Here is a 115,343-nt window from a genome sequence, read left to right as displayed (position 1 = left end):
ATATTCACATACGGTTTCATGTTCATCGGCGTTCAGGCAAACAATGCAACCGCGGCATTCTCGACCGCGTTCGGCACCGATGTCATTGTCTTTGCCGTAATTCTTACAATAGTTGCGGCGGCAATCATCTTCGGAGGAATTACTCGTGTTGCAAAGGCATCCACCGTAATCGTTCCGATAATGGCGATGATATGGCTTCTTCTGGCACTGCTCATTACCCTTACGCACTTCACCCAGGTCTCGCTCGTAATCGAGACAATCTTTGCGTATGCCTTCGGCGTTCAGTCCTTCGTCGGCGGTACTCTCGGTGCGGCAGTGATGTGGGGTCTCAAGCGCGGCGTATTCTCCAACGAAGCCGGTATCGGTTCGATTCCGAACGTTGCCTCCTCGGCTGACGTAAAGCACCCCGTAAAGCAGGGACTTATCCAGTCCGTGGGTGTCTTAATCGATACACTTGTTGTCTGTTCGGCAACCGCGTTCGTTATCTTAATCTATCTCAACACAACGACAAACTACGTGGATTACGTAATTCCGACAACCATGGGCGGCGCACCGCTCGTTCAGGAAGCGGTAAGCTACACCTTCCTCGGATGGCTCGGACCTTATCTGATTGCGATATTCATGTTCGTCTTCGCTTTCTCGAGTCTGATCAGTTACTACTCGATGAGTGAGACAAACCTCAGATTCATCACCGACAAGAAGATGGCGTTCACGATTCTGCGTGGCGTAATCGTCCTTATGGTCTTCTTATCCTCGATCATACCGATGAGCCTCGCATGGGATCTTGCGGACACCTTCCAGGCGCTGATGGGTATCTTCAACATGGGAGTTCTGCTTCTGCTCAGCAAACACGCATTCCATGCCCTCAACGATTACTTCGATCAGAAGGACGAAGGTATCGAGGAACCGGTCTTCAATGCCGCAAGCATGTCGGACAAGACCGGCGTAACCTGCTGGAACAAGAGCGAATAAACAACGAATAAATATTGACTAATCGGTCGGAACGGCAAAGCCCGACCGTTTATTCTTTTTAATCGCGATTTTCCTGATTTTCTTTTTTGTTCGGTTTTTGTGAATCATATCGGCGTGAATAATTTTGGCGCGAATCTTATTTGCCGGATGATTTTGTCATGCCGTGTTTTTGCCGTGTGATATGTTTTATACTGTTCCCGCAGAATTAATATAGACAATCTGAAAATAGACAATCTGAAAAGTGAGATTCTCTTAAACGGGACATCTTAAAAGAGACAATAAAATGGCTGACGTTTACGACAAAGTTATGGAACTTGCAAAGAGGAGAGGCTTTGTATGGCCCTCTTCCGAGATCTACGGCTCGGTTGCGGGACTTATTGATTACGGTCCGCTCGGCGCGATGATGAAGAGAAAGATAGAGAACCTCTGGCGCGATTACTACGTCGCCCGCGAAGGATACTTCGAGATCGAGTGTCCTACCGTCGGAGAAGAGGCAATCTACATAGCATCCGGGCATGTAAAGGGTTTTGCCGACAAGATGGTGCAGTGCCCGCACTGTAAGGAATACCACCGTGCCGACCATGTCTGCGAGGCACACAATATCGAGCATGCCGAGACCAAAACGCTCGGCGAGCTTACCGAAATTTTAAGGAACCTTCCCTGCCCCGCCTGCGGCAAGACCTTCGACGGCGCCGAGGCGCACTACTTCAACCTCATGTTCCACACCACAATAGGTCCCGGAAGTCAGAGAACGGGTTACCTGCGCCCGGAGACCGCACAGGGTATCTTCACCGATTTCGGCAGACTTCTCAGATTCTACCGCGACAAGCTGCCGTTCGGCACCGTTCAGATAGGCAAGTCCTACAGAAACGAGATCTCGCCGAGACAGGGTATGATCCGTCTTCGCGAGTTTACGCAGGCGGAGGCGGAGATTTTTGTTCACCCGCAGCATAAGGAGCATCCGAACTTCGGGCGTTACGCCGACCGCGTAGTCCCTCTCCGCGGAATCAAGCAGCAGGAGAACGACGAAGAGCCGGTCGCGATTACGATTGGAGAGGCAGTCAAGAGCGGCATCGTCGCAAACGAATACGTTGGCTACTATATCGCGCTTACCCACGATTTCCTCATCGCCTGCGGCGCCGACCCCGCGAGAATCAGGTTCAGACAGCACCTTCCCGACGAGCGTGCGCACTATGCGACCGACTGCTGGGACGCGGAGGTCTTATCCGCGAGATTCGGCTGGGTCGAGGTCGTCGGCATCGCCGACAGAACGGATTACGACTTAAAGGCGCATGCGGCGCAGAGCGGCGATTCCTTCACGGCATTCATCCCGTATGACGAGGAGAAGAAAGTCCGCGAGATGAAGATTGTCGCTGACATGGGCGCTCTCGGACCGAAGTTCAAGGGCAAAGCCAAGGCGGTTGCCGAACTTCTTGCGGCATCGAAGCCGACCGAAAACGGCGCCGAGATCGTCCTCGACGGCGAAAAGATCCTCATCCCTCCGGAACTCTACAAGGTTCGCGAGCAGGAGACGGTCATCCGCGGCGAAGAGGTAAGGCCGCATGTCATCGAGCCTTCCTACGGTATCGACAGGATTCTCTATTCCGTCCTCGAGCACGCCTTCGACGAGGAGGACGTCGACGGCGAGACCAGAACCGTTCTGCGTATCTCAAAGAAGATTGCGCCGGTTCAGGTCGCCGTTCTGCCGCTCATGTCCCGTGACGGTCTCGACACCGTTGCACTCGAGCTTATGGCGGAGATTCAGGACGAAGGTCTCATTGCCCAGTATGACGATTCCGGCGCAATCGGACGCAGATACAGAAGGCAGGACGAGATCGGAACGCCGTTTGCGGTTACGGTCGATTACGACACGAAAGAGGACAATACCGTCACCCTCCGCGAACGCGATTCCATGAAACAGATTCGTATCCCCAAGGATCACCTTGCCGAGACCTTAAGGCAGCTCATCCGCGGCAAAGTCGCCTTCGAGAATCTGTAAAATCGTAAGAATCTCACAAAACACAATACTTTTTTTCATCGCATTCATCGCGGTTCCACTTTTTCCCCGCCCCGTTCTGCAAACAAACATATCAGAATAAGTTCAACTTTATGGTAACAATTCGGAGCCAGCAATGCAGTGCGGCAATGAGTGAGGCAATGCAGGACAGCAGGCATAACGGGGACGGCGGCAACATGGCGGAGAAGACGGCTGATAACACGGCTGAAAACAAGGCGGATAACAGGGACGACAACAGCGGCGTAAAATACGTAACTCATCCGCTCATCAGACCGGGGAGTCTTGAAGAGAGAAAGTATCAGATAGCCATTGCCGTGCACGCAACCGAAGACAATACTCTCGTCGTTCTGCCCACAGGACTCGGTAAGACCGCCGTTGCTCTCCTCGTCACCGCCATGCGCCTTCGTGCCTGCGGGGGCAAGATTCTGATGATGGCGCCGACAAAACCGCTCGTCGATCAGCATCTCAAGATGTTCTCGGATAAGCTCATCGAGCCAGACACCGACAGGGAAACCATGGGCAGCGGCTTTGCGCTCTTCACCGGCGAAACCCCCACGGACGAGAGAAAAGAGATGTGGAAGTCCTCAAGGGTGATCTTTGCGACGCCGCAGGTGATAAAGAACGACATCATCGCCGGCAGATACAGCCTCAAGGACGTATCCCTCCTCATAGTCGACGAATGCCACCGTGCCGTCGGAAACTACGCCTATGTCTTTATAGCCGAAGAATACATGAAGACCGGCAAAAACCCGCTCATTCTCGCCATGACGGCATCCCCGGGGAGCAAAGAAGAGAAACTCATGGATGTCTGTTATGCACTCTCTGTCAAAATCGTCGAGACAAGGACCGAGGAGAATGCCGACGTAAAGCCCTATATCCACGAACGCGAGATAAAATACGTCGATATCACTTTGCCCCCCGAACTCGAGCATGCCGTCATCGTCCTGAAGAAACTTCTGGAGATGCGCCTCAAGGGACTGGGAGAACTCGGATACATTGTCCCGAGCGCCGATAAACTTACGATGGCGGCGCTCAACAGCATAAACGTCCAGATTCAGCGAAAGATTGCCGAGCGGAACACGGATGCGTTTCTTGCGGCATCGGTCCATGCCGAGATCATGAAGATCCGCCATGCCGTGACTCTTGCGGAGTCGCAGGGCAGCGAGATCCTGAAAGCCTATCTCAATAAGCTCAGCGCCGAAGGCATGTCGCCGTCGGGCACAAAGGCAAGTCAGAGACTATGCCGCGACGAGCTCTTTGTTTCGCTGCTCAAAGATACCGATACGTGGGAATACGAACTGCTTCCCAAGTTCGAAAAGACCTTTGAGCTGGTAAGCACGCAGCTTGAGGAGTATCCGGAGAGCCGCATCATCATATTCGCAAACTTCAGGGATACCGTAACGGCTCTCTGCGATTATCTCGTGAAGAGAGGGGTAGACGCCCGCAAATTTATCGGTCAGGCATCTAAGGACAGCGTAAAGGGTCTTACGCAGAAGAAGCAGATTGAGACCCTCGGCGAGTTCAGGGACGGAGTTTTCAAGGTGCTTATCGCAACCTCGGTCGGCGAGGAGGGTCTGGACGTGCCCTCGACCGATATGGTCATATTCTATGAGTCCGTGCCGTCCGAGGTCAGGAGCATTCAGAGGAAGGGCAGGACGGGAAGGCACGGAAGCGGCACCATATACGTCCTCATCACAAAGGGGACGACGGACGAGACGTTCACGCACGTGAGCCGCGTCCGCGAAAAAGCCATGACGAAGGGCATCCGCAGTCTTTCGGCGACCGCGGCTTCGGGAGGGTTCATTGTGACAACCCCGATGTCCGGTCTCGGCACGGGCAACGGCACCGCGAATAGCGGTCAGCACGGCGGTCAGTCCTCGATAACGGCGTTTACCGGCGGAATTGCCGAAAACGGCACGGCAGTCGCGGGCGCGCATGCGGATAACCCCGTGCCGCTCGTAATCGCCGACGACAGGGAAGGCTCCTCAAAGGTTGTCGAGGCTCTTCACAGGTCGGGAATTTCGATGGGCTTTGAGCGGCTTGAGTTCGGCGATTACGCAATCGGCGACAGGATACTCGTAGAGAGGAAGACTGCCCGCGATTTCACGGATACGCTAGTCGAACGCGATTTAATCGGGCAGATAAAGCGCATGGCGGATGCGGCGATAAAGCCCGTCCTAATCATCGAGGGCGAAGACCTCTATACGCAGAGGAATCTCAACCCGAACGCCGTCAGGGGTGCGCTCTGCGCAATCTCAATCGGCATGGGCGTGAGCATTTTCCGTACGAAGACGCCGGAGGAGACCGCCGACCTTCTCTGTGTCATGGCAAAGCGCGAGGACAACACAACCGAAGGCGGGCTCAAGTCCCCGCATTTCCATAAGACATACCGCTCCAAGCGCGAGCAGCTTGAGTATATCGTCTCGGCATTCCCGGGAACGGGTCTTAAGAACGCAAGGATTCTTCTCGGGCATTTCGGAAGCATAGAGAATATCGTGAACGCTTCCGAGGAGGAACTGCGTGCCGTAAACGGCATAGGCGAGGTCTCGGCAAAAAAGATATACGAGACGGCAAGAGAGCGCTATACGGAGTTCTGAGCGCAGCTGCCGAAAAAAAGTATCTATTGTATTATTCTTGTATTATTCCAGTTTTTTGAGGATGTCGGCGCCGATGCTGACGGCCTGCATTAGCGCAACGCAGTCTTCGGGGCGTGTATCCGATTTTATGCGCCGGCAGAGGATTGTCATCGCCGCTTCAATCTCGCTGCGCAGTTCTTCGCATCCGCATTCGCATTCGCCGGACGAATCCGTGCATTCTTCGTCCGCGGCATCAGCCAGAAGTTTCGCTGCAGTCATATCCGATTCGGATTCAGTCGCGGCGTGTCCGTGTCTGCCTGCCTGTGCCGTTTTCTTCGTGTTCCTGCCGGCTTTTGAGCCTTTTGCGCTGTTTGTATTGTCAGAATTGTTTGCATTGTTTGCATTGTTTGCGGCTTTTCCGGTCTGCGCTTTATTTTCGCGGCAGACGACACAGTATGTCTCGCCGTTGACCGTGAACAACGGCGAACCGCATTCGGGGCAGGTCTTACCCAGCATCTTTGCGCCTTTAAGCAGGTACTCTGCCATTATCTCATCGGAACCTCTCATAAATTATCACTCTTTCTCGTTCATCTTATATATGGCGGTTGACTAAATTAATAATAGGATGTGATGTTTTATGGCTGACCCTCAAAAAACAATAAATTACTGCGTCCAGATGCTTTCCGCAATCATAGATGATTCCACAATACCCAGAAATATCAGGAAAGTAGCGGATGAGACGCGCAAGGTTTTATCCGACGATTCGCAGGCACTCGGAATGCGTGCCGCAACGGCGTTGTCGCTCGTCGATGAGGTCTCAAATGACCCGAATATGCCCGTTCATGCGAGAACACGCATCTGGGAACTTGTTTCCCAGCTTGAGACACTGCCGCTTGACTGAACGCGTCCGAATACAACAAATATAATCTTTTTTCAGAAACAATCCAAAAATACCGACAATCCGGCGTTTACTGATTCGGAATTAAGTAATTGACATCGGTATTTGACATCGGTATTTGACATTAATCAGAGTAAAAAAAAGAAGATAAGCAGTAAATCAATCAAAAAATAGAATTAATTAGATTGTGTTTCGTGCAAACTGCATTATTTCTTCGCCTATGACCGTACCGCCGGAAGGCATGGATGCGGTTACCTTGACAAGACCTATTCCCTTGTCGTACTGACCGAATTTCATGTCGCTGAACGGCACCCTGATTCCCGCAAGCGTACTTCCGTCACCCTGATCGGATGAGGTAACGGTCGCATAGCCCTTGTAGAGCACATTTCTGACACTCAGTTTGCGGTTCAGTGTGTCGTATTCGGGGCTGTAGATATCCACGTTCAACGATATCGTATATCCCGAGAATATAACTTTTCTGCCGTATGCGTCATAGAAGTTGAAATGAATCGTAATACCGTCGTTTCCGACGACACCGTCCCAGTCAACTGCTTCGACATCGAGGTCCATACTCCTTATCTCCGACGGCGTCGCATAGACCTCACCCGAGTGAATATATGTTGCGGGCACAGTCTCTCCGCCGTTGCCTGCCGGCGTCTCCGCTGCGGGCGCCTGCTGCTGTATAACGGTTGTCTGCTGCGGTATATACTGCACGTTTCCTCCCCCCGTCTTCATGAGATAATTATCCCAGATAATATATCCCATACAGGCGACGAGAGCGATTGCAATAAGCACAGTCAATATCTTTCCTGTTTCCATGCTCTTTCATTTGGAGAGTATAATTAATAATCTTGTTGGGACCGGCACAGTTGTCGAAAGAGAAACAAAAAAAAGTTGGGATTGTTGTTTCGGATTTTGTTTCGGATTTTGTTTGGGATATGTTTGGGTTGCTGTTTTAGGTTATTGTTTTGGGTTGTTGTTTCGGGTAATATTTTACTTAAGTATTCATTCTTCGTCTTCTTCGGCATCGATGTCATCGTAAGGCTCGCTTTCGTAGTTCGAATCCGAATCCGCCGCATCGTCGTCATAGTCCGCATTGTTGTCGTCCGTATCGGAATCGAGGAGGGACTTCTGGGCGGGATCGACCTTTGGAGACTTCGCGGATGAACCTGAGGATGAGGAAGAATCGTTCTCCGCCTCAAGTATCGTAAATCCGACAACGCTGTCGCCGCTGTCGAGTTTCATGATACGCACACCTCTGGTGCCGCGTTTCTGGATTGAGATCTCGGACACCTTGGTCCTCATGACAATACCCGACTTGCTCATCAGAATTACCTCATCGCTGTCGTTAACCGCCTTGGATGAGACGACGGCGCCGCTGACGTCGACCTGTATGTTCTTGACGCCCATGGTCGCACGGCCGTGACCGCGGAACTCGTCGAACTCCGTTCTCTTGCCGAAACCTTTCTCGGTAAGGGTGAAGAGGTGATCCTTCTCGACCACGGTCAGGTCCTGAAGGACATCCTCATAGCGAAGCTTGATACCCTTGACGCCGAGCGCATTCCTGTGCCTGAGCGGAACCGTCTTTAAGTCGAATCTCAGACTCTGTCCGAAACGTGTTGTGATGACAATCTCGCCGTTATCGTCTATCTCCTTGACGTCGACGAGCTTGTCGCCTTCGCGGAGGACAATTGCATTGAGACCCGTCTGGCGGACTCTCGAGAACTCTTCCTCGGGTATCTTCACAATCATACCCTGACGGGTTGCGAAGAGGAGGAACTTGCTGTGATCGAACTTGGATATCGGAATAACCGCGGTAATCTTCTCGTTATTGAGGTTGAGCAGGTTGACGATTGCCTTGCCCTTGCTCTGCCGCGTCGCCTCGGGTATGTCGTAGACCTTGAGCCAGTAGACCCTGCCTTCGCAGGTAAAGCAGAGCAGATAATCGTGCGTGGAGGCGACAAAGATATTCTTGACGAAATCCTCGTCCTTTGTCGTCATGCCGACAATGCCGCGTCCGCCGCGGTGCTGACCCTTGTATGTGTCCAGCGGCATCGACTTGATGTAGTTGTCGGAGGTCAGGGAGACTAGGACCTGCTTGTTCTCGATAAGGTCTTCCTTCTCGAAGTCGTCGACGTCGGCAACAATCTTTGTCCTTCTCTCGTTGCCGTATTTCTCGCCGATTTCTGCGGTCTCGCGCTTAATCTCCGCGAAAATGTGGGCGTCGTCCGAGATGATGAGCTTTAACCTCTCAATCTCCCTTGCAATCTCGTTCTTCTCGTCGACGATCTTCTGCGTCTCCAGAGCCGCGAGACGGCGCAGCTGCATCTTGAGGATCGCGTCCGCCTGCGCCTCGTCGAGGCTGAAGTTCGCGATGAGCTTCTGTGCGGCTTCCTCGGTGGTCTTTGAGGATTTGATTGTCGCAATGACCTCGTCGATGTTGTCCAGCGCAATCAGCAGACCGTTCAATATGTGAAGTCTTTCCTCGGCTTTCTTCAGGTCGAAGACCGTCCTTCTGTAGACGACATCCTTCCTGTGCTTGAGGAATTCGCCGATTATGTCCTTCAGATTCAGGTATCTTGGCTGGTTGTTGACGATTGCAAGGTTGATGACGCCGAAAGTGGTCTCAAGCGGCGTATGCTTATACAGCTGGTTTAAGACAACGAGGGGCACGGTGCCCTTCTTCAGCTCGACAACGACACGTATGCCGTCCTTATCGGACTCATCCCTGAGGTCGGATATGCCGTCTATCTTCTTGTCCTTGACAAGCTCGGCAATCTGCTCGATCATGCGTGCCTTGTTGACCTGATACGGAATCTCGGAGATGATGATGCGGGCTTTCTTGCCGTCATCCTCTATCTCGGCAACGCCTCTTACGCGGATTCTGCCGCGACCCTCGGTGAAGGCGTTGACGATACCGCCGCGTCCGAGGATATTGCCGCCGGTCGGGAAATCAGGTCCCGGGAGATGCTCCATGAGTTCGGCGACGGTGATGTCGGGATTGTCTATGGTCGCATTGATGGCATTGCAGACCTCGCGGAGGTTGTGCGGCGGCATCTTGGTCGCCATACCCACGGCAATACCTTCCGAGCCGTTTACGAGGATATTGGGTATCTTTGACGGCAGAACCAGAGGTTCTTTGAGGGATTCATCGAAGTTGGGTCCGAAATCGACTGTTTCCTTGTCGATATCGGCAAGCATCTCCTCGGCGACCGCATCGAGTCTTGCCTCGGTATAACGCATTGCCGCAGCGGAATCGCCGTCTATCGAACCGAAGTTACCCTGACCTTCGACGAGGGTGTGACGGTACGAGAAGGGCTGAGCCATCTTTACGAGCGCATCGTAGATGGACGAATCGCCGTGCGGGTGATACTTACCCATTACGTCACCGACGATACGGGCACACTTCTTGTACGGCTTGTCGTGGGTATTGCCCATCTCGCCCATTGCATAGAGAATGCGCCTGTGAACCGGCTTCAATCCGTCTCTCACATCGGGCAGCGCACGTCCGATGATGACCGACATGGCGTAGTTGATGTACGAGATCTTCATCTCGTCCTCGATATTTACGTTGATAATCCTCTTTTCACCGAATGTGAACTGCTCAGATGTCAAGGTTGGTCACCTCCTTTCCGTGACGGTAAATGAATTCACGGCGCGAATCGACGTCGTCGCCCATGAGTTTTGAGAATATCTCATCGGCATAACTTGCGTCGATGATGTTTACCTGCTTGAGTATTCTGGACTCGGGGTTCATTGTCGTGTGCCAGAGCTGGTCGGCGTTCATCTCACCCAGACCCTTGTATCTCTGGACGGCGACGCCTTTATCGCCGAACTCGTTCTGGAGTCTGCGCATCTCGTCTTCGTTGTATGCGTAGACCTCTTTGTTGCCCTTTGCGACACGGTATAGCGGCGGCTGTGCGATATAGACGAAACCGCTCTCAATGAGCTGGGGCATATAGCGGTAGAAGAATGTCAGAAGCAGAGTGCAGATGTGGGCACCGTCGACATCGGCATCCGCCATCATGATGATATGGTGGTAGCGTGCCTTCGAGATGTCGAAGTTCTCGCCGATTCCGCATCCGATTGCCGATATAAGCGTCTGAATCTCGGCATTCTTGAGTATCTTGTGCTGCGAGGCTTTCTCGACGTTGAGGACCTTGCCGCGCAGCGGCAGGATGGCCTGCGTGAGACGCGAACGTCCCTGTTTTGCGGAACCGCCTGCGGAATCTCCCTCCACGATGTATATTTCGCTCTTTGCGGGGTCGCGTTCCGAGCAGTCGGCAAGTTTTCCGGGCAGTCCGCTTCCTTCTAGGTTGCCCTTCCTTCTTGCAAGTTCCTTTGCCTTTCTTGCCGCTTCTCTGGCTCTCGCCGCCGTCAGTGCCTTCTCGACGATTGCGGCTATGACCTTCGGGTTCTCCTCGAAATACTCCGAGAGCGACTGGTAGACAAGGGAATCGACTATACCCTTGACATTGCTGTTTCCGAGGCGCATCTTGGTCTGACCCTCGAACTGCGGGTTGGCAATCTTGATGCTTATGACGGCATTCAAGCCTTCGCGGACATCCTCGCCTTTGAGCGTTACGTCCGAGTTGCCCTTGAAGAGGTTGTTCTCCTTTCCGAACTTGTTGATGGTTCGCGTGAGAGCGCTCCTGAAGCCTTCGAGATGCGTTCCGCCCTCGCGGGTATTGACGCTGTTGACGAAGGTCATGACGTTCTCGGAGTATGTGAGCGAATACTGGAGAGCGACCTCGGCTTCGACCTTGTTTGCCTCATCCTTGGTGTTGAGGTAAATGACGTCGGGGTGGACGGGTTCTTTGCCGCCCATCAGGTATTTTACGAACTCGCGAATGCCGCCTTCGTAGTGGAAGACGTCGTTGAAGTCGTTTCTCTCGTCGTGTATCTCAATCTTGATGCCTGTGTTGAGGAACGCAAGTTCGCGCATCCTGTAGCTTAAGATGTCGTAGTCGAAGGTGACGGTCTCGAAGATGGTCGCGTCGGGCTTGAAGGTGATGATTGTTCCGCGGTCGAAGCCGTCGCGGGATGCGTTCTTTCGTGCCGTAAGCGGCTTTGTGACGCCGCCTCTGGCAAAGGACATCTCGTAGATGTTGCCGTCGCGGTAGACCTCGGCGGTAAGAGTCTCGGAGAGTGCGTTTACAACGGAGACGCCTACTCCGTGGAGACCGCCCGAGACCTGATAGGTGTTCTTGTCGAACTTGCCGCCGGCGTGGAGCACGGTAAGAACGACTTCGAGAGCGCTCTTTCCGTCCTGGTCCGCCATGGCGTCGACAGGGATGCCTCGTCCGTTGTCCTGCACGCTGCATGAGCCGTCTTTTCTGATTGTGACCTTTATGTGGTTACAGTAACCCGCAAGGGCTTCATCGATTGCATTGTCGACTACCTCGTAGACCAGATGATGCAGTCCGCGTATGTCGGTGCTTCCGATATACATCGCGGGTCTTTCCCTTACGGGTTCGAGACCTTCGAGGATTGTGATGTGGGATGCGTCGTAGTTATTGTCTGCCAATTTCTGTCCCCCGGTTTAATAGTCCGCAGCCTGTCGAATCGTTACTCTCGGTTCGGCATGATGATTCAAAATGTTCAGAGAAAATATTCGAGAAATTTCTTCAGAAATTTTCGCTAAAATCGGCTGTGAGTGTCGGACTAAAATACACATATATTATATGGGATTTAAGCTATTTAATGTAACCGCAAATAATCCGCAAAGCTATATCTAAAATGGAAATTAACTTCAAAAATTCTTTATTCGCGCACATATTCCTGTCACGGTAATGACGGCGAAAAAATGCGCGGAATTATGCGGAAAATGTGCGGAATTGTGCGGAAAATGCGTGGAAAAATGTGCGTAATTATGAGGAAAGTGCCGCGGCACTTTCAGTCGAATCTGCCGACATCGGCATCGCCGATTCCGAGCTGTCCGTCGACGGCGATTACGAGCCGGTTGAGTGTCTTTTTGACGTCTTCGAGGTCTTCGGCATCCATCATGCCTGCCTGATGCCACATTATCTTCTGACGCAGAATGCCGAATATCTCCTCGACCTCGGTGCCCTTGAACGATTTGGGAAGCGTCATCGAGGTCATGTGGTCGGCAAGTCCGCTCCATGCACGGTCGGGGTTTAATCCGAGATGCTTTGATATGAGCATGATATTTGTAATGAATCCTTTTCCGAACTGGCTTGGCATAATAGAAGATGGTCGTCAAAGTTTTTAAAGTTTTAATTACCGGCGGCTGCGGGTGCGCACGGCGGTGTTATCACTTGAATTATACGTGGGTTATTTTTGATGAATTTGCATGATTTTTGTTCAGCTGCGCCTTGTGCCGGACCGCATAATATGCCACATTATCTCTGATCCGACTATTCCTGCGAGATCTTTAAAGACAGTCGGATTGAGCAAAAGTTTTCGGATTATCCTGTATGGCTTGTCCATGTCGCCGTATTCAACGATATCCCTGCGAATATCTTCGGAACCGAGGTACATACAGAGTCTGTCAATCTGCTCATTGCTTATTCTTTTACGCAGATTATACATTGTCATCCCGAATTTCAACACATTTCCGATGTCCTTATTCCAGAGTTTTTCGTATTGTTTCAGGTCGCTGTCCCGGAAAGTGTTCTTTTCGCAGCAGATTGCCGCCGTCTCCGCGGCATGAAACGCCGTTCTTATACCCGTGTATATGCCGCCGCCTGAGGTCGGTTTGGCAAACCCGCCCGCATCGCCGCAGAAGAGCACGCGATTTGCGCAGGTTTTCGGCATGATTCCGAGCGGAATCGTTCCCGTGACCAGATGTGTGCATGATACGGTGGTGCATGATACGGGTGTGCATGATGCGGAGGAGCATGTTGCGGAATTGCATGATTCGTGACCGGATTCCGCATCCGAATGTTTCGCATCGCAATCTTGGCAGACCTTCCACAGAAATGCTTTGAAACGTTCGGGGACGTCCTTTTCTCCGCAGAGTCCGACGCGGCAGAGGTTTTCGGATATCGGGATTACCCAGCCGAAGAAATCGGGTGAGGCATACGGGTGAAGTTCCACGAGACCGGTATCGCGTTTGAGCGCTATATCCGCCTGAATCCCCGAGAGGTAAACCGGCGGACGTTCGAGGTTTAAGAACCGCGAAAAAAGACTTCTGGGACCGTCGGCGGCGATGACAATCCGCGTTTCGAAACTCTCCTCTCCGTCGATTCCCGTCGTCGTTACCGTGCAGAAGTCGCCGGCATTCGACGATGCCGCGGGTCTGAATCCCGTGACCGAGGTCTTCATTTTGATCTCCGCACCGGCATTCGCGGCATTTCCGCCCATCTCGGCGTCGAGTAGGGAGCGGTCGACGATATACGCCTTTGTGACTCCGGCGTCGAACGAGAGCCCGTTTCCGAGACCCGATATGATGCGTGCGCCGGAGACTTTGTTAAGAACGCTCTTTTCGCCGACGCGGCACTGCGCAAACGCATTGTTGCTGAGGAGTCCGGCACACTGCACGGGTCGTCCGAATTCGGCATGCTCCTCGAGCAGGAGGGTTTTAAGACCGCGTTCCGCACAGAATTTCGCGGCGGAACTGCCGACGGGGCCGCCTCCGGCAACAATTACGTCATACATTACTGATAGATTGCATCTCGGAATTTAAATAATTGGCAGAATAACCGGCAGACTTCGGGAAGTAATAACTTGAATAAGAGCCTATGATACTGTAGTATGCCTGTTGAGACAAGAGATAATGAGTATTACAAGTACAAACAGTGCCTTATTATCCGAAACGACGTCAAGATGAGCTGCGGCAAGAAATGCGCACAGCTTGCCCATGCGGCTGTAGGCGCTTACGAACATGCCGATAAGACCGTGAAAAAGCTCTGGTATGCCGAGGGTATGAAGAAGGTCGTGCTTAAGGTGGATTCGCTTCAGGCGCTCTATCTTATAAAGACAAACGCGGATATGGCGGGTTTTTCCACATCACTGATATGCGATGCCGGACATACCGAGGTCGAACCCGGCACCGTGACGGCGCTGGGAATCGGTCCGGCGAAATCCGAGGACCTCGATAAGATAACCGGCAAGCTCCAGCTGCTTTAGACGCGGCATTATCGGATAAAAATACGCCGTGACATCATGGCACCGTGATACATGACACCGTGCATCACGATTGAGACAATGACACATCTTACACAATGAATCTATGACACCGATGAAAAGCCCTTACGGAACGGAACAGCTTCTGGGAATGGAGTATTATCTTACGAAGTCGGCGGGAACAGGCGGAATTCTTAGGAAGACGCCGGAGGATTTCGCGGTCGAAGAAGTCTATTCCGATATCAAGCTCACCGGCGGTCCGCACCTCATCTGCGAGCTCGAGAAGACCAACTGGGAGCTGATGCGTGCCTTAAAGGAGATATCGAAGACGCTCGGAGTGAGTTATCAGCGCATCTCCTTTGCCGGAACCAAGGACAAGCGTGCCGTGACAAAGCAGCTCATCTCAATCTACGGAATAAAAGAGGAAGACCTTGCCCGCGTCATGATAAAGGACATAAATCTGAGAGCGCTCGGCTACGCGAGAACCCAGCTCTCGCTCGGCGACCTCAAGGGAAACAGCTTCGGGATAAATGTGAGCGACTGCACCGGCGATGATCTCGAGGGTGCGCTCGAGGAGTGTATTGCGGCGGCGAAAACAGGTCTTCCGAACTACTACGGCATACAGCGTTTCGGCACCATACGTCCGATATCTCACATTGTCGGCATTGCTCTGCTCAAGGGCGACTTCAAAGATGCCTGCATGAAATACGCGGGCTATCCCTTCGATGACGAGGCTGAAGAGGTAAAGGCGGCAAGGGAGGTCTTTGAGAGAACCGGCGACGCCGCGGATGCACTGGAACTGATGCCGGTTCGGATGCACTACGAGCGTTCCATCCTTCATCATCTCGTGGAGAAGCCCGGCGACTACAAAGGCGCTATCGGGACGATTCCGCCGAAACTGCTCTCGATGTTCGTGAGCGCGGTTCAGTCCTATATCTTCAACAGGGTGCTCTCCATGAGGATAAGGGAGACGGACGGCGACCCTTTTTCGCCGCAGATAGGGGACAGACTCCTCTTTGCCGACGGGCGCGAGGATATCGTGACCGCCGCGAACATCAATGCCGCAAATATACACATAAAACGCGGCAGGTGCCGGACGGCAATCTACATGCCCGGCAGCGAGGACTTCGAGCCTAAGAGCGAAACCGAACGGTATACCGCCGATCTCATGGCGGAATGCGGCGTTACAAAAGAGGCTTATGCCGACGTCTCGAAACTCGTCGGCTCGCGATTTGCGGGGGCTTCCAGAGCAATGTGCCTTACCGCGGATATCGCGGGTGCCGTGAACCGCGACGGCGATGAGAGATCAATCCGGCTTGAGTTCTCGCTTCCGCCGGGGCACTACGCGACGACGGTATGCCGCGAACTCATGAAGACCGACCCGGGATACATGGCGTGAATATCCCGTGCCGGTTTGGTTTTATACTCAGTTTTCCGATGTTGCTTCGGCTGTCTTTGCGGCTTCTTTACCGAGAATATTTCTGCAGTTTTTCGCATACTCTATTGCCTGATAGAGATTGCCTATCTCGTCGACAAGACCCTTCTCAATGGCGTCTTCGCCGCGTATGATTCTTGCATCGTCGATATCTTCGCGTTTGACATTCGGTCTCTGCGCAAGGATGTCGTTTATGAAGTATTCGCCGCCCGCGTCAATATACGACTGAAGATACTTCTTCTCCGCCGCCGTCAGCGCACGGTAATCCGAGCCCGCATCCTTGGATTCCACGGACTTAATCGGTTCGGCGACTACACCTTCGCGTTCGTATGCCCTGCTCTTGTCATAGAACAGCATAATAGTCCCTATTCCCGCGGTAGTCGTATCCGGGTTGGCAAATATCCTGTCCGTATGTGCACTTATGTGGTATGCCGCGGATGTTGCCTGTGCACCCATGGAGGTTATGACCGGCTTTTTGGTCTTTGCGTATTCGACATCGGCGATGATCTCTTCGCCCGCCGCCGAGGTACCGCCCGGACTGTTTATTCTCAGGACAATGGCTTCGATGAGCGGGTCGTCCGCGGCACTTCTTATAAGGGAGCCGATATATTCGCTGTTGGCACCGTTAGGCGAACTGCCGACATTGATCTCGCCCTCGATTCTGATTACCTTGACGCCTCCGGTATTGCCAGGGGAGCAGAGCATTGAAAAGACAATGCACGCGACAAGGGCAATGACGATTCCCGCGGAAAAGTACATTGCCGCCGTTCTCTTTTTGTCCCTCTTCGTATTCTCTATTTTTTTGATCTCGGATTCAAGCCATGACATGATTGCTGCACTTCGGTTTTGTGGGTTATTGTCGTATGATTTATTGTCGATTCTGTTTATTGCCGTTGGGATTTACTGTCGCCGGGATTTACTGTTGTTTCAGTTTTATTGTCGTTTAGGGATTTATTTTGTTGTATTGTTCCATTCTTCCGTTCGGTATTTACGTTCAGTATAATACGTCGTATTCCGTGACCAGATTGGTGCCGCAGAGGTAGTGATTCTTCAGATTCAGCCTGAACATCTCGTCCTCGGAGTCGATGTGCATGCCGCCGACAAGGGACGGGGTATCCGAGCCGCCGACTATGAACGGCAGATGAATGAGCCTTATCTCGTCGACCAACTTCTCCTGAAGCATGTAGTAGTTCAGGGTGGGTCCGCCTTCGACTATGAGCGATTTTATGCCGTAATCGCGGACGAGCAGATCCATGAGTTTTACGATGTCTATTCTGCTCTCGCCGCAGACCACGACATCGGCACCTTTTGCGCGAATGGCATCAACCTTCTCCTTCGGCGCCGCTGCGCTGACCGCAATTATCGTCTTTGCGTCCTTTCCGAGCACATTGGATTCGAGAGGAATATCCGCGTTGCTGTTCGGGATAACTCTTATCGGGCTTTCGCCTTCGACTCCGCGCACGGTCAGGAACGAGTTGTCTATCTTTATGGTGTTGGAGCCGACCATGATGGCATCGTATTCCGCCCTTGTCTTATGGAGGAGTATCTCGGTCGCCTTATCCATGTATTTCATCAGGATCTTGCTGGACGCTCCTTTTTTCAGGGTCAGTTTGCCGTCGGCAGTTATCTCTGACATCATCAGGATATGCGGTTTAATATATTCCTGCGCCATGTCTGTATCTCAATATGAATTTATGATACCGTATTATTTAAGTAGTTGGTCATTCCTTTTGGCAGACGGTTTTCATTTCTTTTTAAACGGGCATCTGCAAAAACAACGATGGCAAAATGACACCGGCAAAACGGCACAGGCAAAATAAGATGGCAATAATGACAATGACAAAATGACAATGACAAAACGACACCGGCAAAATGCCAATGGGAAAATAACGATGAAAAATGACAATGAAGAAAATGACAATAAGTGAAAACTATATGTCTTCGCTTCCAATATTATAATCACATGAATATTACTGCGCTGAGACCAAAGTTCATCGGATGCCTCGAGCCTATAGCCGATATATTCATAAAACTCCGTTTTACGCCGAATATGGTCTCGTGTACGTCCCTCATATTCGGTCTTGCATGTGCGTATCTCTTCTTCTGCCGCGAGTTTGCACTTGGCGCAGTTCTGCTTCTGATATCGGCGATTCTCGATCTCGTGGACGGCACGGTTGCCAGAAAGACGGGGCGTGAGAGCAAGTTCGGAGCCGTCTTCGACTGGATCGTCGACAAATACGTCGACAGCCTTGTGCTTCTCGGCGTCGGCATGTCGGGGATTGCGATTATAAGCTCCTATCTGCCGCTGGCGCCCGGACAGGAGGTCTATGCGGATCTCTTCGTCGTCGCTCTCGCGATCATCGGCTCACTCATGAATACCTTCATCAAGCCCGTTACCTATGCGGAAGTGGGCTTTGAGAAGAGAGAGGACGGCAAGATAGACGATCCGCTGGAGCGTGTCGGCTTCTTCGGAAGACCGGAGACGATTCTCCTCCTCATCCTCGGCGGACTCAGCGGTTTTATCGCACCCGCGGTTATTATCATCGCCGTCTGCACGAATCTCTCGGCATTCCAGAGGATAATCTATCTCTATCTGCATCTGAAGTGACTGAAATAATTTGAAAATATATTTTTAAATTCTATTTTGAAATTAAATCCGAAATTAGAATCCGAAATTCTATTTTGAAATTAAATCCTAAATTATAATCCGAAATTCTATTTTGAAATCCGATATCCGTTTTGACCGAAAAAAGAGTGTATTATCGGGATTATCTGAGATTCTCCGATTCTAAGATTCTCCGATTCTGCGATTACTGATTCTGAGAGTATCTAATCGGTTACTGACTCGCCTTTTAATTTGAATCAGTCCGTTTTGGCGGATTTTTTGCCTGTCCACTCCCTTACTCTCGCGGCATAGAGATTTATGAGGTCTCTTGCAAAGTCGCCGAGGTCCGGGATTATCTTAAAGATTGCCAGCGCAAGCACTATGAGGAAGACAAGTGCGCCGAGCTCGGCAAGGACATTGTGCGCCCAGAAGAAGCTCTCATAGCCGTATTCGCCGTTTGACGCAATCTCGGGGAGGAAATTGAACCACTGCTGCGTGTATGCTTCGACAACGAAGACGTTCCTGAAGAGGTTGAGGATGTAGATTACCGGCACCACAACTAGGAATGAGTATATCTTCTGCTTCAGCGTCGTCGGCAGACAGAACGAGAGACCAAGCATTATCGCAATGCTCTGAATGCCTGTGCAGGCATGGATGATCTCGACGCGGAAGACGCTGTATTGGAGGAGATTCCAGTCAACCATGCTGTAGTGGCAGCCGATTGCCGCGCCAATCCAGGCGACCTGTCCCGCGACGGTTCCTATGAGCCAGTTGCCCAGTTCGGGGATGTATCCGAAGGGGAAGTAGATCAGAAAGGCGATTGCGGCGCCGCGGCTTAAGTATATCGTGAGGTTATTGTCCCTGAGCAGTTCGCTTACCGTGATTATGAGGAAGGGGATGCTCAGCACCGCCATCATCGGATAGAGGAAGTTGTTCTCCTCGTATATGTAGAACGGCAGATCGAGAATGAGCGATAAAACGATGAATATCCAGCCCGCGACGGCGCAGTATTTCTTTTTGTCCTGCGGGATTATCAAAAACGCAATGAAAGCTATTGCCGATAAGAATACTAAACTGTTCAGCATTTTACTTTATATCGTATCTGTTCAATCAGATATATATCATTAGATTCGTATTCATGAGATCCGTTTTCACCGATCCTTTTTCATCAGATCCGTTTTCATTTGATCCGTTTTCACGCGGATTAAATAGATAAGGATTAATCAGTAGGAAAACCAATATATATACCGATGATGTTCTGTCCAGAATGCAAGAGTATGCTTAAGTCTTATGACGGTAAGCTCCGCTGTCCGAAATGCGGTTATGAAAAGGAGTTGGATTCGACCGACAAGTCACACCTTCAGAAGGTCAATCATATTCAGGAGAAAGATATTATCATCGTTGACGGCGACAAAGAGAAAAATGTCACCCTTCCGACCATCGAGATCAAATGTCCTGAATGCGGTTACGAACTTGCGGAATGGTGGCTGCGTCAGCTTCGTTCTGCCGATGAAAGCGAAGTCAGATTTTTCCGCTGCGTAAAATGCGGCAAGACCTGGCGTGAATACGATTAATCCTTTTTGTTTCACTCAAAATCTATCATTTTTCCTTTCTTTTTATTGTGTTATCACTGTGTATTTATCGTGTATTTATCGTGTATTTGTCATGTTTTTGTCGTGTTTTTACGTTTTTGATCGTTTTGAGAGCGTTTTAGATTCTGCCGTTTTATGATATGCATCAACATAATCACGAGCATAAATCACGAACATAAATCACGAACATAAAGCAAGATCATAAAGCATAAACGGAATAGCACGAAAAAAAGCACGAAAAGCTATTGGAAATCCGAAAAAAAAGTTGCTGTTTTGTTATTTTGTGATTGTTTCAAGTCGTTCGGTTTTTTGGTTCGGGTTTTTAGGTTCAGAAGAGTCCCTGACCTTTTACGCGGAATTTGCTCTGGAGCGTTCTTCCGAGTATGCGGTAGGCGGTCTCGAGTTCGTCGAAGGGGTGGAGACCGTTTGCCCTGAGGATCTCTCTGCCGCCGTCCATCTCGTGACCGCCGATGAGAACGGCCATTATTCTCTTCTCGGTCGAGCGCGAGAGCGTCATTATCTGCTCGGCAAAGTGCTCGGAGGAGAGGACGAGGTTGGGGAATCCGATTACTATGCAGATATCCCAGAGATCGTCGTATTTCTCGAGAACGTTCATGGTCTTGGCGAATCTTTCGCCGTCGGCATCGCCTAAGAGATCTATCGGGTTTCCTTTGTTCCAGAACGGCGGCAGGAACTCATCCATCTCTTCCACGACGTTCTTGGGGAGATCTATCATCTCGACGCCGTAGCGTTCGGCGTAGTCGTTGGAAAGGACGGCGAATCCGCCGGCGTTAGTGACGACAACGGCACGCTTGCCCTTCGGATAGTGCTTGGGGTGGGAGAGGTATGCCGCGGCAAGGAAGGCATCGTTGAGGTTGGTGACGCTCAGGACGCCTGCCTCGCGGAATGCCTCCATGTAGACCTCGTAGCTTCCGGCAAGGGAACCCGTGTGCGATGCGGCGGCGGCTCGTCCGCGTGCGGATGAACCCGATTTGATGGCGACGACGGGTTTGACCTTGGCAACCCGCGATACATCCTCGAGGAATTCGACGCCGTGGTTGATCTCCTCGATATACATAATTATGGCTTCGGTGTGCGGGTCGGATTCCGCCCATCTGAGGTAGTCGAGGAAGGTGAGATCGGACTGGTTGCCGACCGAGACCACGGCGGAGAATCCGATATTGTTCGTAAGACTCCAGTCGACGACGGCGTTAACTATGGCGCCGCTCTGGGAGAGGAAGGCGATATTGCCCGGTTTGGGCGAGCGCTGGACATAGGTCGTGTCGTAACCCTTGTGCGGACTGATAAGACCCAGACAGTTCGGACCGACGATTCTGACGCCGTATTTCTTGGCAATCGCGACCGTCTCCTGCTCGAGTCTTCGTCCCGCCTCGTTCATCTCCTTGAATCCCGCGGTGATGATAACCGCGATTCTGACGCCTTTTTTGCCGCACTCTTCCACCATCGCCGGAACCGACTTCGAGGGCACGGTGATTACCGCCATGTCGACGGGTCCCGGGACATTGAGGACGCTCGGATATGCCTTGAATCCGAGAACGGAGTCGCGGTTGGGGTTAATCGGATATTTGTTTCCCGGGAATGTCGCGAGCTTGTGCATTACGGCATATCCCATCTTGCCGGGCGTCTCGGATGCGCCTATGACCGCGATTGCCTGCGGGTCGAATATGCTGATGTCGACCTGCGGAATCTCCGTGTCGTTCTTCTTTTCGTCGTCGCTGAAGATGAATACCGTATCGACGGCAACGCCGCCCTTCTCGTAGAGTCTGAGCGGGTTGATGTCGAACTCGATGAGATCCTCGTTCTCTTCGAAGGCGCGGCAGACGTTGAGGATGGACTTTACGAGAGTCTCTTCGTCCTTGGGTTTCTCCTCTCTGTATCCGGCGATGAGCTTGTAGGACTTTATCTCCCTTACCATGCTGCGGACGTCCTCCTCGTTTACGGGGAGCACTCTCATCGTCACGTCCTTGACAAGCTCGACCATGGTTCCGCCGATACCGAATGTCACAATCTTGCCGAAGGTGGGATCTATCTTGCCGCCGATGATGAGCTCGACGCCCGGTTTTGCCATGCTTTCGACAATTACGCCCTCTATCTCGGCTTGCGGCTTACATGCCTTTACGTTAGTGAGGATCTTTGTATATGCGCTTTTTGCATCTTCGGCTGTTTTGACATTGACTATAACGCCGCCGGCATCGCTTTTGTGGATGATCTGCGGAGATACAATCTTCATAACGACCGGAAAACCGATCTTTTCCGCGGCTTTTGCGGCATCTTCGGGACTGTTGATTATGAAGTATTCAGGTACCGGTACGTCGTATTTCTTCAGAAAGTCGTAACCCTCTGCTTCACTTAGCATCCATCTGACCATTTTTTTCCTCATCTTGTTGAGAAGATCTCCCGTATCCGTGATTTATCGAACGGAATATACGGGATTTCCGTAAGGTTGTGTTTGTCTGGTTTTTACGTTTTGGAGATTTGTGCCGAAGTTTCCTTTGTTTTTCCGCGGATAACCGCAGGTTTCGGTCGGTTATCGCGTATATCCCAAGACTTCGGGGGTATCTGTCTGTTTTCTTTGATATCCTCGTTTTTCTGCGGATTTCAACGGTTTATCTCCGCAATCATACCGTATGTTGCGGGATGAAACTTCAACAAATGACGAATTTTGATTCGTTCTTATTGATTATGAATTAATTGATTCAAATGCATATATAATTTTGTAATTGTTAATCATGATGAATAGGTTAAAGTCCATATTCTCGTGTATTTCATATGACCGCGTCATAATTTCGTTATGCTGCGCAATGCTTCCGAAATATTGTCGAAATATTGTCGAAATATTATCGGAATGTTGTCTGAATGCTTTCAAATATTCTCTGAATGCTGCCGAAATACTGTCGGAATGTTGTTTAAATGTCGGTTAAATGTTGTCCCGATATTTTCAAAATGTTGTCGGTATGCTGACCGCATGTGATTGGGGACGACCCAATCTATTATATATCTTATAAAGCACTTTATAAATATATGAAGGTCAAACCTGAAGAGTCCTTAAAGATAGAGAACATAGTTGCGTCCGCAAAGGTAGCGGATACCCTTGATCTCCAGATGATTAACGAGAAGATAAAGGATGCGGAATACAATAAGAAGCGTTTCCCAGGCGTGGTTCTGAGGATGCAGGACCCCAAGATCGCGGCACTGGTCTTCGGCTCGGGCAAGGTTGTGCTGACCGGCGCCAAGAGCATAGACAGCCTCTCGCAGGGTCTTGAGATTCTGGGCAACAAACTCCGCGAATTAAAGATTGCAATCCCCGACAAGCTCGAATACAAGGTTCAGAACATTGTTACGTCCGCGGATCTCGGTATCCCCATCAATCTCAACAAGATTGCGGTGGGCTTCAACCTCGACAAGATTGAATACGAACCCGAGCAGTTCCCGGGACTTGTATACCGCCTTGAAGACCCGCGTGTTGTCGTTCTCCTCTTCGGTTCCGGAAAGCTGATTATCACCGGCGGCAAAGTGGCACAGGATGCCGAGAAAGCGGTTGTCAAGATATTATCAGATCTATCCAACCTGGGCTTGATCCGTCAATAAATTTATAAAATATATTTTGCTTAATTATTTTTATGATTTGCCGTTAAATTGCGTATTTTTCAATTTTATTTTAGATTTGACAATATAAAACAATAAGTTTTTATATTGTAAATACATATTACCACTTAAATACTGGTGATATTATGAAACTGGAAACCGTGCTGACCTTTACCGATCGGGAGGAAGAACTGGCGTCACTTCTGACCGATGTGGGAATGAAACGAAATGTTGCAAAAGTTCTTGTTTATCTTGCCAATACGGACAAAGCAACGTCCCGCGAGATTGAAAGGGGTACGGATCTCCGCCAGCCCGAAGTAAGCATTGCCATGCGAACTCTGGGAGAGAAGGGCTGGATTGTCAATGTCGAGTCAAAAGCCGAATGCAAGGGAAGACCGGTAAAGATTTACAGCCTTTCGAAGTCAATCGGCGAGATCATAGATATCATCGAGTCCGACAAGAAGACCGAGATTCAGAGCCAGCTTGAACTTATCAAGAATGTCAGGAATATCGTAATTCCGTAATATCAATAAAATAGAAAAAATAGGTCGACCTTTTTTCATCGGCGCAAATTTCTTTTTAGGTTATTTTTAGGTTATTTATTTGGTTATTTATTAGGTTATTTTTTAGGTTATTTTTTAGGTTATTTATCAGGTTATTTTTTAGGTTATTTTTTTAGGTTATTTTTTTAGGTTATTCTTTTTCGGTCGGTCTTTTTGGGTATTTTTTATTTTTTCAGGTTATTTTCGGTTATAATATCTCAATGCCCGATTCGGTTCCGACGACGACGACGGTCTTCTCTTTGAACTCGGTAAAGATGCCGCAGGAGACAACGCCGGGGAGGTTGTTTATTGCCGTCTGAAGGGCTTTCGGGTCGTCGATATCCCCGAATTCGCAGTCTATCTCTATATTGCCGTTATCGGTGATAACGGGACCGTCTTTCTTTGCGCCTTCGCGGGGATTGGGGTTGCCGCCCAGCGCCTTCAGCCTTTCGCAGACAAGGGTCATCGCAAACGGAATTACCTCGACGGGGACGGTTCCGGAGAGTTTCTGTGTGATTTTACTGCCGTCGACGACGACAACGAAGCGTTTCGCACATTCCGCAAGGCATCTCTCGCGGGTCTGAGCCGCACCGCGTCCTTTTATGAGGTTAAAGGCGGGATCAACCTGATCGGCGCCGTCGATTGCGATATCGACATCGGGATATTCATCAAGCGTTGTAAGAGGTATGCCGAGTTTTCTCGCCCGCATTGCCGTCTGAATCGAGGTAGGGATTCCGAGAATGTTTATCTCGCCGCTCTTTATCCTTTCGGCAAGTTTCTCCATTGTGTAAAGAACGGTCGAGCCTGTTCCGAGACCGACTACCATATCGTCGGCAACGAGTCCCGCGGCGTAGTATCCGGCATTTTTCTTGGCATTGACTACTGTATCTGACATAAGATTCTTCTTTATTGATAATCCGTAAAAGCTAATAAATCTTGCAGGACGGCATTCAAAGAAGACACTTAAAAATAAAAAAATAAAAAGAGGATGGTGTTTTTGTGAGATTTTAGGGGTTTCTTTGGTGTTTGTTTTGCATTTGGTGTCTGTCTTATTTCATGTGTCAGTCTTGTTAACTGTGTCAGGTCTTTTTTCATGTGTAGTCTTTATTTGTCTTTTTTTCTTAATTTGTCGTTTTATATCTGGTGACTGTAAATTTCAGGTGATTGTCGTTTAATGCGATTGTCAATTTCAGGTGTCTGATTTGAGGTCTTTATCTGATAATGTATGCGACCGAAACGCTTGCGGTCACGTCGACGTCACTGGACTCGATGGGTGTTGCTCTCATAACAGCCTCGTCCATGCCGCTGCCCGCTACCATGGCTGCGTTCTTGTACATCGCTGTCTCGGCGTAGACCATCGGCGTGTAGCTCGAATCGACGTTGACGTAGTAGACACCGACAATCGAGATACCCATTGCCGAAGCGACCGCGTCGGCATCGGCACGTGCCTGTGCGACTGCCGCCTTAAGTGCCGAATCTCTCATTTCCTGACTCTTCTCGTCGGAGAGAGTGAATCTGACCGAATTGACGTTGTTCGCGCCGTTGCTCGTTGCCGTGTCGATAATCTTTCCCGCAAGCTCGATCTTCGAGGTCTTTATCTGAATCGTGTTTCTTACGTGATAAATTGTCTTATCGCCGCCGAAGATTGAATCCGAGCTTGATTTGTAGGAATACATGGTGTATCCCGTTGTCTTCATCTCACTCTCGGTGATGCCGATTGACTTCAGAGCATTTATGCACTGCGCCATCTTGTCGGCATTTTCTTTCTGGGCTTTCTGACTGTCCGTATTCTCGGTCTCGACCGCTACGGAGATGATTACCGTATCTGGGGATGTGGTGACTTTGCCCGTTCCCGATACCGTGATAACTTTCTCGTTTGGTTCAGCTGCGGAGGCAATACCTACGGTTAATGCCGCTGCGATAAGCATGACCAAAACAACCGGATAGATTCTGGAAATTTGTGCCATATTTTTTGTCACATACAGTAATTGACCTGTGACATATTAACTCTGTCTTTAACTGCGAAAAAAATTGAAGTCATAAAGCCCGAGATTTTCAAAAAAAAGGTTGTATGATTAAGATCGGATTTTGTGATCGGATTTAGGTATCCAGTTTGCGGTCCCGACCGCTCAGATGTTAAGCTCAAGAGTGCCTACGACTCTGAGTTTTCCGGCATCGAGGTGGAAGATTATTGCCCTGTCATTCGGCATGAATATGACTTCTTTATCGACCGAGATGACTATTTCGGGGTTTTTCGGATCGCCGGAGACCGACTCGATTTTGCCGGAGACATACTGCATCCAGTGACCCAGATGGATGACCATGTTCTCGGTTATCGGCGTCTGCCAGTATCTGACGATGTTCAGCTTCGCCGTGAACCTGTCGCTCTGCTTTATCGCGGTGTTGGCGGTGAGGACATAGCCGCGGTCGAGCTCCTCGAAGGTTATGTTTTTGAGTCCCAATCCGACTCTGTCGCCTTTTGCGGCGTCGTTGCAGTCGGTGTCGTGTCTCTGGATTGAGCGCACCTGGGTGGTTTTCGTTGTCGGCAGTGCCTTGAGGTTGTCATGCGTGCGTATTGTGCCGTTTATGACGCAGCCGAGGATTACGGTTCCGATACCGCGGACATTGAAGAAGTGATCGACCGCAACGATTCCGGGGACGTCGTTGACCTCCCGCGGTTTGTTTGCCGCCGCTTCCAGAAGTTTCTCGCGGAGCATGTTGGGGTCGTCTTCGATATACTCGTAGCCTTCAAGGACGGTTCCTTTTATCAGCGGAGCTATCTGGGACTTGTCCAGATAGTTTCTGAGGATGATGTATCCGCCGGTGACTTTTGCGCAGTCCAGCATGACGACGGTCTCGCCGAACTCGGGTGTCACGGCGTCGACGATGACGATTGCGACATCCGCCATCGAGACTGCGTAATAGAGCGGCTGGATACGCTCGGGGTATCTTGTCGGCTCTATGATTGTGACCGTATCCTCGCCTTTTTTCAGGTTATAGAATGTAATGTCCGAGGTTGTTCCCTTTTTTCCGATGTTCTTTGCATAGTCCAAAGAACCGGTAATTGCAACGTTAAGATTCGGCATGTTCCAAGATTATTTGGTGTGTAAATTAATGATAGTTGTCATTGTGTTTATCCGCGACGTGTTTTTCCGCGGCAATTCCCCGCCCGTCCTGCGATCTTCATCTTCGTCTTTATCATTCGTCTTTGCCTTACCCTATCTTCCACGCCGTATCCGTTCGGAGATATTGAGGAGCGATGAGGGGAAGATTATGCCGTAGATGTTGACGGAGGGTATATTTTCGGGATTGGAGAGTTCGGGGATATCGGACTGCAGGATGTTTCTGACGGTCGCGGGCGTCACTATGATGCCCATTTTGCCGAGTATCTTTGCTATGTGATTCGGCGGATGAAGGTCGCGGTTTACCATACAGAAATCCGCTATCGGCGCTCCCGTCCGAATTCCGTCGTAGAACGGCGATTTTGAATAGACGAGTTTTCCGCACGCCGTGCATCGCCAGCGCCTGACATTTACCGTTATGTTTCTCCCGTGTTCCGTGCCTTTGTCACCGTTGTCGTCTCCGCTGCCGTTTACGCTGTCACCGTTGTCGTCTCCGCTGCCGTTTACGCTGTCACCGTTGTCGTCTCCGTCTGAGGCTGCGGCTGCGTCTGCGATTGTGCCGCTTAAGGCGCCGCCGTTTATTATATCCGTGTCAATCCTTGCAAAGACTTTGTGCTTTATGTCATGACTCCTGAGTTCTCCGCCGCAGTAAGGACACCGGTCTGCGGCATCAAAGAGAAAACCGTCCAGATCCGTGATGCCGGATGCCACGATATCCGAGATCATCGGCGGAATTGCCACTTTTTTGGTCACGTCATACCATCTCCGTCAGTAAGTTGAACTTCAAACTATTTAACTTCCACCGATATTTACTATGTTTCGGTCAAACAAACATTGTATTTATTTAGTTGAACATTAAAACATCTTTGTGTTAGAGGCGTAATTATGGAATTTAAATATGTACCGACGGTATGTCCGTTCTGCGGAACGGGCTGTTCGTTCAATCTTGTCATAAAAGAGGGCAGGGTTGTCGGAACGGCACCTTTCCGGCGTTCACCCGTCAGTGAGGGCAAAACCTGTCAGAAAGGTCATTTTGCGTATGAACTTGTAAACAGCCCGGCAAGGCTTACGAAACCGATGATAAAGAAGGGCGACGGACTTGTCGAGGCATCATGGGACGAGGCAATTGCGGCTGTCGCAAAGCTCGGCTCATACAGCGGCGACGACGTATGCGTAGTTGCATCGGCAGGCGCAACGAACGAGGATCTCTTCACGGTCAAAAAGTTCGCGGATGAAGTTTTAAAGACCAAAAACTTCACCACGCCGGCATCGACAGGGATTGATGCATCCGCGGGAACAATCGCGGGACTTGCAAAGGCGGACTGCATTGTGGCAATCGGCAACATAGTCGAGTCACACCCGCTCGTCGCCAGACGCATCGCAAATGCGAAGGATAACGGCGCAAAGGTAATTGTCGTCGACACGTTCAGGAGCCCCACGGCAAAGATGGCGACCGAGTTCGTCAAGGCAGTTCCGGGTTCGGAAGCCGCGGCAATCGCCGAGGCGGGCGCTTTTGTCGAGGGTAAGGCAGTCGCGGTCGTATACGGCATCGGCGTCACCTTTGCCGAGTCGAAGATAGCCGCGGCGGCAAAGGCACTTGCGGAGTCGAAGAATGCGGCATTTTGCGCACTTCCGGCACAGGCAAACGGATGCGGTGCAATCCTCGCAGGCGCAGTAACACCGTTCTGCAATGCCTATTCCGGCAAAGCAAAGGCATTCTTCGTTCTCGGCGAAGACCTGGGACCTTTAAACGCGGAGTTTGCGGTCGTAATCGACTCGTTCCTGACGTCGACGGCGAAGACTGCCGACGTTGTCTTCCCCGCCGCGGTTTTCGCTGAGGTTGACGGAACGGTCATTAACGCGGAACGCAGAATCCAGCTTGTCAGAAAGGCACAGGAGGCTGCCGAAGGCGTAAAGCCCGGCTGGATGATTGTCGCGGAGATTGCCGCAAAACTCGGCGGAAACATTGCTTATGACTCCGCGGAAGCGGTATTTAAGGCGGCTTACCCCGAGCTTTCATACGATGCAATCGCAAAGGATGGTTTCCTTCTTCCCGAGAAGCCGGCATCGGTTGAGATCTGCGACTGTGACGGCTGTAAATGCGACGGAATCGCGACTGTCAGCGACGAGTATCCTTTCGCGCTTACGACCTCGGCTACAATCTGGCACGGATACGGCGGTATTGCCACGCTTTCGGCAAACTGCAGGTCGCTCATGCGCGAAGTTTCCGGCATGTTCGTAAAGATGAACGACGGGGACGCAAAAGAGCTGAATATTATGCCGACCGACTTCGTAAAGGTCTCGACGGCAAACGGCTCAATCGTCGCCTCGGTTCAGATTACCAAGGATATCGACAGAGGAGTTATCTTTGTCCCGACGACCGGCATCGGCGGAGGCTGTATCTTCATCCTTACGAGAGGCGCAAAGGCAATCGCGGCTAAGATAGAGAAGGCGGAGGCGTAAAAATGGCGGCAAAAGGAGATATGCTCTGGGCATGGGCAAAAGACGGGAACATGCTCGACAACGGAGAATGCGGAGGAGCCGTAACGGCGCTTCTGAAGTTTGCGCTTGAAAGCGGCGCCGTCGACGCCGTGCTTGCGGTTAAGAAAGGTGTCGACCTTTACGATGCGCAGCCCGTGCTGATTACGAAACCCGAGGATATTGCACAGTGTGCAGGTTCTCTCCACTGCGGTACTCTTCTGATACCCAAGATTATTAAGAAGTACTTCGACGGCGCCAACAGGATGAAGATTGCCGTCACCATGAAGGGCTGCGACGCAAAGGCACTCTACGAGCTTGCAAAGAGGAATCAGGTCAATCTCGACAATCTCATCACAATCGGTCTCAACTGCGGCGGTTCGGTAAGCCCGATTGAAGCCCGCATCATGATTCAGGAGAAGTTCGGACTCAACCCCGACGATATCGTGAAGGAAGAGATCGACAAGGGTCAGTTCATTGTCATTACAAAGAGCGGCGAACACAAAGGCATAAAGATCGATGAGCTCGAGGAGGAAGGTTACGGACGCAGACTGAACTGCCAGCGCTGCAAGACGAAGATTCCGCGCCAGTGCGACCTTGCCTGCGGTAACTGGGGCGTTATCGGAGATAAAGCCGGCAAAGCGACCTTTGTAGAGGTCTGCTCGGATAAGGGTGCCGACCTTGTGACGAAGGCGACCGGCAAGGCTATCGAGACCGAGGTGCCCTCACCCGCGGCTCTGAGTATTCGCGGAAAGGTCGAGGGCGCGATGCTGAAGCTCGGCGACAAATGCCGCAATGCACAGTTCGAGAAACTCGGCGACGGCAAAAAGCGCCTGGATTACATCATGGAGCAGACTTCGCGCTGCATCAAGTGTTACCAGTGCATAGAGAACTGCCCGATCTGCTACTGTGTCGAGTGTTCGACGAAGAAGCCGCATCTCGTGGATTCCGGCGCTGTCAACCCGCCGTTCATGTTCCATCTCATCAGATACTCGCATGTTGCGGATTCCTGCGTCAACTGCGGACAGTGTCAGGAGCTTTGTGCGATGGATATTCCGAATGCTCTCTTCATGCACGCTCTTCAGATGGAGATGCAGGAGATGTTCGGTCATGAGCCGGGTGTCAATATGGAGCTGCCGGTTCTCGCATATGTCGAAGAGTCTGCGGAGAGAAAGCGTCTTTCGGATACCGGAAGCGACCAGATCTTCAATATCTTCTCGGAGGGAGCATAAGGGAAATACGAAAAAGGCAAAAGGTAAGATTCACACCGCTATCGATCAAATACAATAATAAATGCAATAATAATATTTACAACATTTTTTACCGCACTTTTTGCAACAATTCTTTACAACACTTATTGCACACTTTTTGCGGCACTTATTACAACACTTTTCACTGCACTTATTGCAACAATTTTCACTTCACTTATTGCAACACTTTTTGTAGCATTTATTACAATACTTTTCACTGCACTTATTGCAGTCACTTTTAAGATCGGATTTTCGTTCTGCATTCGTGCGAATGCCGGAAAAAAGAATCTATTTGGAAAATTGAATTGTAAAAATAAGATATGAATCCGTATATCTTATGCCACGGAGTCGACGGTTATCTCGAAGTTGAGGTTTTGTCCCGCAAGTCTGTGGTTTAAGTCAAGAGTAATGGATTCGTTGCCGATGGCGTGGATCTTTGCGGGGAAGACGCCGTTGGGGGACGTCAGATAGACGGTGTCATTGACTTTCAGCGTGCTTGCGTCGGAGTCGCCGAATATGCTCTTGTCGAATTCCTGTATCAGTTGATCGTTGTATTCGCCGTATGCCATGTCGGGCGTCAGGTGAACCTTCGTGGTTTCGCCGGCTTTCATCCCGAGAACCGCGTTGTCGAAGCCTTTAATCACGCTGCCGCTGCCGACAACAAAGGTAAGCGGCTTGTCCGTTCCTTTGACTGCCTTGTCGAATACCGTGCCGTCGTCGAGAGTTCCGACATAGTATACGGAGACCGTGCTGCCTTCTTTGACGATGCCGTCGTTAACGGCGCCCGATGCGGGAGTGCCTGTCGGAGTCTGAGTTTGTGTCTGCGTCTGTGCCTGATTTCCGGATGTGCAACCCGCCGCCATTGCGGTCAAGACAATAAGGGCTGTCAGAAATACTGCGTATATTGATCTTTTCATGAATAATCCCAGTAATTTTGGCGCTCATTTAAAATTAATATGACGTGCGGAGTCGGAATCGGATGCAAAAAAGACGTAAAATAAAGGAATAATATGAATGAATTTAATCGGACTTTCCGGTCGCCGCCGAAGTCTCTTCTTTTGGTGTTTCGTCGTTTTTCTCATCGGACGGTTCATCGGAAGTTTCCGCAGCCGTGTCTTCCTTATTATCAGTGTTCTCAGTCTTCTCGGTGTTATCCGTGTTCTCAGTGTTCTCCGCCTTATCCGCATTGTCCGCCTTTCCGTCGCGGTTGCGGTTCTTTCCTCTGCGGCGTTTTTTGTCGGAATCCTCCGGGCTTTCAACCTTGTCTGTCTTTTTGATGCCGATGAGGTGAATCACCATCTTTCCGAAGAAGGTGAATCTCTTGACCACCATGCCGACGACCTCCACGTTATCGCCGACCTTTATGTCCAGATCTATCGGAGCGCCGTGCTGCGCGACAATCGAGCACGAGCCGTCATTTATTGTGAATGCCGGACGGCATATGAGTTTGCCTTTTACCTTCTCGACCTCTCCCCTTATTCTTACGGGTTTTCCGAGCATTGCATCGTGGATACCGGCAATCCTGTAATATTTGGACTCCCTCTCGTATTCGGGCAGAAGTTTCTCGTAGGATTTCGAGACGCTGTAACTGTTGTATGCGGGAATGACGAGGAGGACGATTGCGAACAGAACACCCCATCCGATGATAATGTAATCACCCATTCCCACGCCCGTTATTGTAAACATACTCAGACAAAAGAGTGAAACGATTACGTGAAGCGGCGATATGCCTATGAGAACACCTTTTATTTTCATATTATTCTCTATCCTTCGCGGCGCAGAAAACCGCTTTTTGATAATAGTAATTACTCAAATTCTGATATAAAATTACTTATTTCGGTTGAATAGCCTCGATGAGGGATTGGAGAAATGGAAAAACCGCGATGAATAAGAAATTGCGGGAGCGGAAAACTTCGGGAATGAATGCGAAATAATCAGAAAAAGAAAAAAGATTTTGGATTTTATATTCAGGCTGCTTTCTGAATATCCTGAATCTCTTTCTTGAAGCAGTAGTAGTAGATGCATGCCATGAAGAATGCGGCACCTACAATGTTACCGAGTGTAGACCAGATAAGGTTGCTTGTAATCATTGATGTCCAGCCAAGCAGGTTTATGTTGGCAATCGATGCCGCCTGTTCTGCCGAGAGATAAGGCATTGTCAGTATACCTGCGGGGATGAAATACATGTTCGCAACACAGTGTTCGTATCCTGCGGCAACGAAGCCCATGATCGGGAACCAGATTCCCATAATCTTCGAGATGATATCGTCGGCTGCAAGTGCAAGGAATATTGCAAGACAAACCAGCCAGTTACAAAGAATACCTTTGATGAATACGGATAAGATACCCATTACGCCGGCATACGAAACTTTACCGACCGCAATACCTACCGCACGTGCACCGAATGCCGTTGCGGCGATTGAACCCGATGCGGTTACAGTTGTCGTGAGCGGACCGTATGTCATACATACCGCCATGAAAAGCGATCCGATGAAGTTACCGATATAAACGATAATCCAGAGATATGCCAGACCTGCAAGTGTTGCCTGACCCTGAAGGATTGCCATCGGAGCAAACATTGCGTCGCCCGTGAAGAGCTCCGCACCTGTGAGAACTACGAACATTAAACCAATCGGGAACAGTGCACCCGTTACGAACTGAGCGATACCTGCACCCAGAACCGTTGCCACTCCGGTCGAACCTACGGTTGCAACCGATGCTCCCATTGCAATATAAACACCTGCGAGAAATGCTCTCACAAACATGTTGACAGGCGGAAGTGTACATTTACCCTTTCCGGCTGTTCCGATTTTTGCACATACCTGTGCTGGAGAAAATGCTACCATAATTAAAACCTACAAACCGGTATTTAGCCTTGTTTGTTAAACTTAATTAAGTTGTATTCGGTATTTATATTTTGTCAAATATTCCCTTCATATAAATGCATGTGTGTTAATCTTATTATCTTAACAATGTACCTGTTTTAATGGAATTACGTAGTGCATATTCAGACAATCAGAGTTAACTGAAAAAATTTTTCTGCGCTTTTTTGACGATAAAATGCGCATTGTCAAGAGGTAATCTGTTTAATGTCGTAAATGTAATGTGCTTACCTTTAGGTATAGGATCCGGTATATGTTTTACCTTTATGTCGGTTTTGTTTTACTGTGTTTTACTGTATGCAGGTTATGTTTTCGGCTATGTTTTCGGTCATGTCGGTTATGTTTTCGGCTATGTTTTCGGTTATGTTTTCGGTCATGTAGGTTATGTTTTCGGTTATGTCGGTTATGTCGGTTATGTTTTCGGTAATGTTTCACCTTTATGTTTTAAGGCAACAAACAGATATGCAGTTATTGATGAGTTATTTACGGCGGTATCGGTATATGTCGGATGCCGCCGGAAAAAAGGAAATTCGGCAATATTATGGCAGACGATTCAGCAGGGGCGAAACTCGGCGACAGGGTAAAGGTTCATTTTACTACCCGAACCCCCGAAGGGGAGATATTCGAATCCTCCAGAGAGGTCTCGGAGGAGCATGACGGCAGTCCGCAGGAGATTGTTTTGGGCGACGGCAGTATAAATCAGGTCTTTCTGGATACGCTTATCGGCATGAAGGCGGGCGAAATCCGTGAGGTAAAACTCGCACCCGAGGATGCCTACGGCAAATACAATCCGAAACTGGTATTCAGCATAAGGAAGTCGTTTCTGAGCTTCAAATACGATCCGCAGGTCGGGGAGATGATCTCGATAAAGCTGCCGAACGGAAATAAGGCTCTCGTAAAAGTCCTCGATATCGCGGGGAAGAAGATTAAGGTCGACGGCAATCACCCTATGGCGGGCAAGGAACTTACCTATGAGCTCGAGATGCTCGAGATAGAGCCGGCAGCGGAGTGATCGGGGGTGACTACGGAAGATCCGCGGAATTCGCAGACCGTTCATTCGAATGCCCGTCCCGAGCATTCCGTTCCGGAGCATACCGTTACCGAACGCGTCTTCGACAGAAAAGGGCGGGAGTACGAGATCTACGATCCGCCTTTCTACCGCTCCGAATTCGAGGAGGCATACCGCTATATCATCGACGAATACGAGATTGCACCCCGCGAGATAGGTATTTTCATCCCGTGTGCTCTCAGAAAACCCTACAGTTCGAGCCCGAGTCATAAGCTCTTTCACAAAATCATCGACAGTGTTCTGACTCCCGACCGCTATCATATCACCATCTTCGGGACCTGCGGGACGGTTCCCGCCGAACTCGAGCTGATGTATCCGTATGCCAATTATCATTACATGCTCGGCAAGAATCAGGATCCGCGGGTCAGAAAGGATTTTCACAGGATTGAGGTCTACCGTCTGTGCGGATATCTGGAGAAGACGCGGAATACGTATAAGAAAAGGATCGCCTACTGCATAGGTCCTTTCAGAAAAGCCCTTATCGAAGCCGCGGAGAAGACGGGGACGGAGTTCATGCTCCTTCCCTCCGATCCGATGATAGACAGGATGTATGATATCGACTGTCCGTTTCCCGAGGGCAGTCTCTCTATGGACGAATATATAGAGGAGTTCAGGCAGGGTCTTGTCCGCTGCGGCGAACTCTGAATACCTGCCCGAATCTCAAACTTTGAATCTCCGATTCGAATATCGGATCGGATTCGAATCTCGGATTTGAATCTCAGAGATCGTAATCTTTTTTGATCTTCTTGATCTGATCGCGGACTTTAATCGCACGCTCGAAGTCGAGCGAGTCCGCGGCTGCCTGCATCTCCTGCTCGAGTTCGATGAGGTAATTCGGGATGTCGACACGCGGAATATGTTTCGTGTCCGTGATATCGGCTTCCTTCTCTTTTATCGGTTTGACTATGGTCTGCGGGGTTATTCCGTGCTCGCGGTTGAACTCCATCTGCATGTCGCGGCGGCGTTTCGTCTCGGCAAGAGCGCCTTTTATCGAGTCCGTCATCTTATCGGCGTAGAGGACGACGTATGAATCGGCGTTTCTTGCCGCTCTTCCGATGGTCTGAATAAGGCTTCGCGTATCACGGAGGAATCCTTCCTTATCGGCGTCGAGGATGCCGATGAATCCTACCTCGGGGATGTCCAGACCTTCGCGGAGGAGGTTGATGCCGACGAGGACGTCGAATTTGCCCAGCCGCAGCTCGCGGATGATCTCGGTTCTCTCGATTGTGTCGATATCCGAGTGGAGATATCTCGTCTTTATGCCCTTTGCGGCGAGATACTCCGTGAGTTCCTCGGCAAGTTTCTTCGTAAGCGCGGTTATGAGGGCACGGTTTCCCCGTTTGATTGTCTTTTTAATCTCTTTCAGCAGGTCCTGCGTCTGACCGTTGACCGGTCTTACGAAGACCTCGGGGTCGACGAGTCCCGTAGGTCTTATAATCTGCTCGACTACCTGCTCCGAGTGTTTTGCCTCGTATTCGCCCGGGGTTGCGGATACAAAGATTACGTTTCTCATGTATTCCTCGAACTCGGTGAAGACGAGGGGACGGTTGTCGAGCGCCGACGGGAGCCTGAATCCGTAATCGACAAGGGTCTGTTTTCGCGATCTGTCGCCGTTGAACATCCCGCGAACCTGAGGGAGTGTCTGGTGGCTCTCGTCGATTACCATGAGGAAATCCTTCGGGAAGTAATCCAGAAGACAGAACGGTTTCTCGCCCTTTTTGCGGTGATCGAAGAATCTGGAGTAGTTCTCGATGCCTTTGCAGGAGCCGGTCTCCTCTATCATCTCGAGATCGTAGAGGGTCTTCTGCCGCAGGCGGTGAGCCTCAAGGACGCCGAGCTGCTTCACACGCTCCTCGAGTTCCGCCTTTATCTCCTCAATTGCCCCGGCTTTCTCGTCCTCGGGGACGATATACTGTTTTGCGGGGTAGATGAAGAAGTAGTTGAGCGACTGAATTTTTTTGCCGGTGATCTTGTCAATCTCGGTGATTCTCTCGATCTCGTCGCCGAAGAACTCTACCCTTATTATATTGTTCATGTAGCCCGGAATCAGGTCGACGGTGTCGCCTTTTGCGCGGAAACGTCCAGGGGCGAGTTCGAGATCGTTTCTCTCGAAGAGGACGTCGACGAGGCGGGAGAGGAGTTCTCTGCGCTTTATTCTGTCGCCGACATTGATCTCGAAGCCCATGAACTCGAAGTTTTCGGGGTTTCCTGCGCCGTATATCGCGGAGACGGAAGCGACGACAATGACGTCGCTCCTCGAGAGCAGGGATGCCGTCGCGGAGAGCCTCATCTGCTCGATTTTGGGGTTGATCTGGGCATCTTTCTCGATATAGATGTCCCTCTGCGGAATGTAGGATTCCGGCTGATAATAGTCGTAGTAGGATACGAAGTATTCCACGCGGTTCTTCGGGAAGAAGTCGCGGAATTCGTTCCAGAGCTGCGCCGCAAGTGTCTTGTTATGCGCCAGCACAAGGGTGGGTTTGTTGAACGCGGCGATGACGTTGGCTATGGTGAAGGTCTTTCCCGAGCCGGTTACGCCGAGAAGAGTCTGACATCTGAGGTTTTTCTTCCGGCCTTCCACAAGCTCCGCTATGGCTTTGGGCTGTGAACCTTTCGGTTTAAAATCGCTTGCCAGTTCAAAAGGGACGTTGACTCTTTCCATTTCGGATCCGCATTTATTATTACTGTTATATTCTCTTCAAGGCTCTTAGCGCTTTACCATTTTTCTCTTCGGCGGCAGGTTTCGGTGGTCTCAGTTGTCGTCCGAGATCTCTTTGCTTCTGAGCAGGCGGTTGTAGGTGATGGCAAATCTGTGTGCCTCGTCGCGTATCTCCTGTATGAAGAGCGAGGCTTTCTCGCTGCGCTTCATGGGCAGCGGATACGAAAATCCGGGGACGAATATCTCTTCCTCGCGCTTGGCAACCGAGATTATCGGAATCTTGACGCCGATCTCGTCGAGAGAAGCCTTGGCATAAGACAGCTGTCCCTTGCCGCCGTCGATGATAATCAGGTCGGGGAACTCTTCGCCCTCGTTTTTGAGCCGCAGGTAGCGCCGTTTCACGACCTCGGCTATGGATGCGAAGTCGTCTATCTTATCGACCGTCTTTATCCTGAACCTGCGGTAATTGCTCTTGTCGGGTTTTCCGTAGCGGAACTGCACCATGGATCCGACCATTGCCGTGCCGGAGAGATGCGAGATATCGAAGCACTCGATGACCTGCGGCTCTTCTGGCAGATGCAGGCGTTTTCCGAGCTCTTTCACCTTGGATTCGCCGCCGAAGAATATGGTCGCGACATTGTGCGCCACGAGATCGAGGAGTATCTTCTTGTCGCCCTTCTGCGGGACCGTGACCGTGACCTTCTTTTCCTTCCGGCGTGTGAGGAATTCGCCGACGGCGTCGCTTACGGCTTCGGGCAGGATAAGCTCGGACGGGGGTTCGTTCTCGGAATAATACTGGATTATGAACTCTTCAATCGATTCGGAGACGTCCTCGCCGGCATCGAATACAAACTCCTGTTTCTCGGCGAGGCAGCCCTTCCAGACCGAGAAGAGCATGAGGTATATCCTGCCGTCGCGCTCCGCGTAGTTGATTACGTCCTCGTCCGTGATTTTTTTCTGCTCGATATGCTGGCGGTCGGCAAGATGTTTCAGTGCCGCTATCTGATCGCGGCAGAGCATGGCCTTCTCGAACTCCAGATTCGCCGAGAATGTCTTCATCTCGTCCTCAAGGGCGCGGATAATCTCCTTCGCATTGCCCTTAAGGACCGCGGATGCCTTCTTTGCCTGCGCCAGATACTCCTCTTTCGTTATCCTGTTCGTGCACGGGGCGCTGCAGGTCTCGATATGGGCACGCAGGCAGGGGCGTTTGGGCAGTTTCCGGCAGGAACGCAGTTTGAAGGTCTTTTTTATGACCGAAAGGACATAGTCGCGTTCCTTTGCCGAGACGAACGGACCGAAATACTCTCCCGAATCTCCCTTTTTCCTCGCTATCGTGACGGTCGGGTATTCGTCGGCGGTCATCCGGATATAGGCATAGCTCTTGCTGTCCTTGAGATCTATGTTATATCGCGGCTGATATCGTTTTATGAGGTTATTCTCGAGGATTAACGCCTCGACCTCGCTGCCCGTGACTATGAAGTCTATCGAGGCTATGGATTTTACGAGCGCCTGCGTCTTTTTGTCGTGTAAGGTGCGGTTGAAGTAGCTGGAAACCCTTTTTTTGAGGTCTTTTGCCTTGCCGACATAGATGATGTTGCCGTCGCTGTCTTTATACTGGTAGCTACCGGGTTCGTTGGGTATCAGTGACAGGTCAGGCATAAGTCCTCATCCGTATTTCTCTTCTTATTTACTCTTCTTCTTCAGAAGCGGCACCAGAAACTGTCCCGTATAGCTCTTTTTGCACTTTGCGACCTCTTCGGGGGTGCCGGTCGTGACTATCTCCCCGCCTTTGTCGCCGCCCTCGGGTCCGAGGTCTATGATGTAATCGGCGCATTTGATGACGTCCAGATTGTGTTCTATGACGATTACGGTGTTTCCTTTGTCGACGAGCGCCTCGAGGATGCTTATCAGTTTTTTGACGTCGTGGAAGTGCAGACCCGTCGTCGGTTCGTCCAGTATGTAGACGGTCTTGCCCGTGGCACGCTTTGAAAGCTCTTTTGTGAGCTTAATCCTCTGCGCTTCGCCGCCGGAGAGCGTCGTCGAGCTCTGACCGAGTTTGAGGTATCCGAGACCTACCTTGCAGAGAGTGTCGAGCTTTGCCCTCGCATTCGCGTGATTCTCGAAGAGTTCGAGGGCTTCGGCGGCTGTCATGTCCAATACGTCGGCAATCGATTTACCCTTGAACTTTACCTCGAGGGTCTCGGCATTGTAGCGTTTTCCTTTGCATTCCTCGCACTCGACATAGACGTCGGGGAGAAAGTTCATCTCTATCTTGATGAGTCCGTCGCCGCTGCAGGCTTCGCAGCGTCCGCCTTTGACATTGAACGAGAACCTGCCGGCATTATACCCGCGGATCTTTGCCTCCTTTGTCTCGGCGAATATGGCTCTGATGTCGTCGAAGACCTTTGTGTAGGTCGCCGGGTTTGAGCGCGGCGTTCTGCCTATCGGGCTTTGGTCGATGACGATTACCTTGTCGGGTTTATCGTCGAAGGATATCGAATCGTAGTAGGTGTCGGTCTTGGAACGGTTGATCTCCTTCATGAGACCGTTGTAGAGGGTGTCGTAGACGAGCGTGGACTTGCCGCTTCCGGAAACGCCGGTGATTACGGTCAGAACGCCCATCGGGACGTCGACGTTTATCGATTTGAGGTTGTTCTTTCTGCACCCTTTCAGGTGAATGAAGGAGTCGCTCTTCCTGCGCACCGCCGGCAGTTCTATCTTTTCGGCGCCGCTGAGATACATTCCCGTGAGTGAATCCTTGAATCCTTCTATCTCCTTTGGCGTTCCGATTGCCGCGACACGACCGCCGTGGACGCCGGCGCCGGGACCTATGTCGACGACGAAGTCTGCCTCGCGGATGGTGTCTTCGTCGTGCTCGACGACGATGAGGGTGTTTCCGAGGTTTTTGAGCTTTTGCAGGGTCTCGATGAGTTTATGGTTGTCGCGCTGGTGAAGACCGATGGAGGGTTCGTCGAGGACATAGAGGACGCCCATGAGGTTGGAGCCGATCTGGGTTGCAAGCCTGATTCTCTGCGCTTCGCCGCCCGAGAGCGTTCCCGAACTCCTCGATAGCGTCAGATATCCGAGCCCCACCTCTTCGAGGAACCTGAGTCTCGAAGTTATCTCCCTCAGTATGAGCCTTGCGATCTCGGCGTCCTTCTCGCTCAGTTTAAGTCCGTTGAAGAACTTTATGCAGTCGGAGACGGACATCTCGGTTACGTCGATGATGGATTTGTCCGCGATTGTGACCGCGAGAGCTTTGGGGCTGAGGCGTTTTCCTTTGCAGGACTGGCATTCGGAGATTCGCATGAACTTTTCAAGTTCTTTCTTGCGGTATTCGGACTTCGTCTGGGAGTATAGGCGCATTGCCTGCGGGAGAAGTCCTTCCCATGTGCCGTTGTGCGACCATTCGACGTCGCCGCCCTTCATGCTCATGTTGAAGCGGATTACCTCGTTCGAGCCGTACATGAGGACATTGTACTGTTCTTCGGTGAGGTCTTTTATCGGCGTAAATATGCTGAAGTTGTGGTGTTTTGCCACGGTTGCGAGATACTGGACGCGGTAGCCGTCGAGGAAGTTGCGGTATGTGGCGACCGCGTTCTCGGAGAGGGAGAGGTTTTTGTCGGGGATGATGAGGTCGGGGTCAAAATCCATCCTGAATCCGAGACCGTTGCATTCGGGGCAGGCGCCGAACGGGCTGTTGAACGAGAACATTCTCGGCTGCAGTTCCTCGTAGGAGAAGCCGCAGATAGGACAGGACAGCTGCGATGAGAATATCTTCTCTGTGCTGACGCGGTTGCCGCCGGCGTCTTCGGAGTCGAAGATGACGGTTACGAGCCCGTTCGAGTTCTTGAGTGCGTTTTCGACGGCTTCAACGAGACGCGAGCGTTCGTCAAGCGGATCGAGCCTGTCTATGACTATCTCGATGTCGTGCTTTACGTAACGCTGCAAGGTGACCTCTTCGTCGGTTCTGACTATCTTTCCGTCGACACGCGCACGCGTATAGCCGCGGCTGTCGAGATCACGCAGAACCTGCTGGTAGGTTCCTTTTTTCTGACGGATTATGGGCGAAAGTATCGTTACCGTGACATCCGGCGTTACTGCCGTACCTGCCGAACCTGCCGATCCCGCAGAACCGGCAGATTCCGCCGATTCCGCATTGCCGCCGTTCTCCGCTATGGATATTATTGTGTCGGCTATGCGTTCGGGGGACTGCGCCTCAATCGGCGTGCCGTGCGTCGGGCAGTGCGGTTTTCCGATTCTTGCGTATAAAAGCCTCAGATAGTCGTAAATTTCGGTTACCGTGCCGACCGTACTCCTCGGATTTTTGGAGGTGGTCTTCTGTTCTATGGATATTGCCGGCGAGAGACCGTCTATGGAGTCGACGTCGGGCTTGTTCATCTGACCCAAAAATTGACGTGCGTATGCCGAAAGGGACTCGACATAACGCCTTTGTCCCTCGGCATATATTGTATCGAAAGCGAGTGTGGATTTACCCGAGCCCGAGACGCCCGTTATTACAATCAGCTTATCTCTGGGCAGATCAAGGGATATATTCCGTAAATTGTGCTCCCTTGCTCCGCGAATTTTTATTGTGTCCATATGTTTTTACAGAGATCGATTTGTAACTTAATATTAATGAGTATAGGGGCACGCGGTGTGAAAGTGATTTTTTACTCCGGTGACAATTATTAGATATGTCTCCCGAGCGCTCTTCACGCAGTTCCCGCAGTTCCCGTTCTGCACGCACTTCCGAGTCTCCCCGTCCGTCCAGCTCCTTTAGGACTTCCCGTTCTTCAGGTCGCGATGCGTCCGTTCGTGATTCTTCGGGTTGCGATTCTTCCGTTCGCGGTGTTTACCGCGGCGAAGGTCTGCCGGCGGTCTGCGGGGTATCCCCGAGAGTCCTGATTCTGGGCAGCTTTCCAAGCGTCATGTCCCTTGAGAGGCGGGAGTATTACGGCAATCCGCATAATCAGTTCTGGAGGATTATGGACGCGGTTCTGGGAATAGATGCCGCCCTGCCGTATTCGCGGAGGGTTGAGGAGATGAAGCGCAGGCATATTGCCCTCTGGGACGCCGCATCCGAATGCCTGCGGGAGGGGAGCAGCGATTCCACGATACGCGACGCGGTCGGAAACGACATTGCGGGATTCGTCAAGGAAAATCCGTCCGTGCGTGTGATCTTTCTCAACGGCAGAACGGGTGCGGGGAAGATATTCTCGCGGTTCTTTAAGGATTTTTCCGCAGAGTTTCCGGATATCGACGTTCTGGTCATGCCGTCGACGAGTCCCGCGAATGCCGCCGTGAGTCTTGCCGAAAAGATTGAGTGCTGGAGCGCCGTTAAGGGGTATCTTGACGGGTATACCGAGGGGTCTCACGACGGGTATTGACGGTTATCCGACCGGCATCCCGACGGGCATCAGGTCGTGTATCCTGACTGACGGCGAAAGGTATCCGCATACCCGTAATTTTGCGTATCCCGATACTTTTGCGTATATCGATACTTTATTAATGCCGTTGCACAGATTAATCATTAAGGTGATACCATGGACGGTAACTTGCTGTTCTGGATAGATATAATCAATTTCGTAATAGGGTGCATTTTATTCTGCTGTGTTCTCGGAGGTTTCTTCGGAATAACTGGTATTTTGGATCCCGATAACGAGAATATATCCGGCAAAAAGAGAACGGCGCTCGGTATACTTATCTTCGGCTCTCTCTCGGTCCTGGGTAATCTTATCGGTTTCTCAAACGACAATGTACTCATCAATTTTAGGGATGTCGGTCCGATTGCCGGCGGTCTCTGGTTCGGTCCCGCCGTTGCACTGGGCGCGGCGGTAATGGGCGCAACCAGCAGGCTGTTTTTCGGCGGCGCTACGATGTTCTCCTGTGCGATTGCCACGCTTGCCGCGGGTGTTGCGTCGGCACTGATGTACAGGATGTTCAAGGATAAGATGACGGTCCGCGTCTCCGTGATGATAGCCGCAATTCTGGGTGCCGTTCATCTCACTTTGGTATCGATTCTGACTCCGAACGGCGTTGCAATTATTCTCACTCCTTCGGCGATAGGTTCGATTGTGCTTGTTGTAGTCGGAGTTGCGACCTTCTCGGCGTCCTACAAGTATTTCGGCGCGAGATTCAGAGGGGAGCACTTGGGTAAGAAAGATCAGAAGCTTTCGCACCCGAAGGTCGGCAGGAACAAGCCGGTTTACAATTTCCAGCTCAGAGAGCTTGAGAAGAAGAATGCCGCAAAGAACAATAAGAACGTCGACAGCACCAGAAACGGATAATATCTTTAAAAATCCGCAAATCTTTTTTCTTTATATTTTGCTATTTTGATATCCTGATATTTTGATATCCTGAGAATTTGATATCCTGATAATTTGATATTTTGCCGCTCTGCGCATTTTAACAAAGTATTATTCCGTTGAATTACAACTATTCTGTAATGAGTCACGTTTTTCATGAAACGAATGAAAAAAGGTCGGATATGCCCGAGCTTCTTGCACCCGCGGGGGATCATGCCTCGCTTAAGACCGCGGCTATGTGCGGTGCGGATTCGGTCTATTTCGGGACGAAGGTCATGAATATGCGTGACAGCGCCGGCAACTTCGAGCTGAGCGAGCTTGGAAACGTCATGGATTTTCTTCATTCGCGGGGAATGAAGGGTTATCTTACGCTGAACACCATCGTTTACAACTCCGAACTGCCCAAGGTCCGTCGGGCTCTCGAAGCCGCGAAGTCGGCGGCGGTTGACGCGGTTATCTGCTGGGATGCGGCGGTAATCTCGATTGCAAAGGAGCTGGGGATTCCGATTCATCTCTCGACGCAGGCGAGCGTCTCGAATATCGCGGCGCTGAAGTTCTACGCGAATCTGGGTGTTTCGCGGGTTGTTCTCGCCCGCGAATGCTCTCTTAAGGATATCCGCGAGATTCACGATGCCGCTGTTGCGGAAGGGGTCAACTGCGAGCTCGAGGTCTTTGTCCACGGCGCCATGTGCGTGAGCGAGTCCGGGAGGTGTTTTATGTCGACGTCAGCGTTTGGAAAGTCTGCCAACCGCGGTCGGTGCATTCAGCCGTGCAGGCGGCTGTATCGGATAACCGACGTCGAGGATGCCGCCAATTCGTATGTTATCGGCGAGGACTATGTCTTAAGCCCGAAGGATCTCTGCATGATTGAGCACCTCGATAAGCTCCGCGATGCCGGCGTGAGCGCATTCAAGATTGAGGGGCGCAGCAGATCCGCGGATTACGTGAAAGCGACGGTCTCGTGTTACAGAACGGCGATGGACGCGTTCTCCGACGGCAGCGTCACTCCCGCGATGCTGGAGGGTCTCAAGGCGGAGCTTGCCGATGCCTACAACCGCGGATTTTCGGAAGGCTTCTATTTCGGACTCGACGACGACTGGATAAGCCCGGGTCCGCAGTCACGCGTGATGAAGGTCTTCTGCGGCGAGGTCGTGAATTTTTACAACCGTATCGGCGTTGCCGAGTTCCTCATCCGTGCGGGGACTCTTAAGGTCGGCGACAGAATCCTCGTCTACGGCAGGAATACGCCGGCGGAATACGCCGATGTCGGCGAGATTCAAGTGGAGCATGAATCCGTGGACTCTGTCTCACGCGGGGAGAGATGCGGCATTAAGCTTCCTTTCACGGTAAGACCGAAGGATAAGCTGTTTATCATCCGCGAAAAAGAGCAGTGACTGCGGTAACGTTAACGGAAACAGCAATACGAAAACGGAAACAAGCCTGAAATAGCCGCAATAACGACAATCGGCACTGTAATAACTGTATCGGTAAAATTGGTTTAAACGAAATTCGGTAATTATTGCAACTTATTTTCAGAAAAAAAAGAATTTAGGCTTTGACAACCATGTCAATGTCTTCTTTCTTTATTGTCTTTCTGCCTGCATGTGATGCAAGTTTGTTTGCTTCTGCGGAGATCTTTGCGACGTATGCCTCAGCTGCTGCAACGAGTGCTTCTGCTGCGTCGTTTCCGACTCTCTCTGCACCGCTCTTCTTTGCAATTCTTACGACTGCTGCGATAGGTAAATCACTTGACATTTTACTAAATACCTCATAGACAAGGTTGTTATTTACACATAAATAGTTATTGTCTGAAATACGCTTTCAGATTGAAAAATCGTCGAAAATTTATCGAATTGCGAGGACAAAGCCTTTAACGCACCCCGTGAATTGATACATTGAGCCAAACCAAAATGAAACAATTGGCGCTTTGTTGTTTTTGAATGGCGGAATATTCACGACTGAATCGACGTGCCGCACCTTGATGTTCATTAATTTTGAATATGAGCGCCGGTATGATGAGTATTTATAACGATTGATAATTACGGATATTTTGCGAAAACAATTCTCATAAAGGTACGGATGACGTATACGGGCGGTTAATGCCGGCGAATACCGCAAATAACCCGTAAGTTGTGCCGAAAAGTGCGGACTTAAAATTGCTTATAAAAGACGTGTGAAAGATATGTGAAAGATGTGTGAATGATGTGTGAATGATGTGTGAATGATGTGTGAATGATGTGTGAAAGACGTATGAAGTGCTTATGAAAACTCATCCAAAAAGTGCTGATATCGGGATTTGAACCCGAGTCGCAGGAGTGAGAGTCCTGCATGATTGGCCTCTACACTATATCAGCACAAATCAGTAAAATGTGCATTTATATTTTGCATCGGCAAGTACTTAAAACTTGATAAACGAACTTTGAAAAGACTCTGCCTGACACGGCAAAGGTAAGGCATCGGAGTTCGAAAAGCCGCCTTAAGAAATGCGGTATGCCGTTGCCGAAATATGAGATTATTGCACGGGATTATTGCACTATAAATAAGTAGAATCAAGCACCATTAATAACAGCACAATATGCCCACGTTTGAAGAAGAGATCAAAGCAATCGAGGACGAGATTCGAAATACCAAATACAATAAGGCGACAGCCCAGCATATCGGAAGGCTGAAAGCCAAGCTCGCCCGAATCAAGGATGAAGCCGTAGCGCGTGCCATGGCATCGTCGGGAACAGGCGAGGGTTATTCGGTCAAGAAGTCCGGCGACGGCACCGTCGTTCTGGTAGGTTTCCCTTCGGTCGGTAAATCGACGCTCTTAAACAAGGTCACGGGTGCGGAGAGCGAGACGGCAAATTATGCTTTCACGACGCTTACGGTGGTGCCGGGCGCAATGGAGCACAAGGGCGCCAATATCCAGATTCTCGATATTCCGGGTCTTATCGCCGGCGCCGCCATGGGCAAGGGCCGCGGCAAGGAGGTCATCGGCGTTGTCAGGAGCGCGGACCTCATTCTTCTTCTGGGCGATGTCTTCAACGAGAAGCATATCAATGTTCTTATCAAGGAGCTTTACGATGCCGGCATCAGAATCAACAAACAGAAGCCGGATATCACGATAAAGAAGACGGGATACGGCGGTATCAGGCTGAACACGGTCGGCAGCACGGATCTCGACCTCGACGAGGTCAGGGCGATTCTTGCCGAGAACAAGATTATGAACGCGAATGTGCTTACCCGCGGTCCCGTGACGCAGGATGATTTCGTGGACGCGATGATGGGCAGCCGCGTCTATATCCCCGCGTTCTTTGCGATTAACAAGATTGATCTTGTCGACGAGGAGCACAGGCAGGAGATTATCAGGGACGTTACCGCACGTTTCGGAAAGCCGCCGATAATGCTCTCGGCACACAGCGGTTACAACATAGAGAAGCTGAAGGACGAGATCTACGACCAGCTCGGTTTTATCAGGATTTATCTCAAGCCGGTCGGCGGCAAGGCGGATCTCGAGGTGCCTTTAATCGTCCGCGAGCCGGCGACGGTGGAGGCGGTCTGCAACAAGCTGCACCGCGATTTCGTGGAGAAGTTCAGATACGCCAAGGTCTGGGGCAAGTCGGTCAAGCACGATGCCCAGCGTGTGGGTCTCAATCACAGGCTTCACGACGGCGATATCCTCTCGATTGCGGTAAGGGCGTAATTTACGTTTTTACGCGTTTTTTGATATCTTTTATTCAATCCCGTTTTGCCTTATCCCGTATTCCACCCTTATCTTACCCCTTTTCCCCTATTCCGTCCAAATCTGACCCCTTTTTCCGTTTCACCCGCTTGCCCTGTTTCCCCCTCTTGCCCTTTTACCGTTTTCCCCTTTTACCCGATTTTACACTTAAGCAAAAGAAGATATATACATAGAGCCTACATCTTGACCATGAAACGATTGTTATTCATTGGAATGGTTCTTGTTATTGCTGCCGTCGTTTTGTCGGCAGGATGTACGGGTAGCGGAAATGCACCGACACAGACACCGGCGTCGGGAACGGCGGCACCTTCCCAGACCGCACCCGGATTTTCGCTTACGCCCACACCTGTGGACAGTGTCCCGAGTTATCTTAAGATGGTCTGCGATGCCGAGAAAGATCCGCTCAATGCCAAGATTACGGTTATCTCACGCGGCGGCGACGGACTTTACATGTGTAAGGGTCTTGATGTGACGGCTTATCTCTCGACCGGCGAAATACTGACGAATTCGATGCTGCCCGATGTCAACAGGGAGTTGAAGCTTGACGGCACACAGGGCACTGACAGAATTGTTGTCGTCGCACACTACGATAACGGCGATTCCTACAAGATCTATGATGATGTTCTCGAATACAGGAAGAGAACAACCAATCAATAATCTTTTTTTACGTATTTTACCCAAATACGCTTATTAAATCCGGTTTTTCATCCAGAATGATTATGGTATTTTACTGCCAAGATACTATTATGAGGACTTTAGAGGTCTCAGATGCTGTCTATAAGGAAATACTCTCACGCCGCATAGGTCGCGAGTCAATTTCAAAAACAATCATGAGGGAGCTCAGACCTGTTGAAAAATGCGTTATCCGCGAAGAGTTGGAGCAATTGCGAAGACAGCCGCGTTATGATCTTTCGGATCTTAAAAAGGAATACGGGCTTTAACAGGCTTTAATCCAATTGTGATGCTCTTTTTCGGTCTTTATATCTGTCTTTATTTTATCCCGTGCCTTCAATTGAAGGAGAGTTCCGTTCACGTTTATCGTTAAAAAAATGTGGGAATTTTCCGGCAGTGCCGCCTGTTCGGTTTTGCTCAGTTTTTGCCCGCGGAGTCGAGGTATCTGCCTATGAGGTTTTTCGCGGTCTGCGAGGCTTTCATGCAGATCTCTTCTTCGCTGGGGATAAAGCCGTCATACATGAGGACGCGGCCGTTGCAGAACACGGTGTCGACGGCATTGGAGTTTGCGGAGTAGACGATATTCGAGTTCGTGTTGTAGAGCGGCGTCATGCAGGATACGTTTGTCCTGAAGAGGACAATGTCTGCGGGGTTTCCGGCCTTGAGGCTGCCGCCGCCGAATCCGAGCGCTTTCATTCCGGCGGAGGTCGCCATCTTTACTGCTTCGTGAACGGGGAGGACGGTGTCGGAGTTCCAGTAGAATTTCTGCAAAAGTGTCGCGGTCTTCATCTCCTCGAGGATGTCGAGGTTGTTGTTCGAGGAGCAGCCGTCTGTGCCGAGGGTAACGTTAACGCCGCTGTCTATGAGTTTCTGATACGGCATTGCCCTGTTTACGGCAAGTTTCATGTTCGAGCAGGGGTTGTGCGATACGGAGACACCGCGTTTGCCGAGGAGCTCGCAGTCGGCATCGTCGAGCCAGCAGCAGTGTGCGGCGACCGTTCTTTCCGAGAGGCATCCGCAGTCGTCGAGGAGTTTTGCGGGACGAACGCCGTTTGCCTCAATGCAGTCCTTTACCTCTTTTTCGGTCTCGCAGAGGTGGGTGTGGAGCATTATGTTCTTTTCTTTCGAGAATTCGGCGCACCATTTGAGTCCTTCTTTCGAGACGGTGTAGGGTGCGTGGGGTCCGACCGCGGCTTTAATCCGCGGGTTTTTCATGCCGCTGATGTGTTTGCAGAGGGCTTCGGTAGCCTTAATCTCGGATTCGCGTTTTTCTTCGCTGCCGAAATCGATGAATCCGTGGGAGAGGACGCCTTTTATTCCCATCTCGTCTACGGCTTTTGCCGCCATGTCCATGAAGAAGTACATGTCGTTGAAGGCGACGGTTCCCGACTTTATCATCTCGATACAGGCGAGTTTTGTGCCCCAGTAGACGTCGTCGCCGGTGAGGTGCGCTTCCAGCGGCCATATCTTCTCGGAGAGCCATTCCTGCAGGTGCATGTCGTCGGCATATCCGCGGAGGAGGGCCATTGCCGCATGTCCGTGGGTGTTGGCGAATGCGGGCGATGCCGCCGTTGCCGTTGCGTCGATTATGAATTCGGGTTCGCCGCATTTTCCGGAGTATTTTTCAGATATCTCCTCTATGAGTCCTGTTTCGCCGATGTAGATGTCCTGTTTTCTGCCGTCGATCAGAGTTCCTTTTATGAGCGAGGGTTTCTGATCGCCAAATATATCGTATTCACGATAGTCCCCGTCTTCTGTCATGAATACTTCTTGGCGTTGTATTTATAAAAAGTTGGCAGGTATTGGCAATGTTTTCGGCAGAGTTTTCGGCAGAGTTTTCGAAAATGGTTTTGTATTTATTTTTGTATTTATTGTATTGTTTTTCATCCGAGGATGTCGATGACGGTTCTTATCATGCGGTTGGTCTTTTCCACATTGTCTTTTGAGGTTTTAAGGATGCTTTCGTATGAGATTTCATCCTTGCAGAGTCCGTTGCAGTAGTTGTCGACCATGCAGACGGCGGCGAAGGGAATGCCCAGTTCGTTTGCTATCGCGGCTTCGCCGGCGACGGTCATGCCGACGATGTCGCCCGCGTTTACGAGGTTCTTTATCTCCGCGACCGTCTCGAATCTTGGTCCGCGGGTCTGGACGTAGGTGCCGCCGACTATGGTTTCGGGGACGGCGTCATGTATCTTTGCGATGAGTTCGCGGTCGATTGCGGGTGCGACGTGCCCGATTGCGTTGTTGTGAACGGTCGGTATCTGCGAGGGGCTGTAGTAGTCGTCGGGAAGGACGATTGATCCGACGGGGTATTCTTTTTTGAGCGAGCCTACGGAGCCGAAGGCTATTATTCTGTCGACGCCGGCGATTGCCATTGCCGAGAGCAGTGCGGGGTGGTTGATTCTGTGCGGCGGCGTCGAGAACTGATGCCGCATTACTATCGCTATGTCGCCGAGCCAGACTTCCGCGGGTCCGTAAGGCGTTGCGATTGTTGTTTTGTCAAGCGGCGGTATCTCTGCGTGAAAAAGACCTGTTCCTCCTATTATTCCCAGCATATTCAAATCCCGTATTGTTTCCATTAGTTTTGTCGCTGATTCATTATTTATGATGCTGTTATGCCATGCCGGTTATGATGCTGTTATGCTATGCTGTTTATGCGGGTTATGCCGGTTATGCGGGTCGGCATTGCGGACTTCGTTTTGGACTGCATTGGACGGTCATTCCGCTGCATCACAGCCGCATTCCCACGGGCATTCCCTGCATCCCCGACGCATCCGCATTCCCGCCGCATCCCCGCAATCCTAACAAAACAGTTATGGTGATGATGAACTCATTTATCTTTAATGGGTATTTTTCAGATTGCAGGTGAAGAACTGATTAAAGCAGGCGAATGCAGCGATATCTGCCTGAAGAGATGTCTGGATATGCTGACCGTGGATAATGTCAATCCGCGGGTTACGGTTGAGATTACGGCATCGGTTCTGCCGAACGAATGGGGAATTTTCTGCGGGCTCGGCGATGCCCTGAATCTTCTGGAGGGTATCGATATCGATGTCTATGCAATGCCCGAAGGGAGCATGTTCTATTCGGGAGAGCCGGTTATGCGGATTACGGGCAATTATCTTGATTTCGCAAGGTTCGAGACGGCATTGCTCGGTTTTCTGAGTCAGGCTTCGGGAACGGCGACGGCGGCGGCGTTCATTAAGCTGTGTGCGGAGAAGGTTCCGGTCTATTCCCTGTGTGCGGGAAGGGTTCATCCGGCGATTGTCGCCGCTGTCGAGCGTGCGGCATGGATCGGTGGCTTTGACGGGGTTAACAGCGCAGTTGCGCCGGCGGGTATTCCGCATATCGATGTGATGCCGCATAACTTCGTGATGTGCCATTCCAACCTGAACAATGCCGGAAATGCGTTCGAGAGGTATATGCCGGCGGAGGTCTCGCGGGTGATGGTCTGCGGCACCGTCGGGGATGTGAAGCATGACGCGATTGCGGCGGCAAAGGCGGGTGCGGCTGCGGTGAGGCTGGAGATGCGGGAGAACAGCGGCAGTGTCCGCCGTCTTATCGAGGAACTCCGCTGGGAACTGGATATCAACGGCTTTACGGAGGTCGGCATCTTCCTTTCCGGCGATATGAGCCCCGAGGATGTCTCGAATCTGAATGACTGCGTGGATGCGTTCGGCATCGGCGGTGCTCTCGCGAATGCGCCTGCGATTGACTTTTCGTTCGATATCGTGGAGATCGACGGCATTCCGGTCTCGCGTTGCGGGAATAAGAGCGGGGCGAAGGAGGTCTATGAGTATGGGGACGGCAGCCATATTCTCCTGCCGCTTTCGTCGCAGCCGCCGGAGGAGGTGCGGTGCATGACCCGTATCTTCATCAAGAGCGGTCAGATTCTCAATGTTCCCGATATGCAGAAGTCACGCGCCAGAGTGCTCTCGACGCTGGGTAAATTCGTGTGAGTTTCCGCGTTTTCCGTCGTTTTAGGGCGCTTTCGCGAAGACGCCGAAATGATTGAAACTGAATGAAAAACAAAAAAAAAACAAAACGAACAAAAAAAACAAAAAAACAAACAAAAAAACAAAAAGAACAAAAAAACAAAAATAAAAAAAAAATAATTTTTCGCCGTTTATCTCTTGTATTCGCCGATTATGTAGTTCATGTCGGCACCTTCGAGGATTGCGTCCTTGAGGTTGGCGCCGGTGAGGTCTGCGCATTTGAGATCGGCGTAGCTTAAGTCCGCTCCCGTGAGGTCGGCGTTTCTGAGGATGGCGTAGTCCAGTTTGGCGCCGACGAGGTCGGCTCCCGAGAGGTCTGCGCCCGTGAGGTCGGCAAGGGTCATCTTTGCGCCGTGGAGGTCGGCTCTTCTGAGGTCTGCGCCGGCGAATTTCGTCTTGTATGCGTTTATCTTGGCGAGTTCGGCGCCTTCGAGCGATACGCCGGAGTAGTCAAGATATGACATGGACTGCGATGTGTAGCCCTGTACTGCCGCGGTGTCCGGGGACGGGCAGCTGACGGGCTGTATGCTTCCCATATAGAGCAGGACGTTTAAAATTATTGATATTACAAGGATTACGGAGACAATTATCAGCCGTTGCAGTATTTTTCTCGCTTCTTCTTCCATGTTTCTCCCCGATGTTTCTTCTATAATTCACTGATCTGAAAAGAGATATACATTTTCTCTTGTGTTTTGTCCCGCGAGTCCGCGGTAACGGGCTTTGTTGCCGTTTATCCGCCGGCAACGTGCGGTAACGGTGTCCGTATTTCCGCAGGCTGTGTATTATCGCTGTATTATCAGTAAGGTAAGTAACTCATATTATACAGTCATTTTGCCCGCGGGATTGGAGTCGGATTTTGGAGTCGGATGCGGAATCGCGGGGTCATGGGAGAAGGGTGAGGGCTATGCAGACGGCTATCGGTATGGTGAGGTTGTCGTCGACGGGAGAGATGAGCTCGGTTATGCCTGCGATTACGGCTGTGACGGCGGCTGTGACGGGCGGTATCGGAAGGAAGAGGTACAGTGCGAGGAATCCGCAGATTATGCCGCTGAGTGAGCCTTCCAGCGATTTGTGCTTGTAAATCCGCGTTTTTCCGAAGTTTATGCCGACTATGGTCGAGACGCCGTCGAGGAAGGAGAGCACGAGCACGGAGGCGACGACGTATTCCTTCTGGAAGAGGAGGAGACAGATGAAGGTGCCGATGAAGAAGAGTATGGTTCCTTTTCCGGGGAAGACGCCTTCACGTTCGAGTCCGGCGACTATGGGGGAGAAGAGGGGGATGTATTTTCCTTTGTATATTGCCGCGGATATGCAGAGCGAGAGTAGAATTACTGTTCCGAGAACCGCGGTTGCGGTGATGCGGTCGGCAAAGTATATGAAGAGGGCTATTATTATGCCGAAGAAGATGTGTGCGGATTTTCTGTATTCTTCTCTCATTTTGACTGTCCCGATTATGTTTGCCGTGTATTTACGCCGTGTATTTACGCCGTGTTTTTAATTATATGTTCTCTCATTATATGTTCTCTCGGGAGTTAACGGTTATCGGTTCGCGGATCGGTTTGCGGTATTCATCCGCCGCTATCATCCCCGACGCCATTCACCCGCCGTCAAAGCGGGTTTTCATCTCCGCGATTGGCAATACAAAAACAAATTCTTTTATCCTACAGCGTCAAATTATAATAGCACACTTTTACGGGCAAGTAGATCAGTGGGAGATCGCTACCTTGGCATGGTAGAGGCCGCGGGTTCAATTCCCGCTTTGTCCATCGTTTTTTCGGCGTTTTTCGGTTTTGTGATACTGTTGCGTGCTTTTATTCTCGGCGCTGTTGCGTATGGCAGGTGTCGATATGCGGCATGATACGGCGTTCGTATTATGATCATTCCTGTTCCCATTCCTGTCCCGACCTCTCCCAATCATCTTCCCCGTCCGTGAGGCACGGGCGCAAGCGATATCCGCGGACCCGATCGTACATGAATATTGTTTAACCGATTCATGATCTTTCGGTCTGATTCGGTCTGAATTCCGCCGGATTTTCGTCCGATTTTGACCCTTTGCTGTGGCACGTTAACTTTACCGGCTTTGTTAACCTTTTTTGATTGTCAATTGCCTGTCAAATGCCTGTCAAAATCAATCTGTTTTGCTCATTTTATCTAAAAGTACAATATATATAATTAATGTAATGATACCTCGTGTAAGATCATTGCAAGTTCAACAGATCTGTTAATAATATATGTTTTGTTGCATATGTTGTAAGGTATATTTTACGTCGTATCCGTAAAGAATTTCAGAGGCTGTATAAATAAAGGAAATATTTTATATTTGGAATTCTATAGATGTTCTTATTTTTTAATGACAATAAGTTAACAAATATATTTTGTAAAATACAGTTAGTGCGGGCTTGAATGAAGAATCGTTAAGAAAATACATTAAATAACAAATTTTATATTCAATCAAAATAACCCATTACTGAAACAGGTAAAAATTATGGATGTTAAGTTTGTTACTACTACCTGCCCGTACTGCGGTGGAGGTTGTTCGTTCAACCTGGTAGTGAAAGACGGCAAAATCATTGACACACAGCCGTCTCAGCGCTCACCGGTTAACCAGGGTAAGATGTGTCCGAAGGGAGTTTTCGGATTTGAGTTCATTACTTCCCCGGACCGTCTTACGACACCTCTTGTAAAGGACAAAGCAACAGGAAAACAGCGCCCTGCAACCTGGGACGAGGCTCTCACGGTTATTGCAGAGAACTTCAAGAAATACAAGCCTGATGAGATGGCGGTTATCTCATCGGCACGTTGCTGTAACGAAGACAACTACGCAATGCAGAAGTTTGCACGTGTAGTTCTCCACACTCCGAACATTGATCACTGTGCACGTCTTTGCCACGCCCCGACCGTAGCGGGACTTGCAGCCGTCTTCGGATCAGGTGCGTCAACGAACTCATTCAATGATCTTGCAATCGCGGACCTTGTCTTCATCATCGGTTCAAACAACTTTGAGGCACACCCGATTGTCGCACGCAGAATCATGGAGGGTAAGAGGAGAGGCGCAAAGATTATCGTCTGCGACCCGCGTAATACCCCGACGGCAAGACACGCCGACCTTCACATTCAGCACTTCCCCGGAACCGATATCCAGTTACTCAACTGTATGATGAAATACATCATCGAGCACGACTGGATCGACAAGGAATTCGTGGAGAACAGAACAAAGGGCTACGAAGACCTCAAGAAGTGCGTCACACAGGACAAGTACAGCGTCGAGAACACCGCAAAGGTCTGCGGCGTCCCGGCAGAGAGCATCATGCAGGCAATCAACTGGCTCCACGAGTGCCAGCACAAGACCGCATTCGTTCACTGTCTCGGTATCACCCAGCACACGGTCGGTGTCGACAACGTAAGATCAATCGCATTCATCCAGACTATTTTAGGAAACATCGGTAAGCCCGGTTGCGGAGTCAACGCACTTCGCGGTCAGAACAATGTTCAGGGTTCCTGCGACATGGGCGCACTTCCGAACGTTTACGCCGGTTACCTCAAGGTCACCGACCCCGCTGCGGCAAAGAAGGTTGCGGAGTACTGGGGCGTTGACGAGGTTCCGAACGGAAAGCTCGGACTTCACATCCCCGAGATGCTCGAGACTCTCGAAGAGCACCCCGACAAGTTAAAGTGTCTCTACCTACTCGGTGAGAACCCGGTCATCTCCGACCCGAACTCAAAGGCTGTCGAGAAGTCGATGGAGAACTGTGAGTTCTTAGTGGTTCAGGATATCTTCCAGACCGAGACCAGTAAATACGCAGATGTCGTATTACCCGGCTCCTGCTTCGCAGAGGAAGACGGAACACAGACTAACGCGGAACGCCGTGTTCAGAGATTCAGAAAGGCGGCAGACGCACCCGGAGAGTCCAAGCTTGACTGGGAGATCATCAAGATGATCGCCGAGAAGATGGGCTACGGCAAATACTTCACCTGGCAGACCAGCGAGGATGTATTCGACGAGATGCGTAAGATTACACCTCAGTATGCGGGTATCACCTATGCAAAACTCGAGGGTGACGGTATCCAGTGGCCGTGCCCGACCGAGGAGAGCAAGGGAACGGCAATCCTTCACGTCAAGGAGTTCGCCGGAATGCCCGAGGGCAAGGCACAGCTCGCTGCAATCGAGCACCGTGCTCCCGCGGAAGTTGTCGACAGCGAGTACCCGCTGTGGCTTACGACCGGTGCAACTATCTGGCACTGGCCGAGCGGCTCGATGACACGCAGATGCAAGCAGCTCGACAAGGACTGTCCGACGGCATGGCTTGAGATTTCACCGGCGGATGCCGCAAAATACGGCCTGGTCGATGAAGAGAAGGTTACGCTTTACAGCCGCCGCGGAGAGGTTAACGTTAACGTGCGCATTACTCCCAACATCAAGGAAGGAGTTCTGTTCATGCCGTTCCACTTCATTGAGGCACGTGCAAACTTAGTTACGAACACGGCATACGACCCCGTATCGAGGACCCCTGAGTTTAAGGTCTGCGCAGTCAACATTAAGAAAATGGAGGCCTGAGCATGTCGGCAAAAGGTGACACGTTTTATGCATGGACAAAGTCCAGCGATATAAAGGGAGAGTGCGGCGGTGCCGTAATCTCCATCCTCAAGTATGCTCTTGAGAACAAGATCGTCGATATGGTTCTTACGGTCCGCAAGGGTGTGGATATCTACGATCCCTTACCGGTGTTCATTACGGACCCTGCAGAGCTTGCATCCTGTGCGGGTTCACTGCACTGCGGTACCCTGCTTCTCCCGAAGCTTATCAAGAAGTACCTCGACGGCGCAAGAAACATGAAGATCGCGGTTACCGTAAAGGGCTGCGATGCAAAGGCAATGTATGAGCTCGGCAAGCGTAACCAGATCAACATGGACAACATCTTCATGATCGGTCTGAACTGCGGTGGAAGCGTTTCTCCGCAGGTTGCACGCAAGATGATTGCCGAGAAGTACGGCATCGACCCCGACGACGTTGTCAAGGAAGAGATTGACAAGGGTCAGTTCATTGTCATTACAAAGGACGGACAGCACAAGGGTATCTCAATCGACGAGCTTGAAGAGGCCGGTCTCGGACGCCGTCCGAACTGCCAGCGCTGCGAGACAAAGATCCCGCGTCAGGCGGATATCGTCTGCGGTAACTGGGGTGTTGTCGGCGATAAGGCAGGCAAGGCAACCTTTGTCGAGATCTGCTCGTCCAAGGGTGCAAAGCTCTTTGACGGCGCTGTAAGTGCAGGCGCAATCGATACCTGTGCTCCGGACGCGAAGGGTCTTGCAATCAGAAGCAAGATCGAGAACGTCATGATTAACCTCGGCAAGAAGCACCAGGAGAAGCAGTTTGCTTCACTCGGAAGCGGTGCAAAGCGCCTCGGTTTCATCAAGGGCGAAGCGTCAAGATGCATTAAGTGTTACAACTGTATCGAGCAGTGCCCGATCTGTTACTGTAACGAGTGTTCGACGAAGAAGCCTCACCTTGTCCGCCCGGGTCTTATTCCGCCGGACTTTATGTTCCACTTAATCCGTTTCGCACACGTTTCGGACTCCTGTGTCAACTGCGGTCAGTGTCAGGAGTTATGTCCGATGGATATCCCGAATGCACTGGTCATGCATTCGCTTCAGGTTGAGATGCAGAATCTCTTCGGATATGTCCCCGGATATGACATGCAGTTACCTGTCCTTGCGTTTGTCGAGGAAGCAGCCGAGAGGAAGCGCCTTGCTGATACCGGCAGCGACCAGATATTCAATATCTTCACTGACAACGAAGAATAAATACCCAAATTTTATTTTTATATCTGAAAATTACGCCCGAAACAATATCCCTCCCCCAATTTTCTTTTTTGGTTTCTCCGGTTTCCGTTATTCCGATGTAAGCGGGGGCGTTTTTGTAAAAGCGATTTGTAAGTTATTTTGAAGTGATGAATTGATTTTGTAAAAAAAAGTGTCAGTAGACGGCTTTTGTGCCGTAGACGCGTTTTATCTTTCTGGCGTAGGCTTTCCAGCCTTCTTTGCGCATCATGGCGCCGTTTCTGAGTTTGATGTGGGTGACTTTGTATCTGTACTGTCCGCTTTTGTAGGTTTCGCCGATTACGATGTCGTCTTCGCCGCCGTATTCGACGTAGAGGGGTATGGTTGCCCTGCCGTCGTGGTAGGAGACTTTGAGGATGACGCGGTCGACGACTCTTGCCCAGATTGTGCCGATGTCGGATGCCTGTGCGTTGCCGACTCTTTTGTCGTCGATTTCGATTGAGGAGACTTCGACGCCCAGGGACTCACCGTCTTCGGTCTCGGCGATGAGGAGGTCGCCTACGGAGATTCTTTCGTCTTCGGTGAGTTCTATTGTGCCTTTCATCGAGTCTCTTTCTATGCTGATGATTGCCTTTACGCGGATTTCTCTGGGTTCGGGTTCTCTGGTTATGTTGTGGATGCTGCCGCATTCAAGGCATTTTACGAGCAGTTTGCCCGGCGATTCTTTTAGTATTTCGTGTTCCGTGTCCTCGTTGCAGGTGGGACAGAAGAATTCGGTTTCTTCCATATTCATTCCTTAGTAATAAGTATACAATCAATTAATTTTAACTATATCGCACCGTTTGAAACTATAATACATAAGGACTGTCACCAAAAACTCCAGATATCACGTTTATGAGGCGTTAATACTTTCGCACCGCACACGGCAACCAGATATATACAAACCAGACTGAAATCATATAGGAGGTAGTGTATGACCTCTCGAAAACATCACCCTCGGAACGGAAGCATACACCATAGTATCGCCGACAAACATTGGCAAGGCGAGCGGTCCGAGATGAGCCATATGGCAGAATATCATTTCGACAAGAAAGCGATCAGGCTTATGCAGTATCTGGTATATTTCACTGGGGAACATGTTCTCGAGTTCATGACCGAATATTATAGCTAGCATGATGAAGTTAAGGAAGTTTATGTATATGTTGTACATATAAATATTACTCTGATCATATCCTATAGAAAGAAATAGTAGATTTACTATACATTTAGTAGTTGGGGGGGTGAAACACATGAGGATGAGTTCAATAACATTGAAATTAGTATTGGATTTATTAAAATGCAGTCCAAAGATTGATACACAATCTGACAGGATTAAATTGCAAAAGGAAATCTATTTGATACAGCGTTGTGGAATTGATCTGGGTTACCAATACCGGTGGCACATTTTTGGTCCCTATAGTAAAGAACTGACGAGTACATACTATGATCTTGACGCTTGCTTGAGAGCGGGAGAAATGGATTATACGTGGTATTCGTTGAAGCCCTCCAATGGTATGGATAACGCAATAAAAAGGTTCAATGAATTGAGTTCTGTGCCTGAAAAAATAAATTCGTGTATTGTGGATGCCCCATATAAAGACAAATCAATAGCATGGATTGAATTCTTATCCTCTGTTGATTATTTACTTCATAACAAGCCCAATAATACAAAAGAGGAAGACGTAAAAGAATATCTAAGAAATAAGAAGGGTAATTTAGTTATTAACTTTGATGAAGTTTACAAATTTACAGTAGATCTTTTGAAAAGCAAAAAATTACTGTTAAATTAAAAAATCCTTTATTTTTTGTTATCCGGCATGTCCACAGACGGATATATTTCAATCTTATCATCTGAGAAGTCTGGGTCTTGTTTTTCCGATTTCATAAGTTTTTCAATAACATATTCCCAGCGATCTAGTGATTTTTGATATGATGAATTACCCATAAGAATCGATGATACAGTCACTATTTTCCATATTATCGATAAGATAATAATTGATATCGAAATTATTGCAACTCCACATATATTGGGAACAAGTGATTCATTTATACAAGTATAAACTACGCCGAATCCGTATATGATAATCGTAGACACTATAAATGATACAAATGACATAACTTTCAATGAAAGTTTAGATGAAACAAACTTTACAAATGGAAAATGATTCGATACGAGTTCAGAAGACGTAAGTGTCCTAAAATAATTCATTGTCGCGACATTATAATGACACAAGCAGAATATTGCAAATGAGACTATGCTCACAGTGTAATTGACCAATCCAATGTGACCTAAAAGTAATATGTCCTGCAAACTCCAGAAGAATATTAAAATTACTTCTAGACTAATCAATCTCATGAAATATTGATCATTGTCAGAAAAAATATCTCCATATATTTTTAAGAAAATTATTAACAAAGTAAATATTATCGATAAAGCGACACTCAGATAAATACAACTATTCATATGAGTCATTTGAAAAATGATGCTCGGATTTTGTAAAACAAATACAACGAACACCAATACACAAATGGTTTCCAATCCGAGATATGCCCAAAACGAATTTGTCCAATATCGGAGATCATCTCTAAAGATCCAATGTGTAAGGGCTTTTTCCGCTTTTACGAATCTTTGATACTTATCAATGTAACTGGGAGCGTTCTTGATGTATATGCTCTCACGGGTAGCAAATGTCTTAAGGTATTCTTTTTTGTATTCGGAGTATCCCAAATAGTGATAATCTTTTAACGGGGTATATAATATATTTTTAGCATATGCTGTGCAATAAGCCTCTAGGCGGTTAATCTTGATTGCTTTCTCAAAATACATCCAAGATGATGGCAGTATTACCATCAGTGGTAAGAATATCAAAATGGCGCTGAAAAATAGATCTGATTTTTGATTTATCATGAGGTTTACAAACAAGCCAAGCATGATTCCGGTCGCTGATGCCGTTGCGGTAAATAGCGTTATCTGCCCAGATTTGTATTGATTAATTTCGCTTCTCAGAGAAGCATATTCTGTGTTCATGAACGCACGAACCGGGGAATTTTTATCAGAACATCTGGTGATATCCTCTTCTTTATAAGAGTGAGGCTCCCCAGTATTTGTACATCCTGAGTTAGTTTCGGCGACCATGAATTAGCATACATCATTTGTGATATATTGGTAAAAAATCTTTACACTTTGATTGTGGTGTATCAAGAGATAATTCCTCATATATAAAAAAACAAATCGCGTAAAAAAGAAATTAATCTTTAACAGCATAATTCTACGGAAAAACCTTCCAGACGTGATATATAATATCTGAGTGTCGTTTGATAGAGTTTGATTTTCTGAAATTTGTGATATTGTTTTGAAATTAATGGGAACATCCCATTCGGCGCGATGGTGATGATTGTTATAATTGACGGGGTACATATATGTAATATAAAGTGACATTATCTACCTATGTTTGCACTGCGGGTGCGGTGCTTCGGGTGTGTCTGAGCGTGTCCGGTGATTGTGTTTTGAGTGCCTGCGAGAGGCTTGTCTGCCGCGGGAATGAGAATGTGCTTTCGAGGCATAAGAGTACGTTTGAGGTTACGAAGGAGGAGCATCTTACGAAGGCGGGGGACTGTATTATTGCGGTCTGCAGCGATAAGGGTGCGGCGGATCTCTCGCCGGAGTTTAAGAGGGTGCTTGCGAACGACGGTGCGGAGCTGACGACGGTTTTGTCAATCGGCGGTCTTACGCATACGATTCATTCTTTCGGGTCGTCGGAGATGACGTTTACGAATGCGACGGATCTTGTCTGGCGCAGGAGCGGTTTTGTCTGCCCGAGGACGGTGGGTATTTTCTCGGATACGACGGCGTCGATGATTCCGCGCGGGATTGTGGAGTTGCTGCGCGAGGGGGGCGTTATGACGGTTACGATGACGGCGGTGTTTAATCCTGAAGTTCGGTCACTTTCAGTTCCGCCTCTTCGAGAATTTTTTCACAGTTCTTCATGATGGCGATGCCTTTTTCGTAGAGTGCCATGCTTTCTTCGAGGTCGGCGTCGCCGTTCTCGATTTTTTCGATGATCTCTTTCAGTTCGTTTATCAGGTCTTCGTATTTGCGTGTCATTTTTTCTCCGTGATTTTTGTTACTTTTGCGTCGGCGGTGCCGTCGGCGAGCTCGATGCTGATTTCCGTGTCGATTTTCAGGTCTTTGACGGTTCGGATTATGTGTCCGCCGGCGGTTACCATGCAGTATCCTTTTTTGATGGGGAGTTTGGGGTTGCCGAGTTCGAGTCCGGTTTTGAGGAGGTTGAGTTCGTTTCTTTCGTTTCTGAGTTTCTGTGTGATGGCGTTGCGGAGTCTCAGCGCGAGTTGTGCGGCGGTTTCCTGCCGCGTGTTGATTATTTTTGCGAGTCTGTTGGGGCGAAGGCGCAGTCTCAGGTTTTCAAGTTCGGCGTGTTCTCTTTCGAATCGGGTTTCGAGCGAGTTGACGAGGTTTTTCTTAAGGTATGCGAGTTCTTTGAGGAGTTCGGCGATGTCGGGGACGGCGAGTTCGGCGGCGGCGGAGGGTGTGGGTGCGCTGATGTCGGCGGCGAAGTCGCAGAGGGTGGTGTCTATCTGGTGTCCGACGGCGCTGATGATTGGGGTTTTGCAGTTGTAGACTGCCATGACGACTTCGGGGTGGTTGAATTCGAAGAGGTCTTCGAAGCTGCCGCCGCCGCGTCCGACTATGATGACGTCGACCATGCCGTCGATTCTGCGGATTGCTTGGGCTATTTCGGTGTGTGCGTTGTCGCCCTGTACGGCGGCGGGGGAGAGGATGATTTCGACGGGGAAGCGTCTTGAGATGATGTTTTCGATGTCGCGTCTTGCGGCGCCGCCTGCGGCTGTGACCACGCCTACTTTTTCGGGGAATTTGGGGATGGGTTTTTTATGGTCGTCGTCGAAGATGCCTTCTCTGTAGAGCTGTTCCTTCCATTTTGCGACGAGGAGGTGTTTGTCGCCCTGTCCGCAGGGGACGATCTCGCGGGCTGTGAACTGGTATTTGCCGTGCGGCTCGTAGACTTCGACGGAGCCGTAGAGTCTTACCCTGTCGCCGTTTTTCGGTTCGAAGCCGAGTTCGCGTGCGTAGGATTTCCACATTACGGCTTGTATGACGTAGGTTTCTCCTTTTTTGATCTCGGCGAGCGAGAAGTAGAGGTGTCCGGAGGGGTGTGGTCGGTGGTTGGTTATTTCGCCTTCGACCCAGAGGTCTTTGAGTTCGTCGATGTCGAGGAGCCGGCTGATTACCGAGGATATCTCGGATACGGTCTTTATCCTGTCGCGGTCGTCTGTGAGGTCGTATGCGGGTTCGTCTTTCGACTGCTCACCGTATTGCAGCGGGGTTTTCGTTTTTGCCGTCCGCGACGTTTTGGATCGTGCCTCTTTTTTTCCGTTTTCCACCGCGTCGCCGGTTCCGAACCAATCCATTACAGAGTATCTGTTCTCGGATAAAATTAAGGTTGGGGAATGGTTGAGGTGCCTGTTTGAGGTCACAATCCGTGACCTCAAAGTCCGGTCATGATGATGGCGGGCTGGCGGCGTAAGTTTCGGGATGCGGTGATTCATGGACTCACGATATGGGGATTTGAGTCGGTGACAATTTGTCACCAACTGAAAAAATCGTGATATTGTCGTCGGATTGGTAAAACCGTTTAGATTGTGTCGTATGTCCGTGTCTGATGAGCCGAATCATTTATATATGAGACATTGTGGTGACGCGTCCCCACAATGTCTGATATTTATATATTGTGTAAGTGCGGGGCAGTTGTTGCATTTTTTGCAACAACTGAAATGTCCTTTTGAGCACCTGAAAGTCTCCGAAAAAAAACTCGGAATTGCTTGTTATTTCTTAAAATAACCCTTTTGACCACCAATAATTTCGCAAAATAACCCTTATGACCACCTGTTTTTCCTTTTGACCACCCGCAATTTTATGAAAATAACCCTTTTGACCACCTGTAATTTCGTAAAATAACCCTTATGACCACCTGTTTTTTCTTTTGACCACCTGTAAAATTCTTTTGACCACCTTATTGACCACCTGTTCAGCCCGAAAACAGCCTGTATTGCCGTTTTTTTGTCTTTTGACCACCTGCATTTTTATGAAAATAACCCTTTTGACCACCTGTAATTTCGCAAAATAACCCTTATGACCACCTGTTTTTTCTTTTGACCACCTCATGAGTTCGTGAGGGTGCAGGCAGTTGTCCGGAAATTCCGGCAGGTTCAAAGGAGGTGAAGATCACCGGGTTCAACCGGTTACAACTTGTAACCGTTTGTTTGTGATCACAATTTGTGATCTCAAATGCCGGTTGGTTACAAACTGTAACCAACTTAAGATACTGAATCAGAGTCGGTCGGAGAGTGAGGAGATTATAGGATATTGCATCATCAATCTTTTATACAATGAATTGTGCCAACACTGTCGGCACAATTTGAATGTGGTCAAACCGGAGAGTAATTGCAATTATATGCGGGATATGCGGTATTTGGGCTGTGGGGCATTTTTCGCAATCATATATAATATTAATCGTGACCCGCCGGTAAACACTGCCGCGGGTGAACATCCTTCCCGCTTACACATTTTCCGGACACCGTCCGGAAAATCTCATGAGACACCGTCCGGAAAATCTTGGGATATCCATAATTCCCGCCTGCCCGATTTGAGAAGTTTTATTTTGGTCAGAATTAAGTATTATACGTATTGCCGATGCCGTCAAGCAGATCCTATCTCGATTTCGTTCTGGAACAGCTCTCCGATCTGTCGCCGGAGATCACATTCCGACCTATGATGGGGGAGTATATTCTCTATTATAAGGGTAAGATCTTCGGCGGTATCTACGACGACCGCCTTCTTGTCAAGCCTGTGAAGTCAGCCGCCGCCATGATGCCCCATGCCGTGAAGGAACTTCCCTACGAGGGAGCAAAGCCGATGCTTCTTGCGGACAACGTCGATGATGCCGACTTTCTGACGGCACTTGTCAGGGCAATGTATGAGGAACTTCCAGAACCGAAACCGAAGACGAAACGAGGGAAAGGGAAGAAGTAGGGGACGGGGGGAAAGGCACCATGCATCGGAACGCCGGAAAGGATAAACGCAACTGAAAGGAACTCAGTGGAACCCTACATGTTTCAACTACCGAGGAATCCTCGGCAGTTCAAAATTAAGTGACATCCGAGAACTCAGTGGAATCCCGACAGGTTTTACGACGACCGCCTTCCTGTCAAGCCCGTGAAGTCAGCCGCCGCCATGATGCCGGATGCCCCATACCCCATACCCCATGTCCCATGCCGGATGCCGTGAAGGAACTTCCTTACACCGGCGGAACCCCATCATTTCCAGTGGAAAATATCGACGACGCAACCTTCCTTTGCGAACTCGTAAAGGCGATGTACGAAGAGCTTCCGGCGCCGAAAGGGAAAAGAAGGAAGAAATGAGCGATCTTGGGGAAAAACGGTGTGCCGACATATGTATGACAATTGTCATCCCGATGATTGAAGTTCAAAGAAGTTCAATTCTGACTTTGTGGGGGGACAATAGGCATTATAATCCGCCCATATTTTTGTAATACTCTCTGAGAAAGTCCTGCTCTTTCTCAATTACCTGTTCTTTGAGTTCGTTGGTTAAATTTTGCCACAGTGCAGGATTAAATGAAAGTACATTCAGGTCTTTGCTGAAATAGACAAATCTTTTCCTTTCAAATTTCTCAAAAGGATTGTCAAGTATGCTCTTTTTGACCTTTGTTCTGTCTTTCAAATATTCTGAATCAAATACGCAACCTCTTCTGTCAACCTGCAAATTTCTGTCAATTCTGTCTTGATAGAAAGAGATGTAATTATCCATTAAATTGTCAATATTGACTTCGCCTTCGCTGTCTGCAAGCCTGAGCATGTTTATCATGAAAATAAGCTTGAAAGAGTAGGTCAAAGTGTTTTCATCAATAAAATCAATAAAGTCCTGTAATATCGTATTTTCGTTGTGTTCTTTCAAATCCTTTGCAACTCTTATTTTAACCAAATCATCTCTTGAAAAATACGGCATTATTTTGTTGCCGATAGGGAGTGCCAGACTTGAAAATTCGGGATTGGTTTTAGCCCATTTTGCAAGAGTATTTGTTCCGACAAACAATTCTCTTGCCGCCTGTTCTAAGGACAGATAATCTTTGTATTTTTCTTCAAATGTAAAGACATCAATTTCCTGCATTGAAATTTCCTGTTCGGACAATCCCAAAATATCCAAATATTCTGAATTATTGTTTATTACTCCCGCAAAATCGGAATATTTTGAAATCTTGAATAATGAATTGAAATTCCAGGGTGTAAGTTTGCCTTCATAATTATCAACGACATCAACAACGTAAAGACATTCTTTGCCGGGATAATTTCTGACACCGCGACCGATTTGTTGCAGATACAGCACTTTTGAAAGTGTAGGTCTTGCCATAACGACAATTTCTGTTTGCGGGCAATCCCAGCCTTCGCTTATTACCTGACAACTTAATATGAATTGGATTTCTTTATTCCTGTATTTCTCAACGATTTTCTCATTCTCTTTGTTGCCGCCATAAACAGTTCTTGCGGTTATTCCTGCTTGATTTAAGAGTTTTTCAAGTTTTTTGCAATGCTGAACATTTACACAAAAAACAATGCCTTGCTTATAGAAATTATCATGCGGCTCGAAATACTTGACAATCGTGTTTACTATGAGTTCATTTCTTGAATCGATGATAAGTGTTTTTTCAAGGTCAGCATAGTTGTAATCTTTTCCGTTGTATCTGACTTCACTTAAATCGATATTGCTGATTAAGCGATAACATCTGATATTTGAGATGACTTTTTTTTCAATGGCTTCTCTTAATGTCAGTTTAGTTTCATATTGACCAAAGATTTCATCGAGTTTCCTTCTATCCAATCTTTCGGGCGTTGCCGTAAGTCCTATCAGGAATTTTGGAGTGAAATACTGTAATGTCTTTTTACAATTTGCCGCCTGTGCATGATGAGCCTCATCAAACACAATGTAATCGTAATATTCTTTTTCAAGAGCATTCTTTTCAAGGAAAACCGTGTTATAAAATTTAACATCAATTTGAAGTCTGCCGTCAAAAATCTTTAATCGTTGCAGCCAATCTTCCCTGACCATTATTGACGGTACCATTATCAGAACATTATGTATCTGTCCGTTTTCGGCAAGATTTTTCAAATCTTCGATAACAATTTGAGATTTTCCCGTACCTGTCGGAATTACGACAAGTGCGGTATTTATTCCCTCTTTTCTGGATTGATTAATCTCGTTTAAAATTGCTTCCTGATGCTCGTAAAGTTTGAATTTTCTCTCTTCTTTGATTACAACGGAATTTATGAAATTATCTTTGTTTCCCAGATAAAGCCTGATATTGTCTATTGTTTGCTCTCTGAAAGACAGGTTTTGTGATGAAAAACGGAAAACTTTGAAATTATACAGGTTTAATGTATTTTGCTTTTCCAATTGTCTTGAATATGCTTTATTGCCGATAATACAGGGGTGATGATAGCGAACTCCGTTTTCTTCAATAGCGTAGTTTCCTGATTTGGTTTCTATAACATAATCTACAAAGGCATTTCTGCCATTGTTTAACGAAACAGCATACTCTTTCTTCAAATACTCTGTTGCATTATCTCCATAGGTTTCCACAAACAAATCTTCAAATGTTTTTTCAATCGGAGTGTTATCCGTATGAGTAACGTCAAATGACCCCCCATCATCATTTATCTCGATATCTTTTGGAGTTTTGCTTAACCATTCTTCAATATACCTGTAATCATCTCTGTTTGTTATGTTAACTCTGTAAAGTTTATCGAAAAGAGCCATGTATTTATTCTGCATTTCGCAATACTTTGAATAATCAAAAACGACTTTCCTGTCATTTGCGCAAATATTGTCATCAACGATGAAACAAGTAGCATCTTTCTTAAACACAAAAGAGCAATGAGCATCATCAAATGAGTACTCATCAATAAATTCCAGACCAAGTTTACAAATATATTCTTTATCGATCATCGGGTTCACTTACACTTTCAAGGAATATTTTTTCTTTAAATGCTCCCCGTTTTTCAACTTTTGCACATCTTATTCTTTCAAATTCGTCATAACTTACTTTTTTCGCATCCAGAATTGCTCTAACTACTTCTTCTAAATCCGCAAGTTCTTCGACATCCCCGCTTTCAAGATACTCTTTCAATTCTTCTTGCAGTTTTGTATTAAGACACTGCAAATATTCATCGTCGTCCAGAATTCTCGTTTTGCAAGTATTTCCGTCATCAGCAATAATAATTGCCGGAATTTTGTCCCTGACTAATTTGTTATATATTTTCATTATTTAAGCCTCCCTCCTAAATATCAAATCTGCATAATCATTTATTTTATTTTGGGTAGCATATTAAGTTCATTTTTTACACCTGTGATATTGCGGGGAAAATGGCGAAGCCGCCGAAAAGCCGCCAAAAAAAGTACGTACAGTGCCCCAACCTCACACCATAGGATTATAATCCCATGCTTTACCCCTTAACCATAGGAATATAACCTCATGCTTTACCCCTCAACCATCGTCTCACAATCACTTGCCCACTTGGCACCTCTCGCAGAAGCCTGCCGTTTCGTCTTTACCGTTCTCGGGGAAGATCCACCATGCGGAGACAACGGCAACAACGACGTATGCCGCCGGCGGATTAATGCCGCCGAGGAGCATGGCAAGGAAGTAGGTAAGAATACTGATGATACTGCGCGGAGTCAGGCGGAACCTGCCGTTATTGCAGTTCTCGCAGGCAATCAGATAATACATCAGATGGAAAGTAATGCAGGCAAGGAACATATCCGCAAAATAAAGCGTAACCGGCGTCCATGAATCGGGATACGAACCCACCCATGCGGTGCCGAACGGAATAAACGACATCACGAAGAGCCACCCGATATTGCACCACAGAATCTTCCTGTTGACATTCGTCACGTCATGCAGAATAAGATGATGATTCACCCAGTAAATCGCGATAAAGAAAAAACTCAGGACATAAGCAAGTATCGTCGGACCCAGCGCCAGCAGATCCTCAACGCCGCTGCCCCCCGGCATCTTCAGCTCCAGAATCATAATCGTAATTATAATCGCCAGAACGCCGTCGCTGAAAGCCTCCAATCGGTTCTTCTCCGTAACATCACCGCCGCCGCATCAACGGAGATAATATGTAATAAAAGATTTAATAACCGCGCTTCTGAACAACGTCACACAACCCTGTATTCTATAACATCCCTGTCGAGCGTCACTATGAGATCGTCGGGAATGTTCGCAACGGGAATGCGGTAAACCTCGTTGCGCCGGGGATTGAAGATGCCGATAAACCGAACCCTCTTCTTCTCGGACTCGGAACAGCTCGAATGCATAAAAAGACGCCAGTACATAAGCACACGCAGAGTATCCCTCTCATCCGGCATCGACCACGAAGTCCTGAAATTCCATATCGTATCCACCGTCATGAAATCACCCGACCCGTTCCTCACCGTAGCCGAATAACCCCCGTCGAACCCGACCGGACCTATCGAAGCCAGACCCTGCTCCTCCGAGAACGCAAGCGCACGCTTCACCATCACGATAATGTTGTCTATCGTCGCATCATCCGGCATCATCATGTCGACCTCGGTATAAGGAACATCCGCCTTGTAACAGACGTCAAACCCGCAGACATTCACCGCATTGACAACCGAATCCCTGTCAAGCTTCTTTATGCCCGAGATCATCTCCCGGGCAATATCATCCTGATCATCCATAATCGCCGCATACAGACAGGTACCGAAAGCCTTCTCCGCAGGTCTGCCCAGCATGAACATCCATAGGTAGTAGACCGCAGTCTCCGTAAGATCCGGATTTGTCGACTCATCGCGATTAAGAACCCAATCGCCCTCGCCCTGCACGGTAACGGTCATCAGCGCCGGATTCAGAAACCCGCCGTCAGGCTGCTCAACCGACTTCACCCTATCGGAAACGGTACCGTGGCGATTAAACATCTCGGTTAAAAGATCCATACACACTTCCCCGGGTCATCCCCGCCGCCTGCGGGACATGACCTGCATATACATTGGTCATCCGATTAAATAATACCGCCCCCGCCACCCCCGAAATCACGCCGTTATCCCCCCGAATCCGCGAATTGATACAACAATATGAACCCGCACAATCGCAAATGATATTAAAAGGTAAAACTAACCCTATCCACAAATGTCGGGCGTAAATATCCATCTCGAAGACTGCACATACGACGGCAACATCACCATGGAACTCGAAGGCTCGCCGGCATTCCGGGCACTCAGGGTAAAAAGAGAAGACCTCAAAAAATACGCCGACTTCCTCGACGGCAGAGGCATAATCATGCTCCTCATCGGCACCGACTCCCTCTACGTCGACCAGTCCGGTCACGAAACAATATACCGCCGCCTCGAAAACACCCACTCCGGCGAACTCGACTCAAAGTGGCACACCGCGGCGGCATTCAGGTGCAGCCGCGAGATCACCGCGGGCGAACTCGGATACCTTGAAAACGCCGTCTGCGAAGACATATACCTGAGGACAAACTTCGTCAACCTCTCCCCCGCACCCGCAGAATCCGACTGCAACGCACAATACCGCAGGAAGCACTACGAACTCGACGCCGAAATGCTGCGCAGATGCGAAGAATACGAAAGAGAAATAATCACCTACCTCCGCTGCTTCCCCTACATGATATTCCCGAGGACCAACCTCTCCGCACCCGCAAAGAACGACTGGATGTGGTCGGACAAACTGACCGACATCTTCTTCTACACCCGCAACGACAAAAGCTGCTACGGCTGGGCGGAGATACCCGTCCTCTGCGGCAAAACGACAAAGCGGCATGTAATCCTCAGAAAAGGCTCAAAACTCTCGGCAAACATATCCAGAAGCATAAACGACAAAATCGGCATCCAGCGCCGGACACTCGAACATCAGGGAAAGATCGTCGACGGCATACTCATGGAAGACCTCACCTTCGACTCCCCGAGCGCCGCCGGCATGTTCCTCACCGGCAGATCCTTCGACGGCAATGTCGAATGGAAAACGGACGAAAGAATACCCCTCAAAGACCTGCTCTGAAATTGCTCGAAACAAAGATATTATCCCATACCGCACCCTATTTTCAGAAGATACAAATGTCCGCCGCCGATTCGAAACCCCCCGCACCCGAACCGGAAAAGGCATCCCGAACCGGAAAACATCCCAAATACTCGGTTTCGACGATGTTCTTCCACGAATACACACTCGAAGACATCCTGCGCAGTGCCCTGAGTGCCGGATGCGACTCCGTCGAATTCTGGCTCGAAACCCCCGTATTCTGGGTCAACGAGATGCCCAAAGACTACATGTCAAACCCCGACACCGCCGCCGACCGATACCTCAAAGAGCTCTTCGGCAGATTCCCGCAGCTCTCCCCCATAACCGTCCACACCCCCGTTCTCGACCTCAACCCATGCTCGGTCAATCCCGACATCGCCCGCGTCTCCGCACTCTGGGCAAGGCGGGCACTGATAACGGCACACAACCTCGGCGCCGAAGTCCTGACCCTCCACCCCGGACGAAGGACAGCCAAACGGCAGCCCGGGGTCTACGACTACCTCAAACTCTGCCGCTTCCTCGACAGCATAGATGCCGCGAGAAAGGAACTCAAGGCGAAAGCGAAGACATCGCCGGAGCAGTCCGCGGGTGCGGATGCGGGTGCATGTGCGTATGATGGTGCGGGTGCGGGCGTGATGGTCGCAATCGAGAACATGCAGCCCGCAGTCAACGCCCTGCTCACAGACCCCGAACAGATGAAATACTTCCTCGACGGCGGCGTATGCGGCTACTACAACAACTACGAATGCGAAGAAAAACCCGACGACATCGCGTTCAGATACCTCAAAATGAATGACATGCTCCCCGTAAAAGGCGGCAACGGAAACGGCAACAACGGCAACAGCGACAGCGACAGCCGCGGCTGTGAAAACGAACCCCTCTGCTTCACCTTCGACATCTCCCATGCGCTGGCGGGTGCGGGCGAAAAAACAACGGAAGACGCAATCCGATACATAGACATGTACTTCGACAAAATCGTCAACGTCCACGCCGGCGGAACCCAATCAAACCGCGTCCATCTCCCCGTATCCCAAAGCCCCGCGGCACAGGAAGTCCTTAAATACCTCGCCGATTGCGGATACAGGCGGCACATAACCCTCGAAATCGACGACCTCAACCTCGGAAAGACCCTCACACTCAAAGAAAAGAAAGAGTTCATCGCCGGCGAAATCGGTCTGCTCAAGGCAATCTTTGAAGGGTAAGTCGGCGATTGACATGAAAAATCGGCGATTCACAGGCAGAATTTGTAAGATCGGACACAAACCCCGTAAAATGCCGCGTATAATTTATCAGCTATCCTTTACAAGATATATAGGACAGCAGAAAAACATCCCGACAATACAATAAAAAATGATTGACAACCTGAACATCGCTCTTTTTGTAATCTGCCTCGGACTCTCCGCATTCTTCTCCGGCTCGGAGATAGCGCTCGTCTCCATAAACCACGCCAAGACCAGAGCACTCCTCGAATCCAGAAAACGCGGCGCAAGAGCGATAGCCAAACTCAAACAGAACACCGACCACCTCCTCATCACCATCCTCGTCGGCAACAACATCGCGAACATAGGCGCCGCATCGATAGCCACCGCCGTTGCCCTAAACATCTACGGCGACATCGGAGTAGGCATAGCAACCGGAGTCGTAACCATACTCATGCTCATCTTCGGCGAGATAGGACCCAAGACCTACTCCGCCAAGAACCCCGAGAAAGTAGCCCTCTTCGCCGCAAAATTCATCCTAATCCTCTCATACATCCTCACCCCCGTCTTCCTGATCTATGACGGACTCAAAAAACTCTTCAAGATCGACGCCGAACTCGCCCCCACAGTCACCGAAGAAGAGATCAAGCAGTGGATCGACGTCGGCGAAGAAAGCGGCACAATCGAGGAGGAAGAACACGAGATGCTCTACCGCGTCTTCAGATTCTCCGACACCGTAGCCCGCGAAATCATGACCCCGCGCGGCGACGTCTGCATGATAGAACACACAAAGAACCTCGAAGACGCCGTCGCCATGTTCAACGAAACCGGTTTCACAAGACTCCCCGTCTACTCCGAAGAGACCGACAACATCACCGGCATCTTAAACGTAAAGGACATATTCTCGGCAATCTACGAGAAAAAAGCCGGCGCAACCATCGACGACCTCGTCTACGAACCCTATTTCGTCCCCGAAACCAAGAAGATCGACGACCTCTTAAACGAGCTTCAGAACCGCAAGATGCAGATCGCCCTCGTCGCCGACGAATACGGCTCGTTTGCGGGACTCATCACCATGGAAGACATCCTCGAGGAGCTTGTCGGCGAGATCATGGACGAATTCGACGAGGAAGAACCCGAAATCCGCGACATAAGCGAAGGCGTCTACATAATCAACGCAGTGGCGCCGATTGGCAAGATAAACGACGCACTCTCCCTCAACCTGCCCACCGAAGAATCCTACAAGACCATGGGCGGACTCATCACCAACAGACTCGGACACATACCGAAGAGCAACGAGGTAATAACGCTCGAAAACGGCATAACCATGCAGGTCCTCAGAATGCGCGGCAGAAAGATCGTCGAGATACAGGTAACCGTCCCGAAGGAATGCGACACTGACGCAGGCTGCGAAGAATACGACAACGAAGAAGGGGAATGAAGAACACACTTTTTTTCCGATAAAAACCAATAAGTATACATGAAACGCATCGCAGTGCTCGCCTCCGGCAGAGGATCAAACTTTCAGTCCGTAATCGAAAAGGTAAAAGACGGCAGTATCAACGGAAAAATCGTCTGCCTCATCACCGACAAGCCCGATGCATACGCCATAGAGCGTGCGGAAAAAGCGGGAATCCCCGTAAAAATCATCGACTTCAACAGCTTTAAGACCCGCGACGACTACAACACCGAGCTCCGCCGCACGATGGCGGAGGTAAACCCCGACGTCTTCGTCCTCGCAGGCTACATGCGCCTCTTGGACACCGAGACCGCAAGAGCCTTCAAAGGTCGGATGATAAACATCCACCCCGCACTCCTGCCGTCATTCACGGGACTGCACGCCCAGCGGCAGGCGGTCGAATACGGCGTAAAAGTCGCGGGCTGCACCGTCCATTTCGTCGACGAAGGCATGGACAGCGGCGCAATCATCCTCCAGCACGTCGTCCCCGTCCTCGACGACGATGACGAAGACACCCTTGCCGAGAGAATCCTCAAAGAAGAGCATATCGCGCTTCCCAAGGCACTCGCACTCTTCTGCGACGACAGACTCGTCCTCGAAGGCCGCAGGGTAAGAATCCTCGAATAACACTCAATAACAACATTCAATAACCGACCTTTTTCCGTGTGATTTTCCGCGTGTATTATACCTTTGCATGTGCAATATATAGAGACGCGTAACTGAAAACAATAGAGAAGCACACCGGCGGGAGATAACCGCTGCGCACAATCGGGAAGAAGCGACGCAAAAAAGCGCGTAAAAGGCGCATAAAAACGTAATAGACGTAAAAAGCGTAAAAAACGTATAAGACGCATAAGACGTATAAGACGTATAAAACGTAAACGACGCATAAAAAAGCGAATATGGCAAGACGTAACGACCGTGTAAAACAGCGTTCCCTGGCGGAAGAAAGAATAAACCGGCTCTTTGAGCTTGCAATAGAGCATGCCGGAAATGCCGGAGCCGAAGGGAACGGCGCAACGGGCACGGCGTACGGGACATTCTGCGCAACCTGCGTAAAACATGCGAGAACCCTCGCAATGAAGTACAGAATCCGCATTAAAAAACCGTATAACCGTTATTTCTGCCGCAAGTGCAACAGTTTTTTTATGCCCGGGCGCAATGTGAAGACAAGGATATACAGGAACAAAGTAATCGTGACATGCGAGAATTGCGGCGCAATCCGCCGTTATCCTCTGCCGGAGAGGAAAAATAATGAGTAACGACAAGGCTTACAATAAATATACCCCCAAAGACCTGCATGAGCTGAAAGCAACCCTGTGGATAGGAAAGATGGGCTGCACCGACAATATCATCGAAGAGATTCGCCGCCAGACAAAGACCGAGGACATAATCAAGGTCAAATGGCTCAGGAACACCGACATCGACCCGAAAGCCGTCGCCGAAGAAAGCGGCACAATCCTCCTTCAGGCACGCGGCAGGACCATGGTTCTGGCAAGGGGAAGGGATACGGCATCGCGCCATACGGACGCCGCGGCAGGACAAAACAGCAGCAGACCGGCGCACAAGCCCTCAAAGTCCGGCTCCTCAAAATCCCCGGGACCGAAGACAGCCGGCAAACCCTCATATTCCGCAGGCAAACCATCATCCTATGCCCGTCCCTCACGCGGATACGGCGATTACGACGACTATGGCGGTGAGGACTTCGGCGGCAGACGTTCGTCCGCGTCGGCAAGATCCTTTGCCCCTCACACGCCGCAGAGATACGGCGCCTCGGACTCAAGACTCGGCTACATGCCGAAGAACTCGATAAACAGCGAGAGAAGAAACCCCTACTCCGGACATACCGGAAGCAGATGCCGCGACTCACAGGGCGACCGCGGCGAAAACCGCCGCAACCCGGGTGCCGGCAGACCACGCACGCGCCCCGCGGGCAGACCCTCGAACTCCGGCGCACACCGCCCGCAGAGCGGCGCAAAAAGACCCTCCAAGATGCGGCCCACAAAGAGCAGACAGAAGATCTCGCCCGACAAACGCCGTCACTGACCGCAGTTGACCCGCCTTTGCCCCGTCACCGACCCGCATCGGCACCCTGCGGTCCCGTCGCCGCAGGTGAATATCATAAACTTTAATAAATTATCCGTCGTTTTAAATATGCACTTTGTGTGCACCAAACCAACGGCAAAAAACTGAAGTGCCGTCGTGGCCTAGTTGGTTAGGGCGCCAGACTCATAGGGTTTTTGAGCACATTTCGGGGCGCTTTGATATCTGAGATATCTGGAGGTCGCGGGTTCGGGTCCCGTCGACGGCATACGCGGGGTAAAACCCCAATTTTTTCTTTGAAATTTCATTTCGCATTTTGACAACTCTTATCCGCATACGCCTGCGTCCGCAAACCCGCAAAACGCCTGCGGGTGCAATAGGCGCGGATTTTCGGTCAGGATAAATTTTGGTCAACTTCGCCGCATTTATTTAGGGAAAAATACAAGAAAGTATCATGAACACCTGCACAGCGGCAAAAACGGAAATAACCGCCATACTCTTCGACATGGACAACACCCTCTTCGATTTCGCCGCCGCGAAAATTGCCTCGTGCGGAAAGATCTGCGAATTTCTGGGCAAAGGTACCGACTGGGACCTCATGCGCTACTTCTTAAACAGCGGTCTCGGCTACGAAAACCACGCCAACATCGAGAAATTCATGAAAGACAACGGCATCTATAACGAAGCCGACTACGAAACCGCCGTCTGCATCTACGAGAGCGTAAAACTCAACTCCCTCGTCCTCTACGACAACGTTGTCCCCACACTCGAAAAGATAAAAAGCGCGGGGATAAAGACCGCAATCATCACCGACGCCGAAAGCTCTCAGGCCAAAAAGCGGCTGACAAAGACCAACCTCGCGCAATACTTCGACTGCGCAGTCTCCCCCGACATATCCGGCGCGAGAAAACCCGAGCCTCCCACCTTCCTCTATGCCCTTGAAAAGCTCGGCGCAGCCGCGGGTGTTTCCATGGTCGTCGGCGACAGCCTCCGCCGCGAGGTCGAACCCGCCAACAGACTCGGCATGACAAGCGTCTACGCAAAATACGGCGACTGGATGAAAATACCCGCAAAAGACGTCATCCCCGACTACACCATAGAAAACTTCGGCGAACTCGCCGGCATTCTCAGCCTCAAATAAGAACGCGGCAACCCGACTCTCTGAAAAAGTCAAAAAAACTTAAACCAAAACTCTTCTCCGAACTCCGAAACTTAAAATCCGGCAGAAAGTGAAATAATATTGATATTGTATCCGAAACGCCTCAAAAGAAGCATTTCATCAACGCATCAACGCATAAAAGACTGCTGTCCTTTTAATCTGATATCTAATATAACGAAACCCGACCGATTACTCGTCGATATCAAGCTTCTTCTTGTTGAGCGACGCGATATACGGAACCTCGGTTCCCGCGACGAGCTTTGCCGCGACATCCTCGCTGACCTGAAGCTCGAACATATCGAATGTCTTGGCATCCATGAGCTGGACGCTTGTGCCCGCAATCGAGATAACCTGAGCGATACAGCGTTCAACGACGGGGATATAGGTCTTTGCCGTGACCGGCTGGACGATTGAGCGCTTAACGCCGTCAAAGATACCTACAACATCCATTCTTGACTTTGCCGCACCGTGCTTACCCGGTTTTGAGATAGCGATGCTCAAAATCTTACACGGCTCATCATCGACGACAACATATCGTCCTTCCTTTAGCTTACCAATTTCAGTCTGTTCTTTCATGATTGATCAAACTCTAATATTATATTACTGACAACTTAAATAAACTAAGCGAATAATGATTCATTAACCGGAGTACGAAATGGAATTTTTAGAGTGTTGTGAGACCGCGGCGGAAAAGGTAACTGCGGCGATATCGCCGCTAATAGGGACGGAAGAAGGCGGAAACGTCATCAAAATGGGCGCGGACGGTACCCCCACCGAAGCCATCGACGAAATCGCCGAGGAAATCGTCATAGAATGCTTCAGGCGCGACTGTCCGTGCAAAGATCTCATCAGCGAAGAGATAGGGCACATCGACATGGGCGGAAGCACCGGAACCATCTACCTCGACCCCGTCGACGGAACGCACAATGCCGTCACCGGCAACCCGTTCTACGCACTCTCGGTCGCATACGCCGAATCGGGAGTCACAAAAAAGGCATATGTCCGCGACCTCGCACACGGCGAAACCTTCTACGCCGAACTCGGAAAAGGCGCATACCGTGACGGAAAGCGGGTAAACGTCTCCGCGACAAACCTCCTCGAGAAGAGCACAATCAGCGTCTACTGCAAGAAGTTCGACCCCGAGACCATCCTTAAAATCGGCACGAAAATCCGCCGCTGGAGACTCTACGGCGCATCCGCACTCGAACTCTGCTATGTCGGCTGCGGCAGGCTCGACGGCTTCATAGACCTCAGAAACACCCTGCGCGTGACCGATGCCGCGGCAGGAATCCTCTTCTGCACGGAAGCGGGCGGCAGGGTAACCGACAAGAACGGGCAGCCCGTGCACTTCACCGACGACGTAAGCCGCGGTCAGTGCCTCATAGCCACCAACGGCAAAATTCACAACAAAGCCGTCGAATACCTGAGATAAAGAAAAAAGCGCCGGACAACACAAACACAAAAAAACAGACCCAAAACGAAAACGGGGTGATAAAGATGAAATTCGCAATCGTGGCACGACCCGACAACGCAGAAGCAATAACGCTTGCAAAGACCGTATCCGAATACTTAAGCGGGCGCGGGCATGAGACCGTCATGGAAAGGAACACCGCCAATGCCGCGGGGATAAGCGGAACGGCGATATCCGACATATCCGAACTCTCCGCCGACATCGCCGTGGTAATCGGCGGCGACGGCACCGTCCTTCATACCGTGAGACAGCTCAGGAAACAGATCCCCATAGTCGGCATAAATCGCGGGCATGTCGGATTTCTGACCGAACTCGACCCCGACGAGGCAACGGATTACATACGCAAAATCGAGGAGGGGAAATACTTCATAGAAGAGCGTATGCGCCTGCATGTCCTCGTGGACGGCGAATACGCCGGAGATGCCCTAAACGAGGCGGTTATTGCGACATCGCGCCCGGCAAAAATCCTCCACTTCATCATCAACATAGACGGCGTCCCCGCCGAAAGATTCCGTGCCGACGGAATAATAGTCAGCACGCCGACCGGCTCCACGGGCTATGCCATGAGCGCCGGCGGTCCCATAGTCGACCCGTGGACCGACAACTTCCTGATAATCCCGCTTGCGCCCTATTATCTCTCGTCGCGTCCGCACGTGGTCAGCAGCCGCAGACGCCTCGTTGTCGAATTCGACAGCCCCAACCCCGCCGACCTCGTCCTAGACGGTCAGCACATCACCGAACTCTCCAACGGCAGCGAGATATCCTTCGAAAAATCCTCGGAACCTGCGCTCTTCGTCAACCTCGGCAAGAACTTCTTCGCCAAAGTCGACAGCAAACTCAAAAATCTCTGAGACGATTCACAGCGTTAATCATGGATAATTCATAAACATAATAACAGTAAAGAAAGCAATATGGAAAACATATCAGCTTGGAAACAAACTCATAGAAAGGGAAACAAACTATAGAAAGGGAAACAACTCATATAAAGGTACTGATTGATAATGCAGATATCAATGAAACTTGAAGTAACGGACTCTCCCGGGCAGCTCGTCAAAGCGCTCAAACCGATCTCGGATCTCGGCGGAAACATCAGATCGGTCATCCACGAAAGAGATCCGCTCTCCACGTCGGGGACGCTCGACGTAGAGATTACTTTAGACATACAAAGACAAAAACTCGAACAGCTTAAGGAAGAACTCAAAAAAAGCGACGTATCCATAGTCAGAATCGACGAAGAGCGCTATCTGATACGAAAATCCGTAATCCTCATAGGACACCTCATCCACACCGACATGAGCGACACCGTCGAGCAGATAGACGCCACTGGATCGGCGGAAGTAGGCGAACTCTCCATGATAATGCCGGCAATTAACGAGCCGACATCGGCTAAGATGATCCTCAAATCCGACAGCATACAGGGAATCACCGAAGCCATGATAAAACTCCGCGAGATCGCCAAAGAAAAGAATCTGCTTATTGTCGAGCCTCTGGAGGGAGAAGGCTTCAATTTCGATTCGGGGGACAATATAACATGGACAGACTGAAGATAGCCATCCTCGGTTTCGGCTCGGTGGGCAAGGGACTCGCAAAGATAATTGCCGACAAAAACCTCGGCATCATCATAACCGCAATCGCCGACTCGAAAAGCGGAATCATCGACAACAAAGGACTCAACGTCGCCAAAGTCCTTCTGGCGAAGAAGAAGACCGGTCTTTGCGGCGACACCTCGATAACGCCGCAGAAGATAATCGAGACCGCCGAATACGACGTCCTCGTCGAGGTAACGCCGACAAACGCCGCGACCGGACAGCCGGCGCTCGACTACATAAAAGCGGCACTCTCGCGCGGAAAGAACGTCGTAACCTCGAACAAAGGTCCGATTGCCCTGGAATTCAAGTCCCTTCAGAAGATGGCGGACGAGAACAACTGCCTTCTGAAATACGAAGCTACGGTCTGCGGCGCAATCCCGATAATCCACGCCCTCCAGCACGGACTTGCCGGAAACAAAATAAAGAAGATCTACGGCGTATTCAACGGCACCTGCAACTATATCCTCACGAGGATGTCGGACGAGAAACTCACCTACAAGCAGGCGCTCCTCGAAGCCCGCGAACTCGGTTATGCCGAGAGCGACCCCACATACGACATAAAAGGCATAGATGCCGCGATAAAGCTCGTGATCCTCGCAAATACCGTCCTCGGCTTCGACAAGACCCTCGACGACGTGGAGATAACCGGAATCGACAACATGTCCTCGGATGCCATCGGACTTGCACTCGAGGACGGCAAGACAATCCGCCTCATAGGCGAGATCGATGCCGAGCGGGAAACCCTCAGCGTAGCGCCCAGAATCCTTCCGAAGAACCACATCCTCGTCGTCAAGGACACACTCAACGCCGTGACCGCAAGAACGGATCTGGCAGGGGACGTGACCCTAATCGGAAAGGGTGCGGGATCCTTTGAGACCGCGAGCGCAATCATCTCGGACCTGCTCTACATAAAGGAAAATCATGGCGGGCGTAATTGAGAAAAGGCGCGAACTTCTCGATTTAATGAGGGAATGCACCCTCAAAAACGGCTTTTTTACCGTTCACGACATAGAATGCGTGACGAAACTTCCGCGAAGCACGGTTCAGGACTGGGTAAACCGTCTCGCGGATGAGAAATGCGTCCTCGTAAAAGAGGAGAAACGCGGCAGAAATCCCGCGAAATACATGGCGCGGAGCGTGATGCTTCAAAGCTCATGCAAGAGAATCTTTACCACCGTCGACAAAGACCGCGTGGCAATCTACCACGAATGCCGCAGTGCCGGCTGTGCGGCTTTCTGCACCTACCACCATTCCCTGGCAAAAGGAGCGGTCTTCGGCGGACACCGCGAGGGCATGTTCCTTATTGAGTATGCGGCGCTGAAAGGCGGAATAAGCAGCGGCGGCAAAGGCGGTGACGACGCCAACGCCAACGAAAGCCCCGATGCCGTTAAGATAGGCTCGTTCCCGCTTTCCGCCGTCGGAATCTCCGATGTCAGGCGTGAAGGCGATATGATTGTGCAGCAGATACGCTGCTTCGGAGGACCCGCCTACTCCCTCACCGAGATGATGAAGACCGCCGAAGGTGTCTGCGACATAAGAATCCGCGGTGCAAAGTCCCGTGACGGCGCCGGCGTGACCGCGGACGGCAAAAAAGCGTCCGGCAGGGACATTATCACCGGCGAAATCCTGACGCGGGCAATGAAGCATCTCATCATCGGCATAGACGATACCGACTCCGAAGAAGGCGGCGCCACCTTCGCGCTCGCTCTCGGACTTCTCCAGTATCTCGGCAAGATGAACGGCGTCATACCCATATCGCACCGCGTCGTCATGCTCAACCCCGCGCTGGAATGCACGGCGGGAAATTCGTGCAGTTTCATAGAACTCGCCGTTCTGCCTGAAGTTGCGGACGAAGTAAAGGAGCTTGCCGCCAGATTCGTCGAGGACGAATCCCTCTCCGATAACTGGGGCATCGCCGTCAAGGAAGGCTTCGTAATCTCCGAGCCCCTGCGCGGATTCGGATTCTCCGTCCGCGAAAGAGTAATCGCGGAGAGCGAAATCCCGGATATCGCCGCAAAGGAGAACCTCTTCATCCGCGGCGGAAAAGGAGTCGTCGGCGCCGTTGCCGCCGTATCCTTCTGCGGACTTGCGACCCGCATCCTCCTCTGCCCCGCCGCAACCTCGCCATGAACCTCGCAGGACGGATCGAAACGGATCGTCTGCCGAAATGGGTCATCTATAATATCGCGGAACACAAAGATAGAAAACATGACGCCCGAAAATAATGAAAACACCCGAATAAACGCTCCGTTATTGGACAGCGTCAATGTCTGGTTCGAAAAACTCTACGAACCGACCATGTATTACATGCTGAAATACGGCGGCAGGCTCGACGAGAAACTCCTCGAAAAAGCCGTCCTTCTGACGATAGACGCCGACCCGCATCTCTCTTCCCGCTATCTCGAGACAGAAGACGAAGCCTTCTGGGAGAAGATGCCGAAGTCATCTTTCAAGCCGTATTTCACGATGCAGAAGTATCCGAAAGAGATCACGGAGATCTTTTCAAACCCTCCCAAGCCCCTTGACGTGAGGAGCGCTCCGCAGGTAAGGCTTGATCTTTATCGGGATGAGGGCCCCCGCGGCGATATACTGATATTTGTCGGGCATCACGGATTTGCGGACGCACACGGCAATATCTCGGTCACATCCGCCGTAATGGAGACCTATATCCGGCTGGCTGAAGACCCGACCTATCTTCCGAAATACCGCGGCTGGTATCCCCGCGACACAAAATCCATCCCCGACCGCTTTACGCGTGAACAACGCGAAGAAGCCGCGAAATTAACCGAAATATCCTTCGAGCCGAACTGGTCTTTTGTCTGCGGCGACGTAAGCCGCGGAAACACATTCGACTACACCGGAAAATATCCCCGCGGCGGACCGCGTTTTTCCGTGCGCACGATATCCCCCGAGAATTTCAGGAAGATAAAAGCATTCGGCAAAAGAAACGGCGCAACAATCAACGACCTCACGGTCGGCGCCTTCCTCATCTCCCTTCAGAAGTCCTGCGGCTGTGTCTCCGACGAAAAATCACCGAAATGCGTGCTTACCGCCGGCGATATCCGCCGATACTACGGCTTTGACGGAGACAACCCCATGAACATGTCGACAGCCTTCACGGTCACCGCCGTCTGCGACGAAAACACACCCGTAAAAGCGATAATCCCGAAGATTTCCGAGACCGTGCGCAGGCACAGGAACGGCATAATGGGTCTGGGATTCATCTGCGGCGTTGAAAAAATCCGCGAATCGGGACTGAAGGCACTCCGCGACTACTATAACTTCCACATGGACAAGGGGCTCTCGGAATGCACAAGCAACCCCGTATTCTCGAATATCGGCATCCTCGACACCCGCAGATACGACACCGTCCCGTCCTCCGCCTCCGACGGCACCCGCACTCCCATCCGACTCGAAAACGCCCTCTTCATGCCGGTAATCTCCCATGCCCCGGGATTCTCAGTAATCGTCTCGACATACGGCGAAAGCATGACACTTATCAGCGGATACGAAGAAGCCAACACCGACCGCGGACGCGTGGAAGCCCTCCTCGCGGACATGGAAGAAAGACTCGTCCGCGAATCCGAAAATCCGTAATTTGTCGGAAAACATACAACTATTAAGCAAAAAAGAAGAGAGTTATTCATGTGTACTGAGAGTCAAATCAATGAATATATCTCGCAATTGAGTAATCCCGAAAAATCCGTAAGAAACGATGCGGCGATTGCACTCTCAAAGTGCGGCAGAAAAGCGGTATTTCCGATGATAAACCTCCTCGACTCGAAAGAGTGGGTAATCCGATACCGTGCCGCCGAAGTCCTGGGTCTGATAGGCGACGAGACCGCAATCATCCACCTTACCAAACTCCTTACAGACGAAAAAGACCATGTGAGGTATATGGCGGCAAAAGGTCTGGGAAATTTTAAGAAGAAAGAGCTTGCATTATCGCTCATCCGCATGCTCTCCGACGAAAACGAGTATGTAAGACGCATCTCCGCGGTATCGCTCGGCAATATCGGCGGAAAAACCGCCTACATGTCGCTGAAGAAAGCCGCCGGAACCGAGACCGACGAAAGGGCAAAAGCCGCAATGATTGAGTCAATCGGCAGAATAGAACCCACACTCGAAGAAAACCAATAATCTTTTTTCCGCCGATTTTATTATATAATTATTTTATCAGTTCCTTCACGCCGTCCAGCGATTTGTAAGCCGTCGTATCCAGAGTAAGCGGCGTAACCGAGATATTGCCGTGATACAGCGCATAGGTATCCGTCCCTTCCGGAGCCTCGTCGATAAGCGGACCGTTAATCCAGTAATACGGTCTGCCGCGCGGGTCAAGCCTCTTCTCGACGCCGGTAACGAAGAGCTTCTCGCCGAGATGCGTGACCTCGTAGCCGCCGGTGATCTCAATCGGGATATTCACGTTAAGAACGTGGCAGCCCTCCGGAAAACCCTTATCGAAGACCGCCCTGCATATATGCGCAATCACCTTTACGGCGCCGTCGAAGTTCAGCCGCGACTGCCTCGGATCGTCGAACTTCTCGCTCTGATCGTCGACCTGCTGGGAGAACGCAATCGCATGAACCCCCTGATTTGCCGCCTCCATTGCGGCGCCCACGGTGCCGGAGGTCATAACCGACTCAAAAGAGAGATTCTCTCCGATGTTTACCCCCGAAACCACAAGATCGGGCTTCAGATCAAGCGCAAAAAGTCCGATAATGACGCAGTCCGTGGGCTTTCCGCTGACGGAATACGCATCATGCCCCTTAATCTGAACCTTTGTAACCCGAAGCGGCTCAAAAACGGAGGTCGAACGCCCGACGGCACTCTGCTGCGTCGACGGAGCAACGACGGTAACGTCGGCAAACTCAGAAAGAGCATTGTATGCCGCCCAGATACCTTCGGAGGTCACGCCGTCGTCATTGGTAAGAAGTATTCTCGGTCTCATATGTCTCCATGTCTTATATCATATTGCAAAATCATATCATATTGCAAAATGTCATATTGCAAAACCGACTCCGTCGGATGAATGATATTAGATATGAACCTTTTTGCATTTTAAGTGTTTGAAACGCGGATTCGAAGATTGCGGAATCGGGACCGCAAATATCGCGATGTTTAGACAAGTATAAGACCTTTTCTCTATATACATAATAGTGATTTGTGATTTCAATGGGAGCGAATATTTTCAGACAGTCCGTATTAATCCTGCTTATTCTGGCGTTTGTCGGAATCGCCGGAGTATCGGCGGCGACAGTCAACTATTATACTCTGAACGAACCCGTAACCACCCCGCAGGGACTCACTCTCGAGAGTTTCAGGGTCAGCGGCGAAAACCCGGAGGTCTCCGTCGGCGACACCGTAAATGTCATGCAGATGATGAGCTATCTCTCGGGACCCTACTACCAGTTGATCATCGATCAGCCCGGCGGACTCACTTTTGATATCGTCAACCCCGAAGGCAGGGCATACCGCCTCGGCTCGAACTACGTCGGAAAGACCATATCGCAGGGAGATTACGTCAGCGTAAAAGACTCCTTCGTCCCCGATATCGCGGGCGTCTGGAAGATAAAACCCTCGTTTACGGTCACAAGCGGAACCGCCAGAGGCAAGTTTTTCCCTCCCGAAACCTGGCCGGTTGCCGAGATAACGGTCGCGGCAGTTGAGGACCCCAAGCCCGATCTGGTCATCGAGGGCGTCACCGCCGATTTCGACTACAAAGACGGCATGATCACAAAGATCACCTATGTCGTTAAGAACGTCGGCGACGTCGACGCCGGAGAAAGCGTATCCAAGATAATGATCGACGGCGCCGAGGTTGCCGAAAACTCAGTCGGTTTCCTGCCGGCAGGCAAGAGCCTCACCGTATTCGTTCCCGTCAATGTAAAATACAACGGTCCCTCATCCCTCATTGAAGTCACTCCCAACGCAAACAAGGCCGTAGATGAGGCAAATCACGAGAACAACTACTTCGATGCCATCATCGACAACCCCGCCGACAGTTCGGTTACGACGATAACCGCGGGCCCCACATCCGAGAGCCTGTCGCAGAGCGCGACAACCGGCACCGGCGGTTCCAGGACCGATGTCGTATCCGCCGATACCTGTCTGGCATACACCCAGAACTGCAACTCAATCTTCACATGCTCGGTAATCGGACTTCTCGCCATTCTTCTCTCGGCAGTCACCTTTGCACTCGGCTACTTCTACGGCGTCAGCAAAAACTGTACGAAAGAGATGGCATGGATGCGTTCCAAGATATCTTACCTCAGATCGACCGATCCCAATGCGGCGGAGAAGGGCGAATCCGACAGCGGTAGCGGCAGCGGACCCAGCAGTGCCGCCGAGAAATTCATAGAGAAATACTACGGCGAATCCGCATCTGATAAGAAGGACGATGGAAAAGACGGTGAAAAAGACGGCGCTAAAGAGGATGACAAGAAATCCGATGATAAGAAAGCCGACGATGCCGATGCAAAGAAGTCCGAATCCAAGGATAAGAAAGACAAGGATTCCAAAGACAGGAAAGACGCGGATAAGGACAAGAGCAGAAACAAAGATAATTCCGCCGATATCGAATTCGAATACGCCGAAGAGAGCGACGAATCCGAGAGTGCAAAGAAATAAGCACCCGATATACGATAAAACATTTATTTTTTCTTTCCTTTCATTTCCTTTCCTTTTTTTCGGCGGACAATCCGCGATATGTTATTCCCCGATACCGTTGCCGTATGACAATGCCGAATGCCGATGCGAATACCGCGGAACAGGATCTCATCATTAAAGTAATTTTAAAGCAAATATATAGCGGATGAAAGCATTAATTGCCGAATATACCGTATCGAACGACCCATCCCTTGCGGGGGAGGGGCGGGCAATGCTTGAGACGCTGCGGGGCAGCTTCGAGAGGTGCGGTTATGAGGTGCTCTCTCCCGAAAAAGGGGATTTCGCGGAGGAACTTAAGCGACTGGCGCCGCTCTGCGACATAGGTCTTGTAATCGCCCCCGATAAGATACTGGGACGGTTTACAAAGATAATAGAGGACAATACGAGGAATATCGGCTGCGGCAGCCTCAACATAGCGCTCTGCGCAAACAAACGGCGGACGGGAGCCATCCTCGAGTCGCACGGCATCGCCGTTCCCAAAGAAGTATCCTCTGGAGTGCGGCTGATAAAGCAGATCAGCGGCGTCGACGGAGAGAACATGCGTCTTGCCGATGAGGAACCGCAGGAGGGCGAGTTCGGTCAGGAGTTCATCGTCGGCGAAAACTTAAGCGTAAGCCTTGTCGGAAGCCGCGTCACGGGCGAGGTCTGCGAGTCATATACCGGCAAAGAGCCGCTCGTTCTCTCGCTCAACCGGCAGTATATCGAGGAGAAGAACGGCAGGTTTGCGTATCGCGGCGGCGAAACCCCCGTCGATCATCCGAGAAAGGACGAGATAATATCGACGGCGGTAAAAGCCCTCAATGTCCTCGGATGTCAGGGATATACAGGTATCGACGTCGTCGTCGCCGATAAGGTCTACGTCGTCGATGTCAACCCGCGGCCCACAACAAGCCTTGTGGGCATATGCAGCGTCATGGAAGAGGAGATCGCCGATATCCTTGTCGAATGCTCCAGAGGCAGAGGTCCCGACAGCGTTCACTTAAGCGGCAGAGTCTCGTTTGACACAAACGGCAACGTAAAACGGCTCTGATTGAGAGGATAATGCAATCTGTCAATGCAATACACAATATGTATTACAAAATATTGATAGTATCATTGAATTTGGATATTATTCCTGAGAATACACTTGAGAATTGAGAATATACCGGAGAATACACCTGAGAAATCACCATAAATCAGACCTGAGGCAGAAAAAAATGGATAAAAACGATATAATCGGGATAGACGTCGGCGGCGCAAACCTGAAGATCTGCACGGGCAATGCGGTTGAGATACATTACTGCCCGATGTGGAAGGACTCGCCGCTGACCGAACTGTTAAAACCGTATGCCGGCAGAAAAGCCGCGGTCGTGATGAGCGGAGAGCTCGCCGACGGCTTTGCAAACAAGGACGAAGGCATAGCCTTCATAGTAAACGCCGTAAAGGAGGCAATCCCCGACTCGAAGTTCTACGGCATGGACGGCAGATTCTATGACAGCCCCACGCATCTTCTGGCGGCGGCAAACTGGCTTGCATCCGTCGATTTCCTCAAAGACCGGTATCCCAATGCCGTTCTCGTCGATTTCGGCACCACGACCTGCGACATAATCCCGCTGAACCGCTTTGAATCCTTAAAGGGCATGACCGATCTCGACCGGCTTCGAAATGGCTATCTGGTCTACACCGGCACTCTGCGGTCGACAATCCCATCTCTCCTGCGAAAGGTCCGCGTCAACGGCTTTGACACCTTTGTCAGCAGCGAATACTTCGCACAGAGCGCCGATGCCCACTTCGTCCTCGGCAACATAACCGCCGGCGACTACAGTGTGCCCACCGCCGACGGTGCCGAAAAGACATATGCGGCATCGCTCCAGCGGCTCTCCAGAGTCGTCTGCTCCGACCTCTCCGAGATAGGGGAGAGCGGTGCGAAGGAGATCGCAGCCGCGTTCGTAAAAGAACAGACCGACCTCATTCTCGGCGAAGTTCGCCGCATAATGAAAGATACGGACTCAAAGAGCATAATCGCCGCGGGAATAGGCTCGCATATCCTGACAAAACTCTTTGCGGGTGAGAACATCCCCTGCACCGACCTCAACGCCGATGCGGGAATCTTCGCCGACGCACTCCCAGCACATGCCGTCATGGAGGCAGCGAAACGAACCGGTATCTTCTGAGTCTGATACTGCTCATCGGCTCGCTCGGACTCAGCGCAATCCTCTTCCTCGCGGGACTGCCCTTCTTCTTCCTTTTCCTGTTCATACCGCTGATACCCTTCTTAAGCGGCAACGGGAGCAACGGAAACGGGGATACGACCGGCGGAGAGCAAATCCCCAAAATCAAAGAATGCCCCTCATGCGGCTGGCAGACCGCGGGTGACGAAAGATACTGCCCTTATTGTGCGGCAATACTCATTGAAAAAAGGAAATAATACACGGAATGGATACTTAAAATCTTAAAAAATCGGAAAAATAAAAAAAATTAAAAAAAATAAATAAAATATCAGCTGTTTATCAGTTGTTTTTCAGCTGTTTATCTACTCTTCGTTCTTTTCTTCGGGAACGGCTTCGGAGATCTCTGCAATATCGATCCCGTCATCCGTATCCGCAAGATCTGCCGCGATCTCCAGAATACCGTTTCTGGACATGTACTTCATGGTTTCTTTCTTAACCTTTGAAGTGTGCACAACCGCGGAATACCTGACATCGCCGGTAAACGCCGTGATGTTCAGGTAATTACCGTTCACATCGTCGGTCACGGAGATTGCCGTATTCGAAAGATCCGAACCCGGCATATCCGCCGAGACGTGAATTTTGCCGTCAGTCTCGTAATACTCGGTATACGGCTTCTTCTCGACAAAATCCGTGTTCATCCTTGATAAACCCTGATATGAACGGACCTTCTTACCGTGCGGATTCGTGACATAGCGTCCGCTGTTCCCTGCGTGCGGGCACCCGTCCTCGCAATCGTCGCAATCCTCCGGGCATTCTTTCTTGGGCTGATTTACATCAATAGGAATCCTGCCCCCGGAGATCATGACGGAAAATTTCCCCTGAAAGGGAAACCTGCCGTCCTTCATCATCTCTTTGAACAACTTCTTGATTGCGTCGTTTATCTCGTTATCGAGGTCATCATCCTGTGACATTTTATGATTATATTATTGTTCATCTTTGAGTATATACTCTGCCTTTCGGGTAAGGTCGGCGATCTTATCGAAGTCTTTCGTCACCGAATAAACCGCCTTTTCAAGTTCGTCCTTCACCTTGGTCTTCTCTTCGGTCTCGCCGCCGTATGAAAGCCTCATGACCGCGGATGCGCCCTTCTCGAGAACGCTGTTTTCTTCGGCGGAATAGAGCACTTTCCATGCCTTCTTATCGTATTCCAGTATTGCGTGCTTATCCAGTGAACTCTTAATCTTCTTCATCGCATCCTCGAAATGCTTTCTGGTCACTCTGACGTTGGAAAGCACCTCAAGACGCTGCTCCTCGGTCTTGTCCGCCATGGTCGCGATGAACTCGCGCATTGCCTGAAGCTTTGCCTCCCTAACCACAAGCTCGATATCGGCGCCGACATAGCCTTCGGTCTTCTCGACAAGCTCGTCGATACTGATATCCTTTGCGAGCAGATTGTCCGAATCCTTGAGATAAACCTCGAAGATCTTCTTTCTTCCCGCGGCATCCGGCGGCGGCACATAGATGATCCTGTCCAGCCTTCCGGGGCGCATAAGGGCGTCATCCAGCATATCGGGCCTGTTGGTTGCGCCGAGCACGGTCACGTTCGTCAGTTCCTCAAGTCCGTCAAGCTCGGTCAGAATCTGACTCACAACGCTCTCGGTCACATGCGAGGAATCGTTGTATGCGCCGCGTTTCGGAAGAAGCGCATCGATTTCGTCGAAGAAGATTATCGACGGCGACGCCTGACGGGCTTTCTTGAAGATGTCGCGGACACCCTTCTCGGACTCGCCGACCCACTTCGAGAGCAGTTCCGGACCCTTCACCGAGATGAAGTTGCACTCGCTCTTGTTTGCCACCGCCTTCGCAAGCAGGGTCTTACCCGTACCCGGCGGTCCGAAGAGCAGGATGCCTGACGGCGGTTTGGTGCCGAGCTTGTTGAATATCTCGGGGTATTTGAGAGGCCATTCCACAGCCTCGGTAAGCTCCTTCTTGACGTTCTCGAGACCGCCGATATCCTCCCACGAGACGTCCGGAATCTCGACAAGGACCTCACGCATTGCCGAAGGCTCCACGTGTTTCAGCGCATACTCGAAGTCGGCTTTCGTGACCTTAATCCTCTCGACGACCTCGCTGTTAATCTCGTCGATATTCTTCAGGGTCTTGATCTCCTTCCTTAAGGCATGCATCGCCGCCTCTTTGACGAGAAGTGCGATATCGGCACCGACGAATCCGTGAGTTACGGCGGCAAACGGCTCGAGGAACTTCTTCTTCTTGATGATCTCTTCCTGTTTTCTGCCCTCGATCTCGCCCATCTCGGCGAACTTGCGGCTGAGTTCCAGACCTTCTTCGCCGTTGACCTCAATGCCCGAGAGATCGATGGGGACGCCGCGGGTGTGCACGAGGAAGATCTCCTGCCTGCCTTTCTTGTCCGGTATACCGATCTCAATCTCACGGTCGAACCTTCCGCCGCGTCTGAGTGCGGGATCGATATTATCCGGCAGGTTGGTTGCGCCGATGACGATAACCTGACCGCGTCCCTTAAGTCCGTCCATAAGGGTCAGCAACTGAGCCACTACCCTTCTCTCGACCTCGCCCTTAGTCTCCTCGCGTTTCGGAGCAATCGAGTCTATCTCATCGATGAATATGATTGTCGGCGCATTCTCGGCTGCCTCGTCGAAGACCTCCCTCAGTTTGCCCTCACTTTCGCCGTAGAACTTGCTGATAATCTCGGGTCCCGAGAGTGTGATGAAGTGCGCATCGACCTCGTTTGCGACCGCCTTCGCGATAAGCGTCTTACCGGTACCCGGCGGACCGTAGAGAAGAACGCCCTTTGGCGGCTGAATTCCCAGTTTCTCGAATATCTCCGGGTGCCTCAGCGGCAGTTCAATCATCTCACGGACCTGATCGACCTCGCGACCCAGACCGCCGATATCCTCGTAGTGAACGTCGGGTATCTCTTTCTTGCCGGATCCTTTCTCCGCCGCCTTATCGCTTATCTCGACCTTGGTATTCGGACCTACGACAGCTATCTCCCCCGGCGATATCTTCGCGATTATGAAGGTCAGGACATTGCCCATCACGGTCGAGACACGGAACGTCTGCCCCTGCGTGAACGCTCTGCCGTTGAGTATCCTCGCTATATCCTGCTCCGTGCCCTGAAGATTGACGGCGACGGGCTGTGCGGAGCTGATTACGAGTTTCTCGGCATACGGCGCCTCGACCTTGCGGATTGTGACCTTCTCGTCGATACCGGTCTGGGCATCGCTTCGTATATTACCGTCGATACGGATGACCCTGCGATCAAAGCCTGCGGAGTAGTCACGCTGGACTATTGCCGCGGCTTTTTTGCCTCCGGCAATTTCTATCACGTCTCCGCTCGTAAGACCGAGATCCTGCATGACTTCGGGACTCAGACGTGCTATTCCCCTTCCCGCATCCTCATGCATTGCCTCTTTAACGGTAACTTCGTATGAATATTTGTCGTTCATATTATCGAACCTCTATCCAGTAGATTAACCTAAAGATAGTGTTTATAAAATATAAATGTTTTGATGACTCGGGTTAACTCCGCGAGGTTGGAAAAAAGGAAAGTGCGATTGGTTTATGATTATCGGGACTTTTTTTGCGGACGTTCACGACCGTGACCGTGCCCTCCCTAATCCCGACACGGTTGATTCTCGGTATTATAGTGTCGCGATTATTCAGAGTGTCGGGATTATCGTTTGAGTATTGCTTACCCTTTGAGTATCTCTATTATCTTTTGAACATCGGCGATGTGATACTGTCCCGCCGATGCCTTAACCCCCGAATGGCAGTAGATGAGCGCCGAGCCCGCAATCATGAGCGCTATTCTCACTTTCGCAAACTCGCTGCCCATAATGCTCGTGATAATCGGTTTTTTCGCTTCGGCGGTAAACTTCACGAAATCCGCGGCATCCGACATGGACTGCGGAGCGACGACAATCTTGACGATATCGCCGTAACTTCGCAGACGCTTCTCGATATCAAAGAGTTCGTCGCGGTCGGGCATACGGTTCATGTGAACCGAAGCTATGATCTTCTTGCCGTAGGAATGAATCTCGTCCGCAAGCGGCGAAAACTGTTCTTCGACGTCGATATAGTCGCAGGCGGAGTTGAGCCAGGGCTTTATAGCAAGGTGCCAGTCGCCGATATTGCCGTCGAACTCCCCGCCCTCCTTCCGGCTCCGAATCGTGGCTATTGTCGGAATCCTTTCGTTTTGTATCGTATCGTCAAAATCGGCACCGACACTGCGGTATGCAGGTGCGTGGGATGCCGGGTCGGCGGATGCGGGCTCGGATGCCGATGACGACACCGGCGATGCCGCTGCGGAAACGTGACCATCCGCTCCGCTGCAGAGCTTCAGAAGCTGCAATGCGGTCGCATCATCCTTAATCAGGTCAATCCTCACTTCCCTGAAATCGGCACGGAGTCTGCCGGCAGTCTCCCATTCTTCCGGCGTCGACAATGAAAGAGCGGTCTTCATGGCTGTATTCTATCCTCATATTTTGCGCTTCCTTCAAAAATATCTTATCGCATCCGCGGATGAGGATACACATCGGCGGTTCCGACCGACAGGTTGCGACTGACAACTTTGAAATTTCAGCGCGACAAATTACTAGTGTATCATGGAGGTCAATTTCGGGGGATTTGTGCCGCTGAGCACGGTGGATTGGCGCGGAAGAGCGGTCTGCACCGTTTTCCTCCGCGGCTGTCCCGTAAGATGCCATTACTGTCACAACAGGGCACTTCAGACGGGAAAGGACATGCGCGATACCGACGAGGTCGTAAGTCTCATCAAAGATTCGCGCATAGCCATCTCCGGCGTCGTCTTCTCGGGGGGAGAAGCAACGGCGCAGAAAGACGCCCTTCTCGACATGGCAAAGAAAGCAAAGAAGATGGGGCTTAAAGTCGGCGTCCAGACAAACGGCGTCTATCCCGAGACGATAAAGGCGCTGATAGACGAAAACGCCGTTGACCTCATCCATCTCGACATAAAGACACGCTGGGAGCACTATCAGAAACTTCTCAAGGTCGGTCCCGATATGGTCGGCGATATCAGGAAGAGCCTTGCCATATGCCGCGATGCGTATACGTCCGGCAGGCTCCCCGAACTTCAGATAGTCTGCACCATGTTTCGCGGCCGCGAAGACGATCTCGGCTACATAGCCAAAGAGGCGGAAGGACTCCCCCTCGTGCTCCAGCAGGGCGTCTTCGGAAAGATACAGCCGCTCTCCTTCGACGAACTCAAAGCCGCCGCCGACAGGATAAACCGCTCCGTCTTAATCCGCACCCGCGAAGACGGCGAGGTCGTCTACGACAGAAACCGCATAACCATAGCCGATACCATGGTCGTCAACGACATCTCGCAGGCAAGGCGCAACTATTGAGGTCCGGGATATACAGACAAAATCAAGAAGAATAAAGAGAACATATTAAAAAGAACATATTAAAGAGAACAAAGCGAGATTGGATTATATGCAGGTAATTGGTGTTGTAGGCTTTCCGGCAAGCGGAAAGGGTGAATTTTCGCGGATTGCAAAAGAGATGAAGATCCCCGTCGTCAACATGGGCGACGTCGTCAGAAAAGCCGTGACCGACGCGGGTCTCGCATTGAACGACAAAAACATGGGCGAGATGTCACGCTGTCTGCGTCAGGGAATGGGCATGGATGCGCTCGCAAAACTCTCGGTTCCGCTAATCGAGGACGAACTCGAAAACTCAAAGACCGTACTCGTCGACGGCATCCGCGGCGACTCCGAGGTCCTGACATTTCAGCAGAACTTCAAAAACTTTAACCTTGTCGCCGTTCACTGCTCCTTCGATACACGTCTCGAGCGCTTAAAGGCACGCGGCCGCAGCGACGACAGCGCAAACTCGACCGCCGAAGGTCTCAAAGCCCGCGACGACAGAGAACGCGGCTGGGGACTCGAAGCCGCAATCGGAATGGCGGAATACGTGCTCTCCAACGAAGGCACCATGGAGGAGTTCGAAACGGCGGTAAAGAAACTCCTCGACGAGATAAGAAGGAAACAGGACTGAAAAAACAGGACTGAATGAACGGAATACCGACAGTTGAACAGAATTCGGAGATAATTCCTAAACAGGCACAATACCGAAAATATGAGCGTTGAATTTTATTTTGCATCCTCGGCAAAGATCTGGTCCTCGATTGACTGGGTATACGGGATAAAAGATGCCGGATACGGCGGATGGGAGATATCCGCGGAAGGAAACTACCGTCTCGACAACCCGCGGAATTTTGCGGCAATAAAGGAGGTCCTTGAGACAACGGGGCTGAAAGCCAGCGTCCACGCACCTTTCGCCGACCTCAACCTCGCCTCCATGAACTACCCGATATACCGCGAATCCATAAAACAACTCACGGAATGCGTCCGCCTTGCCTCCGAGATCACCGACAGGGTAACAATTCACCCGGGCTATCTGTCGCCCGCGGCAAAACTCGTCCCCGACAAGATCTGGAAACTCCACAAGGACGCACTCATCGAGATAGGCAAAACCGCCCGCGAATACGGCGTTACCGCATGCCTCGAGAATATGCCCAACCTTCCCGATTTCCTCTGCATGGACCCCGACGAGATAAGCGGCATGGTCAGCGGCGTCGAAGGCTTCGGGCTTACAATCGATATCGGACATGCGAACACGGTCGGCAAACTCGACGGTTTCCTCAAGCTCATCGGCTGTGCAAAGCATATCCACATCCACGACAATGTAGGCAAAAAAGACGAGCATTTCCCGATAGGCGGCGGCAACATCGACTGGGAGAAGGTATTCGGCGTCATTAAAAAGAACTATTCGGGTATCTGCGTCGTCGAGGGCAGAAACCTCGAAGAGGCAAAGAAAAGCTCGGATACGATAAGGAGATACATCCAATGAGCGGCGAAACCCTTCAGGTCTACTTCCTGGGCACCGCCGCCGCACTGCCGACCCCGAACAGGAATCCGACCTGCATAATGATAAGACGCGGCTCGGATACCCTCCTCTTCGACTGCGGCGAAGGCGCACAGCAGCAGATGATGCGGGCGAGAACCGGCTTTACCGTCGATGCCGTCTTCATCACGCACTGGCATGCCGACCACTACCTCGGACTCTGCGGACTTGTCCAGACAATGGCGTTCAACGGCAGAAAAGAGCCGCTCACAATCTACGGACCGAAATGGGTTCACGAGTTCGCCGCCGCACTCGAGGACATCTCGCATACCAAGATAGGATTTCGAATCTACTCAAGCGAGGTCCGTGACGGCACCGTAATTCCCTTCGACGGATACACCGTCCGTGCCTTCTCGGTAAGACACGGCATGCCCGCGCTCGGATACATCCTCTGCGAGGACGAAAGACCCGGTCGGTTCAACCGGCAGCGTGCGATTGAACTGGGAATAAAGCCCGGACCGCTCTTCGGCAGACTCCAGCAGGGAAAGACCGTTACGATAGAGCGCGACGGCGAAACCGTCGAGATAAAACCCTCCGACGTCATGGGCGAGCCGCGACCCGGAAGGAAAATCGTCTATTCGGGAGATACGCGCCCGCATCCCGACGGCTGGGAAAAATGGGGCGCCGATGCCGACCTGCTCATCCACGACGCCACCTACGACGACTCGGAAAAAGCGAGAGCACAAGAGGTATTTCACTCAACCGCAGGCGAGGCGGGGGAGATAGCCGCAAAGATAAACGCCCGTAAGCTTGCCCTCGTCCATGCCAGTTCCCGCTACACAAATATGACAACCCATATACGGGATGCAGGGCAAAATTATAAGGGCGAAATCATAGCCCCAAACGATCTCGACATGATTGAGATTCCGTTCAGGGACTGAAAAAAAAAATTAAAAAAGACTAAAAAAGGCAACAGAAGAGGCAGGTTGATTCCGATGCAGGCAGGTGATGTTGATGAAATTTCCGGCAATAGACGTTTATCAGTGCCGCATCTTCTCAACGGGTCTTGTCGCTCTTCTGATAAGCAGCATTGCCGCAATTCTGGCGGGTATCTATCTCGGCAGCGCTTCTGACATAATCGCATACCTTCCCGCACTATTAATCCTCGTGCCGCCGTCAATCAACATGCGCGGCAGTATATCGGGCGTACTCGCATCGCGCCTCGCCTCCTCGATGCATCTCGGCGGTTTCGAGATCGCTTTTTCAAAGAAGAGCATAATGGGGATGAATATCTGTGCATCCCTTGCAATCTCGATAATCATTGCGTTTGCGCTCGGCATTATCGTCTCCGCAATCTCGGCGGCATTCGGATTTTACGGAATATCTCCCGTCGATCTCGTGGTCATCTCGATAATCTCCGGGCTTATCTCAAGCCTCGTCGTCATGGGCTTTACCATACTCGTCATACTGATAAGCTACAGATATGAGATAGATCTGGACATGATAGGCTCACCGGCGGTAACCACGATTGCCGACCTCGTCACAATTCCGATTCTCATAATAACGGCACTCTTCGTCCTCGGTATCGATGAGAGTCTGCGAATGCTCATGATAATCCCCGTCGCCGTTCTGCTCATCGCCTCCTTTTATACGGCGTTTCGCACGGACGAGGACATACACGAGATATGCCGCGAGATGATACTCCTCCTCATTCCGCTCGCCGTCATATGCACGTTTGCGGGAATAATCTATGCAGAAGATCTCGATATGCTCGTGACCTTTACGGTATTCCTCATAATCCTGACGCCGTTTACCGGCTGCTGCGGCTCAATCGGCGGCATACTCTGCTCGCGTCTTGCCACAGGAATGCATATGGGTGAGATAACCCCGCATCTCCTGCCGTCAAGGGAGATTTCCGGTCATTTCATACTGAGTTATCTCTATGTCCTCATTCTCATGCCTTTTCTGGCGCTGCTTGCGGATTACTGTGCGGGAATCCTCTGCATGAACTCCCCGGGACCCGCCGTAATGCTCATGATCTGCATAATCACGGGTCTGATTGTCATCACATTCGTAAACCTCGTCGCCTATACGACGGCAAGCATCTCTTTCAGGAAAGGATACGACCCCGACAACTTCGGCATACCCGTGATAACGAGCTTCATAGACCTCATCGGCGCAACCATGCTCGTCACCGTCATATATCTGATGATATGACACCCGTGTCAAAACTTACCCCGACGAAACTTACCCCCGACAAAACATACCCTGCCGAAACTTACCCTGCCAATACTTACAAATATCTATCTTGCCCGCAAACAATTTACTGAATATTAATAATGACGGAATTAGAATATCAGCCGATAAGTTTCAAAGATGTCCTCATCGAGATGAAGGATATCGCCGAACTCATGGTCGACTTATCATATTCTGCAATTCTTTTTGAGAATAAGGATATTGCGCATGAAGTTTTGAACCTCGAAGAAAGCATGAATCAGCTTGTATATCAGGCGAGAATTCAGAGTATCCTCGGCGCACGCCGCGTTGACGAAGCCGAATCCATGAGCGGAATGCTTCAGGTCGCCGAAGCCGCGGAGAGGATTTCAAATTCGGCATCCGAGATAGCCACCATTATTCTCAAAAACGTTAAATTCCCTGCCAAACTCCGTCAGGAACTCCCCGAAGCCGAGGAGGTCACGGTCAGAGTCAAGGTGCAGGAGAACAGCCGGATCGACGGCAAGACTCTGGGCGACCAGAAACTTCAGAGCACCACGGGTATGCGTGTCATTGCGATAAGGCGCGGCATCTCGTGGATCTACGATCCAGACAGGGACACGAGAATCCTTGACGGCGATATTCTCATCGCGAAAGGTCTCGACGGCGGCGTTATCCCGTTCTATCAGGTCGCGGGCATTGACGTAAGCGATGCCGATGACGAGCCCGAGGATGCCGTCGTCTCGGACCTTGACAGGGCGGTCGCCCTCATGATTGAGATGAAGAATCAGAGCGAGCTTGCCGTCGGTCTGGCTTATACGGCCCTTCTCTTCGACAACCGCGAGGTTGCCGACGAAGTCCTTGCCCTGGACTCCAGAATGGATGACATGAGGTATAAACTCGATCTCTGGATCCTCGAAGCCGCAAAGAGAATCTCGAATGTCGAGTATCTGAGAGGTCTTCTCTATCTCTCGTCCTTTGCCGAGAACATCAGCAATGCGGCATCCTCGATTGTCGACGTCATCATAAGGGATATCGAGATTCCGCCGGTATTCAAGAGAATCGTCCGCGAGTCCGACGAGATCATCACAAGGGTCACGGTCGGCGGCGATTCGGGGCTTATCGGCAAGACCCTTAAGGAAGCTTCGCTCGGCACGGTCACGGGAATGGTCGTCCTTGCCATAAACAGCAACGGACGCTGGAAATACCGCCCGGGCAAGAATGACGTTATCCGTCAGGGCGACATCATCATCGCCAAGGGACGCCGCGACGGCGAGTGCAGACTGCACAGGCTTTCCGGAAGAAAGCAAAGGGATGAAGATTCCGAGTGCGAAAGGACGAACTGAAAGACGAACTGATGAACTAACTGAATGACAAACCGAAAGAAAGGACTGACAGAAAGGACCGAAAGGGCATTCTTACAGTCCACGGAGTTGTCGCACAGCATAATCACAAAATCACACGGATTACACAAAACCAATTGAATAAAAATTTAAAGAAATACGAATTTAAATTAGCATAATTAAATCGAGCAACCATAACCCGAATCAAAACGGGCATGATGCAGGCCCGAATCGGGCATATCCGGCATAATCGCGTCGGGGAGTCGGATTCCGGACGGCATGCTCATGCCCTCAAATTCATTACGCTATTACGAACGACGTGTTACATGGAGTAGAAATGACAGAAAATTTGGTATACCGCCTTGGACAGAACTGCGAACTCGAGGATATTGAAGTAGGAAAAACATACGAGGTAAAAGTCCAGGGATTTGCAAAATTCGGAACTTTCGTTTATCTTAACAACCGCATTAAAGGTCTTATTCACATAAGCAACGTAAAAACCGATCACAAAGAGGGAGACACACTCTACGTATATGTGAAAAATATCAGAGATAACGGCAACATCGACCTGGAAGAGGTCAGAGCGCCCTCCGATTTCGAAATCAAAACGGTCTCCCGCAAAGCAGTGCCCCTGCGCCTCTGCGACCTCAAGAACAAGGTCGGCAGAAACGTGATGCTCGATGTCGAGGTTGCCCAGATAAAGCAGACATCGGGTCCGACAATATTCACCCTCGTCGACGAGACGGGCTCGGAGAATGCCGCGGCATTCACGGAAGCCGGCAAACGCTCGTATCCCGAGGTTGAGCTCGGCGACATGGTCTCGGTCTCCGGCGAGGTCATGATGAGGAACGGACAGCTCCAGATTGAGGTCAGCCACATGGAGGTCCTGACCGAAGAAGAGAAGGAGATTGTCAGAAAGCGCATTGCGGAGGCTACCGAAGAGAGAGCAAAGCCCAAGGACATGCCCTTCCTCATCGAAAGCGAGGTCCTCGACAGGTTAAAGCCCGAGATGCAGAAGGTTGCCCAGATTATAAGAAAAGCAATCTTTACCAATCAGCCCATTGTCCTTCGTCACCATGCCGATGCTGACGGAATCGTGGCGGCAGTCTCAGTCGAAAAGGCAATTCTGGCACTCATCCGCGACGAAGGCGGGGACATGGATACCGAGAGTCACCTCTTCAAACGCGCTCCCTCAAAGGCGCCGTTCTACGAGATTGAGGACGTAACCCGCGATCTGGACTTCGCACTCCGCGACAACGTCAGATTCGGTCAGAAACTTCCGCTCATCCTGATGATGGATAACGGCTCTACCGAGGAGGACGAACCCTCCTATAAGGTCGCAAAGATCTACGACCTCCCGATTGTCGTCGTCGATCACCACCACCCCGACGAGTCGACCGACCAGTATCTTGTTGCGCACGTAAACCCGTATCACGTCGGCGGCGACTTCGGAGTTACCGCCGGAATGCTCGGAGCCGAGCTTGCCCGCATGATACACCCGGGAATCGAGAAGGAGATTATGCACTTCCCCGCCGTTGCCGCCGTGGGCGACCGCAGCGAAGCCCCCGAACGTGCAAAATACCTTGAACTCGTTGCCGACAAATACACCGAGGACGAATGCAAGGATATCGCTCTTGCACTCGATTACGAGCAGTTCTGGCTCAGGTTCAACGACGGCAAAGAGATTATCAAGGACATCTTAAACATCAACGGCAACGAGGACAGGCACAGAAGGCTCGTGAAACTCCTTGTCTCCGAAGCCAACGCCGCAATCGAGGACCAGCTCAAAGCCTCGATGCCGCATGTAAAGGACACCAAACTTCAGAACGGCGCTCATCTCTTCACAATCGATGTCGAGATATTTGCGCACCGCTTCACCTTCCCGCCGCCGGGCAAGACCTCGGGCGAGATACACGATATCCTCTGTAAGAGAAACGAAGGAAAGCCGGTCGTCACACTCGGTCTGGGTCCCGACTTTGCGGTCATCAGGTCCAGAGGCGTTCTCATGAACATCCCCAAGATGGTGCGTGAGATGCGTGACGATATCGAGGGCGGCGGTGTCAGCGGCGGCGGTCACCTCGTCGTAGGTTCCATAAAGTTCGTCGAAGGCATGAAAGACGTCGTTGTCGATGAACTCGTCAGAAAGATAGGCGAATTTCCGGTTGAATAAACCCGAAGTATCAGCTAGATATATATAGTAGTAAATCGTAAAAAGAGAGCAGGCATGGCGTGGTATGCGTCAAACCTGCTCGTATATCTGCAAGATTGGGAAAATCGGTCTGCAAATCCCTTACTTCTTTGGGAAATGAAGTCTAGGGGTCGGATCGGAACGGTTTTTCATCTGTTTTACAGGTTTTGCGACGGGTGCATACATGTCATCGTATGTCGCAAAACCGCCGTGAATCGTTTTCACGCCGCTTTTGTGTGAACATCGGATACGAATAAATCATAAGCATAAAAGAGGGATCATATGAGCTTAAATGGTTCAACGGAAACAGGAAGCGCTTCAACACAGGTCAAAATTCTTCACTACCTCAAGTCGGGTCTTGAAGCCGGAAAGCGCTACTTCAAGTCAAAGTATATAGCAAAGGATCTTGGTCTGTCTCCGAAGGAAGTAGGAACAAACCTTGCAATACTCGCAGATACCTGTTCGGAACTGGAGATTCTGCGCTGGAGCTACTCAAACAGCACCACATGGAAGGTCACACCCCGCGCCGCATAAGCCGGCAGCAGGCATTACACGCGTGATGCGACTTTTCAATAATCAATAATTTATCATTTAAACCATTCCAAATTACAATATTTCTCATTTTGAAATTCTTCTTTAGGATTCTTCTTTAGGATTCTTCTTTTGAAATTCAAAATTCAACTTTGAAAATACATATTTTTATCAGTTCAATGCCCGATATCCGATCTGCTTTGCGGACGTTTTCGTAAGTTAAATATAACAATCTGACCGATTTTACTGTATGTCTGTAAAGAAGATCGAATTTATATCCGATATTGAGTTCATTGCCAATGTCGACGAGGAAAAGGACTGCATCATGAATCAGAGCACGCATCAGGATTCGCCGTCGCAGACAAAAGAAAATCCGCACGCTCTGTGGTTCAATATCGATGTCCCCAAGGGTCATCAGTTCAGACAGGGCGAGAAGATAAAGATAACAATCGAGACCGTCGAATGACGCGGTTGATGTCAGAATATGCAAAATTAATATATTGACAGATTCATAAGATAACGTAAGTAATATACGGGCTGTTATTCAGACCGCGGTTTTATACGGAGTTTTAATGATAGATAACCAGAGAAATGTTCTGACGGCTCTGTTATGTCTCTGCGTGTTGTCGGCGGCGCTGTTCTCGGCGGGCTGCACGCAGTCTGGGACACAGAAAAAAGATGCGACGATTCCGGAGCTTAAGGCACTCAATGCTCTTGCGGAGGACAGACTGTTCTCCATCAACTGGAATGCGGAGCATCCGGGCAATATCCGCTCCCAGCTTATGGCGTCCGAGACCGATTTCAAGAATATCTTCGATATACTCTCGGCGAAATCCCCTGGATCGGAATACGAGAGTTATACAATCTATACAATGCGTACCATCGACTGCACCTATATCGATATGATAGCGGCGATGATGGATCTCACAAATGTCCTCGAACAGAACAATAACGCAGAGTATTACGCGGCGATGTACGATTCGACGAACTGGGAGATCTCGGTGAGAAATGCCGACGATGCGCTGGTCTCGGCAAGGAACAACCTTTATTCCGCGGAATACAGGCTTTCGGGAATAAACACGAACATGGTCCCTCTGGACATGCAGGGCGAGGTTACCGGGCTTAAGGTCAGAATCGATCAGATGAAGATTGTCATGAACAACCTTGCCGAAGAGTTCGCAACCGCACTCAAGTAAATATGCAAATATATTGAGTGTATATTAAGTGTATATTAAGTGTATATTGAGTGATGAACAAAATTGACTGATTGAACTGTCGGATATTTGAATTGAACAAATAATTGAAAACATCCTTTTTTCGGCATTTGAAAGCCTTCCCAAGTTCGGTTTGGTTCAGCCGGTTAAACTCGGATCAGCGTATTTCGGCTTATATCAGCATATATCGGCATATATCGGCAGATATCTGCTTATTTTCAGATTACCGCAGTGCGTAAGTGCGGCGATGCGTAATTGTGCAATGTGCTATGTGCTATGTGAAATGTGCAATGCGGATTGTGACAGTGCGGGTTGCCGTGCTTTGAGATTGCCGCAAACATGACATTAATATGCCATCAAAGATTGCCGGTGAATAATTCCGTGAAAATTGCTGAAAAATTTTAATATAAGATATTGAATATTTCTGAAAAAGTGTGGTTTTTGAAATATTATGCAATCGACCGGTTACTGGACAATGAGATCGTCAATCGGCTTTCCGTCCTCGGTCGTGCCGTCCTGACGCTTCGAGAGGCGCCTCATCAGTTCTTTCCTCTCGCCGGTCTTCTTAAGCTCGTTCCAGATGAGATAGAAATTGACGCCGATGACGAGGATTATCAGAATCAGCCCTATTCCGAGGAGAATTCCCTGTGTCGTAAAAAACAGGGTGAGGAGCAGCACTACAAACGAGAGCAGATAGAAGATAATCCATGTCTGTATTTCATCGGCGTTCATACTAACACTATTCTAATCTTTTGATTGGAACTATATCAAATTTATTCAACAGACAACAATATCGTGTTCAAAAAATTTCAGTGAAACGTACCAAAGGAAAGAATATTTCCAAAATTATTGATTTGTAACTTTGAACGCATAACGCCGTGAATCGACACGCCGTGCCGAAACAGGGGATAAACGACAATCGCGTTCAGCCAAAAAAAAGAATCTTTATTTGTAAGCATAACAGATAAATTCATGTGAAAAGAGCCGACTGGTTAACTTTTATTGCCGCAATCATAATCGTCATGGGCATAGCTTTAGTCGTGAATCTGCCGAAGATAACGGCACCCGGACCCGCCTCGAATACGTCGGGGAACGCCACGGCGTATGTCTACGACACGTGCACGGACGGCAGCTGCTGCCAGCCCAAACCGCATTACATATATGATTTCCAGCCGGTTACGGGCGTCAAGACGATTCGGCTCAACAACGATCTCAACACGATATACGCTCTCGGCGCCAAAGGATATCCGCGAATAAGTTTCCCGACGGGAATGAAGACATCAACGGGTGATGTGGAGCCGGTCGACGACAATACATACTATATACGAAGCACGGGATATGCCTCGTCCGATCTTTTCCAGGACACCATCTGGGGCAAGAACCTGACGACGCAGTTTGCGGTTCTGAAAGACTCCAAATCGGGATTCTCGGAGATCTTCGGCGTTCCCTACGATCTCTGGAGAATCAAGGCAACGATTGTCCCCAAGGGCAACCTCGCTTATGTCCGCATGAACTGGGTTCTTGTCGACTCGTCAACCGGCGACGTTATCACCGGCGGCGAAGTCCTGCCGGACAATCCGATGCTCAAGAAGGTCGAGCTTGCGAATCACAAGTACTATCTCATGATTGAGGCATCGAACGTCGAGTCCTACGAGTTCTCGCTCGAGACGCCGCATGTGATGTACGATCAGGTAAATATCCGCCCCGAGATTGCCGATCTGCTCACTTTCCTCAATACAATGAAGGATTGATCTGTAAGCAGGCAAAATATTATTCTGCCGCAGATCATACTGATAATTTGGGTCGCTATAATGTCAAAACTGGAAGATTTTTTGGGTCCGCTGAGTAAAGGAGTCTGGGAAGTTTCCGTGGACAAAACCGAGGTCACCGAGCCGCTCGGCGCCGATTGGGAGATGTCCGCGCTTAATGTGCCCACACCCGGGACGATATGCAGTTACAGGAAGGGGCAGTATCATGTCCACGAGACCAGGGATCAGTGGAAGGTGCATCTGGACAGATACGACCCGAAAAAACACCCGATTTTGCATCTGGTAGATGATGCTCCGCTGCTCCTCATGATCGGCGATACCTTTGTGACACTCTTCTCGACTCTGAATCCGAAGGACAATAAGGATATAGAGGAGAACCTGAAAGATCAGAAGCAGTCCTGGCATTTTCAGGTGATTGCCGGCATATTCATGATTCTGCTCGGCATTTTTATCTTCGACGACCCGATTGCGGCTTTCTCGGGGGCATTTAATATAGGACTTCCGTGGATTATGGTCGGTTTCGGTATTCTGGTAATCGCGGACGGCATCTGGAATCTCCTTAAGAGAAAACCCGAAAATGTGGAAACCGGCATTAATCAGGTGAAAAGGGGCGAGATTCCGTGGGGCATCGTTATCGTGGCAGTCGGTATCTTTGTCATGGATATCGATCTTATGACATGGGTGAGAATACTTACGATTATTCTGATGATCTGGATGTTTGCAAGCGCGATTTTCCTTCTGATTCGCGTCGGAAGAGGGCGCAAAGCCGTTCCGGAAGGATTCGTCAGCCGCCTTGTCATAGGCGTTATTTCGCTTGCGTTTGTGATATGCACGATTTATATCCCGTATTCGCTGGTCTATTTCATGATGCTGACAGTCTCGGCGATTGTCTTTGTTCTGGGGCTTGTCCTTCTTGTAAACGGTCTGAGACTCCGTCATTTCATGAAAGTGATTAAGTTAAAGGCGACCGAGTAAAAGGCAGACCGGGTTAAAGACCGACCGAGTTAAAGATTAAATACCTGCTGAGGTAAAGATCGACCCGTAATAAATACTTTTTTTCAGATCCGTCGATGCGGAATATACTGTAGACGACGCATTCTGCGGATACCGCTTTCAAACTTTTCTCAAAGCCGCATAATTTGATCTCTGTCACTTAGCCTGTCATGTGGCGGGTCCGGGGATATGTCATGAGATACATTTATCAGATCCGCGATCATAATATATCCACGCAAATTGCTTAAAATTTAAATTAGAGGTCAATTTTAGGTTTTTTTCATAATTCCTAAACAATTGCGTTTTGATGAGAAATACGAATAAACGATAGGGCACGCTGTGACCCTGATCCGAGAAATACGGATAAATACACATGATACAATCTGAAATCAAAAATTCGGGAGATGATTGAATGGAACTTCAATTAGGCGATGTACAGACAACGGCGCTGATTCCGCTTGCAATTAAGGCAAGCGAGACAAAGCGCAGCAATCCGAGAGTAAGGGACAACAAAGCCGTGGATATCATCAATGCAATCGGCATCGATACATCGCGGTATGACAAATTCCTCTCGCACGAGGGCGTAGTGGCACGCACCATAATGCTTGACAGGCAGTTGAAGGAGATAATTAAGAACGCTCCCGATACCGTTGTGGTGAATGTCGGCGCCGGCTTCGACGACAGATTCTCGCGTGTCGACAACGGCAGTATACTCTGGTTCGATCTTGACCTTCCCGACGCAATCACGGCAAGAAGAAAAGCGTTTGCCGAGAGGGAACGGGTGACCATGATAGCCGGCAACGCACTGGATGCACAATGGTGTCAGCCCGTAAAGGATGCGGTCTCGCAGAAACGGACGCGTCCGGTTTTCATTGCCGAAGGTCTCTTCATGTATCTGACCATGGAACAGATACGGACTTTTCTGACCGTTTTAAAGGATAATTTCCCCTACGGCGGTCTGCTGATTGCCGAGCAGAACAGCAAACTCATGGCAAAGAACGAGAAATACCACGATACCGTGAAGAACACGAAGGCACATTTCATGTCCGGCACCGACTCTGGGCAGGAGATAGCCGATCTTGTCCCGGGACTGCGTCTCATTGAAGAGCACAGCTTTAACGAAGAGATGCGGAAATACAGCATCCGCGGCAAGCTCTTCGCTCTTCTTCTACCGAATATGAACGATCGCTGGGCGACGTTTGAGTGGTAGCGGCAAGATTTATTATTTTACAGAGAATAGATTTACTTTAATCGCGTTTGAATGGGAATATTGAGGGGGTCGGCGCAAATCCCGCAGGGGACGGGAAAAATAGGGATATGCGCCTTGCATTGCGAAAGGGATTACAAAACCCCTACTGTTTTGAGTGCGGGATAATTTAACGAAGTTTCGAATTTTCGAAGTTTCAAATTTTCAAATTGACGAAATAATGAAATAACGAAGCGAAATCAGAGATCGAAGCGAAGCAAAGGTTTTGACAGTTTGGGACTTAAAGGAGGGAAACAGCATGATGATGGCACCGTATTCTTATGTTGCGGGTTTAAAGGGAAAGACAAAGGAAGAAGCACTGAATGAGATAAAAGAACTCCGAAAGGAGATTAAACGGTTGAGAGCGGCAATTGAGGAAGAAGTGCACTCCGCGGAGTGGAGACATTCCCCTTCACCGGATGTCAGAATAAGCGTTTATTATGATTACATCGATGCCGCCAAAGAATATTTCAAAGAGCAGGGATGGGAGTACGAGCCGTCGCGGGAAGAGATAAGGGATACGGAGTTCAATGAGAGGCTGGAACTTATCAAAAGTATTGATATCGCGATTAGCGCACCGACATCCCTGCGGGGAAGTGTTGCCCGCAGATTCATGTTTAACGGTGAAGAAGTGGAGGTCAGACCTTTCTTTAGTCTGAAGCCGCCCGTCATCGAGGATGTCAGTCTTAAGATCATCGAAGAAAGGACTAAATCGGAGATTATTGATGAATTGCGTGAGATTCATATGGGGAGATGGAAGCACAAAAACAGGATCATTCATGGCTTTGTTCTTGACGGGACTGAGTGGTCTGTCAAAATCAGATATTCCGACGGTAAAACAACGATGTTTAGCGGAATAAACAGTTATCCGTTTAACTTTGCCGGTTTCCTCGAATTGATGAAGATAGATTGGTAAGAGGTGTTTGACGAGGCAGAGTGAGTGCCGGCTAAATCATAACATATAATCATCCGATGCCGCCGCCGTTGCCGCGTCAGAAACAATCTTTTTTTAGTCGGTCCTCATATTGATATGAAGAGGGGAGAATTCATTATGAAGATACGGGAAGGCATGCTGATAACGCCCGCGGGTTACATCGCCGAGAACATTCGGGGAAAGACAAGGGAAGCGGCTCTGAAAAAGATAGAAGAGCTTAGGGGAAGGATCAAACAGCTAAGAGATGCGGTCGAGGGAGAAGAACGCTCCGATGAATGGAAATGGCGTCCGCACGCCTCCGTCAGGATAAGTGCATACTATGACTTTATCGAAGCCGCAAAAGAATATTTTAAGACGCAGGGATGGGAGTATGAGGATACCGAGGAAGATATACGGGAGAAAGAGTTCAACGACATGGTTGAACGGATAAGATATATTGATTTTGACCTTTTAAACCCCGGCATCCTGCTTGATGATGTGAGGCGGAGAATCGATTTCGGCGGCGAATACGTTGTGGTCGTGATTTATTATCCGTACTATCCCTCAGGCGGTATAGAATACGGTCGTGATACCCTCAAAAATATGACAAAATCCGAAATTTTGGAGGAGCTGCGCGATATCCGCATAGGCAGGTGGAAACCCGAATACTTTTGTTTCGACGAGTCTGAACGACTTACCGATTGGGCTCTCACAATCACGTTCACGGACGGCACCGAAAAGAAGATTATAGGGGATTCCTGTTTTCCGTATAACTTCCGCATTTTCACGGATCTGCTGGATATAACGCTTTTTGAATATTAGAGAATACCTTATAGAATACCCGCTGCCGCAAAAAGCAATCTTCTTTTTTTACGCCGCCAAATTATTATCGTGCAGAATACAGAGCAGAATACAGTGCAGGGTAATGTAGAGGATAATGTGCAGGATACCGTACAGGGGAATGTGCGGAAAAACAAGTGTCCCGTGGTTCTTGTGCACGGCTGGAAGAGCAGTCCGCATATCTGGAGCAGGCTGATTCCGCGGCTTGAGGAGTCGGGTATCGAATATTATCTCTTCGATTACTCGAAGAAGAACTACTCCGATTCTTTGCTCATCGCCGATGAACTGGGCGAATTTATCGCGGAGATACAATCGCGGGCGGGCTGTCCGGGTGCGGTCGACATAGTATCGCATTCTCTGGGTACTACGATTACAAGATATCTGCTTGAGGTCGAGGATAAAAAGCGGCGGTTTAAAGTCCGCAGATTTATCGGAATCGGACCCGTGAACCGTGCGAGCACGCTGGCTGAGCTGTTCAACGACGGCAGATACGCCCCCGAAATATTAAAGACGCTTGTCGGCGTTTTCGTGCCGAAGGAGTTCTCGGCGGCGGAGGATGTGCTGGTTCAGGGTGTCAGATTCGGCGGGAAGCTCGTCGCAGATCTGAGCGATGCGACAAAACGTGACGATATCGATTACCGGTTCATAGTCGCGGTCAACAGGACACGCAACCCCGATTTCTTCAGACTTTTCGAGGGCAAAACATGGGTTTTCCCCGACGGCAATCCAGCGAATGCGCCGGTTCTCACATACGACGGCGACGGCATCGTGGCCCTTTGCGAATCGGCATTGAAAGGTGCGGGTTATTCGCTTCTTCCGAAAGACGCGGATTATTTCAGTGAGAAGCCGGGGAGTTACTGCCATATCCTGCTTCCGACGAACCGAGAGGCGATTGACTGCGTTGTCGGGTATCTTACGGCGGACAATGCGGTCTCTGACAATTATTTCGAGTAAGGAAATATTGAGTGAGAAAATATTGAGTAAAAAAAGGGTTATTCTTTGAATGACCGCTCAACTTTTTTATGTTTGTTCTGCATATTCGTGAGAACTTTTTCGTAGAGTTCGGGAGCCGTTTCCCTTACGGCAATGACACCTTCGGCGGTAATGCCGCCCTTTGTGGCTACGCTCCCGATGAGGACGTCAAAGGGTGATCTTGCATCCGCAGTATTGCCGGATTGCAAGGTACTGCGCTGAGAGAGTTTATCGAGAAGAACGGCGGTGCCGAAGAGGGTCTCGCGGATGAGTTCTTCGGCATCGGAGAGCGGTATTCTGCCGTTGCTCTTCTCCGCGGCGGCTTTTGCGAACTCCTGAATAACCGCGGCGATTATCGCCGGCGAACTGCTCGTAAGGTCGGATAATGCGGAGATGTTCTCTTCCGCGGCCACATACGGCGTGCTGAATCCCTCAAAGAGCCGCATTACTGATTCTTTCACAGCATCGCCGATGCCGTCGGGAAATGAGATTACCATGACGCCGCGGTCGTATTCCGAGGTCACGGAGGGGATTATGCGGACGCAGTCGATTCCCGACCACGCTTTAAGGTCGGCAAGCTTTACATCCGAAACTGTCGAGATTATCAGCTTTTGCGGAGTCAGTGCAGGTTTTATCTCCGCAATCACGGCTTTTGCTTCCGCGGGTCTGACACAGACAAAGATTATGTCGGAGGCTTCAGCAACGCCGATATTGTCTTTGCACGGCGTTATTCCAAGCTCTCCGGCAAGTTTATTCAGCTTTTCCGGACTTCGGTTTGCGGCGCAGAGTTCCCGCGGTCCGACAACCGCAGTCTCAATCAACTTCTTTGCCAGCAGACTTCCGATATGCCCCGTTCCGATTATTCCGACAGTTTTCATGTTTGATCAGTTTTGTTGGGTGGAGATATAGAAATTACCTGTCATAATAGATCCTATACTTGAAGGGGATACTCAAAGGGTTCGATTCCGTCTTATAATCCGGTTTTAAGAGAGACAATATTTTGGCGAAATTTATTACGAAATTTATTACGACATTTATTACGACATTTATTACGACATTTATTGCGGACGCTTTATATGTATCTGATTTATATTTGTCTGATTTCCGCAGCAGCCGTCCCCACGGATTTGTGAGGAATCATTTTGCCGTTTTCAAACTTTAGCGTTGACATCGACCCTTCGGACACCTCAAAGAACATCAATAAATATCATTATACATATCAAGGAAAAATAATCACATATGAAACGCGAGACCCTGCGCAGAATAATTCTTACAATATCGGCGATCATTGTGCCGCTTCTCATAATATTCAGCGCTCCGGTTCTTGTTCGGACACCGGCGGCGGACGCGATAGCGGTCTGCACAATCTTTTTTGCGGTTCTATTCATATCATCAGTCTTCATAGGCAGACTCTGGTGCGGCTGGATCTGCCCCTGCGGCGGCATGCAGGACATAATCGGCATCGGTTTTAAGAAAAAACCGAAAAAGAGCCGTTTGGATGCCGCAAAATTCATAATCTTATTTTTATGGCTGGGGGCAATCGTGTATCTGTCCGTAAACGCTGGCGCAATCGCGGGCATAAATCCGTATTACAGTCCGGATTACGGCATCGGCGGACTCATCTCCGTGATGATTTATCCCGCGCTGATTGTGCTGATTGTAATTGCCGGACTCTCGGTCATTACCGCAATCTTCGGTTCACGCTCGTTCTGCCGGTATTTCTGCCCGATTGGTGCCTTATTGATACTCGGCAGAAATTTCGGCAGGATGAATGCTTTGACGCAGATTGATCTGATATATGATTCAAAGAAATGCAACGATTGCGGCGGATGTACGCAATCATGCCCCATGGGAATAAATGTCTCGAAGACGGCAAAGTCAAACGGCACATATTATGAAAACTGCATAATCTGCGGTGCCTGCTGCGATAAATGTGAATTTGGGGCGTTAAAACTCGGATTTCGGAAAGGCGGATAATCTCGGAATTAAAAATAAACAATAATACACATAATATTATACTGCCCGAATACAAATACCCCAATATGAAACGCGAAAACCTGCGGAGAATAATTCTTTCAACAACGGCAATCTTTATGCCGATTCTGATGTTTTTCATGTCGCCGATAATCATCGTTATGGCGGCAGGTGAAGGCACGATTGCGGCTTGCACACTCACATTCCTGATTCTTTTCATCCTCTCCCTCGTTATCGGCAGATTCTGGTGCGGCTGGATCTGTCCCTGCGGCGGTATGCAGGATATAATCGGCATGGGCTTTGAGAAGAAGACAAAGAAGAGTCCTCTAGATTACCTGAAATATATCTTCTTTATATTCTGGTTCGGAGCAATTGTGCTCTTTTTTGCAACCGCCGGCGGAATACACAGTATTAATGTCCTTTACAATCTTGATAACGGCATCGGCGGACTCTATCCTGCCATGCTTTATCTGTCGTGGGCTATGTTTGCGGCATTGTTCGTCCTTACCGCCATCTTAGGTTCACGAACGTTCTGCCGCTATCTCTGCCCGATGTGTGTATTCTTTATAATCGGCAGAAAGATAGGTAAAGTCTGCAAGATACCGCAACTTGGCCTTATCCCGAATGCGGGGAACTGTATCGGATGCAACAGATGCACACGCTCATGTCCCATGGGAATTGAGGTCTCTAAGATGGTCCGATCGGGAGACACCTATGACTCAAACTGCATAAACTGCGGCGCATGCAGTTATAACTGCAAGAAGGGTGCTCTGCGATACGGGTTCAAGGGTAAAATTTAAGCGATAAATAAGTGAAAATCTAAGCAGATATTTTCAGGAACGAAGATAATATGCACCCGGGCGCCTGCGACCTCCGAAAAACAGCGGAAGACTTCCTCTTTAAGGGAGAGCGTAACACAATTGCCGAATCCGAGGCAATGTCGAAGGAATACGCAGGTATGCCCATCTTCAGAACGCCGGTGCTCGTCGGCATCTCCGCGGCATCCGACCCGTTATACCCCCGACTTAGGGATAAAAGCGTCATCGGAAACTTTCACTGCCTGCCGTCCGACTGGGTCAGCGGAGCGGAGAGCGTAATCAGCATTTTTCTGCCGTTTTCAAACGAAGTCTGCACGGACAACTCAAAGGATATCTCAACCTTCTCTTACGGCTGGATGCATGCAAGAAACGAGGGACAGACGCTCTTAAACGCCGTCGGCGTCCGTGTAAAAGAGAGAATCGAGGCGCTTGGCGGCGTTGCCGTCATACCTTCGCTTGACAGCCGCTTCAGATACACGATGCCGGATACCCGACTCGGCGAGACCCATGTGAACTCGGTATGGTCCGAACGTCATATCGCATTCATAAGCGGGCTCGGGACATTCGGGCTTTCCACGTGCCTTATCACAAAGGAGGGGACCGCGGGTAGATTCATAAGCATAGTCACGGACTTAAAGCTCGAACCGACACCGCGGGAATACACGGATATCTACGAATACTGCATAAGGTGCGGACTCTGCCTGAAGAACTGCCCGGTAAATGCGATTTACGGCACGAAATCAGATACGGAGATGACGGGAATAAAGCCCTGCACGGGCAGTGCGGGTAATGCGGGTAATACGGCTGAAGTTGAATACGGCGTCAGCCTCAAAGATATTCAAAAATGCTCGGATTACGTGGATCTCTCCGAAGAGATGTATTACCCGCGATACGGCTGCGGAAAATGTCAGGTCAAAGTTCCCTGCATGAACAAGCGACCGCAACGCCGTTCGTAAAACCCGCTTCACGCGTCAATACGCATGATCCGTCCGAACCCGTCAATCCCTGCTCACGAAAAACGGGCAACGGCATCCTATGCACTGATTATTCATCGCCGAATGGGTGCAGACCGGCATTTTCTTCTTCATAGAAATGCCGAAGTACTCCCTTACGAGATCGATTGCCGCTAAAATCGAGAGATATGAATCCCTTTTGCAGCATCTCGGACCGCCTGTTTTTCCGATGTCGCCGAGTGCCTTTGCGGTCATAAGATTGGACAGTCCCCACGACTCTCCGGTAAGCGGGCTTGCCTTTGAGATTATCGAGATGAACATTCCGGCACTTATCGCGGCTCCGCAGGCACCCCAGAATCCGCAGACACCGCCCGGGACACCTCTGCCGCGGCTCTGCATCTCGGTCAACGCCTCTTTCAGGTCGATATCGCCGCCGGCGTTCTTATATGCGGTCAGAAGTGCGGATCCTACCATTATATGATGCTCGGGTCCGTGCATGTGACAAAACGGCTGTGCCATCAAGATGCGGATTATCTCTATCGGATCCGCGGAATCCGTGCTCATGCATATGCCGATTATCCGGTCAATACCCTTTGTATGACAGTCATTGCAGACGTAGTGACCGTTTATGCACCGCGTTTTGCCTAATTCCTTCTTATGGCAGAGTGCACACTCCATCTCTTCGTCTTTCTCGAAATATTCCAGAGGTGCTTTGCAGATGAGACACTCGCCGTTTGTGCATTCTTTATTCATGGATTCTTCACGGACTCTTCACGTATTCTTTACGGATTTTTCACGGATTATTCAAGGATTATTATAGGATTATTCAAACGTAATTTATTCGGATTCATTTACCGGATAATACTCCCAGACATTGCCGTTTTTGACGGCCTTTACGACACCGGCTTTTGCAAGCTTATCGAGAACGCCTTTTATCGCCGATCGCGACGGATTGAGCCTGTGTTTATTGAGCTCGACAAGCGAACTAGTTACCGTGACGGGTGCTCCGAATGTCCTTATATGACGGAGGATTACATCCTGTACCTCGGGAGGAAACTCGGGATGCCGATCTGCGGGGATATCGGAGGCTTTCTTGAAGGCGTTCATTGTAATTAGTTTAAGGTTGCGGGATGATATTGGTTTTGTCGGGGTATTTTGAGATTATCGATTTACGTTATCTGTTAATCGGCATGTCATCATATTACGACAAAAAATCATATAATTAAATGAGGAACAATCTTTTTTTCA

General features: G+C 50.1%; 108 protein-coding genes and 3 tRNA genes (1 of these 111 running past the window's edge). 65 read left to right on the top strand and 46 right to left on the bottom strand.

Translation table 11 applies throughout. The features are described from left to right. The 3 genes from T502_RS07895 to T502_RS07885 form a co-directional block, all read left to right on the top strand. A protein-coding gene (locus T502_RS07895) for an alanine/glycine:cation symporter family protein (RefSeq protein ID WP_042706650.1) crosses the window boundary here: on the top strand, positions 1-972 show its 3' portion. The gene continues 471 nt to the left of window position 1, outside the view; 972 of the gene's 1,443 nt are visible here — the last part of the coding sequence; the start codon falls outside the window, past its left edge; it ends in the stop codon at positions 970-972. Positions 973-1,255: 283 nt separating this feature from the next. Further along, positions 1,256-2,971 (top strand): glycine--tRNA ligase, encoded by a 1,716-nt coding sequence (gene glyS / locus T502_RS07890; protein WP_042706649.1) that lies wholly within the window; start codon positions 1,256-1,258, stop codon positions 2,969-2,971. Positions 2,972-3,117: 146 nt separating this feature from the next. Then, positions 3,118-5,586: a DEAD/DEAH box helicase gene (locus T502_RS07885; RefSeq protein WP_245597788.1), complete on the top strand. Its 2,469-nt coding sequence runs from the start codon at positions 3,118-3,120 to the stop codon at positions 5,584-5,586. Positions 5,587-5,628: 42 nt separating this feature from the next. On the opposite strand, the gene T502_RS07880 is transcribed toward T502_RS07885, so the two are convergent. After that, positions 5,629-6,111, bottom strand: a complete 483-nt coding sequence (locus T502_RS07880) for an Sjogren's syndrome/scleroderma autoantigen 1 family protein (protein ID WP_245597787.1) — start codon at positions 6,109-6,111, stop codon at positions 5,629-5,631. 91 nt (positions 6,112-6,202) lie between these two features. Here T502_RS07880 and T502_RS07875 point away from each other — a divergent pair, with 91 nt between their 5' ends. Next, positions 6,203-6,466 (top strand): UPF0147 family protein, encoded by a 264-nt coding sequence (locus tag T502_RS07875; protein WP_042706647.1) that lies wholly within the window; start codon positions 6,203-6,205, stop codon positions 6,464-6,466. A 177-nt stretch (positions 6,467-6,643) separates the two neighbouring features. On the opposite strand, the gene T502_RS07870 is transcribed toward T502_RS07875, so the two are convergent. From T502_RS07870 to T502_RS07850, 5 genes are all read right to left on the bottom strand, one after another. Further along, on the bottom strand, positions 6,644-7,282 hold the full coding sequence (locus T502_RS07870) for a hypothetical protein (protein WP_157197504.1): 639 nt from the start codon (positions 7,280-7,282) through the stop codon (positions 6,644-6,646). Between the two features lie 186 nt (positions 7,283-7,468). Then, on the bottom strand, positions 7,469-10,078 hold the full coding sequence (gene gyrA, locus T502_RS07865; RefSeq protein WP_052359259.1) for a DNA gyrase subunit A: 2,610 nt from the start codon (positions 10,076-10,078) through the stop codon (positions 7,469-7,471). After that, positions 10,068-11,990, bottom strand: coding sequence for a DNA topoisomerase (ATP-hydrolyzing) subunit B (gene gyrB / locus T502_RS07860; protein ID WP_042706645.1), 1,923 nt, complete (start codon positions 11,988-11,990; stop codon positions 10,068-10,070). The genes gyrA and gyrB overlap by 11 nt, the downstream gene beginning before the upstream one ends. Positions 11,991-12,358: 368 nt before the next feature. Continuing rightward, complete coding sequence (locus T502_RS07855; RefSeq protein WP_245597786.1) at positions 12,359-12,628, bottom strand: hypothetical protein; 270 nt, start codon at positions 12,626-12,628, stop codon at positions 12,359-12,361. A gap of 159 nt (positions 12,629-12,787) precedes the next feature. Further along, complete coding sequence (locus T502_RS07850) at positions 12,788-14,083, bottom strand: NAD(P)/FAD-dependent oxidoreductase (protein ID WP_052359258.1); 1,296 nt, start codon at positions 14,081-14,083, stop codon at positions 12,788-12,790. Positions 14,084-14,179: 96 nt separating this feature from the next. Here T502_RS07850 and pth2 point away from each other — a divergent pair, with 96 nt between their 5' ends. Beyond that, the gene (pth2, locus tag T502_RS07845; RefSeq protein ID WP_042706643.1) at positions 14,180-14,554 is read left to right on the top strand and encodes a peptidyl-tRNA hydrolase Pth2; all 375 of its coding nucleotides are present in this window, start codon (positions 14,180-14,182) and stop codon (positions 14,552-14,554) included. A gap of 103 nt (positions 14,555-14,657) precedes the next feature. Next, entirely contained in the window at positions 14,658-15,950 is a 1,293-nt protein-coding gene (gene truD, locus T502_RS07840; RefSeq protein WP_042706642.1) for a tRNA pseudouridine(13) synthase TruD, read from the top strand. 27 nt (positions 15,951-15,977) lie between these two features. Here the strand turns inward: truD and T502_RS07835 are convergent, their stop codons facing one another. Beyond that, on the bottom strand, positions 15,978-16,814 hold the full coding sequence (locus tag T502_RS07835; RefSeq protein WP_084173160.1) for a S49 family peptidase: 837 nt from the start codon (positions 16,812-16,814) through the stop codon (positions 15,978-15,980). Positions 16,815-16,980: 166 nt separating this feature from the next. After that, positions 16,981-17,658, bottom strand: coding sequence for a RibD family protein (locus tag T502_RS07830; RefSeq protein WP_042706641.1), 678 nt, complete (start codon positions 17,656-17,658; stop codon positions 16,981-16,983). Positions 17,659-17,949: 291 nt separating this feature from the next. Between T502_RS07830 and T502_RS07825 the strand changes: the two genes are divergently transcribed. Further along, positions 17,950-18,594: a CDP-alcohol phosphatidyltransferase family protein gene (locus T502_RS07825; RefSeq protein ID WP_042706640.1), complete on the top strand. Its 645-nt coding sequence runs from the start codon at positions 17,950-17,952 to the stop codon at positions 18,592-18,594. Positions 18,595-18,848: 254 nt separating this feature from the next. Here the strand turns inward: T502_RS07825 and artA are convergent, their stop codons facing one another. Further along, positions 18,849-19,676, bottom strand: a complete 828-nt coding sequence (gene artA, locus T502_RS07820) for an archaeosortase A (protein WP_042706639.1) — start codon at positions 19,674-19,676, stop codon at positions 18,849-18,851. 165 nt (positions 19,677-19,841) lie between these two features. Here artA and T502_RS07815 point away from each other — a divergent pair, with 165 nt between their 5' ends. Further along, a complete protein-coding gene (locus T502_RS07815) occupies positions 19,842-20,165 on the top strand; it encodes a transcription factor S (protein ID WP_042706638.1) in 324 nt (107 codons plus the stop codon). A 346-nt stretch (positions 20,166-20,511) separates the two neighbouring features. On the opposite strand, the gene T502_RS07810 is transcribed toward T502_RS07815, so the two are convergent. Further along, the gene (locus T502_RS07810) at positions 20,512-22,572 is read right to left on the bottom strand and encodes an acetate--CoA ligase family protein (protein ID WP_042706703.1); all 2,061 of its coding nucleotides are present in this window, start codon (positions 22,570-22,572) and stop codon (positions 20,512-20,514) included. 653 nt (positions 22,573-23,225) lie between these two features. Between T502_RS07810 and T502_RS07805 the strand changes: the two genes are divergently transcribed. Beyond that, on the top strand, positions 23,226-23,792 hold the full coding sequence (locus T502_RS07805; RefSeq protein ID WP_042706637.1) for a TATA-box-binding protein: 567 nt from the start codon (positions 23,226-23,228) through the stop codon (positions 23,790-23,792). A gap of 143 nt (positions 23,793-23,935) precedes the next feature. Next, positions 23,936-24,313, top strand: coding sequence for a helix-turn-helix domain-containing protein (locus T502_RS07800; RefSeq protein ID WP_042706636.1), 378 nt, complete (start codon positions 23,936-23,938; stop codon positions 24,311-24,313). A gap of 226 nt (positions 24,314-24,539) precedes the next feature. Here T502_RS07800 and rpiA read toward each other — a convergent pair whose 3' ends face one another. The 4 genes from rpiA to T502_RS07780 all read right to left on the bottom strand — a co-directional run bounded on the left by rpiA (position 24,540) and on the right by T502_RS07780 (position 28,206). Next, on the bottom strand, positions 24,540-25,226 hold the full coding sequence (gene rpiA, locus T502_RS07795) for a ribose-5-phosphate isomerase RpiA (protein ID WP_042706635.1): 687 nt from the start codon (positions 25,224-25,226) through the stop codon (positions 24,540-24,542). A 316-nt stretch (positions 25,227-25,542) separates the two neighbouring features. Then, positions 25,543-26,298, bottom strand: a complete 756-nt coding sequence (locus T502_RS07790; protein ID WP_042706634.1) for an SIMPL domain-containing protein — start codon at positions 26,296-26,298, stop codon at positions 25,543-25,545. Between the two features lie 162 nt (positions 26,299-26,460). After that, a complete protein-coding gene (locus tag T502_RS07785) occupies positions 26,461-27,417 on the bottom strand; it encodes an EF-Tu/IF-2/RF-3 family GTPase (protein WP_042706633.1) in 957 nt (318 codons plus the stop codon). A gap of 132 nt (positions 27,418-27,549) precedes the next feature. Further along, positions 27,550-28,206 carry a hypothetical protein gene (locus T502_RS07780; RefSeq protein ID WP_157197503.1) on the bottom strand — a complete coding sequence of 219 codons (657 nt, stop codon included), beginning with the start codon at positions 28,204-28,206 and terminating at the stop codon, positions 27,550-27,552. Positions 28,207-28,338: 132 nt separating this feature from the next. Here T502_RS07780 and T502_RS07775 point away from each other — a divergent pair, with 132 nt between their 5' ends. Further along, positions 28,339-29,916, top strand: a complete 1,578-nt coding sequence (locus T502_RS07775; RefSeq protein ID WP_042706631.1) for a molybdopterin oxidoreductase family protein — start codon at positions 28,339-28,341, stop codon at positions 29,914-29,916. 2 nt (positions 29,917-29,918) lie between these two features. Further along, positions 29,919-31,163 carry a Coenzyme F420 hydrogenase/dehydrogenase, beta subunit C-terminal domain gene (locus T502_RS07770; protein ID WP_042706630.1) on the top strand — a complete coding sequence of 415 codons (1,245 nt, stop codon included), beginning with the start codon at positions 29,919-29,921 and terminating at the stop codon, positions 31,161-31,163. Between the two features lie 122 nt (positions 31,164-31,285). Here the strand turns inward: T502_RS07770 and T502_RS08970 are convergent, their stop codons facing one another. The 4 genes from T502_RS08970 to T502_RS07755 all read right to left on the bottom strand — a co-directional run bounded on the left by T502_RS08970 (position 31,286) and on the right by T502_RS07755 (position 34,027). Beyond that, complete coding sequence (locus T502_RS08970) at positions 31,286-31,444, bottom strand: hypothetical protein (protein ID WP_157197502.1); 159 nt, start codon at positions 31,442-31,444, stop codon at positions 31,286-31,288. 72 nt (positions 31,445-31,516) lie between these two features. Beyond that, entirely contained in the window at positions 31,517-32,098 is a 582-nt protein-coding gene (locus tag T502_RS07765; RefSeq protein ID WP_052359256.1) for an FKBP-type peptidyl-prolyl cis-trans isomerase, read from the bottom strand. Between the two features lie 103 nt (positions 32,099-32,201). Then, positions 32,202-32,936, bottom strand: coding sequence for a hypothetical protein (locus T502_RS07760; protein ID WP_042706629.1), 735 nt, complete (start codon positions 32,934-32,936; stop codon positions 32,202-32,204). Between the two features lie 212 nt (positions 32,937-33,148). Further along, positions 33,149-34,027, bottom strand: a complete 879-nt coding sequence (locus tag T502_RS07755) for a formate/nitrite transporter family protein (RefSeq protein ID WP_042706628.1) — start codon at positions 34,025-34,027, stop codon at positions 33,149-33,151. A gap of 577 nt (positions 34,028-34,604) precedes the next feature. Here T502_RS07755 and T502_RS07750 point away from each other — a divergent pair. Then, on the top strand, positions 34,605-35,075 hold the full coding sequence (locus tag T502_RS07750) for an FKBP-type peptidyl-prolyl cis-trans isomerase (protein WP_042706701.1): 471 nt from the start codon (positions 34,605-34,607) through the stop codon (positions 35,073-35,075). A gap of 126 nt (positions 35,076-35,201) precedes the next feature. Then, positions 35,202-35,777 (top strand): DUF5591 domain-containing protein, encoded by a 576-nt coding sequence (locus tag T502_RS07745; protein WP_042706700.1) that lies wholly within the window; start codon positions 35,202-35,204, stop codon positions 35,775-35,777. 73 nt (positions 35,778-35,850) lie between these two features. Here T502_RS07745 and uvrB read toward each other — a convergent pair whose 3' ends face one another. From uvrB to uvrA, 3 genes are all read right to left on the bottom strand, one after another. Beyond that, positions 35,851-37,794, bottom strand: a complete 1,944-nt coding sequence (gene uvrB / locus T502_RS07740; protein WP_042706626.1) for an excinuclease ABC subunit UvrB — start codon at positions 37,792-37,794, stop codon at positions 35,851-35,853. A 90-nt stretch (positions 37,795-37,884) separates the two neighbouring features. After that, complete coding sequence (gene uvrC, locus T502_RS07735) at positions 37,885-39,450, bottom strand: excinuclease ABC subunit UvrC (protein WP_042706625.1); 1,566 nt, start codon at positions 39,448-39,450, stop codon at positions 37,885-37,887. A gap of 24 nt (positions 39,451-39,474) precedes the next feature. Continuing rightward, positions 39,475-42,393, bottom strand: a complete 2,919-nt coding sequence (gene uvrA, locus T502_RS07730; protein WP_042706624.1) for an excinuclease ABC subunit UvrA — start codon at positions 42,391-42,393, stop codon at positions 39,475-39,477. Positions 42,394-42,488: 95 nt separating this feature from the next. Here uvrA and T502_RS07725 point away from each other — a divergent pair, with 95 nt between their 5' ends. The 3 genes from T502_RS07725 (at position 42,489) to T502_RS07715 (ending at position 45,493) form a co-directional block, all read left to right on the top strand. After that, the gene (locus tag T502_RS07725; protein ID WP_084173158.1) at positions 42,489-43,181 is read left to right on the top strand and encodes a DNA-deoxyinosine glycosylase; all 693 of its coding nucleotides are present in this window, start codon (positions 42,489-42,491) and stop codon (positions 43,179-43,181) included. Between the two features lie 156 nt (positions 43,182-43,337). Next, on the top strand, positions 43,338-44,081 hold the full coding sequence (locus tag T502_RS07720) for a LytS/YhcK type 5TM receptor domain-containing protein (protein WP_042706623.1): 744 nt from the start codon (positions 43,338-43,340) through the stop codon (positions 44,079-44,081). Between the two features lie 200 nt (positions 44,082-44,281). Beyond that, on the top strand, positions 44,282-45,493 hold the full coding sequence (locus tag T502_RS07715; protein WP_042706698.1) for a peptidase U32 family protein: 1,212 nt from the start codon (positions 44,282-44,284) through the stop codon (positions 45,491-45,493). Positions 45,494-45,647: 154 nt separating this feature from the next. On the opposite strand, the gene T502_RS07710 is transcribed toward T502_RS07715, so the two are convergent. Together T502_RS07710 and T502_RS07705 are read right to left on the bottom strand one after the other, a co-directional pair. Next, complete coding sequence (locus T502_RS07710) at positions 45,648-45,854, bottom strand: histone family protein (RefSeq protein WP_042706622.1); 207 nt, start codon at positions 45,852-45,854, stop codon at positions 45,648-45,650. Between the two features lie 526 nt (positions 45,855-46,380). Continuing rightward, positions 46,381-46,453, bottom strand: a tRNA-Glu gene (locus T502_RS07705). A 221-nt stretch (positions 46,454-46,674) separates the two neighbouring features. On the opposite strand from T502_RS07705, the gene T502_RS07700 reads away from it, so the two are divergent. The 3 genes from T502_RS07700 (at position 46,675) to T502_RS07690 (ending at position 48,767) form a co-directional block, all read left to right on the top strand. Then, complete coding sequence (locus T502_RS07700) at positions 46,675-47,787, top strand: OBG GTPase family GTP-binding protein (RefSeq protein WP_042706621.1); 1,113 nt, start codon at positions 46,675-46,677, stop codon at positions 47,785-47,787. 252 nt (positions 47,788-48,039) lie between these two features. Then, positions 48,040-48,483 carry a hypothetical protein gene (locus T502_RS07695; RefSeq protein ID WP_042706620.1) on the top strand — a complete coding sequence of 148 codons (444 nt, stop codon included), beginning with the start codon at positions 48,040-48,042 and terminating at the stop codon, positions 48,481-48,483. Between the two features lie 89 nt (positions 48,484-48,572). Further along, positions 48,573-48,767 carry a hypothetical protein gene (locus tag T502_RS07690; protein WP_084173164.1) on the top strand — a complete coding sequence of 65 codons (195 nt, stop codon included), beginning with the start codon at positions 48,573-48,575 and terminating at the stop codon, positions 48,765-48,767. 148 nt (positions 48,768-48,915) lie between these two features. On the opposite strand, the gene T502_RS07685 is transcribed toward T502_RS07690, so the two are convergent. Together T502_RS07685 and T502_RS07680 are read right to left on the bottom strand one after the other, a co-directional pair. Continuing rightward, positions 48,916-50,259 carry an amidohydrolase family protein gene (locus T502_RS07685; RefSeq protein WP_042706618.1) on the bottom strand — a complete coding sequence of 448 codons (1,344 nt, stop codon included), beginning with the start codon at positions 50,257-50,259 and terminating at the stop codon, positions 48,916-48,918. Positions 50,260-50,381: 122 nt separating this feature from the next. Continuing rightward, positions 50,382-51,053, bottom strand: a complete 672-nt coding sequence (locus T502_RS07680) for an MTAP family purine nucleoside phosphorylase (protein ID WP_042706617.1) — start codon at positions 51,051-51,053, stop codon at positions 50,382-50,384. A gap of 288 nt (positions 51,054-51,341) precedes the next feature. On the opposite strand from T502_RS07680, the gene T502_RS07675 reads away from it, so the two are divergent. Further along, positions 51,342-52,457, top strand: coding sequence for a nicotinate phosphoribosyltransferase (locus tag T502_RS07675; protein WP_042706616.1), 1,116 nt, complete (start codon positions 51,342-51,344; stop codon positions 52,455-52,457). Positions 52,458-52,624: 167 nt separating this feature from the next. Here the strand turns inward: T502_RS07675 and T502_RS07670 are convergent, their stop codons facing one another. Next, on the bottom strand, positions 52,625-53,119 hold the full coding sequence (locus tag T502_RS07670) for a pentapeptide repeat-containing protein (protein WP_042706615.1): 495 nt from the start codon (positions 53,117-53,119) through the stop codon (positions 52,625-52,627). A 256-nt stretch (positions 53,120-53,375) separates the two neighbouring features. Further along, entirely contained in the window at positions 53,376-53,930 is a 555-nt protein-coding gene (locus tag T502_RS08675; RefSeq protein ID WP_052359254.1) for a diacylglycerol/polyprenol kinase family protein, read from the bottom strand. Positions 53,931-54,187: 257 nt separating this feature from the next. Between T502_RS08675 and T502_RS07660 the strand changes: the two genes are divergently transcribed. The 3 genes from T502_RS07660 (at position 54,188) to T502_RS07650 (ending at position 58,295) form a co-directional block, all read left to right on the top strand. After that, positions 54,188-54,259: transfer RNA gene (locus T502_RS07660), tRNA-Ala, on the top strand. A 719-nt stretch (positions 54,260-54,978) separates the two neighbouring features. After that, positions 54,979-57,048, top strand: coding sequence for a formate dehydrogenase subunit alpha (gene fdhF, locus T502_RS07655; RefSeq protein WP_042706614.1), 2,070 nt, complete (start codon positions 54,979-54,981; stop codon positions 57,046-57,048). Between the two features lie 2 nt (positions 57,049-57,050). Further along, entirely contained in the window at positions 57,051-58,295 is a 1,245-nt protein-coding gene (locus tag T502_RS07650) for a Coenzyme F420 hydrogenase/dehydrogenase, beta subunit C-terminal domain (protein ID WP_042706613.1), read from the top strand. Between the two features lie 172 nt (positions 58,296-58,467). On the opposite strand, the gene T502_RS07645 is transcribed toward T502_RS07650, so the two are convergent. Then, positions 58,468-59,058, bottom strand: a complete 591-nt coding sequence (locus T502_RS07645; protein ID WP_042706612.1) for an HVO_0476 family zinc finger protein — start codon at positions 59,056-59,058, stop codon at positions 58,468-58,470. Between the two features lie 508 nt (positions 59,059-59,566). Here T502_RS07645 and T502_RS07635 point away from each other — a divergent pair. Continuing rightward, positions 59,567-60,100 carry a hypothetical protein gene (locus T502_RS07635; RefSeq protein ID WP_169736991.1) on the top strand — a complete coding sequence of 178 codons (534 nt, stop codon included), beginning with the start codon at positions 59,567-59,569 and terminating at the stop codon, positions 60,098-60,100. 8 nt (positions 60,101-60,108) lie between these two features. Here the strand turns inward: T502_RS07635 and T502_RS07630 are convergent, their stop codons facing one another. Next, positions 60,109-61,338 (bottom strand): hypothetical protein, encoded by a 1,230-nt coding sequence (locus T502_RS07630; RefSeq protein WP_042706609.1) that lies wholly within the window; start codon positions 61,336-61,338, stop codon positions 60,109-60,111. A 479-nt stretch (positions 61,339-61,817) separates the two neighbouring features. Here T502_RS07630 and T502_RS08825 point away from each other — a divergent pair, with 479 nt between their 5' ends. Next, positions 61,818-62,300 (top strand): DUF371 domain-containing protein, encoded by a 483-nt coding sequence (locus T502_RS08825; RefSeq protein ID WP_084173156.1) that lies wholly within the window; start codon positions 61,818-61,820, stop codon positions 62,298-62,300. Here the strand turns inward: T502_RS08825 and xseB are convergent. The 3 genes from xseB to T502_RS07615 form a co-directional block, all read right to left on the bottom strand. Continuing rightward, the gene (gene xseB, locus T502_RS07625) at positions 62,236-62,415 is read right to left on the bottom strand and encodes an exodeoxyribonuclease VII small subunit (protein WP_042706608.1); all 180 of its coding nucleotides are present in this window, start codon (positions 62,413-62,415) and stop codon (positions 62,236-62,238) included. The genes T502_RS08825 and xseB overlap by 65 nt on opposite strands. Next, positions 62,412-63,758 carry an exodeoxyribonuclease VII large subunit gene (gene xseA, locus T502_RS07620; protein WP_084173154.1) on the bottom strand — a complete coding sequence of 449 codons (1,347 nt, stop codon included), beginning with the start codon at positions 63,756-63,758 and terminating at the stop codon, positions 62,412-62,414. The genes xseB and xseA overlap by 4 nt, the downstream gene beginning before the upstream one ends. A gap of 550 nt (positions 63,759-64,308) precedes the next feature. Continuing rightward, complete coding sequence (locus T502_RS07615) at positions 64,309-64,560, bottom strand: hypothetical protein (protein WP_157197500.1); 252 nt, start codon at positions 64,558-64,560, stop codon at positions 64,309-64,311. A 480-nt stretch (positions 64,561-65,040) separates the two neighbouring features. Here T502_RS07615 and T502_RS07610 point away from each other — a divergent pair, with 480 nt between their 5' ends. After that, positions 65,041-65,379: a TfoX/Sxy family protein gene (locus tag T502_RS07610; protein WP_042706606.1), complete on the top strand. Its 339-nt coding sequence runs from the start codon at positions 65,041-65,043 to the stop codon at positions 65,377-65,379. Positions 65,380-65,516: 137 nt separating this feature from the next. Further along, on the top strand, positions 65,517-65,768 hold the full coding sequence (locus T502_RS08965; RefSeq protein WP_211248154.1) for a hypothetical protein: 252 nt from the start codon (positions 65,517-65,519) through the stop codon (positions 65,766-65,768). Positions 65,769-65,874: 106 nt separating this feature from the next. Here T502_RS08965 and T502_RS07605 read toward each other — a convergent pair whose 3' ends face one another. From T502_RS07605 to T502_RS07590, 4 genes are all read right to left on the bottom strand, one after another. After that, positions 65,875-68,367: a DEAD/DEAH box helicase gene (locus tag T502_RS07605; protein ID WP_042706605.1), complete on the bottom strand. Its 2,493-nt coding sequence runs from the start codon at positions 68,365-68,367 to the stop codon at positions 65,875-65,877. Next, a complete protein-coding gene (locus T502_RS07600; RefSeq protein WP_042706604.1) occupies positions 68,357-68,683 on the bottom strand; it encodes a nucleoside triphosphate pyrophosphohydrolase in 327 nt (108 codons plus the stop codon). The genes T502_RS07605 and T502_RS07600 overlap by 11 nt, the downstream gene beginning before the upstream one ends. A 240-nt stretch (positions 68,684-68,923) precedes the next feature. Beyond that, complete coding sequence (locus tag T502_RS07595; RefSeq protein WP_052359253.1) at positions 68,924-69,496, bottom strand: TMEM175 family protein; 573 nt, start codon at positions 69,494-69,496, stop codon at positions 68,924-68,926. Positions 69,497-69,582: 86 nt separating this feature from the next. Continuing rightward, the gene (locus T502_RS07590) at positions 69,583-70,380 is read right to left on the bottom strand and encodes a hypothetical protein (RefSeq protein WP_157197499.1); all 798 of its coding nucleotides are present in this window, start codon (positions 70,378-70,380) and stop codon (positions 69,583-69,585) included. Between the two features lie 193 nt (positions 70,381-70,573). On the opposite strand from T502_RS07590, the gene T502_RS07585 reads away from it, so the two are divergent. The 8 genes from T502_RS07585 to T502_RS07555 all read left to right on the top strand — a co-directional run bounded on the left by T502_RS07585 (position 70,574) and on the right by T502_RS07555 (position 77,324). Continuing rightward, a complete protein-coding gene (locus tag T502_RS07585) occupies positions 70,574-71,464 on the top strand; it encodes a DUF4357 domain-containing protein (protein WP_042706603.1) in 891 nt (296 codons plus the stop codon). A 56-nt stretch (positions 71,465-71,520) separates the two neighbouring features. Further along, positions 71,521-72,684, top strand: coding sequence for a sugar phosphate isomerase/epimerase family protein (locus tag T502_RS07580; protein WP_042706602.1), 1,164 nt, complete (start codon positions 71,521-71,523; stop codon positions 72,682-72,684). Between the two features lie 148 nt (positions 72,685-72,832). After that, positions 72,833-74,122: a hemolysin family protein gene (locus tag T502_RS07575; protein ID WP_052359251.1), complete on the top strand. Its 1,290-nt coding sequence runs from the start codon at positions 72,833-72,835 to the stop codon at positions 74,120-74,122. A 39-nt stretch (positions 74,123-74,161) separates the two neighbouring features. After that, entirely contained in the window at positions 74,162-74,767 is a 606-nt protein-coding gene (gene purN / locus T502_RS07570) for a phosphoribosylglycinamide formyltransferase (RefSeq protein WP_042706601.1), read from the top strand. A gap of 275 nt (positions 74,768-75,042) precedes the next feature. After that, positions 75,043-75,402, top strand: a complete 360-nt coding sequence (locus T502_RS08670) for a ribonuclease P protein component 4 (protein WP_052359250.1) — start codon at positions 75,043-75,045, stop codon at positions 75,400-75,402. Then, entirely contained in the window at positions 75,395-76,186 is a 792-nt protein-coding gene (locus tag T502_RS09225; RefSeq protein WP_084173150.1) for a YhbY family RNA-binding protein, read from the top strand. Before T502_RS08670 ends, T502_RS09225 begins: the two co-directional genes overlap by 8 nt. Positions 76,187-76,336: 150 nt before the next feature. Then, positions 76,337-76,451: transfer RNA gene (locus T502_RS08960), tRNA-Met, on the top strand. Between the two features lie 186 nt (positions 76,452-76,637). Then, the gene (locus tag T502_RS07555; protein ID WP_042706600.1) at positions 76,638-77,324 is read left to right on the top strand and encodes an HAD family hydrolase; all 687 of its coding nucleotides are present in this window, start codon (positions 76,638-76,640) and stop codon (positions 77,322-77,324) included. A 207-nt stretch (positions 77,325-77,531) separates the two neighbouring features. Here T502_RS07555 and T502_RS07550 read toward each other — a convergent pair whose 3' ends face one another. Beyond that, positions 77,532-77,918 carry a translation initiation factor IF-5A gene (locus tag T502_RS07550; RefSeq protein ID WP_042706599.1) on the bottom strand — a complete coding sequence of 129 codons (387 nt, stop codon included), beginning with the start codon at positions 77,916-77,918 and terminating at the stop codon, positions 77,532-77,534. 79 nt (positions 77,919-77,997) lie between these two features. Between T502_RS07550 and T502_RS07545 the strand changes: the two genes are divergently transcribed. The 7 genes from T502_RS07545 to T502_RS07515 all read left to right on the top strand — a co-directional run bounded on the left by T502_RS07545 (position 77,998) and on the right by T502_RS07515 (position 84,542). Beyond that, on the top strand, positions 77,998-78,774 hold the full coding sequence (locus tag T502_RS07545) for a bifunctional fructose-bisphosphatase/inositol-phosphate phosphatase (protein WP_042706598.1): 777 nt from the start codon (positions 77,998-78,000) through the stop codon (positions 78,772-78,774). Positions 78,775-78,839: 65 nt separating this feature from the next. Then, positions 78,840-79,664, top strand: coding sequence for an NAD(+)/NADH kinase (locus T502_RS07540; RefSeq protein ID WP_042706597.1), 825 nt, complete (start codon positions 78,840-78,842; stop codon positions 79,662-79,664). A 162-nt stretch (positions 79,665-79,826) separates the two neighbouring features. After that, the gene (locus tag T502_RS07535; RefSeq protein WP_052359266.1) at positions 79,827-80,357 is read left to right on the top strand and encodes an ACT domain-containing protein; all 531 of its coding nucleotides are present in this window, start codon (positions 79,827-79,829) and stop codon (positions 80,355-80,357) included. Beyond that, positions 80,354-81,340, top strand: a complete 987-nt coding sequence (locus T502_RS07530; protein ID WP_042706689.1) for a homoserine dehydrogenase — start codon at positions 80,354-80,356, stop codon at positions 81,338-81,340. The genes T502_RS07535 and T502_RS07530 overlap by 4 nt, the downstream gene beginning before the upstream one ends. Then, entirely contained in the window at positions 81,324-82,532 is a 1,209-nt protein-coding gene (locus tag T502_RS07525) for a sugar-specific transcriptional regulator TrmB (protein ID WP_042706596.1), read from the top strand. Before T502_RS07530 ends, T502_RS07525 begins: the two co-directional genes overlap by 17 nt. Positions 82,533-82,610: 78 nt before the next feature. After that, positions 82,611-83,999 carry a hypothetical protein gene (locus T502_RS07520; protein WP_157197498.1) on the top strand — a complete coding sequence of 463 codons (1,389 nt, stop codon included), beginning with the start codon at positions 82,611-82,613 and terminating at the stop codon, positions 83,997-83,999. Between the two features lie 87 nt (positions 84,000-84,086). Continuing rightward, on the top strand, positions 84,087-84,542 hold the full coding sequence (locus T502_RS07515; RefSeq protein WP_052359249.1) for a HEAT repeat domain-containing protein: 456 nt from the start codon (positions 84,087-84,089) through the stop codon (positions 84,540-84,542). A gap of 28 nt (positions 84,543-84,570) precedes the next feature. Here the strand turns inward: T502_RS07515 and surE are convergent, their stop codons facing one another. Beyond that, complete coding sequence (gene surE, locus T502_RS07510; RefSeq protein ID WP_042706594.1) at positions 84,571-85,350, bottom strand: 5'/3'-nucleotidase SurE; 780 nt, start codon at positions 85,348-85,350, stop codon at positions 84,571-84,573. 224 nt (positions 85,351-85,574) lie between these two features. Here surE and T502_RS07505 point away from each other — a divergent pair, with 224 nt between their 5' ends. The 3 genes from T502_RS07505 to T502_RS07495 all read left to right on the top strand — a co-directional run bounded on the left by T502_RS07505 (position 85,575) and on the right by T502_RS07495 (position 89,221). Further along, positions 85,575-87,029 (top strand): CARDB domain-containing protein, encoded by a 1,455-nt coding sequence (locus tag T502_RS07505; protein WP_042706593.1) that lies wholly within the window; start codon positions 85,575-85,577, stop codon positions 87,027-87,029. Positions 87,030-87,213: 184 nt separating this feature from the next. Further along, positions 87,214-88,098 carry an ATP-grasp domain-containing protein gene (locus T502_RS07500; protein WP_042706592.1) on the top strand — a complete coding sequence of 295 codons (885 nt, stop codon included), beginning with the start codon at positions 87,214-87,216 and terminating at the stop codon, positions 88,096-88,098. A gap of 166 nt (positions 88,099-88,264) precedes the next feature. Then, positions 88,265-89,221, top strand: a complete 957-nt coding sequence (locus T502_RS07495) for a hydantoinase/oxoprolinase family protein (protein ID WP_084173146.1) — start codon at positions 88,265-88,267, stop codon at positions 89,219-89,221. On the opposite strand, the gene T502_RS08955 is transcribed toward T502_RS07495, so the two are convergent. The 4 genes from T502_RS08955 to T502_RS08665 all read right to left on the bottom strand — a co-directional run bounded on the left by T502_RS08955 (position 89,187) and on the right by T502_RS08665 (position 93,722). Continuing rightward, positions 89,187-89,381 carry a hypothetical protein gene (locus T502_RS08955; protein WP_157197497.1) on the bottom strand — a complete coding sequence of 65 codons (195 nt, stop codon included), beginning with the start codon at positions 89,379-89,381 and terminating at the stop codon, positions 89,187-89,189. The two genes, T502_RS07495 and T502_RS08955, sit on opposite strands and share 35 nt — an antisense overlap. Before the next feature lie 199 nt (positions 89,382-89,580). After that, positions 89,581-90,189: a hypothetical protein gene (locus T502_RS07490; protein ID WP_042706591.1), complete on the bottom strand. Its 609-nt coding sequence runs from the start codon at positions 90,187-90,189 to the stop codon at positions 89,581-89,583. A 12-nt stretch (positions 90,190-90,201) separates the two neighbouring features. Continuing rightward, entirely contained in the window at positions 90,202-92,706 is a 2,505-nt protein-coding gene (locus tag T502_RS07485; protein ID WP_042706590.1) for a CDC48 family AAA ATPase, read from the bottom strand. 245 nt (positions 92,707-92,951) lie between these two features. Beyond that, on the bottom strand, positions 92,952-93,722 hold the full coding sequence (locus T502_RS08665) for a type I 3-dehydroquinate dehydratase (RefSeq protein ID WP_052359248.1): 771 nt from the start codon (positions 93,720-93,722) through the stop codon (positions 92,952-92,954). Positions 93,723-93,864: 142 nt separating this feature from the next. Between T502_RS08665 and T502_RS07475 the strand changes: the two genes are divergently transcribed. The 10 genes from T502_RS07475 (at position 93,865) to T502_RS07430 (ending at position 103,599) form a co-directional block, all read left to right on the top strand. Further along, a complete protein-coding gene (locus T502_RS07475; protein WP_042706589.1) occupies positions 93,865-94,626 on the top strand; it encodes an anaerobic ribonucleoside-triphosphate reductase activating protein in 762 nt (253 codons plus the stop codon). Positions 94,627-94,714: 88 nt separating this feature from the next. Beyond that, entirely contained in the window at positions 94,715-95,278 is a 564-nt protein-coding gene (locus T502_RS07470) for an AAA family ATPase (RefSeq protein WP_042706685.1), read from the top strand. Between the two features lie 81 nt (positions 95,279-95,359). Continuing rightward, a complete protein-coding gene (locus tag T502_RS07465; protein WP_042706588.1) occupies positions 95,360-96,133 on the top strand; it encodes a sugar phosphate isomerase/epimerase family protein in 774 nt (257 codons plus the stop codon). After that, entirely contained in the window at positions 96,130-97,068 is a 939-nt protein-coding gene (gene rnz, locus T502_RS07460) for a ribonuclease Z (protein ID WP_042706587.1), read from the top strand. The genes T502_RS07465 and rnz overlap by 4 nt, the downstream gene beginning before the upstream one ends. A 73-nt stretch (positions 97,069-97,141) precedes the next feature. Further along, positions 97,142-98,344: a magnesium transporter gene (locus T502_RS07455; protein ID WP_042706586.1), complete on the top strand. Its 1,203-nt coding sequence runs from the start codon at positions 97,142-97,144 to the stop codon at positions 98,342-98,344. A 122-nt stretch (positions 98,345-98,466) separates the two neighbouring features. Continuing rightward, positions 98,467-99,687, top strand: a complete 1,221-nt coding sequence (locus tag T502_RS07450; RefSeq protein WP_042706585.1) for a potassium channel family protein — start codon at positions 98,467-98,469, stop codon at positions 99,685-99,687. Between the two features lie 334 nt (positions 99,688-100,021). Next, a complete protein-coding gene (locus T502_RS07445) occupies positions 100,022-101,854 on the top strand; it encodes a DHH family phosphoesterase (RefSeq protein ID WP_042706583.1) in 1,833 nt (610 codons plus the stop codon). A gap of 300 nt (positions 101,855-102,154) precedes the next feature. After that, positions 102,155-102,406 (top strand): DUF7123 family protein, encoded by a 252-nt coding sequence (locus T502_RS07440; RefSeq protein WP_042706582.1) that lies wholly within the window; start codon positions 102,155-102,157, stop codon positions 102,404-102,406. Between the two features lie 247 nt (positions 102,407-102,653). Then, on the top strand, positions 102,654-102,869 hold the full coding sequence (locus tag T502_RS07435; RefSeq protein WP_042706580.1) for a hypothetical protein: 216 nt from the start codon (positions 102,654-102,656) through the stop codon (positions 102,867-102,869). Positions 102,870-102,975: 106 nt separating this feature from the next. Then, a complete protein-coding gene (locus tag T502_RS07430; RefSeq protein WP_042706579.1) occupies positions 102,976-103,599 on the top strand; it encodes a hypothetical protein in 624 nt (207 codons plus the stop codon). Between the two features lie 483 nt (positions 103,600-104,082). Here the strand turns inward: T502_RS07430 and T502_RS07425 are convergent, their stop codons facing one another. Next, positions 104,083-104,349: a hypothetical protein gene (locus T502_RS07425; protein ID WP_042706578.1), complete on the bottom strand. Its 267-nt coding sequence runs from the start codon at positions 104,347-104,349 to the stop codon at positions 104,083-104,085. Between the two features lie 242 nt (positions 104,350-104,591). Here T502_RS07425 and T502_RS07420 point away from each other — a divergent pair, with 242 nt between their 5' ends. From T502_RS07420 to T502_RS07395, 6 genes are all read left to right on the top strand, one after another. Beyond that, positions 104,592-105,368, top strand: a complete 777-nt coding sequence (locus T502_RS07420) for a hypothetical protein (protein WP_042706577.1) — start codon at positions 104,592-104,594, stop codon at positions 105,366-105,368. Between the two features lie 60 nt (positions 105,369-105,428). Then, on the top strand, positions 105,429-106,361 hold the full coding sequence (locus T502_RS07415; protein WP_042706576.1) for a hypothetical protein: 933 nt from the start codon (positions 105,429-105,431) through the stop codon (positions 106,359-106,361). A gap of 430 nt (positions 106,362-106,791) precedes the next feature. Beyond that, complete coding sequence (locus tag T502_RS07410; protein WP_042706575.1) at positions 106,792-107,589, top strand: class I SAM-dependent methyltransferase; 798 nt, start codon at positions 106,792-106,794, stop codon at positions 107,587-107,589. Positions 107,590-107,851: 262 nt separating this feature from the next. After that, the gene (locus T502_RS08805; protein WP_157197496.1) at positions 107,852-108,541 is read left to right on the top strand and encodes a hypothetical protein; all 690 of its coding nucleotides are present in this window, start codon (positions 107,852-107,854) and stop codon (positions 108,539-108,541) included. A gap of 135 nt (positions 108,542-108,676) precedes the next feature. Continuing rightward, positions 108,677-109,360 (top strand): hypothetical protein, encoded by a 684-nt coding sequence (locus T502_RS07400; protein ID WP_157197495.1) that lies wholly within the window; start codon positions 108,677-108,679, stop codon positions 109,358-109,360. 93 nt (positions 109,361-109,453) lie between these two features. Next, on the top strand, positions 109,454-110,332 hold the full coding sequence (locus T502_RS07395) for an esterase/lipase family protein (protein ID WP_169736989.1): 879 nt from the start codon (positions 109,454-109,456) through the stop codon (positions 110,330-110,332). 38 nt (positions 110,333-110,370) lie between these two features. Here T502_RS07395 and T502_RS07390 read toward each other — a convergent pair whose 3' ends face one another. Beyond that, complete coding sequence (locus tag T502_RS07390; RefSeq protein WP_042706573.1) at positions 110,371-111,228, bottom strand: pyrroline-5-carboxylate reductase family protein; 858 nt, start codon at positions 111,226-111,228, stop codon at positions 110,371-110,373. 361 nt (positions 111,229-111,589) lie between these two features. On the opposite strand from T502_RS07390, the gene T502_RS07385 reads away from it, so the two are divergent. From T502_RS07385 to T502_RS07375, 3 genes are all read left to right on the top strand, one after another. Further along, positions 111,590-112,327 (top strand): 4Fe-4S binding protein, encoded by a 738-nt coding sequence (locus tag T502_RS07385; RefSeq protein WP_042706572.1) that lies wholly within the window; start codon positions 111,590-111,592, stop codon positions 112,325-112,327. 65 nt (positions 112,328-112,392) lie between these two features. Then, the gene (locus T502_RS07380) at positions 112,393-113,124 is read left to right on the top strand and encodes a 4Fe-4S binding protein (protein ID WP_042706571.1); all 732 of its coding nucleotides are present in this window, start codon (positions 112,393-112,395) and stop codon (positions 113,122-113,124) included. Positions 113,125-113,174: 50 nt separating this feature from the next. Continuing rightward, a complete protein-coding gene (locus T502_RS07375; protein WP_042706570.1) occupies positions 113,175-114,098 on the top strand; it encodes a 4Fe-4S binding protein in 924 nt (307 codons plus the stop codon). 42 nt (positions 114,099-114,140) lie between these two features. Here the strand turns inward: T502_RS07375 and T502_RS07370 are convergent, their stop codons facing one another. After that, the gene (locus T502_RS07370) at positions 114,141-114,848 is read right to left on the bottom strand and encodes a DUF5714 domain-containing protein (protein ID WP_042706569.1); all 708 of its coding nucleotides are present in this window, start codon (positions 114,846-114,848) and stop codon (positions 114,141-114,143) included. An 84-nt stretch (positions 114,849-114,932) separates the two neighbouring features. Next, complete coding sequence (locus T502_RS07365) at positions 114,933-115,202, bottom strand: hypothetical protein (protein WP_042706568.1); 270 nt, start codon at positions 115,200-115,202, stop codon at positions 114,933-114,935. Positions 115,203-115,343: the final 141 nt, after the last annotated feature.

The sequence above is a fragment of the Methanomicrobium mobile BP genome (assembly GCF_000711215.1).
GTDB lineage: Archaea > Halobacteriota > Methanomicrobia > Methanomicrobiales > Methanomicrobiaceae > Methanomicrobium > Methanomicrobium mobile.
This window is presented reverse-complemented; position numbering and strand designations above follow the sequence as displayed.

Bases quoted from the DNA above. Each gene is read 5' to 3' on its own strand.
- glyS (WP_042706649.1), top strand. From the start codon at position 1,256: ATGGCTGACGTTTACGACAAAGTTATGGAACTTGCAAAGAGGAGAGGC.
- T502_RS07885 (WP_245597788.1), top strand. From the start codon at position 3,118: ATGAGTGAGGCAATGCAGGACAGCAGGCATAACGGGGACGGCGGCAAC.
- T502_RS07880 (WP_245597787.1), bottom strand. From the start codon at position 6,111: ATGGCAGAGTACCTGCTTAAAGGCGCAAAGATGCTGGGTAAGACCTGC.
- T502_RS07875 (WP_042706647.1), top strand. From the start codon at position 6,203: ATGGCTGACCCTCAAAAAACAATAAATTACTGCGTCCAGATGCTTTCC.
- T502_RS07870 (WP_157197504.1), bottom strand. From the start codon at position 7,282: ATGGAAACAGGAAAGATATTGACTGTGCTTATTGCAATCGCTCTCGTC.
- T502_RS07855 (WP_245597786.1), bottom strand. From the start codon at position 12,628: ATGCTCATATCAAAGCATCTCGGATTAAACCCCGACCGTGCATGGAGC.
- T502_RS07850 (WP_052359258.1), bottom strand. From the start codon at position 14,083: ATGTATGACGTAATTGTTGCCGGAGGCGGCCCCGTCGGCAGTTCCGCC.
- pth2 (WP_042706643.1), top strand. From the start codon at position 14,180: ATGCCTGTTGAGACAAGAGATAATGAGTATTACAAGTACAAACAGTGC.
- truD (WP_042706642.1), top strand. From the start codon at position 14,658: ATGACACCGATGAAAAGCCCTTACGGAACGGAACAGCTTCTGGGAATG.
- T502_RS07835 (WP_084173160.1), bottom strand. From the start codon at position 16,814: ATGTCATGGCTTGAATCCGAGATCAAAAAAATAGAGAATACGAAGAGG.
- T502_RS07830 (WP_042706641.1), bottom strand. From the start codon at position 17,658: ATGGCGCAGGAATATATTAAACCGCATATCCTGATGATGTCAGAGATA.
- T502_RS07825 (WP_042706640.1), top strand. From the start codon at position 17,950: ATGAATATTACTGCGCTGAGACCAAAGTTCATCGGATGCCTCGAGCCT.
- artA (WP_042706639.1), bottom strand. From the start codon at position 19,676: ATGCTGAACAGTTTAGTATTCTTATCGGCAATAGCTTTCATTGCGTTT.
- T502_RS07815 (WP_042706638.1), top strand. From the start codon at position 19,842: ATGATGTTCTGTCCAGAATGCAAGAGTATGCTTAAGTCTTATGACGGT.
- T502_RS07810 (WP_042706703.1), bottom strand. From the start codon at position 22,572: ATGGTCAGATGGATGCTAAGTGAAGCAGAGGGTTACGACTTTCTGAAG.
- T502_RS07805 (WP_042706637.1), top strand. From the start codon at position 23,226: ATGAAGGTCAAACCTGAAGAGTCCTTAAAGATAGAGAACATAGTTGCG.
- T502_RS07800 (WP_042706636.1), top strand. From the start codon at position 23,936: ATGAAACTGGAAACCGTGCTGACCTTTACCGATCGGGAGGAAGAACTG.
- rpiA (WP_042706635.1), bottom strand. From the start codon at position 25,226: ATGTCAGATACAGTAGTCAATGCCAAGAAAAATGCCGGATACTACGCC.
- T502_RS07790 (WP_042706634.1), bottom strand. From the start codon at position 26,298: ATGGCACAAATTTCCAGAATCTATCCGGTTGTTTTGGTCATGCTTATC.
- T502_RS07785 (WP_042706633.1), bottom strand. From the start codon at position 27,417: ATGCCGAATCTTAACGTTGCAATTACCGGTTCTTTGGACTATGCAAAG.
- T502_RS07775 (WP_042706631.1), top strand. From the start codon at position 28,339: ATGGAATTTAAATATGTACCGACGGTATGTCCGTTCTGCGGAACGGGC.
- T502_RS07770 (WP_042706630.1), top strand. From the start codon at position 29,919: ATGGCGGCAAAAGGAGATATGCTCTGGGCATGGGCAAAAGACGGGAAC.
- T502_RS08970 (WP_157197502.1), bottom strand. From the start codon at position 31,444: ATGCAGAACGAAAATCCGATCTTAAAAGTGACTGCAATAAGTGCAGTG.
- T502_RS07765 (WP_052359256.1), bottom strand. From the start codon at position 32,098: ATGAAAAGATCAATATACGCAGTATTTCTGACAGCCCTTATTGTCTTG.
- T502_RS07760 (WP_042706629.1), bottom strand. From the start codon at position 32,936: ATGAAAATAAAAGGTGTTCTCATAGGCATATCGCCGCTTCACGTAATC.
- T502_RS07755 (WP_042706628.1), bottom strand. From the start codon at position 34,027: ATGGTAGCATTTTCTCCAGCACAGGTATGTGCAAAAATCGGAACAGCC.
- T502_RS07750 (WP_042706701.1), top strand. From the start codon at position 34,605: ATGGCAGACGATTCAGCAGGGGCGAAACTCGGCGACAGGGTAAAGGTT.
- uvrB (WP_042706626.1), bottom strand. From the start codon at position 37,794: ATGGAAAGAGTCAACGTCCCTTTTGAACTGGCAAGCGATTTTAAACCG.
- uvrC (WP_042706625.1), bottom strand. From the start codon at position 39,450: ATGCCTGACCTGTCACTGATACCCAACGAACCCGGTAGCTACCAGTAT.
- uvrA (WP_042706624.1), bottom strand. From the start codon at position 42,393: ATGGACACAATAAAAATTCGCGGAGCAAGGGAGCACAATTTACGGAAT.
- T502_RS07725 (WP_084173158.1), top strand. From the start codon at position 42,489: ATGTCTCCCGAGCGCTCTTCACGCAGTTCCCGCAGTTCCCGTTCTGCA.
- T502_RS07720 (WP_042706623.1), top strand. From the start codon at position 43,338: ATGGACGGTAACTTGCTGTTCTGGATAGATATAATCAATTTCGTAATA.
- T502_RS07715 (WP_042706698.1), top strand. From the start codon at position 44,282: ATGCCCGAGCTTCTTGCACCCGCGGGGGATCATGCCTCGCTTAAGACC.
- T502_RS07710 (WP_042706622.1), bottom strand. From the start codon at position 45,854: ATGTCAAGTGATTTACCTATCGCAGCAGTCGTAAGAATTGCAAAGAAG.
- T502_RS07700 (WP_042706621.1), top strand. From the start codon at position 46,675: ATGCCCACGTTTGAAGAAGAGATCAAAGCAATCGAGGACGAGATTCGA.
- T502_RS07695 (WP_042706620.1), top strand. From the start codon at position 48,040: ATGGTTCTTGTTATTGCTGCCGTCGTTTTGTCGGCAGGATGTACGGGT.
- T502_RS07690 (WP_084173164.1), top strand. From the start codon at position 48,573: ATGAGGACTTTAGAGGTCTCAGATGCTGTCTATAAGGAAATACTCTCA.
- T502_RS07685 (WP_042706618.1), bottom strand. From the start codon at position 50,259: ATGACAGAAGACGGGGACTATCGTGAATACGATATATTTGGCGATCAG.
- T502_RS07680 (WP_042706617.1), bottom strand. From the start codon at position 51,053: ATGCTGGGAATAATAGGAGGAACAGGTCTTTTTCACGCAGAGATACCG.
- T502_RS07675 (WP_042706616.1), top strand. From the start codon at position 51,342: ATGGGTATTTTTCAGATTGCAGGTGAAGAACTGATTAAAGCAGGCGAA.
- T502_RS07670 (WP_042706615.1), bottom strand. From the start codon at position 53,119: ATGGAAGAAGAAGCGAGAAAAATACTGCAACGGCTGATAATTGTCTCC.
- T502_RS08675 (WP_052359254.1), bottom strand. From the start codon at position 53,930: ATGAGAGAAGAATACAGAAAATCCGCACACATCTTCTTCGGCATAATA.
- fdhF (WP_042706614.1), top strand. From the start codon at position 54,979: ATGGATGTTAAGTTTGTTACTACTACCTGCCCGTACTGCGGTGGAGGT.
- T502_RS07650 (WP_042706613.1), top strand. From the start codon at position 57,051: ATGTCGGCAAAAGGTGACACGTTTTATGCATGGACAAAGTCCAGCGAT.
- T502_RS07645 (WP_042706612.1), bottom strand. From the start codon at position 59,058: ATGGAAGAAACCGAATTCTTCTGTCCCACCTGCAACGAGGACACGGAA.
- T502_RS07635 (WP_169736991.1), top strand. From the start codon at position 59,567: ATGAGTTCAATAACATTGAAATTAGTATTGGATTTATTAAAATGCAGT.
- T502_RS07630 (WP_042706609.1), bottom strand. From the start codon at position 61,338: ATGAACACAGAATATGCTTCTCTGAGAAGCGAAATTAATCAATACAAA.
- xseB (WP_042706608.1), bottom strand. From the start codon at position 62,415: ATGACACGCAAATACGAAGACCTGATAAACGAACTGAAAGAGATCATC.
- xseA (WP_084173154.1), bottom strand. From the start codon at position 63,758: ATGGATTGGTTCGGAACCGGCGACGCGGTGGAAAACGGAAAAAAAGAG.
- T502_RS07610 (WP_042706606.1), top strand. From the start codon at position 65,041: ATGCCGTCAAGCAGATCCTATCTCGATTTCGTTCTGGAACAGCTCTCC.
- T502_RS07605 (WP_042706605.1), bottom strand. From the start codon at position 68,367: ATGATCGATAAAGAATATATTTGTAAACTTGGTCTGGAATTTATTGAT.
- T502_RS07600 (WP_042706604.1), bottom strand. From the start codon at position 68,683: ATGAAAATATATAACAAATTAGTCAGGGACAAAATTCCGGCAATTATT.
- T502_RS07590 (WP_157197499.1), bottom strand. From the start codon at position 70,380: ATGGATCTTTTAACCGAGATGTTTAATCGCCACGGTACCGTTTCCGAT.
- T502_RS07585 (WP_042706603.1), top strand. From the start codon at position 70,574: ATGTCGGGCGTAAATATCCATCTCGAAGACTGCACATACGACGGCAAC.
- T502_RS07580 (WP_042706602.1), top strand. From the start codon at position 71,521: ATGTCCGCCGCCGATTCGAAACCCCCCGCACCCGAACCGGAAAAGGCA.
- T502_RS07575 (WP_052359251.1), top strand. From the start codon at position 72,833: ATGATTGACAACCTGAACATCGCTCTTTTTGTAATCTGCCTCGGACTC.
- purN (WP_042706601.1), top strand. From the start codon at position 74,162: ATGAAACGCATCGCAGTGCTCGCCTCCGGCAGAGGATCAAACTTTCAG.
- T502_RS08670 (WP_052359250.1), top strand. From the start codon at position 75,043: ATGGCAAGACGTAACGACCGTGTAAAACAGCGTTCCCTGGCGGAAGAA.
- T502_RS09225 (WP_084173150.1), top strand. From the start codon at position 75,395: ATGAGTAACGACAAGGCTTACAATAAATATACCCCCAAAGACCTGCAT.
- T502_RS07555 (WP_042706600.1), top strand. From the start codon at position 76,638: ATGAACACCTGCACAGCGGCAAAAACGGAAATAACCGCCATACTCTTC.
- T502_RS07550 (WP_042706599.1), bottom strand. From the start codon at position 77,918: ATGAAAGAACAGACTGAAATTGGTAAGCTAAAGGAAGGACGATATGTT.
- T502_RS07545 (WP_042706598.1), top strand. From the start codon at position 77,998: ATGGAATTTTTAGAGTGTTGTGAGACCGCGGCGGAAAAGGTAACTGCG.
- T502_RS07540 (WP_042706597.1), top strand. From the start codon at position 78,840: ATGAAATTCGCAATCGTGGCACGACCCGACAACGCAGAAGCAATAACG.
- T502_RS07535 (WP_052359266.1), top strand. From the start codon at position 79,827: ATGAAACTTGAAGTAACGGACTCTCCCGGGCAGCTCGTCAAAGCGCTC.
- T502_RS07525 (WP_042706596.1), top strand. From the start codon at position 81,324: ATGGCGGGCGTAATTGAGAAAAGGCGCGAACTTCTCGATTTAATGAGG.
- T502_RS07520 (WP_157197498.1), top strand. From the start codon at position 82,611: ATGACGCCCGAAAATAATGAAAACACCCGAATAAACGCTCCGTTATTG.
- surE (WP_042706594.1), bottom strand. From the start codon at position 85,350: ATGAGACCGAGAATACTTCTTACCAATGACGACGGCGTGACCTCCGAA.
- T502_RS07505 (WP_042706593.1), top strand. From the start codon at position 85,575: ATGGGAGCGAATATTTTCAGACAGTCCGTATTAATCCTGCTTATTCTG.
- T502_RS07500 (WP_042706592.1), top strand. From the start codon at position 87,214: ATGAAAGCATTAATTGCCGAATATACCGTATCGAACGACCCATCCCTT.
- T502_RS07495 (WP_084173146.1), top strand. From the start codon at position 88,265: ATGGATAAAAACGATATAATCGGGATAGACGTCGGCGGCGCAAACCTG.
- T502_RS07490 (WP_042706591.1), bottom strand. From the start codon at position 90,189: ATGTCACAGGATGATGACCTCGATAACGAGATAAACGACGCAATCAAG.
- T502_RS07485 (WP_042706590.1), bottom strand. From the start codon at position 92,706: ATGAACGACAAATATTCATACGAAGTTACCGTTAAAGAGGCAATGCAT.
- T502_RS08665 (WP_052359248.1), bottom strand. From the start codon at position 93,722: ATGAAGACCGCTCTTTCATTGTCGACGCCGGAAGAATGGGAGACTGCC.
- T502_RS07475 (WP_042706589.1), top strand. From the start codon at position 93,865: ATGGAGGTCAATTTCGGGGGATTTGTGCCGCTGAGCACGGTGGATTGG.
- T502_RS07470 (WP_042706685.1), top strand. From the start codon at position 94,715: ATGCAGGTAATTGGTGTTGTAGGCTTTCCGGCAAGCGGAAAGGGTGAA.
- T502_RS07465 (WP_042706588.1), top strand. From the start codon at position 95,360: ATGAGCGTTGAATTTTATTTTGCATCCTCGGCAAAGATCTGGTCCTCG.
- rnz (WP_042706587.1), top strand. From the start codon at position 96,130: ATGAGCGGCGAAACCCTTCAGGTCTACTTCCTGGGCACCGCCGCCGCA.
- T502_RS07455 (WP_042706586.1), top strand. From the start codon at position 97,142: ATGAAATTTCCGGCAATAGACGTTTATCAGTGCCGCATCTTCTCAACG.
- T502_RS07450 (WP_042706585.1), top strand. From the start codon at position 98,467: ATGACGGAATTAGAATATCAGCCGATAAGTTTCAAAGATGTCCTCATC.
- T502_RS07445 (WP_042706583.1), top strand. From the start codon at position 100,022: ATGACAGAAAATTTGGTATACCGCCTTGGACAGAACTGCGAACTCGAG.
- T502_RS07440 (WP_042706582.1), top strand. From the start codon at position 102,155: ATGAGCTTAAATGGTTCAACGGAAACAGGAAGCGCTTCAACACAGGTC.
- T502_RS07435 (WP_042706580.1), top strand. From the start codon at position 102,654: ATGTCTGTAAAGAAGATCGAATTTATATCCGATATTGAGTTCATTGCC.
- T502_RS07430 (WP_042706579.1), top strand. From the start codon at position 102,976: ATGATAGATAACCAGAGAAATGTTCTGACGGCTCTGTTATGTCTCTGC.
- T502_RS07425 (WP_042706578.1), bottom strand. From the start codon at position 104,349: ATGAACGCCGATGAAATACAGACATGGATTATCTTCTATCTGCTCTCG.
- T502_RS07415 (WP_042706576.1), top strand. From the start codon at position 105,429: ATGTCAAAACTGGAAGATTTTTTGGGTCCGCTGAGTAAAGGAGTCTGG.
- T502_RS07410 (WP_042706575.1), top strand. From the start codon at position 106,792: ATGGAACTTCAATTAGGCGATGTACAGACAACGGCGCTGATTCCGCTT.
- T502_RS07400 (WP_157197495.1), top strand. From the start codon at position 108,677: ATGAAGATACGGGAAGGCATGCTGATAACGCCCGCGGGTTACATCGCC.
- T502_RS07390 (WP_042706573.1), bottom strand. From the start codon at position 111,228: ATGAAAACTGTCGGAATAATCGGAACGGGGCATATCGGAAGTCTGCTG.
- T502_RS07385 (WP_042706572.1), top strand. From the start codon at position 111,590: ATGAAACGCGAGACCCTGCGCAGAATAATTCTTACAATATCGGCGATC.
- T502_RS07380 (WP_042706571.1), top strand. From the start codon at position 112,393: ATGAAACGCGAAAACCTGCGGAGAATAATTCTTTCAACAACGGCAATC.
- T502_RS07375 (WP_042706570.1), top strand. From the start codon at position 113,175: ATGCACCCGGGCGCCTGCGACCTCCGAAAAACAGCGGAAGACTTCCTC.
- T502_RS07370 (WP_042706569.1), bottom strand. From the start codon at position 114,848: ATGAATAAAGAATGCACAAACGGCGAGTGTCTCATCTGCAAAGCACCT.
- T502_RS07365 (WP_042706568.1), bottom strand. From the start codon at position 115,202: ATGAACGCCTTCAAGAAAGCCTCCGATATCCCCGCAGATCGGCATCCC.